At 71.3% G+C, this 85,221-nt stretch carries 76 protein-coding genes and 2 pseudogenes; 35 read left to right on the top strand and 43 right to left on the bottom strand.

All coding sequences use genetic code 11. The features are described 5' to 3' along the window. The 4 genes and pseudogenes from Dsi01nite_RS52710 to Dsi01nite_RS52725 all read right to left on the bottom strand — a co-directional run. Nucleotides 1-228: pseudogene (locus Dsi01nite_RS52710) on the bottom strand (hypothetical protein); the annotation flags it as partial. Between the two features lie 319 nt (nt 229-547). Then, nucleotides 548-829, bottom strand: coding sequence for a GlsB/YeaQ/YmgE family stress response membrane protein (locus tag Dsi01nite_RS52715; RefSeq protein WP_239137096.1), 282 nt, complete (start codon nt 827-829; stop codon nt 548-550). Nucleotides 830-955: 126 nt separating this feature from the next. Continuing rightward, nucleotides 956-1,606 carry an adenylate kinase gene (locus tag Dsi01nite_RS52720; protein ID WP_203854081.1) on the bottom strand — a complete coding sequence of 217 codons (651 nt, stop codon included), beginning with the start codon at nt 1,604-1,606 and terminating at the stop codon, nt 956-958. 148 nt (nt 1,607-1,754) lie between these two features. Further along, nucleotides 1,755-3,359, bottom strand: coding sequence for a GGDEF domain-containing protein (locus Dsi01nite_RS52725; RefSeq protein WP_203854082.1), 1,605 nt, complete (start codon nt 3,357-3,359; stop codon nt 1,755-1,757). Between the two features lie 188 nt (nt 3,360-3,547). Here Dsi01nite_RS52725 and Dsi01nite_RS52730 point away from each other — a divergent pair, with 188 nt between their 5' ends. Next, the gene (locus tag Dsi01nite_RS52730) at nt 3,548-5,593 is read left to right on the top strand and encodes a dynamin family protein (RefSeq protein ID WP_203854083.1); all 2,046 of its coding nucleotides are present in this window, start codon (nt 3,548-3,550) and stop codon (nt 5,591-5,593) included. Next, nucleotides 5,590-7,515 carry a dynamin family protein gene (locus Dsi01nite_RS52735; RefSeq protein ID WP_203854084.1) on the top strand — a complete coding sequence of 642 codons (1,926 nt, stop codon included), beginning with the start codon at nt 5,590-5,592 and terminating at the stop codon, nt 7,513-7,515. Before Dsi01nite_RS52730 ends, Dsi01nite_RS52735 begins: the two co-directional genes overlap by 4 nt. Before the next feature lie 145 nt (nt 7,516-7,660). Here the strand turns inward: Dsi01nite_RS52735 and Dsi01nite_RS52740 are convergent, their stop codons facing one another. Next, nucleotides 7,661-8,767 carry a glycoside hydrolase family 18 protein gene (locus Dsi01nite_RS52740; protein ID WP_239137099.1) on the bottom strand — a complete coding sequence of 369 codons (1,107 nt, stop codon included), beginning with the start codon at nt 8,765-8,767 and terminating at the stop codon, nt 7,661-7,663. Between the two features lie 84 nt (nt 8,768-8,851). Between Dsi01nite_RS52740 and Dsi01nite_RS58625 the strand changes: the two genes are divergently transcribed. Continuing rightward, complete coding sequence (locus Dsi01nite_RS58625) at nt 8,852-9,073, top strand: LuxR C-terminal-related transcriptional regulator (RefSeq protein WP_203854085.1); 222 nt, start codon at nt 8,852-8,854, stop codon at nt 9,071-9,073. 54 nt (nt 9,074-9,127) lie between these two features. Here the strand turns inward: Dsi01nite_RS58625 and Dsi01nite_RS52750 are convergent, their stop codons facing one another. The 4 genes from Dsi01nite_RS52750 to Dsi01nite_RS58630 form a co-directional block, all read right to left on the bottom strand. Continuing rightward, nucleotides 9,128-10,492, bottom strand: a complete 1,365-nt coding sequence (locus Dsi01nite_RS52750) for a DUF1214 domain-containing protein (protein ID WP_203854086.1) — start codon at nt 10,490-10,492, stop codon at nt 9,128-9,130. Nucleotides 10,493-10,823: 331 nt separating this feature from the next. Continuing rightward, nucleotides 10,824-12,581: a bifunctional diguanylate cyclase/phosphodiesterase gene (locus tag Dsi01nite_RS52755; RefSeq protein ID WP_203854087.1), complete on the bottom strand. Its 1,758-nt coding sequence runs from the start codon at nt 12,579-12,581 to the stop codon at nt 10,824-10,826. Nucleotides 12,582-12,734: 153 nt separating this feature from the next. Then, nucleotides 12,735-13,544 (bottom strand): SAM-dependent methyltransferase, encoded by an 810-nt coding sequence (locus tag Dsi01nite_RS52760; protein WP_203854088.1) that lies wholly within the window; start codon nt 13,542-13,544, stop codon nt 12,735-12,737. Between the two features lie 109 nt (nt 13,545-13,653). Continuing rightward, nucleotides 13,654-15,696: a putative bifunctional diguanylate cyclase/phosphodiesterase gene (locus Dsi01nite_RS58630; protein WP_203854089.1), complete on the bottom strand. Its 2,043-nt coding sequence runs from the start codon at nt 15,694-15,696 to the stop codon at nt 13,654-13,656. Nucleotides 15,697-15,800: 104 nt separating this feature from the next. Here Dsi01nite_RS58630 and Dsi01nite_RS52770 point away from each other — a divergent pair, with 104 nt between their 5' ends. Then, a complete protein-coding gene (locus Dsi01nite_RS52770; protein ID WP_203854090.1) occupies nt 15,801-18,155 on the top strand; it encodes a putative bifunctional diguanylate cyclase/phosphodiesterase in 2,355 nt (784 codons plus the stop codon). An 18-nt stretch (nt 18,156-18,173) separates the two neighbouring features. On the opposite strand, the gene Dsi01nite_RS52775 is transcribed toward Dsi01nite_RS52770, so the two are convergent. Further along, complete coding sequence (locus Dsi01nite_RS52775; protein ID WP_203854091.1) at nt 18,174-18,419, bottom strand: hypothetical protein; 246 nt, start codon at nt 18,417-18,419, stop codon at nt 18,174-18,176. Between the two features lie 190 nt (nt 18,420-18,609). On the opposite strand from Dsi01nite_RS52775, the pseudogene Dsi01nite_RS58070 reads away from it, so the two are divergent. Together Dsi01nite_RS58070 and Dsi01nite_RS52785 are read left to right on the top strand one after the other, a co-directional pair. After that, nucleotides 18,610-18,720: pseudogene (locus Dsi01nite_RS58070) on the top strand (aldehyde dehydrogenase family protein); the annotation flags it as partial. Between the two features lie 62 nt (nt 18,721-18,782). Further along, nucleotides 18,783-19,304, top strand: coding sequence for a dehydroquinate synthase/iron-containing alcohol dehydrogenase family protein (locus Dsi01nite_RS52785; protein WP_239137118.1), 522 nt, complete (start codon nt 18,783-18,785; stop codon nt 19,302-19,304). A 185-nt stretch (nt 19,305-19,489) separates the two neighbouring features. Here Dsi01nite_RS52785 and Dsi01nite_RS58075 read toward each other — a convergent pair whose 3' ends face one another. The 18 genes from Dsi01nite_RS58075 to Dsi01nite_RS52870 all read right to left on the bottom strand — a co-directional run bounded on the left by Dsi01nite_RS58075 (nt 19,490) and on the right by Dsi01nite_RS52870 (nt 41,134). Then, a complete protein-coding gene (locus tag Dsi01nite_RS58075; protein WP_239137101.1) occupies nt 19,490-21,118 on the bottom strand; it encodes a PucR family transcriptional regulator in 1,629 nt (542 codons plus the stop codon). Nucleotides 21,119-21,151: 33 nt separating this feature from the next. Next, nucleotides 21,152-22,276: an o-succinylbenzoate synthase gene (gene menC / locus Dsi01nite_RS52795; protein ID WP_203854092.1), complete on the bottom strand. Its 1,125-nt coding sequence runs from the start codon at nt 22,274-22,276 to the stop codon at nt 21,152-21,154. Beyond that, a complete protein-coding gene (locus tag Dsi01nite_RS52800; protein ID WP_239137103.1) occupies nt 22,273-23,082 on the bottom strand; it encodes a GNAT family N-acetyltransferase in 810 nt (269 codons plus the stop codon). Before Dsi01nite_RS52800 ends, menC begins: the two co-directional genes overlap by 4 nt. Beyond that, entirely contained in the window at nt 23,079-24,200 is a 1,122-nt protein-coding gene (locus Dsi01nite_RS52805; protein WP_239137104.1) for a M20 family metallopeptidase, read from the bottom strand. Before Dsi01nite_RS52805 ends, Dsi01nite_RS52800 begins: the two co-directional genes overlap by 4 nt. A gap of 2 nt (nt 24,201-24,202) precedes the next feature. Continuing rightward, nucleotides 24,203-25,591 carry a serine hydrolase domain-containing protein gene (locus tag Dsi01nite_RS52810; RefSeq protein WP_203854093.1) on the bottom strand — a complete coding sequence of 463 codons (1,389 nt, stop codon included), beginning with the start codon at nt 25,589-25,591 and terminating at the stop codon, nt 24,203-24,205. Beyond that, nucleotides 25,588-26,352, bottom strand: coding sequence for an ABC transporter ATP-binding protein (locus tag Dsi01nite_RS52815; protein ID WP_203854094.1), 765 nt, complete (start codon nt 26,350-26,352; stop codon nt 25,588-25,590). The genes Dsi01nite_RS52810 and Dsi01nite_RS52815 overlap by 4 nt, the downstream gene beginning before the upstream one ends. After that, a complete protein-coding gene (locus Dsi01nite_RS52820) occupies nt 26,349-28,241 on the bottom strand; it encodes a dipeptide/oligopeptide/nickel ABC transporter permease/ATP-binding protein (protein WP_203854095.1) in 1,893 nt (630 codons plus the stop codon). The genes Dsi01nite_RS52815 and Dsi01nite_RS52820 overlap by 4 nt, the downstream gene beginning before the upstream one ends. After that, complete coding sequence (locus Dsi01nite_RS52825) at nt 28,241-29,242, bottom strand: ABC transporter permease (RefSeq protein WP_203854096.1); 1,002 nt, start codon at nt 29,240-29,242, stop codon at nt 28,241-28,243. Before Dsi01nite_RS52825 ends, Dsi01nite_RS52820 begins: the two co-directional genes overlap by 1 nt. 34 nt (nt 29,243-29,276) lie before the next feature. Then, complete coding sequence (locus Dsi01nite_RS52830) at nt 29,277-30,863, bottom strand: ABC transporter substrate-binding protein (protein WP_203854097.1); 1,587 nt, start codon at nt 30,861-30,863, stop codon at nt 29,277-29,279. A gap of 34 nt (nt 30,864-30,897) precedes the next feature. Beyond that, complete coding sequence (locus tag Dsi01nite_RS52835) at nt 30,898-32,268, bottom strand: serine hydrolase domain-containing protein (RefSeq protein WP_203854098.1); 1,371 nt, start codon at nt 32,266-32,268, stop codon at nt 30,898-30,900. Between the two features lie 84 nt (nt 32,269-32,352). Then, complete coding sequence (locus tag Dsi01nite_RS52840) at nt 32,353-33,327, bottom strand: dipeptidase (RefSeq protein WP_239137106.1); 975 nt, start codon at nt 33,325-33,327, stop codon at nt 32,353-32,355. A gap of 115 nt (nt 33,328-33,442) precedes the next feature. Beyond that, nucleotides 33,443-33,580 carry a hypothetical protein gene (locus Dsi01nite_RS52845; protein ID WP_203854099.1) on the bottom strand — a complete coding sequence of 46 codons (138 nt, stop codon included), beginning with the start codon at nt 33,578-33,580 and terminating at the stop codon, nt 33,443-33,445. A 612-nt stretch (nt 33,581-34,192) separates the two neighbouring features. Then, on the bottom strand, nt 34,193-36,136 hold the full coding sequence (locus Dsi01nite_RS52850) for a glycoside hydrolase family 28 protein (RefSeq protein WP_203854100.1): 1,944 nt from the start codon (nt 36,134-36,136) through the stop codon (nt 34,193-34,195). A gap of 29 nt (nt 36,137-36,165) precedes the next feature. Then, nucleotides 36,166-36,300, bottom strand: coding sequence for a hypothetical protein (locus tag Dsi01nite_RS58635; protein WP_275423508.1), 135 nt, complete (start codon nt 36,298-36,300; stop codon nt 36,166-36,168). Between the two features lie 245 nt (nt 36,301-36,545). Continuing rightward, on the bottom strand, nt 36,546-39,143 hold the full coding sequence (locus tag Dsi01nite_RS52855) for a putative Ig domain-containing protein (RefSeq protein ID WP_203854101.1): 2,598 nt from the start codon (nt 39,141-39,143) through the stop codon (nt 36,546-36,548). A gap of 210 nt (nt 39,144-39,353) precedes the next feature. Beyond that, nucleotides 39,354-39,878, bottom strand: coding sequence for a monooxygenase family protein (locus Dsi01nite_RS52860; RefSeq protein ID WP_203854102.1), 525 nt, complete (start codon nt 39,876-39,878; stop codon nt 39,354-39,356). Nucleotides 39,879-40,153: 275 nt separating this feature from the next. Continuing rightward, nucleotides 40,154-40,393 (bottom strand): hypothetical protein, encoded by a 240-nt coding sequence (locus tag Dsi01nite_RS52865; protein ID WP_203854103.1) that lies wholly within the window; start codon nt 40,391-40,393, stop codon nt 40,154-40,156. A 135-nt stretch (nt 40,394-40,528) separates the two neighbouring features. Beyond that, complete coding sequence (locus Dsi01nite_RS52870) at nt 40,529-41,134, bottom strand: HAD family hydrolase (protein ID WP_203854104.1); 606 nt, start codon at nt 41,132-41,134, stop codon at nt 40,529-40,531. A gap of 398 nt (nt 41,135-41,532) precedes the next feature. Between Dsi01nite_RS52870 and Dsi01nite_RS52875 the strand changes: the two genes are divergently transcribed. The 6 genes from Dsi01nite_RS52875 (at nt 41,533) to Dsi01nite_RS52900 (ending at nt 47,532) form a co-directional block, all read left to right on the top strand. Further along, the gene (locus Dsi01nite_RS52875) at nt 41,533-41,997 is read left to right on the top strand and encodes a hypothetical protein (protein ID WP_203854105.1); all 465 of its coding nucleotides are present in this window, start codon (nt 41,533-41,535) and stop codon (nt 41,995-41,997) included. 361 nt (nt 41,998-42,358) lie between these two features. Then, nucleotides 42,359-43,906, top strand: a complete 1,548-nt coding sequence (locus Dsi01nite_RS52880; RefSeq protein ID WP_203854106.1) for a M28 family peptidase — start codon at nt 42,359-42,361, stop codon at nt 43,904-43,906. A 568-nt stretch (nt 43,907-44,474) separates the two neighbouring features. Then, complete coding sequence (locus Dsi01nite_RS58080) at nt 44,475-45,761, top strand: ricin-type beta-trefoil lectin domain protein (protein ID WP_239137108.1); 1,287 nt, start codon at nt 44,475-44,477, stop codon at nt 45,759-45,761. Between the two features lie 318 nt (nt 45,762-46,079). Next, entirely contained in the window at nt 46,080-46,289 is a 210-nt protein-coding gene (locus tag Dsi01nite_RS52890) for a hypothetical protein (RefSeq protein ID WP_203854107.1), read from the top strand. Nucleotides 46,290-46,518: 229 nt separating this feature from the next. Further along, nucleotides 46,519-47,124 carry a class I SAM-dependent methyltransferase gene (locus Dsi01nite_RS52895; RefSeq protein WP_203854108.1) on the top strand — a complete coding sequence of 202 codons (606 nt, stop codon included), beginning with the start codon at nt 46,519-46,521 and terminating at the stop codon, nt 47,122-47,124. A 132-nt stretch (nt 47,125-47,256) separates the two neighbouring features. Next, the gene (locus Dsi01nite_RS52900; protein ID WP_203854109.1) at nt 47,257-47,532 is read left to right on the top strand and encodes a hypothetical protein; all 276 of its coding nucleotides are present in this window, start codon (nt 47,257-47,259) and stop codon (nt 47,530-47,532) included. A 34-nt stretch (nt 47,533-47,566) separates the two neighbouring features. On the opposite strand, the gene Dsi01nite_RS52905 is transcribed toward Dsi01nite_RS52900, so the two are convergent. Together Dsi01nite_RS52905 and Dsi01nite_RS52910 are read right to left on the bottom strand one after the other, a co-directional pair. Continuing rightward, nucleotides 47,567-48,247, bottom strand: a complete 681-nt coding sequence (locus tag Dsi01nite_RS52905; protein WP_239137110.1) for a response regulator — start codon at nt 48,245-48,247, stop codon at nt 47,567-47,569. A 56-nt stretch (nt 48,248-48,303) separates the two neighbouring features. Continuing rightward, complete coding sequence (locus Dsi01nite_RS52910) at nt 48,304-49,368, bottom strand: sensor histidine kinase (RefSeq protein WP_203854110.1); 1,065 nt, start codon at nt 49,366-49,368, stop codon at nt 48,304-48,306. A gap of 64 nt (nt 49,369-49,432) precedes the next feature. Between Dsi01nite_RS52910 and Dsi01nite_RS52915 the strand changes: the two genes are divergently transcribed. After that, nucleotides 49,433-51,214: a DJ-1/PfpI family protein gene (locus Dsi01nite_RS52915; protein WP_203854111.1), complete on the top strand. Its 1,782-nt coding sequence runs from the start codon at nt 49,433-49,435 to the stop codon at nt 51,212-51,214. 69 nt (nt 51,215-51,283) lie between these two features. Here the strand turns inward: Dsi01nite_RS52915 and Dsi01nite_RS52920 are convergent, their stop codons facing one another. Beyond that, complete coding sequence (locus Dsi01nite_RS52920) at nt 51,284-51,826, bottom strand: pyridoxamine 5'-phosphate oxidase family protein (RefSeq protein ID WP_203854112.1); 543 nt, start codon at nt 51,824-51,826, stop codon at nt 51,284-51,286. 169 nt (nt 51,827-51,995) lie between these two features. Between Dsi01nite_RS52920 and Dsi01nite_RS52925 the strand changes: the two genes are divergently transcribed. Beyond that, a complete protein-coding gene (locus Dsi01nite_RS52925) occupies nt 51,996-52,577 on the top strand; it encodes a hemerythrin domain-containing protein (protein ID WP_203854113.1) in 582 nt (193 codons plus the stop codon). Between the two features lie 14 nt (nt 52,578-52,591). On the opposite strand, the gene Dsi01nite_RS52930 is transcribed toward Dsi01nite_RS52925, so the two are convergent. After that, nucleotides 52,592-53,566 carry a hypothetical protein gene (locus Dsi01nite_RS52930; protein ID WP_203854114.1) on the bottom strand — a complete coding sequence of 325 codons (975 nt, stop codon included), beginning with the start codon at nt 53,564-53,566 and terminating at the stop codon, nt 52,592-52,594. Nucleotides 53,567-53,722: 156 nt separating this feature from the next. Between Dsi01nite_RS52930 and Dsi01nite_RS52935 the strand changes: the two genes are divergently transcribed. Together Dsi01nite_RS52935 and Dsi01nite_RS52940 are read left to right on the top strand one after the other, a co-directional pair. Then, entirely contained in the window at nt 53,723-54,088 is a 366-nt protein-coding gene (locus Dsi01nite_RS52935; RefSeq protein ID WP_203854115.1) for an STAS domain-containing protein, read from the top strand. 49 nt (nt 54,089-54,137) lie between these two features. Further along, nucleotides 54,138-54,335, top strand: a complete 198-nt coding sequence (locus Dsi01nite_RS52940) for a hypothetical protein (RefSeq protein ID WP_203854116.1) — start codon at nt 54,138-54,140, stop codon at nt 54,333-54,335. A 139-nt stretch (nt 54,336-54,474) separates the two neighbouring features. Here the strand turns inward: Dsi01nite_RS52940 and Dsi01nite_RS52945 are convergent, their stop codons facing one another. The 5 genes from Dsi01nite_RS52945 to Dsi01nite_RS52965 form a co-directional block, all read right to left on the bottom strand. Next, nucleotides 54,475-55,398 (bottom strand): sulfotransferase domain-containing protein, encoded by a 924-nt coding sequence (locus Dsi01nite_RS52945; protein WP_203854117.1) that lies wholly within the window; start codon nt 55,396-55,398, stop codon nt 54,475-54,477. Between the two features lie 109 nt (nt 55,399-55,507). Continuing rightward, a complete protein-coding gene (locus tag Dsi01nite_RS52950; RefSeq protein WP_203854118.1) occupies nt 55,508-56,140 on the bottom strand; it encodes a response regulator in 633 nt (210 codons plus the stop codon). Further along, nucleotides 56,137-57,345, bottom strand: a complete 1,209-nt coding sequence (locus Dsi01nite_RS52955) for a sensor histidine kinase (protein ID WP_203854119.1) — start codon at nt 57,343-57,345, stop codon at nt 56,137-56,139. Before Dsi01nite_RS52955 ends, Dsi01nite_RS52950 begins: the two co-directional genes overlap by 4 nt. Continuing rightward, nucleotides 57,342-58,139, bottom strand: a complete 798-nt coding sequence (locus Dsi01nite_RS52960) for an ABC transporter permease (protein WP_203854120.1) — start codon at nt 58,137-58,139, stop codon at nt 57,342-57,344. Before Dsi01nite_RS52960 ends, Dsi01nite_RS52955 begins: the two co-directional genes overlap by 4 nt. Continuing rightward, entirely contained in the window at nt 58,136-58,993 is an 858-nt protein-coding gene (locus Dsi01nite_RS52965) for an ABC transporter ATP-binding protein (protein ID WP_373318963.1), read from the bottom strand. Before Dsi01nite_RS52965 ends, Dsi01nite_RS52960 begins: the two co-directional genes overlap by 4 nt. Nucleotides 58,994-59,309: 316 nt before the next feature. Here Dsi01nite_RS52965 and Dsi01nite_RS52970 point away from each other — a divergent pair, with 316 nt between their 5' ends. Further along, nucleotides 59,310-62,009, top strand: a complete 2,700-nt coding sequence (locus Dsi01nite_RS52970; RefSeq protein ID WP_239137112.1) for a discoidin domain-containing protein — start codon at nt 59,310-59,312, stop codon at nt 62,007-62,009. A gap of 86 nt (nt 62,010-62,095) precedes the next feature. On the opposite strand, the gene Dsi01nite_RS52975 is transcribed toward Dsi01nite_RS52970, so the two are convergent. From Dsi01nite_RS52975 to Dsi01nite_RS52990, 4 genes are all read right to left on the bottom strand, one after another. Then, a complete protein-coding gene (locus Dsi01nite_RS52975) occupies nt 62,096-63,214 on the bottom strand; it encodes a proprotein convertase P-domain-containing protein (RefSeq protein ID WP_239137114.1) in 1,119 nt (372 codons plus the stop codon). Between the two features lie 119 nt (nt 63,215-63,333). After that, the gene (locus Dsi01nite_RS52980; protein WP_203854123.1) at nt 63,334-64,179 is read right to left on the bottom strand and encodes a FadR/GntR family transcriptional regulator; all 846 of its coding nucleotides are present in this window, start codon (nt 64,177-64,179) and stop codon (nt 63,334-63,336) included. Then, the gene (locus tag Dsi01nite_RS52985) at nt 64,176-67,652 is read right to left on the bottom strand and encodes an indolepyruvate ferredoxin oxidoreductase family protein (RefSeq protein WP_203854124.1); all 3,477 of its coding nucleotides are present in this window, start codon (nt 67,650-67,652) and stop codon (nt 64,176-64,178) included. Before Dsi01nite_RS52985 ends, Dsi01nite_RS52980 begins: the two co-directional genes overlap by 4 nt. Beyond that, nucleotides 67,649-68,608 (bottom strand): hypothetical protein, encoded by a 960-nt coding sequence (locus Dsi01nite_RS52990; protein ID WP_203854125.1) that lies wholly within the window; start codon nt 68,606-68,608, stop codon nt 67,649-67,651. Before Dsi01nite_RS52990 ends, Dsi01nite_RS52985 begins: the two co-directional genes overlap by 4 nt. Nucleotides 68,609-68,685: 77 nt before the next feature. On the opposite strand from Dsi01nite_RS52990, the gene Dsi01nite_RS52995 reads away from it, so the two are divergent. The 13 genes from Dsi01nite_RS52995 (at nt 68,686) to Dsi01nite_RS53055 (ending at nt 80,075) form a co-directional block, all read left to right on the top strand. Beyond that, nucleotides 68,686-69,510 carry an enoyl-CoA hydratase/isomerase family protein gene (locus Dsi01nite_RS52995; RefSeq protein WP_203854126.1) on the top strand — a complete coding sequence of 275 codons (825 nt, stop codon included), beginning with the start codon at nt 68,686-68,688 and terminating at the stop codon, nt 69,508-69,510. After that, complete coding sequence (locus Dsi01nite_RS53000; protein ID WP_203854127.1) at nt 69,507-70,523, top strand: acyl-CoA dehydrogenase family protein; 1,017 nt, start codon at nt 69,507-69,509, stop codon at nt 70,521-70,523. Before Dsi01nite_RS52995 ends, Dsi01nite_RS53000 begins: the two co-directional genes overlap by 4 nt. Beyond that, nucleotides 70,524-71,702 (top strand): acyl-CoA dehydrogenase family protein, encoded by a 1,179-nt coding sequence (locus Dsi01nite_RS53005; RefSeq protein ID WP_203854128.1) that lies wholly within the window; start codon nt 70,524-70,526, stop codon nt 71,700-71,702. Beyond that, complete coding sequence (locus tag Dsi01nite_RS53010) at nt 71,699-72,520, top strand: enoyl-CoA hydratase/isomerase family protein (protein WP_203854129.1); 822 nt, start codon at nt 71,699-71,701, stop codon at nt 72,518-72,520. The genes Dsi01nite_RS53005 and Dsi01nite_RS53010 overlap by 4 nt, the downstream gene beginning before the upstream one ends. Before the next feature lie 4 nt (nt 72,521-72,524). Continuing rightward, nucleotides 72,525-73,421, top strand: coding sequence for an amidohydrolase family protein (locus Dsi01nite_RS53015; protein ID WP_203854130.1), 897 nt, complete (start codon nt 72,525-72,527; stop codon nt 73,419-73,421). After that, nucleotides 73,418-74,473, top strand: a complete 1,056-nt coding sequence (locus Dsi01nite_RS53020) for a Gfo/Idh/MocA family protein (protein ID WP_203854131.1) — start codon at nt 73,418-73,420, stop codon at nt 74,471-74,473. The genes Dsi01nite_RS53015 and Dsi01nite_RS53020 overlap by 4 nt, the downstream gene beginning before the upstream one ends. Next, nucleotides 74,470-75,093 (top strand): cysteine hydrolase family protein, encoded by a 624-nt coding sequence (locus tag Dsi01nite_RS53025; RefSeq protein WP_203854132.1) that lies wholly within the window; start codon nt 74,470-74,472, stop codon nt 75,091-75,093. Before Dsi01nite_RS53020 ends, Dsi01nite_RS53025 begins: the two co-directional genes overlap by 4 nt. Beyond that, a complete protein-coding gene (locus Dsi01nite_RS53030; RefSeq protein WP_203854133.1) occupies nt 75,084-75,833 on the top strand; it encodes an SDR family oxidoreductase in 750 nt (249 codons plus the stop codon). Before Dsi01nite_RS53025 ends, Dsi01nite_RS53030 begins: the two co-directional genes overlap by 10 nt. Before the next feature lie 74 nt (nt 75,834-75,907). After that, entirely contained in the window at nt 75,908-76,741 is an 834-nt protein-coding gene (locus Dsi01nite_RS53035; protein ID WP_203854134.1) for an ABC transporter ATP-binding protein, read from the top strand. After that, on the top strand, nt 76,738-77,616 hold the full coding sequence (locus tag Dsi01nite_RS53040; RefSeq protein ID WP_203854135.1) for an ABC transporter permease: 879 nt from the start codon (nt 76,738-76,740) through the stop codon (nt 77,614-77,616). Before Dsi01nite_RS53035 ends, Dsi01nite_RS53040 begins: the two co-directional genes overlap by 4 nt. Nucleotides 77,617-77,651: 35 nt before the next feature. After that, nucleotides 77,652-78,740, top strand: a complete 1,089-nt coding sequence (locus Dsi01nite_RS53045; RefSeq protein WP_203854136.1) for an ABC transporter substrate-binding protein — start codon at nt 77,652-77,654, stop codon at nt 78,738-78,740. 3 nt (nt 78,741-78,743) lie between these two features. Then, on the top strand, nt 78,744-79,034 hold the full coding sequence (locus Dsi01nite_RS53050) for a hypothetical protein (RefSeq protein WP_203854137.1): 291 nt from the start codon (nt 78,744-78,746) through the stop codon (nt 79,032-79,034). Nucleotides 79,035-79,100: 66 nt separating this feature from the next. Continuing rightward, entirely contained in the window at nt 79,101-80,075 is a 975-nt protein-coding gene (locus Dsi01nite_RS53055) for a zinc-binding dehydrogenase (RefSeq protein ID WP_239137122.1), read from the top strand. Here Dsi01nite_RS53055 and Dsi01nite_RS53060 read toward each other — a convergent pair. Further along, nucleotides 80,048-80,980, bottom strand: coding sequence for a TIGR03619 family F420-dependent LLM class oxidoreductase (locus Dsi01nite_RS53060; protein ID WP_203854139.1), 933 nt, complete (start codon nt 80,978-80,980; stop codon nt 80,048-80,050). The genes Dsi01nite_RS53055 and Dsi01nite_RS53060 overlap by 28 nt on opposite strands. 126 nt (nt 80,981-81,106) lie before the next feature. On the opposite strand from Dsi01nite_RS53060, the gene Dsi01nite_RS53065 reads away from it, so the two are divergent. Beyond that, the gene (locus tag Dsi01nite_RS53065; protein ID WP_203854140.1) at nt 81,107-81,613 is read left to right on the top strand and encodes a nuclear transport factor 2 family protein; all 507 of its coding nucleotides are present in this window, start codon (nt 81,107-81,109) and stop codon (nt 81,611-81,613) included. 112 nt (nt 81,614-81,725) lie between these two features. Here Dsi01nite_RS53065 and Dsi01nite_RS59110 read toward each other — a convergent pair whose 3' ends face one another. Beyond that, nucleotides 81,726-82,040 (bottom strand): S1 RNA-binding domain-containing protein, encoded by a 315-nt coding sequence (locus Dsi01nite_RS59110; protein WP_203854141.1) that lies wholly within the window; start codon nt 82,038-82,040, stop codon nt 81,726-81,728. 169 nt (nt 82,041-82,209) lie between these two features. Here Dsi01nite_RS59110 and Dsi01nite_RS53075 point away from each other — a divergent pair, with 169 nt between their 5' ends. The 4 genes from Dsi01nite_RS53075 to Dsi01nite_RS53090 all read left to right on the top strand — a co-directional run. Beyond that, nucleotides 82,210-82,491, top strand: coding sequence for a DUF4190 domain-containing protein (locus Dsi01nite_RS53075; RefSeq protein ID WP_203854142.1), 282 nt, complete (start codon nt 82,210-82,212; stop codon nt 82,489-82,491). Nucleotides 82,492-83,206: 715 nt separating this feature from the next. Then, nucleotides 83,207-83,920 carry a lytic polysaccharide monooxygenase gene (locus Dsi01nite_RS53080; protein ID WP_203854143.1) on the top strand — a complete coding sequence of 238 codons (714 nt, stop codon included), beginning with the start codon at nt 83,207-83,209 and terminating at the stop codon, nt 83,918-83,920. A gap of 101 nt (nt 83,921-84,021) precedes the next feature. Beyond that, entirely contained in the window at nt 84,022-84,846 is an 825-nt protein-coding gene (gene modA / locus Dsi01nite_RS53085) for a molybdate ABC transporter substrate-binding protein (RefSeq protein ID WP_203854144.1), read from the top strand. Nucleotides 84,847-84,869: 23 nt separating this feature from the next. Beyond that, nucleotides 84,870-85,221, top strand: a 352-nt coding sequence (locus Dsi01nite_RS53090; protein WP_373318964.1) for a carbohydrate-binding protein, incomplete at its 3' end; no start/stop codon positions are given.

Consider the following 85,221-nt stretch of genomic DNA (forward strand, 5'->3'; position numbering starts at 1 on the left):
GGCGGGCGGCCGCCACGGCCGCACCGGTGCCGGGTCATGCACGACGATGTGCAGCACCCTGCTGGTGCAGCAGACCGCGACCCGGTCGACACCACCGGCGTGTTGCAGCGCGTTCGCGGCGAGCTCACCGAGCAGCAGCTCGGCATCGTCGAGCAGGTGCGGCCGGGGCGGTCCGTCGAGCAGACCTGGCACGACGCGCCGCAGCCAGGCGCGGGCCTCCGAAGCCACGGCGGCATCGTCGCGGCGCGCGGGTCTCCACTGAGCCTCGCGCCCACGCTCATGGAGCATCGTTGCCTCCTCACCACGCCGGTCCTCCATAGAGCTACCCGAATATGATTCGGATATCCGGCCGGGACGGCTCGCGCGATCGCAAGGAGCTGGATCGGCCGTCTCGGCGTTCAGCTACCACGGACGGCCCTCAGCACCACCCGATCGATGTCGACGAAACGGTGACCGGCCGGGTCCTTCCTCAAGGCCGCTGACGAGAAGCGGTCCCCGACCGAGGGGCCGGGGACCGCGACAGAGCCTCTTCGTGCAGCGGTGATCCTTACAGCGTGCTGCGGCGGCCACGGCCCGTGACGGCGGCCACGATGGCGACACCGATCGCGGCGACGATCACCTGGACGACCAGCTCGCCCCAGTCCACACCGGGGGTGTCGGTGGAGACGCCGATGGCGTTGGCGACGACGGTGCCGACCAGCGCGGCGACGACGCCGACAACGATGGTCAGCCAGATCGGGAAGTTCTGACGGCCGGGGACGACGAGCCGCCCGAGCGCACCCACGATGAGGCCGACGATGAGTGCGGTGATGATGCCGGTGACGGTCACTGGTTCCTCCTCGTTTCCTGTCTGCGGCATCGATGTACCGCTTCACAAGAGGTCTGCCCATGCTTGCCCGCCGACAAACACCAGCCAGTGACCGGCACGCATGGACGTCAGCCGGCGAACCGCGGTTTACGTGGCCCGGTCGACGGGCCATCCCTCGCCGGCCACGGTGGGCGGTGCCTCGCTGGCCTCCGTGCGGGTCATCGTGCGCTGCTTGGCTTCCAGGGCGTCGATGATGTCGTGGGCGACGTCCTTCGCCGGACGCATGGCGTCGATGGAGATCAGGATGCCGCGTTGGCGGTACCACGCGATGATCGGGTGGGTGACCTCGTAGTACACCCGCAGCCGGTGCCGCATCACGTCCTCGGTGTCGTCGGAGCGGCGCTCGACCACGGCCCGCGCGCGCAGCCGCCGCAGCAGCTCCTCGTCGTCGGCCTGCAGGTGCAGTGCCACGTCCGCGGTCATGCCGAGTTCCAGGCCGATCTCATAGATTGCCCGGGCCTGCTGCATGGTCCGCGGCACCCCGTCGAGGACGTAGCCGCCTCCGGCTGACCTCGCGGCCACCAACGCCTCACGGATCATGGTCGTGATGATCGCGTCCGGCACCAGCTCACCGCGGTCGAGGTGGGCCCGCACGGCCCGGCCCAGTTCGGTGTCGCGGGCCACGTGGTCGCGGAGCAGGTCGCCGGTGGCGATGTGGGGAATGTCGAAGTGATTGGCGATCACCGTGGCCTGGGTACCCTTGCCCGCGCCGGGCGGCGCCACCATCAACACGCGCATGGGTCGTCCTTCTGGTCGTCGGGCGTTGCCCAGGCCGATGCGTCCCTCATCTCAGTGACCAGGGTATGCACGCCGCCAACCGGACGGTTGTCCACCCGGCGCTCAGGTGCTCCTGCGCCGCGGTGCCGGCCTGCCATCCCGGTTCCGTTCACCCGCTCGGCCGCGCTGGGTGGACGGTGGCAATGCCGTCGCGGAGGTGCGGCTCGTACACGACGTAGCGGGACTTGCCCTGGAGTTTCGCCGCGTACATGGCCAGGTCGGCGCGGCGCAGGAGGTCGCCGGCAGGCGTGTCGCCGGTCTCGTGGAAGGCGACGCCCACGCTGGCGGCGGGTCGGGCCGTCTGGGCGTCGATCACGATGTCCTGGCCGAGCGTCCGCACGATGCGTTCGGCGATGGCGATGACGCCGGGCAGCGGCACGGAGTCCAGGAGCAGGGCGAACTCGTCGCCGCCGAGCCTCGCGGCGGTGTCTCCGCTGCGGGTGCAGGTGTTGAGTTGGTCGGCGACCCGGACCAGGACGGTGTCGCCGGCCGCGTGTCCGAGCCGGTCGTTGATGTCCTTGAACCCGTCGAGGTCGATGTACAGCACGGCGAGGGGCGCCGGTGTGCGCAGCCGCACGAGCAGCGCCTGGGCGAGCCGGTCCTGGAAGAGTGCCCGGTTGGCGAGTCCGGTGAGCGGGTCGTGGAAGGCCAGGAAGCGCAGTTGCTCCTCCCGTTGCTGCAGGTCCACGACCATCTTCTGCAGGTCCCGCGTCAGCACGACGTTGTCCCGGAGCGCGACGATCTGGCGGGCCACCACGAACATGACCAGCAGCGTGACCAGGACCAGCACGACGGTCCCGACGCTGCCGTGGATGATCTCGAGCGCGACGGCCGAGACAACCGCGACGGCCAGCGGCAGGTACGGCAGGGCGAGCCAGACCGAGGCGAGGCGCTCGTTGGCGGCGGTCGGGGCCGCCCGGGCGCGGCGGGCTCCGTGGGCGACGAGCATGAAGCCGACGATCCAGCCGACGTTGGCGAAGGTGCCGGTGCTCCACTGCCCGGACTGCGACAGGTAAGCGAACCCGCTGTCGGCGATCGCCAGCCCGAGCATGCCCAGGCCGACGAGCCCGAGCGCGGCGCGGTTGCGGCGCTCGGACCGCCCGAGCACGACGAAGACCATGCTGGCGATGGCGACGTCACCGATCGGGTACGCGAGTGCGACGGCCTGCGCGAAGGCGCTCTGCCCGGGCACCTCGAACGTCGGGCCGAGGACGGTGACCCAGCTGACGACGAGCAGCGATCCGGTGATGATGACCCCGTCGAGGAGGACCCGGATCCCGCTGCGGCCCAGCCGGGCGAGGGCGAACACGCCGGCGACGGACAGCGGCACCAGCGACAGGAACCCGGCGTCGGTGCCCGACGGGAACGGGACCGGGTAGATGTGCCGCAGCACGTACGACTGCCACACGACGTTGGCGGCGGCCCAGCAGAACATGCCCGCGCCCAGCAGCGACCAGCCGGCCCGGTCCGCTCCCGCGGTGCGGCGTCCCGCCCGCAGGCACGCCACCCCGGCCACCGCCGCCGTAACCGTGGAGATGACGCCGCCGCCCACGGTCGCCTCGATGCCACCGGGCGGCACGACCGCCGTCCACCCGAAGAACCCGACGAGCGCCAGCACCGACAGGACGACCGGCCAGCGCGGTGCGGCCGGACCGCGGCCGGGACGGCCAGGCGGCGTGGTCCCGGCGTCCTCGGCTCCGGCGTTCGTCGCCACGATCACACGTCCTTCGAGCTGATCGGTTCGCAGTGCGTCTGCGGTACTGATCGGCGCGCAAAACGGACAGTTGAGCGGCAACGTGGTTGTTGTCGCAGTTCCCAGCCGATGGCCGGGCCGGAGGTTTCCCGGGTACCGCCGTGTGGAATCCAACTCTGCAAGGAACCCGTCCTGAAGAGGTGGCAGCCATGCCGGCATCCGATCCCTCCGGTCTTGCATCGATGGGAGCGTGGCTGCGTGATGACCCCTCGCTCGTCCGGTTGGAGACGCTGAGCCAGGAGGTCCGGGAGCTCGCGCTCGATGCGGGGCTGGACCCGGACCGGCACCCGGTGCTGAAGGACCCGACCTGGCCGAGCCGGCTGCGGGCACGGGCCGCCGCGCCGGTCACGGTCATCGTGATCGGGCAGGTGTCCTCCGGCAAGTCGACGTTCGTCAACTCGCTGCTCGGCCGGCGGTTGCTGCCCAGCTCGCAGGACCCGACCGACGGTGTCGTGTCCGTCCTGCAGGCCACGGAGCCCGGTGCGCCCGAGCGGGCCGAGCGGGTCACCGGCGACGGGCGCGTGGAGGCGTTCGCGTCGCTGGAGGACGGTGTCCGGTTCCTGGCCCGCCAGTCGACGGGTGCGCGGGAGCAGCTCGACTGCCGCGAGGTCAGGCTGTTTCTCGACGAGCCGATCCTGGAGAACCTGCGCCTGGTGAACACGCCGGGGCTCGGTGACCGGCTCGCGGCGTTCGAGCGGGTCACTCTCGACTGGCTGCACGACGACGCGTCGGACCTGGTGATCTGGACGTTCTTCCCCGACTCCGCGGCCAACCGCGGCGAGCTCGGGGTGTTCGCCGACGCACTGACGCGGCGGCGCAACGCGGTGCTCGGCGTGGTCACCCGGTCCATGGAGGACCACGAGGACGAGCCGGACTTCGATCCGCGCACCGACGCGCAGCTCGCCGGTGTCGTCGCCCAGTTGCGGGCGCATCTCGGCGACTACCTGCACGACGTGGTCCTGTACGACGCCTACCGGGCGCGGACGCTGCTGCGGCAGGCGCAACGCGATCCCGAACGGGTGCACGACCCGCGGTTCGCGCTGGGCCTCGAGCGGTGCGGGTATGCGGAGGTCCGCCGGGTCCTGACCCGGCTCGCCGCCGACGTCGACGAGCGGCGGATGCTGCTCATGCGGCAGTGTGCCGGCACGGCCGACGCGCTCGCCGTCGCCGCCCACGCCGCCGAGGAGGTGTTCACCGGACGCGCCCGGATCCGCGCGGATCAGCTGGCCGCGTTCCAGCGGGTGGAGCGTGAGGTGATCAACCCCGTGCACGACGTGCTGGACGCCGACCTCATGACCATCGCCGACCGGTTCGCCGCCGAGCTGGTGCACCTGCACACCGAGGCCGCCACCGACGTCATCGCCGCCGAATTCACCCTCACCGGGTCGCTGCTCGGCAGTGCCGCCTCGGCGCTGTCGCGGGTCACCGCGCGCGGCACGCAGGTGGACACCGTGTCGCAGCGGCTGAACCGGGCGATCGAGGCGGAAATGGAACGCAAGCTCGCGGCGACGTCGTTCCAGGAGCGGCTGCACACAACCACCCGCAGCATCGTCCAGCGCCGGCTCAACGCGCTCGCCGGGGAGCTGCGGGTCACGGTGGCGGACCGCCGCCCGAGCACGCAGACCACCGGCACGATCGACGTGCGCCCCGTCGGCGGCATGGCACAGCCTTTCGTCGAAGGGATCGTCAGCCACGTCGTCGGTACCGTCGCAGAGGCCGCCGCCAAGAGCCTCGTCGGTGGTGCCAGCGCCGCCATGGGGCGCAGCGCGATCGAGCAGGTCGGCACGGCGGTGGCCGTCGGCGCCGCCCGCACCGCCACCACCTCCACCCTCGCCAAGGCCGTCGGCGTCTTCACGGTCGTCATGGTGCCGCTGGACGTGCGCAAACTGTTCAAGGACTTCAACGAGGGCAAGGCGCGCCTCATTCAAGGTATCGCCGCCACGTACGACCGCAGCCGGTGGCTGTACGCGGGCCGCATCCGTGACACGTTGGCGCCGATCGCCGACGCGGCGGTCGACGACCTGCGGCTGGCGGCCAGAGCGGGGCTCGTCCCGGCCGACTCCGACGAGCACCGCTGGGCCGAGCTGGCGGCCGCCGCCGGCAACGCGGCCAACGCCATGCAGAGCATCAGGGAGACGTTGACCCGTGCGGCAGCCGGCCTGCTGGAGCCGCCGTCCGGCCGCCATCCGGCATGACCGCCGTCGACCACGCCGGGGCCGCCGCCGCATGGTGTCTGGCGCAGCTCGACGCCGCTGTCACGCTCGCGGAGACGGCGGCGGCGCTCGCGGAGACCCCGTGCCCCGCAGCGCAGCAGCTGCACCGTATGCGCGAGGACTGGGCCGACACCACCCTGCGGGTCGCGGTCGTCGGGGCCTCCTCCACCGGCAAGAGCACGCTGCTGCAGCACCTCTTCGGCCCCGTGCCGCTGCCGACCGGACGCACCGCGACGACCGCCGCACTGACCGCGCTGCGGCACGGCCCGGCCGCGATCGCGGAGGTCCACCTGCGCACAGCCCTGACGATCGACACCGACTCCGACCACCCCGACGGCGCCACCGACGACGTGCGCCGGGCCCTGGCCGCCTGGTGCGCGGACCCGGACGCGTTCGGGCTGCTCGGCGCGACCCGCGCCGCGACCCCGCTCGCCGCGGCGGACCTCGACACGGCCGGGCCTCTCGGCCGGATCGACGTGACCTTCACCGCGGCTCCGCCACTGCGGTTCGACCTGACCGACGCCGAGGACGTGCGCGGGTTCGCCGCCGCCGTCACCGACCCCGTGCACGCGCTGCGGGTGTCCAGCGCCGTGTGCCGGCTGCCACACCCCCGGCTGCACGGGATCACGGTCATCGACACGGCCGGGTTCTGCTCCCCGTCGCCCCTCCATGACCAGCTGTCGGCCGAGCTGCTGCAGCGGCGACCGGACATCCTCGTCGTGCTGCTGGACGCCCGCCGGCCCGACAGTCCCCCGAGCCACGACGCGCTCGCCGCCATCCGCCCGATCGTCGCGGGTCGTCATGCTGCACGGCTCGTCGTCGGGCTCACACACGCCGACCGCGCCCTGCGCAGCCACCTCGACGACCTCGACGTCGACCTCGACGACACCACCCCGGACGAGCGCGCGGCATTGATCGACGGTTTTCTCGCCACCTCGCGCCGCCGGACCGCCGCCCTCCTGGTCGACCAGCTCGGGACCGACCCCGCGGCCATGCCCGTCATCGTGCCCCTCGCACTGTCCCGCAAGGCGCCGCCGGAGCTACGGCAGCACGTGGAGCAGCTGTGGACGCAGGTCGAACAGCTCGGCAGCGCCACGGCCGACCCCGGCACCTGGCTCGCCCGTAGCCGAGCGGCCGCCGCCGTGATCCAGAACCTGGCGCGGTTCTGCGCCCAGCAGCACCAGGCGCTGCGATCGGAACACACCGAGCTGCGGCGCCAGGCTGACGAGGTACGCCAACGCGGCCGCTCCAACCTCGCAGGCCACGCCACCGCCCGCGCCGCCGTGGCCCGTGCGGTCCGCAGCATCCGTGCGGCCGTGATCAGCGAACGCACCACGCTGCTGCGCACCATCGATCAACTCCGCAGGGACAAGGACTTCCGCCGGTACCTCGCCGAGGACTACCCCGATGCCCTGCACCGAGCGGTCGCCGCCGTCCGCGGCGTCGCCGAGGCACACCACGAGGAGCTCCGGCGGCGGTTCATCATCCCCGGCCTGCTCTCACCGATCCTGCTCGACGACCGCGGGCTGCGCCCGGACGCGCGCACCACCGCCGCGGCGCGACGCCGGATCTCCGGGTTGTCACACCGGATCAAGCAGGGCTGGAGCCTCGCGCTGGGCAGCATCGCCGACCTCGCCGCCCGCGACCTCGCCGCCGCGCGGACGGCACTGAGCGAACACGCCTACCACCAGCTGAACCAGGTCGGCCTGCACCTGGAGCACTGGATCAACCACATCAACCGCCTCCTGTCAGCGGACCTCGCCACCGTCCGCCGCCACGACCACCACCACCGCGCCCACCTGCACGACCTCACCACCCGCATCGAGTCGACCCAGCAGCGCGCGGACCGCCTGCGGTCATGCACCCGCGACGCGGAGGCACTGCTGACCGCGCTCCCGCAGTGACGTCGGCGGCGCGCCGGAGCGTGACTTCTCCTCGACGGGAGCGCCGATAGCGGTATCGCATCCGGTGTGCCGGTCACGAGATCCCGGGTCACCACGGTGGTGACCCGGGCCTTCGCTCGTCAGGGCCCGGCCATGCGTGAGACGTTCAGCTCTGGCGTAGCGCCGGCAGCGGCACCGGCACCCCGAGCGCCTGCGCGCCCGCTCCGACGCCGCCCTCGCACGTGTTGGGCGGTGCGGTGCCGATGCCGCGCGTCGAGGGCCGCTCGGCCGCCCAGAACATGAAGCCCAGCATGCCCGAGGTGGTTCCCGCACCGTTCGGCGCGGCCGTCTGCACGTACGGCGCGAGGGCCTTGGTCACCGACGTGCCGTAGTTGGTGCACTCCGGACGGACCTTGCTGCCCTCGGCGATGTACAGGCCTCCGGTGAACTTCGCCGGCGCGAGCGGCGGCACCGGCGGACTGTACTGCGACTTGCCGTCGATGTGCTCCTGCCAGTTGCTCTGCGCGGTCGCCGCCGACGGCTGCCGCGCCGACACCATCGCGTTGGCGAAGTCGAGCACCGGGGCGTCGGTGCGCAGCCAGTCGGCGCTGGCCTTGCGGTTGATGTCGATGAGCCAGCGGTCGCCGGCGGCGACGTCGATGGTGAGCCGCGCGGCCGGGTCGGTGCCGGCGGCGTTGTACGGATGGACCGCCCGGTACGCCGAGATGAAGTTCTGCAGCTGTGTCAGGTTCGGACCGGTGTTCTGCTCGTAGTCGATCTCGATGCCGACGCCGAACTGCGTCGCCACGGCGGCGGCGCGCTGCCCCAGCAGGGTGCCGTTCTGCGCCAGCGCGGTGTCCCAGTCGCCCGTGTAGGTGATCCCGCCGATGGAGAACATGACCCGGATGCCCCGGGCCGTGAAGTAGTTGACGATCTCCTGCGTCATCCCGCGCGGCACGCCGTTGATGTTGCCGGCGTCGGTGGTCTGGTTGAGCAGCCGCAGCGGGTTGACGAAGCTCAGCACCACCAGGTTCACGGACGGGCGCCCGTCGCCTCGGTTGATGAGCCAGTGGTTCTGGCTGTCGAACTCGGCCGCACCGCGCACGGTCCCCCACAGGCAGGCGTCGTTGCTGCAGTGCCACGCGCCGAAGACGGACACGGGTGTGACGGCCGCGGCGGCGGGCGCCGCCGGGCCGGCCAACGAGGACAGCGCCAGCAGCAGCGCGGCGAGCAGTGTGCCCGCGCGTCGACGTGATCGGACCGACCGCAACATCGTGGACCTCCAGGCTGACTGAAAAGTATCCTTACTGAAACAGCGGCGCCGGCGGGGCCGCCGTTACACGCCCCGCCGGTTCGTATGTCGCGCCACTGGGCTACGCCGCCACTCCGAGCGCTCGCTGCACGACAGCTTCACATCGACGAGGGCCGCACGAACGTCGGCATCGCGAGGCGCCTGTGGCTGACCGACCGTACCGTCGAAACGCACGTGAGCAGCATCATCGCGAAACTGGGGCTGTCCGACACCGACGAGGACCACCGCCGCGTCCTGGCGGTCCTGGCCTGGCTGGGCCGCCAGTGACCGGCGTTGACCGGTGGATCGAGGCTGAGCGCCTCCCCTGTCAGCGCACCGGGGTCAGCGCATCGGGGTGATCGCCGGCGGAACGTAGGGCGGGTTGTTCGGGTCGGTGTTGTCCTTCGGCCCGTAGACCCGCAGCATCACGTTGAACTGGTTCTCGTCCACCGGCAGCCAGTTCGCCGGGGCGAAGCCCGGGGGCAGGACCCGCGTGATGGCGATGGCGATCGACCCGTCGGGGGCGGTGTAGAGCCCGGGCGTGTAGCTGGCGACGACAAACTTGGTCTGGCCCGGGATCAGCTCGACGGTGTCCGGCGTATAGGCGGTCAGCGACCAGAAACGGCACGCGTCCGGGATCTGGTCGGCGCGGAACGTCAGCACGTAGCTGTTCGTGCCGGCCAACGGCCTCTTCTGCGCGTCGACGAACGCGTGCCAGTAGCCGGCGGCCTTGGCGTTGTTGCCGAACTGGATGAACTCGTTGCCCGAGGCGCGGTTCACGTAGTCGGTGCCCCACTGGGCGAAGTTCGTCGGGTGGATCCAGCCGGTCGTCCCGGCGCTGCCCTTCCAGTTCGCCTGGATCTTCGTCCAGGCCGCGACGACGGCGTCGGTGACCGCCTTCATCGGTTTGGGGTCGCCCGCGTAGTCGGCCACCTTCGCGGCCAGGTACAGCTCGTCGAACTGCTGGGCGAGGTTGTGGTCGTCGGTGCTCATCGGGTAGGTGCTGTGGTCCTGCACGCCGCGCTGCATCATGTCCAGCAACGCCCGCGGATCGTGCTGGGCGAGGTCGTCGGCGTCCTTCTTGGTGCTCACGGCGAAGTTGGACAGCGGCAGGATCAGGGTCGCGCCACCCTTCGGGCAGATCAGGTAGTCGCGCAGGGTGGTCATCCGCAGCCCTGCCCGGAACGCCGTCGCCAGGTCGATCGTGTTCTTGCCGTCCTTGTACTTGTCGGCGCGCAGGTTCCAGATCGTCACCGGGTAGGGCACCGAGACCGGCGGGATGCCCTCGGGCAGCGGCCCCTCCCACTCGTGCGGGACCAGCGCATAGACGCCGCCCTGCGGCTGGTTGGGGATGTGCACCGACACGACGTTGCCGAACACGTCCAGCACCAGCAGCGAATACGTGATGCCGTTCGACTCCGGAATCGTGAGGATCACCGGGCCGTCACGCAGGTCGACGAACGCCGAACCGTACAGGGTGTCGTCGTTGATGGCGACCACCGAGCGGTACTCCGGGCCCATGCCGTCCGGGCCGACGAGGGTGTTCGCGCCGTGCTTGTTCCATAAGAACGTCTGCTGGTAGTACGACAGCGCCCGCGGCCAGAACCGGATCACGTATTCGTAGGTCGTGTCGTCCGCGATGCCGTGCGGCGGCTTCGGCTTCGACTTCACCGGGTGCCGGCTCGGCGCCTCAGTCGATGGGTTCACGTTCGTCCTCCTCGGTTGCAGGGTTGCGGGGAGGACGGACGCTGTCGTCGCGCAAATACGGTGCGTCGGTTTTCTGACACCGACAGTCAGATCATGGAGTCGTCCCAGAGATGGGAGCAAATACCGGTCGGCTGGTTCCGCGGCAGCAAACCTGCCGCGGAACCAGCACCGGCCTCCCCCTACGCCGAGGGGGAGCACGCGACCGCTGCCGGCTCCGCCAAGCCAGACGCGATCAAGCGGCACGTCGTTGTTCGAACTTCATCGTGCAGGCCGGTCTTTTCCGCCGTGTGAACAGCGACGAACAAAGGATCGACGCACCGTATGAACACGGTCACACTGCGGGTGATGTGGAGGGCGGCCGGTTTCCGGGGTTGAAGAGCTGGTCGGCTGCGTCGGGGGTCATGGGGTGGGCGAGGTAGTCGCCGCGGGCGGTGTCGCAGCCGAGGTCGTGGAGGGCTTCGAGCTGGTCGCGGCTTCGGACGTCGGTGGCGGTGACGGTGCGGGCGAGGTCGTGGAACATTTCGATGAGCCAGGCGAGCGTCGTGGTGCTCGACGCGTAGGTCGGCAGGTACACGTCGACGCCGTTGAGGAGTCGGGGGTCCAGCAGGACGGTGCTGATCGGGGAATCGGCGAGGTTGGCGGGGCCGCCGGTGTTGTTGACCGCGATGTGGATGCCGTTGCGGGCCAGTCCGTCAAGGGTGAAGGCGACGGCGTCGCTGGGGTCGCGGAGGGCGTCCTGCGCGACCGCGAGCTGCAGCCGGTTGGGTGGCAGGCCGCTGGTGTCGAGCGCTGCGGTGACAGTGCTGAGGATGCCCGTATCGCGCAGTTGTGCGGTGGTGCAGTCGATGCTGAGGATCGGGGGTTCGGGGGTGGCCTGCCAGGTCGCGGCCCGGGTGCAGGCCACGTGCAGGAGGTGGACGCTCAGCGGTGCGAGGATGCCGATGCGTTCGGCGAGGTCGAGGAGTTCGCCGGCGGGTACCGCCCCGAGGTTGCGGTGTCTCCAGCGCGGCGTGGCGTGCATGCCGACGATGGTGTTGTCGCGCAGCCGGATGATCGGCTGGTAGGCGAGCGTGAGCTCGCCGCGCCGCACGGCGTCCGGCAGGGCATGGGTGAGCTGGTGGCGTCGGACGTCGCGGGCTTCCCGGGCCGGCTCGAACAGTGTCCATGACGTTGCCGGGTTGTCCCGCCGCGTCCACGTCAACGCCATCGCCGCCGTTCGCAGCAGGTCACCGGAGCTGCCCGCGGCGGTGGGGCGTTCGACGATGCCGGCTGCTGCGGTGATGGACAGGTCGTGTCCGCCGATCCGGCGCGGGTGCCGCAGCAACCGCAGCGCCATGTCGGCGGCCTTGACGGCGTCGTCGGGTCCGGTGGTGTCCTCCACGACGAGGGCGAAGGTGTCGCCGCCGAGGTGGGCGAGATAGTAGTCGCGGTCCGTGGCCACGGCGCGGAACCGTCGTGCGGTGTCCTGCAGGAGGCGATCCGCTGTCGTGGTGCCGAAGGTGTCGTTGATCGCGCTGAACCGCTGGATGTTGAGCAGACACACCCCGATCCGGGAGGACGGTTTCCTGGCGATGACGATGTCGAGGTAGGCGGTGAGTGCTGCCCGGTTCGGCAGTCCGGTCAACGGGTCGTGCAGCAACGCGTGCCGGACCTGTCGTTGCAACTGCTGCTGGTGGGTCCGCCATGCCTCGCGCTCGTCCCGGCTGATGCTCTCGGCCGCGTCGCGGACCCGGTCCCGCAGGGTGGTGGTGAATCCGAGCGCGAACTGCTCGATCAGCACGATGAGCCGGGCAATGGGTTCGGGTCCGGTGAGCTGGAGGTCGGTCAGGAGCCGCCGGCGCAGGACGCCCATGCTGGCTGCCATGACGCGCGGGTCGGACATGGCGTTGTGGACGAGGTCGACGCCGACCCGGAAGCCGGCATGCGGGTCGGCGACAGGGCCGGTCAGTGCGGTGAGCAGCTGCCGGGTCATGGCCTGGAGCAGCTGGGTGCGGCGTGCCGTGCCGCCGGGAACGAAGTTCGTCCTCGGCAGGGCCTGCGCCCAGGCTGCGGCGAACGCGACGACTCCATGGTCGGCACCGAGCCGCATGTGCGCGCGCCTCCGTTCCGCCGCGGGCTGGAACCGGCAAGGTTCTCCGACTCAACAGTCTCGTTGGTCGTGGCTGTTGAGTGCCACCCCGTCCACCGATCGGGTGACCGGGGCCGCCCCGGCGTCAGCGGTGGGACGGGCAACCGCTGCGACTCAGCCGGTGGCGGACCTGCGGGCCACCCCGCCGACCGCCGACCGCTGTGGGGGTTCGTCGGCGTCCTCGGGGTCCGGGTGCCAGTCGCTGATCGGCACCAGACCGGGTTCCAGCACCTGCCAACCGCCGAGCAGGCCGGCCACCTGAGCGGGGGTGCGTATGCGCAGTGAGGTCGGCGTGCGCTGGTAGAGCTGTCGCACGTTCTCCTGCGCCGGCGCGTTGACCGCCGGCACCGCGTGGGAGACCGCGAGATGACTGCCTGCCGCGGCGGCATCGGCGAACTGCTGGAGGATGCCCGCCGGGTCGTCCGCGTCGTCGATGAAGTGCAGCACAGCCACCATCAGTACCCCGACCGGCTCGGAGAAGTCGATCAGGTCGAGCACCTCGAGATGGCCGAGGATGTCCTGCGGTTGCCGCAGATCTCCCTGGACCGCGGTGGCGTACCGGTTGTCGGCCAGGATCCGCCGGCTGTGCGCGACGGCCACCGGGTCGATGTCGACATACACGACCCTCGCGTCGGCGGTCGCGCACTGCACCACCTCGTGCACGTTGCCCAGCGTCGGGATGCCCGAGCCGATGTCCAGGAACTGCCGTATCCCGCGACCGGCCAGCCACCGCACCGCCCGGCCCAGAAAGGCGCGGTTGTCGTGTGCGAGCTGCAGAACGCCCGGCCACACGCGTTCCGCCTCGTCTGCGAACCTCCGGTCGACCTCGAAGTTGTGGAACCCGCCGAGCGCGTAGTCGTAGACCCGGGCCGCGTTCGGCGTGGTGATGTCGACCCCGTCGGGCACCCACTCCGGCAACACCATGAGATCCCCTCTCCGAGCACCGCCAGGCGATCAGCCTCGCACACGTTCGCCGCTTCTCCGCCTACCTGCCGGCGGCGCGGCGATGATCGTGTTCGGACAGCGCGCCGAGTCAGGCTGCGGCGGGGGTCAGATCACGGGTGCGGATCCAGTCGGTCACGTCCGAGGCCGGCATCGGGCGGGCGTAGTGGTACCCCTGCGCGATGTCGCAGCCCAGGGCCTGCAGGGCGGCCACGTGCGCGGAGCCCTCCACACCCTCGGCCACGACGGTCATCCCGAGGTTGTGGCCGAGTTCGATGGCGCCGCGGACCAGGACGGCGTCGTCGTGGTCGGTGTCCATGTGCAGGACGAAGGCGCGGTCGACCTTCAGTTCGTCGACGGGCAGCTGCTTGAGGTACACCATTGAGGAGTACCCGGTGCCGTAGTCGTCGATCGACAGGCGGATGCCGAGGTCGTGCAGCTCCCGCAGGGTCGCCGTGGCGAGGGCGGGGTTGGCCATGACCGCCGACTCCGTGACCTCCAGGCGCAGCAGGGCGGCCGGCACGTCATGCCGGGCGAGCATCGCGGTGACCTGGGCGACGAGGTTCGCGTCGAGCAGGCAGCGGGGCGAGAGGTTCACCGCGACCGGGATCTCCAAGCCGGCGTCGAGCCAGGCGCGGACCTGCGCGAGGGTGTGGTGCAGGACGTATCGGGTGAGGCGGTTGATGAGGCCGGTGTTCTCGGCGACCGGCACGAACTCGCCGGGCGCGATCGGGCCCCGGGTCGGGTGCTGCCAGCGCACCAGGGCCTCGACGCCGCACAGTTCGCCGCTGCCGAGGCGGACCTTCGGCTGGTAGTGCAGCGACAGCTGGTCGGTGGCGTCCAGGGCGCGGCGCAGGTCACCGAGCAGCAGCAGCCGGCTGCTGTCCTCCGTGTGCAGGGAGGACCGGTACGCGACCACGCCGGCTTTGGTGTCCTTGGCCGCGTACATGGCGATGTCCGCGCAGCGGAGCAGGGCCTCGGCGGTGCCGGCGTCCGTCGGGGCGTGTGCGATGCCGACGGACGCCTCGACATCGACGGTGACGTCGCCGAGGTCGAAGCTGCGGTGCAGCTCGTGCTGCAGGCGCTGGGCGAGTTCGGTGGCGGCTTCGGGGGCGGTGCCGGGCAGCAGCACGGCGAACTCGTCGCCGGCCAGACGGGCCACGGTGTCACCGGCGCGGACGGCGGCCCTGGCGCGTTCGGCGACCTGCCGCAGCAGCTCGTCGCCGTAGTGGTGGCCGAGGGTGTCGTTGACCTCTTTGAACTTGTCCAGGTCGAGCATGAGCACGGACGGGGCGAGCTGGGCGTCGATCGCGTCGGCGGCCCGGGCGATGAACAGGCTGCGGTTCGGCAGGCCGGTCAGCGCGTCGTGCCGGGCCCGGTGCTCGCTGTCCGCGGCCTGGCGCACCAGGCGGCGCTGGTAGCCGGCGGCGACGAGGGAGAACCCGGCGAGCGAGGCCAGGCCGGCGGCGAAGGTGCCGATGGTGGCGATGAAAACAAGGTGTTCGACGGCGTCGAGGCGGTCCGCGGCGCGGGCGGCGGCTGTGGCGTGCTCGGCGGCGGCGTTCTGCACGAGGTCGTCGATCGCCGCGGAGGCCGGGTCGACGACGGTGACGTCGAGCCGTTGGACGAGCACCGCGTCCTGGACGTCGACGGCGTTGAAGAGCTGGCTGATGCCGTCGTCGTACTGTCGCTGCAGCGCCGCCACCCGGTCGGCGAGGGCACGGTCGGCGCCGTCACCGCGGGCCCGGATCTCGGTCACGGCGGCGTCGAGGTCGGCGACCGCGTCGGCGTGTTCGGCGCGCCGCGCCAGCGTCGGCTCCATCCGGTAGTGCTGTTCGGCGATCTGCTCCTGGGCGAGGGCGTCGTGGGCGCCGTCGTAGGCGTCGGCGAGCTCGTAGGCGACCCGCGACTCCGTGGCGGCCTGGCGGGTGGCGACGGTCCCGAAGGTGCTCACCCCGGTCAGGGCAAGCAGCACCACGGCCAGACCGGCCATGGCGAACCGCCGCCTGCGCTGCGAGCCGATCACCGACACTCCCCCTGCCGTTGCGGCACCCCGGGCCAGGGCCGCTGCATCCAGCATCTTCGGCGGCCGGCGGCCCGTCATGATGACCAGCTGGTTGTCAACCGGATGCAAATGCGGTCACGCTGTGGCGTGTGTGATGCCGTTCGCTTCATATCCTGACCGGGTGACCGATCTGAGCGTGCGGACACCGGAGCATCGGATGAGGAGCACGTCGTATGGGTGGGACCAGTAGCGCGGCGCCGGACCGCGGGCCCGACCGGTCCGACACGCGGCCGCTGCTGCGCATCTGCCTGGCCATCTTCGGTCTGGGCTGCCTCTGGACCGCGTGTTTCGCAGCGGGACTGCCGGTGCCGCGGGTGCTCATGTGGCTGACGGTGCCGGCGACCAGCGTCGTGGCCGGGTTGACCGCACTGCGGGTCGCGAACGCCGCGGGCATGCACCCGGCTGCCCGGCGGTTCTGGCTGCACATCACCGTCGTGGAAGTGTTGGTGGCGCTCGGCGCGTCGCTCATGACCGCGGCGACGTTCGCCGGCCTCACCGACCGGCCGCTGCCGTTCATCGGCGCCGCCGTGCCGCTGCTGTCGATCGGTTTGCTGTTGGTGATGTGGGCGTTGCTGCGCCTGCCCGTCGGGCACCGCAGCCGCAGCGAGTGGCTGCGCCTCACCCTGGATGGCGCGACCGTCACCGCCGGCGCGGCACTGTTCCTGTGGCACCTGGCGCTGCGACCCCTGGTCGCCACGCATGCAGACGTCGGCAAGTTCCTGGGCATGCTGCTGATCGCGATCCTGTGTCTGCTCGCCCTCGTCGCGGTCATGAAGGTCGTCCTCGTCGGCAGCGGCCCGGTGTCGGCCGGCTCGCTGCGGCTGCTCGCCCTGACGATCCTGATCGGCTGCCTCGCCTCGGCGGCGGCGCCGATCACGAACCAGCCGCGGTGGCTCGGCCTGCAGCCGATCAGCATCATCGTGAACATGCTCGTGGTGTGCGCGGCCGCGCACGTGCAGCGGCGGTCCCCCGACGACCCGCCGGACGGCCCGAGCAGCACGCGCCCGCGGCGGCGGTACTCGTTCCTGCCCTACGTGGGCGTGGGCGCGACGTCGCTGCTGCTGGCGGTCGAAGGCATCCGCGCCGGCACGGGACACCAGTCCGACATCGCGGCCGTGGCGTGCGGCGCGATCGTCATCACCGGCATGGTCGTCGCCCGGCAGTTCGTCGCCCTGCGCGACAACGCCCAACTGCTGGATTCGGTACGCCGGCACGAACAGCAACTGGAGCACCAGGCCACCCACGACGTCCTCACCGGCCTGGCCAACCGGGCCGCGTTCAGCGGCGTCGTCGACACGACCCTGGACGAGCTCGCCGAGCCCGGCGGCATCGCGGTCGTCCTCATCGACCTCGACGACTTCAAAGAGGTCAACGACACCCTCGGCCACGCCGTCGGCGACGAGGTCCTCATCGCCGTCGCGGCCCGCCTGCGCACCGCGGTGCGGGGCGACGACGTGGTGGCCCGCCTCGGCGGCGACGAGTTCGCCGTCCTGCTGCGCCACGCACCCGACGACGCCGCCGGCCGGGCCGCCGAGCGGATGCTGTCGCTGCTGCAGCAGCCGGTCGTCGCCGCCGGCCACCAGCTGCTCGTGCACGCCAGCATCGGCGTGGCGCACGCCCGACCCGGCGACGACCTGGGCGCGGTGCTCCGCAACGCCGACATCGCGATGTACGCCGCCAAGGACCGCGGCAAAGACGGCTACGTCGGCTACACCCCCGACCTCGCGGCCCGCATCCAGACCCATGCCGAACTGGCCGCGGACCTCCGCGACGCGCTCGACACCGACCGGCTCTTCCTGCGCTACCAGCCCATCGTGCTGCTCGACACCGGCGCGATCTTCGGCGCCGAGGCGCTGCTGCGTTTCCAACATCCCACCCGGGGCCTCGTCCCACCGTCCGAATTCATCCCGATCGCGGAGCAGTCCGGGCTGATCGTCCCGATCGGCCGCTGGGTCCTGCGCGAGGCGTGCCGGCAGGCCGCCGACTGGATCCGCCGGCACGGCACCGACGCGCTGCAGTCCATCACCGTGAACGTCGCCGGGCGGCAGCTGCGGGACCCGAGCTTCGTCGACGACGTCGCCGACGCCCTCGCCACCGCCGGTCTGCCTCCGGAACGGCTGCTCATCGAGGTCACCGAGACCGCCGTCCTCAACGACGGCCCGGCCATCACCGCCCTGCATGAACTGCGCCGGCTCAACGTCCGCATCGCGCTGGACGACTTCGGCACCGCGGCGTCATCGCTCGGGCTCCTGCTGACCTGCCCGGTCACCACGTTGAAACTCGACCGCAGTTTCGTCGAGCAGATCACCACCGTCAGCCGGCAGGCAGCCGTCGCGCAGGCGGTCGCCCACATCGCCAAGACCCTGGACCTGCAGGCCGTCGCGGAGGGCATCGAGACCGCCGAACAGGCGGAGCTGCTGCGCCGCCAGGGCTACCAGCTCGGCCAGGGCTACCTCTACGCCCGGCCGCTCGCCCCCGAACAGCTCGAACCGCTCCTGCTGAAGACCCGGCTCATCAGCACCCCGTGAAAAACCGGCCCGCCACACTCAGGGCAGCGCGGGCTCCGGTGCTGCCTCCCGCTGCGCTGCGCGCAGGGCCTGCCGGGCATAGGATGTGTTGGCACCGGCGTGCACGAGTGCAACGCGGCGCTGCTCACGGGACGGCGTGGTGGAGTCGGCCAGGCCGGTCGCGACCGTGGGCACGGCCCCGGCGGTGCCCACGGTCAGCAGCGCCGCACGCTCATGGAAGTCCGCTGCCGTGCGGGCCGCCTCGGCTCGCTGGCGGCGAGCCATCAGTGACCTTGTCCCCGGCAAAGGAAGCACGACAGGAGTCGCCTGAAGTCGTGCGGGTGCTCGATCGCCGGCACGTGCCCGCATCGCCCGAACACGTACAGACGGGCATCGGCCAGATGTTCGAGCAGGGGCAGGGCTGCCGTCCCGATCGGGGTGACCCGGTCCTCGGCGCCGTGCCATGGTGGCCAAGATGCGCAACATCGGGGAGTCCTGCATCGCGGCCAACCGGATCTACGTCGAGGAGCCGGTGCACGCGGAGTTCACGGCACGCTTCGCCGAGCGGATGGGCGCGCTGCCGGTGGGCCATGGTCTCGACGACGGCGTGGACGTCGGGGCGTTGATCGACGAACCCTCGGTCGCAGCCTGCGCCGTGCCGTCAGGGACGGAGGCGACACGGACGCGCGCGCAGACATGTCCTATGGGTCCATGCTCGCCGGGCTCGCATTTTCCCACGCAGGCAACGCGGCCCCGCACGCTTTCCAGTACCTCATCGGCGCAGCCACCCACACGCCGCACGGCCTGGGCGTCGGGCTGCTGCTGCCCTACGCGCTGGACGCGGCCAAGGATGCCATCGGCGACCGGTTGACCGTCCTCGCCGGGGTGTGCGGGCTCGACGTGACCGACGCCTCGGATGCGGAAGGCGCAGATACGTTCCTCACCTGGCTCGACGGGCTCCTTGCCGACATCGGCATCCCTGCCACCTTGGCGGACATCGGCGTGGCACGCGCCGACCTCCCGCGCTTCGCGGAGATGGCCGGTGGCATCACCCGCTTGATCCAGAACCATCCAGGCCCGACCGACACCGCCAGCCTGACCGCGATCCTCGAAGCGGCCTGGATCGGGGACCGGACCTACCAAACAGATCTCAGGCGGCGAGGACGGTGATGCAGGCACCGACCGGGATGGCCGGTCGGGCGCCGAACCGAGGCCCGCGGATCGCGGACCGCGGATCGCGCTCGATGCGGGTGTCCGGGAACGGTCGTCGATGGCATGAAGTAGGTCGAGGCGCCGGGCTGGTCGTCGGTGTGGCGGAAGCGCCGTGAAGATGGCCGGCCCGGTCGCTCCGGGCGTCAACGCGGTGGTTGGCCGTGGTCGAGGATGCGGAGCTGGAGCATGGCGGCGAAGCGCTGATCCGGGTCGGTCAGATCGAGCCCGCTGACCTCGGTGATGCGTCGTAGCCGGTAGCGCAGGGTGTTGGGATGGATGAACAGCGCGTTCGCGGCGGCGGTCACGTCGCCGAGGGCGTCGAGCCACGCGCGCAACGATTCGACCAGGCCGCTCTCGCCGTCGATGTCGTAGTCGATCAGCCGGGCCAGGGCGCCACCGGGCCGCTCGCCGCGGGCCGCCGCGATGTCGCGGAGTTCGAGGACGAGTGACTGGGTCTGCACGTCGTCGAGGCGGGCCACGCGCCGGGCGCCCGGGCTATCGGTCAGCACGCGTAGCACCCGGTCGGCGACCGCCCGCGACTGGACCAGTTCGCCGATCTCCTCGGCGAGCGGGCCGACCGCCGCGACCACTGGTAGCTTGTCGCCGACCCGGTCGGCGAACTCAGTGAGCACCCGCAGCGCGCGTTCTTCGGCGTCGCCGGAGCGGCGCGGCACGTGCAGGAGCGCGTAGACCACCCGGCCGACGGGCGCGACCACGGCCTGAGGGACGGTCGCGGTGAGGTACACCGACATCGCGTCGGCGAGCCGTTGCTGCTCGGCGGCGCGTTCGGCGTCGCGTTCGTACTCCGAGGGCAGCGCGGCCGCGATGACCAGGACCGGCTTGCCGCTGAGCCCGACGCGCGCCAACGCGTCGCGGGCGGCCGGGCCGCCTTCAAGGGCGGTGCTGACCAGGTCGGTGCGGAGGCGTCGCTGGACGTCGGCGCCGGCGCGGAGGCGGAGCAGGTGCAGCGCGACCAGGTTCGCCGCCTCGCCGAGAGCGGTCGACCGCTGGGCGGTGATGTCGCCGTCCATGACCGCCCAGATGGATCCGAGGATCTCGTCGCCCGCACGGACCGCGATCGCGACGCGTTGCTTGGTCAGGCTCTCGTGGCCGAGCGTCCGGGGATCGACGATCACGGGGCCGCGCTGGCGGTAGAGATCGCGGAATACGCCGGCCTCGGTGAGTAGCCGGGCATAGCGGTCGGGCACTTGGCGGCCGATCACCGTCTCCACGCGCGAGGGGTCTGCCTCGTCCTGGCGGCCGGAGAAGGCGAGGACGCGGGAGCTGCGGTCCTCGATGGTGACGGGGGCATCGAGCAGCGCGGCGACCGCGTTGGCCACGGCGAACAGGTCTCCCGAGGGAAGGCCGCCGAGGGATTCCTGGTCGGTGACGGCGACGTCGTCCTCGGCCAGGACGGATCGTAGGAGGGCGATCAGCTGGGTCCAGGTGGCCCCCCGCCGAAGGCCGATGAGCGCGATCCCGCTGCGATCGATCGCACGCCGCAGTTCGTCGCCGATCGCGGTGGAGCGGATCACCAGCCCGACCGCGCCGCCGGCTGACACGCGGTCGATGACCTCGGGAAGCCGCGCGGCGTCGATTCCCGGGCCGAGGACGAGCGCGCGCGGCTGGAAGATCGGCTCGTCGGTGGGGTCGTCGATGACGACCCCACCGATCTCGCCGCGGTGGTCGGGATCGCCGTGCAGCAGTTCCAGCAGCGTGTCGCCGAGGTCGCCGAGCACGCGGCCCAGGCTGGCTCGCGGTCGCTGGGTCACGGCTCGCAGCTTACGCACGGGCGTCGGCGCCGGTCAGAATTCGACCGTTTCGACCGCCGTCGTGACCTCGTCGAGGATCTCCGGAATCGGCGTGACACCCAGCCCGGGGCCGGTCGGTACGCGGATGTGACCGTTCTCCAGGACCAGCGGTGGGGTGATGTCGACCCGGTAGAACCGCCCGGAGGCGGATATGTCGCCGGGCAGCGTGAATCCGGGGAGGGAGGCGAGTGCGGCGTTGGCCGCCCGTCCGAGCCCGCTCTCGATCATTCCGCCGCACCACACCGGCACGCCGTGGGCCGCCGCGACGTCGTGGATCGCCTTGGCCTCCAGGTAGCCGCCGACCCGTCCAGGCTTGATGTTGATCACCTGAGTTGCGCCGAGGCGGATCGCGGCGGCGGCGGTCTGGGCCGAGACGATGGACTCGTCGAGGCAGATCGGTGTGCGCACGACCCGGGCGAGGTCGGCGTGGCCGAGCACGTCGTCCTCTGGCAGGGGCTGCTCGATGAGCAGGAGATCGAAGTCGTCGAGTTTGGCCAGGTGCCGCGCGTCGCGCAAGGTGTAGGCGGTGTTCGCGTCCACCTGGAGCAGCATGGCGTCGCCGAACTGTTCCCGGACGGCGCGGACCGGCTCGACGTCCCAACCCGGCTCGATCTTGAGTTTGATCCGGCGGTAACCCTCGTCGAGGTAGCCGGCCACCACGTCGAGCAGCGCCGGGATGCTCTCGAAGATCCCCACCGACACCCCGGCCGGGACCCGGTCGACCACGCCGCCGAGTTCGCGGGCGAACGATCGGCCGGTTTCCCGCAGTTCGGCGTCGAGGACCGCCATCTCCAGGGCGGCCTTGGCCATGCGGTGCCCCTTGAAGTGCTCGAGCCGCCGCGCCACCGCCGGCGCGCCGAACTCCTCGACGGCCGCATTCCCCTCGTCGGTGGCCAGTGCCGGCAGGAGGAACCGCCGGAGTACGTCGCTCTGCCCGTCGACGTACTCCGGCGAGTACGCCGGATCGACCAGCGCCACGCATTCGCCCCAGCCGTACCCGGCGTCGGTGATCACTTTGAGCAGCAGGATGTCGCGCTGGTGCTGGGTGCCGAACGAGGTGCGGAACGGGCTGACCAGCGGCATCCCGATCCGGCGCAGCTCTACCGCGCGGATCTTCATCGCGTGTCTCCAGTCGAGGTCGGGGGTTCGAGGTGGTAGCCGGCGGCGCGATCGAAACCGACGACCCGCCAGCCTTCGGCCAACAGCGGGTGCAGGCGGTCGCGGACGCGGATGCGCCAGGCCCGGGCGCCGGCGTGGTCGCCGGCCCGCATCGCCTCGATGTCGTCGGGCAGCGCGACATGGACGGCGCGGTCCGACGGGCTCGCCCCCGGCAGCGATCGGCCCGAACCCGCGGCCCGGGCGGCCGGTGACTGAAGCTCCCAGCGCACCAGAACCCGATCGGAGTCGTCGTGCCCGTTGATCGCGTCGTTCATCGGGCCGTAGAAGTTGGTCAGGTACTCCACCGGTCGCGCCCCGAGTTTCGCGATGTTGAAGTATGCGTTGCGGGCCACCAGCGGGTCGTAGGTCCATTCGATCGTCGCGATGCCGCGTTTCAGGGCCCAGGTTCGCTGGTGAAGTTTCAGCGCGTACCCGACGCCGCGCCCGACCTGACCGGGGAGCACGCCGGCGATGTGGCTGTGCAACGCGCGGGCCTCGGGCTCCTCGTGGAAGCCGACGCAGCCGCCGACCATCCGCCCATCGCTGTACGCGCCCACGACGTAGCTGCCCGCACGGCTCATGGCGCGCAGCAGTTCGCCGGACATCATCGGGACCGATGATCCCCAGATCTCGGTGAGCGTGGCGGCCAGCGTGCCAAGTTCGTCGACCTGGGTGAGTTCGCGCAGCTCGGTGCCGGCCTGAGCGGCCGCCTTGGCCCAGCCGGCCTCGGCCTCGGCGACGTCGCCATGGTGTTCGTCCCGGCTCATGGGCCTTCCTCCAGAAGTTCGGCGACCAGGGCGTGCAGCAACGCGCACCGGTCGAGGAGGCGGTCGACAAGGACATGCTCGTGGTCGGCGTGGGCTCCCCCGCCGACGGCACCGAGCCCATCCAGGGTCGGCGTGCCGACCCCGGCGGTGAAGTTGCCGTCGCTGGCTCCGCCGACGGCGGCCGTCGACAACGGCGGCAGGCCGAGCCGCTCGACGATCCGGTGCGCACGCGTCGCCGGCTCCGCGCTGGAGGACGCCTCCAGCGGCGGCCGGTTGATGCCGCCGGAGACGCTGACCTCCGCCTCGGGCAGCACCGGGGTGAGCGCGCGCAGCGCCGTGTCGACCCGCTGCTGCTCCTCGGCGGTCCAGGCTCGCACGTCCACGGTGAAACCCGCCGTGGCGGGGACGGTGTTGGCGGTGGTGCCGGCGCGTGCGACGGTCGGGGTGACGGTGGTCCCGGCCCGGGGATCACCGAGCGCCGCGACGGTGAGCAGCTGGTGGGCCAGCTCCACGGCGGCGTTGACGCCGTTCTCCGGCTCCAGCCCGGCGTGGGCCGCGCGACCGGCCACGCCGACCTCGTACAGCGAGACGCCTTTGCGGGCCACCTTGAGCGCGCCGCCGTCGGCGGAGGCTTCCAGGACCAGAGCCGCCGTGGCGCCGCGTGCGTCGTCCTCGACGAGCTGCCGCGAGGACGGCGAGCCGAGTTCCTCGTCTCCGGTCACCAGCAACGTCACGCCGTTGCGATCGGTCAGGCTCGCCACCACGTGGATCGCCATCACGAGCCCGGCCAGCATGTCGAAGCAACCCGGCCCGCGCAGCACGCCGGCTTCGACCCGGAACGGGATGCGTTCCAGCGTCCCGATCGGCCACACCGTGTCATGGTGACCGAGCAGGAGGACCCGCCCGGTGGTCCGGTCCCCGAATCGCCATCGCAGGTGGCTCCAGCCGTCGATGGTGATCCGTTCGGGGGGTTGGCCGAGCCGGGCCGTGCCGATCTCGGCGACCAGGTCGGCGGATCGGGCCACCGCCGCGTGGTCGGCCGACGGCGACTCGCATTCGACGAGCCGTCGCAGATCGACGAGCAGGTCGTCGAGGTCGACCGGTGGTGGTGTGCTCACGGTCAGGCTGTCCGCTTCGGGGTGGCCCGCGCGCCGAGGTGGATGTAGTCCTCACCGGTCGGCAGGGTGTAGAACCGCACCGGGAAATGGGCCTCCGACCCGTCCAGCTGGACGGCGAACAGGGCGTCCTCGACCGCGACCAGCGGGTGGGTCTCCGGCTTGGCCTCCTCCAGCTGGGCCACCGGTCCAGTGAGGGTGATCCGGATCATCGGCTGGTCGCCGTCGAGGAAGACCTCCAGCTGCACCGACTCGCGGCTGTACACGCCGACGTACGGGGTGGCGTCGACCACGATCGGTTCGGCCGGCAGCTCGAAGCGGGGCGGCAGGTCGACGCCGGCGAGCTCGGCGAAGATCTCGCCGAACAGATCCTGGTACAAGGGGATCGCGCTACCGATGTTGGTGTTGAGCGCGACCGCGAGGCCCACCTCGGGCAGCAGCCGCAGGAAGGCCGCCTGGCCGATGGTGTTGCCGTCGTGGCCGATGGCCCGGTGGCCGTTCCAGTCGCAGCGGAACCAGCCGAGCCCCCACGAGTCGCCGAGCAGGATCTTCTCCGGGCAGTCGACCTGGAACGCGGCCATCGCGGCGGTGCTCGCCTCGGCCAGGACCTGAGTGCCGTCGGCGGCACGGCCGCCGGTCAGGTGCATACGGGCGAATGCGAGCACGTCGGCGACGTCGGCGTTGATGAGGCCGGCCGGCGCGACCGAGCGGGGCAGCGCCCACACCGGTGCGACGACGGGTTCGTCGCCGCCCTTGAGGTGCCCGACCGAGTGCGCGAACACCATCGCCTCCTCGGGAAGGGTACCGGTGCGGGTGAGGCCGAGCGGGACGAACAGCTTCTCCTTGATCGCCGCGTCCCAGGTCTGGCCGGTGGTGACCTCGATGATGCGGCCGAGGATCGAGTAGCCGGAGTTGCAGTACGACCAGGTAGCGCCGAGCGGGTGGTTCTGCGCGGCCGTGCTCAGCTCGGCGACGTACTTGCGCAGGGCGTCGTCGCCGCGGCCGGTGTCGGTGAAGACGTCACCGTCGATGCCGCTGCTGTGGGTCAGCAGGTGCCGGACGGTCACCTCCTTGGTCACATCCGGGTCGCGGAGTTCGAGGTCGGTGACGATGTCGACGACCGGGGTGTCGAGGGTGAAGCGGCCCTCGTCGACCAGCTGCATGATGACGGTGGCGGTCCACACCTTGGTGATCGAGCCGATCTGCCAGACCGAGTCGGTGGTGGCGGGCTGGCCGGTACCGGCGTGCAGAACCCCGGTCGCGGCGGTGAACACCTCGTCGTCCGCGCCGTCGGCGCCCAGGCGCAGGATGCCGAGCTGGGCGCCGGGCACGCCGTGCCGGGCCACCAGATCGTCGAGGCGACGCTGCCAGTGCGCGTGGTCAATCGTGGTCATCGAAACTCCTTACGAGGGTGGGTGGAACGGCCGGCCACGCCGGCGGGCACCGCGGCGAGCAGCCGACGGGTGTATTCGTGACTCGGATCGCCGAGCACCTCGGCGGCGGGTCCGTCCTCGACCAGGCGACCCTGGTACATGACGGCGATGCGGCTGGCCACGTAGCGCACGACCGCGAGGTTGTGCGAGATGAACAGGATCGACAGGCCCAGTTCGCGCTGCATCTCCCGGATCAGGTTCAGGATGGCGCCCTGGACCGAGACGTCGAGAGCGGAGGTGATCTCGTCGGCGATCAGGACCTCGGGCCGGCCGGCGAGCGCCCGGGCGAGCGCGACGCGTTGACGCTGGCCGCCGGAGAGCTGGCCCGGGCGCTGGCCGGCCCGGGCCGGGTCGAGATGGACCCGGTGCAGCAGGCGCTCGACCTCGCGGCGGCGGACGGTGCGGTCCAGCCGCTCAGGGATGGCCTCGGCGATGCTCTCGCCGACCGTCATGCGCGGGTCGAGCGACGAGTACGGGTCCTGGAAGACCATCTGCACCGGGCGCCGCCGGCCCCGACGGGCGAGCTCACGGCCGTCGAGCTCGATCCGGCCGCCGCTGACCGGGGCCAGACCGACGATGGCGCGGGCGATGCTCGACTTGCCCGACCCGGACTCGCCGACCAGTCCGACGATCTCGCCGTCGGGAACGGTCAGGCTGACCCGGTCGACCGCGGTGGTGTGGCGGTACCGGACAGTGAGTTCCTGGAGATCAAGGCGGCTCACGCGTCCACCTCCCGGGCGTCGCGGGCGTGCGGAACGGGCAGCGACTCGCCGGGATGCCAGCACGCCACACCCGACGTCAGGGTCGGCTCCTGGGTGCGGCAACGCCGATCGGCCAGCGGGCACCGGGCCGCGTAGGCGCAGCCGTCCGGCACGTGAGCCGGGTCGACCGGCTGGCCGAAGATGGTGGCCAGCGGGGCGTCGAGATCGCTGTGCATGTCGGGCACGGCGGCGACCAGCGCCCGGGTGTACGGGTGCCGGGCAGCGACGGCGAGGTCGGCGGCGGGGAGGTCCTCGACGACGCGGCCGGCGTACATGACCATCACCCGGTCGCAGACCTCGGCGACCACCGACACGTCATGACTGATCAGGATGAGGGCGACGTCGTCGGTCGTGCGGACCTCCCGCAACATGTCCAGCACCTGCCGCTGCACGGTGACGTCGAGGGCAGTGGTCGGCTCATCGGCCACGATGAGCTTGGGCGCGCCCATCAGGCCCATGCCGATCATCGCGCGCTGGCGCATTCCACCGGAGAACTCGAACGGGTACTGCCGAGCCCGGCGGTGCGGGTCGTGGATGTGGACCGCGCTCAACCGATCGACCGCGCGCCGCCACGCCTGTTTCCGGGTCGCGCCCTGGTGGGCCCGCGCCGCCTCGGCCAGTTGCGCGCCGACCCGGTGTGCGGGGTTGAACGAGGTCATCGGGTCCTGGAACACCATGGCCACGGAGGTGCCGAGCAGGTGCCGGTGGTCGGTGCCGTCGTGCAGGTCGGTGCCGAGGACGGCGAGCCGGTCGGCGTCCACCTGCGCCGGGAATTCCAGCAGGTCGGCGACGGCCAGCGCGGTCAGCGACTTGCCGGAGCCCGACTCGCCGACGATGCCGACCGCCTCGCCCCGACGGACCTGGAAGGTGACGCCGCGCACCGGGCGGATCACGTCACCGCCGTGCGGGAACGCGACGCGCAGGTTCGCAACGTCCAGCACCAGGTCCGGGTCGACGTCGTCAGCGGGCGGCGGCGCGGCTGCCCGGGCACGGTGGCGGGTCGGCGTGACCACGGCCCGCCACGCGACGTCGACCTGGACGCCGAGGGCCCGGGCGACGGCCTCCCCGCTGAGATTGAACGCGAGGCCGGCGATGATCACCGCCGCGCCCGGGGCGAGGGCGGCCAGCGGGTGCACGTAGATGCCGCCGAGCCCGTCCTGCATCATGCGGCCCCAGTCGTAGTCCGGGGACTGCACGCCGAGCCCGAGGAACGACAAGCCGGCGAAGGAAAGCAGCACGCCGCCGGCGCCGATGGTGGCGTTCACGATGAGCGGTTCGGCGATGTTGGGCAGCAGGTGGCGGACGAGGATCCGGCCCGGCCGCACACCACTGGCCCGGGCGGCGGCGACGAAGTCGCGCCCCGCGACGGCGGCCATGAGCGTGTGGCCGAGCCGGGCGAAGGTCGGCGCGCCGGCCAGACCGACCGCGAGGACCGCGCCCTTGGCGCCGACACCGAAGACGATGGCGAAGAAGAGGACGAGCAGCAGGCCGGGGAACGCGACCAGGATGTTGACCAGCCCGATGAGTGGCCGGCCGATCCAGCGGCCCAGCAGGGTCGGGGCGGCGCCGAGCACGACGCCCACGACAACCGCGATCAGCGTCGCCGACACGGCGAGCGTGATGGACAGGCGGGTGGCGACCAGCACCCGGTAGAAGATGTCCCGGCCGAGATTGTCGGTGCCGAACCAGTGCTCGCCGGACGCTCCGGCGAGCAGGTTGTCGGTGTCGTAGTCGCCGGCCTGGCGATGCCATATGAGCGGGGCGAACACCGCCAGGAACAGGGTGACCGCGAGCAGGCCGAACCCGACGATGCCGAGTGGCGTGCGGGCGGCGCGGGACCAGCGCTGCATCAGTCAACTCCGATCGTGGAGCGCGGGGCGAGCACGGCCAGCACGACGTCGACCACGGTGTTGATCAGCAGCACGCCGACGCCGTAGACGAGCACGATGGCCTGGACCAGCGGGTAATCCTTGTTGATGATCGATTGGACGATCGTGCTGCCGAGGCCGGGCCAGGCGAAGACGTTCTCGACGAGCACGGTGCCGGCGACCAGCGAACCGAGCAGGAGCCCGCTGACGGTCAACGTCGCGGTGACCGCGTTGGGCAGGGCGTGCACGAGGTTGATCCGCGGCCCGGACAGCCGCTTGGCTCGGGCGGTGCGCAGGTAGTCGGTGTCGAGCACGGACAGCATTTCCACCCGGACGATCCGCGACAGGATCGCTGCCGGGCCGACGGCCAGGGCCAGCACGGGCAGGACGAACGAGCTGGCCCCGTCGCGGCCCGCGACCGGCAGCCAGTGCAGGTTCACGGCGAAGACGAACACGAACACCACACCGAGCACGAAGTCCGGGACGGCACCGAGGATGACGGTCGAAGAGACGAAGGCCAGTTCGGTGCGGCGGGCCCGGCCGTGCCGGGTGAGCACCGCGACCCCGACACCGAGCGGGATCGCGACCACGACCGCCACCGCGAAGGCCAGCAGCGCCAGCTCGGCGGTGGCCGGCAGCCGCTGGCCGATGATCTGGCTGACCGGCAGTTGCGAGCCGATCGAGTCGCCGAGTTGCCCGGTGAGCAGCCCGCGCAGGAAGTGTCCGTACTGCACGAGCAGCGGGTCGTCCAACCCCAGGGCGTGGCGCTGGGCGCTGACCAGGTCAGCCGGCGCCAGCGGGCCCAGCGCCGCCCGGATCGGGTCGCCGGGCACCAGGTGGACCATGAAGAACGCCGCCGTGACCAGCACCCACAGCGACACCAGCAGCCGCAAGGTCCGTCGTGCCGCGAAGCGGACCCATCGGTTCCTCCACCAGTCGGTGGCCCGGCCGCGCTCCGACACGGCTACCGGTGTCGCTGACATACGGGTGACTCCCCCGGATCGGTTGGTGGTCGGGTCAGCCGAGCATCTTGATCGACATCGGCAGGATCGTGCCGGTCTGCGAGAGCGTGGCGCCCTTGTAGAAGATCGGGATCTGACTGTTGGCGAACGGCACGACGTCGGCCGCCTGGAACAGGGCCGCCTCGGCCGCGAGCCAGTCGTCGCAGCCGGCGGCGCCGTTCTTCGTCGCGGCCTTGGCGGCGGCGGCGGTGTAGGTGGCGTTGTTGATCCCGGCGAAGTTCGTGCCGTTCGGCGCGGCCGGCCCGGACAGGAAGGCAACGAGCTGGTCGGGAGTGTTGACGTTCAGCGCCTCCCACACCACATCCCAGGCGCCGGTGCCGAACATGACACCCTGCATCGCCGCCGTGGCCTGCGACTTCGTCGTCACCTCGACGCCGATCGCCTTCCACTGGCTCGTCAGCAGTTCGGCGGCGGCCGACGCCCCGGCACCCAGGGCCGAGTCGTACAGCATGGTCAGCGACAGCTTCTTGCCGTCCTTGGCCAGGATGCCGTCGGCGCCGGCGGTCCAGCCGGCTGCGGCGAGCTTCGCCTTGGCGTCGGCGACGTTGGTCGCCGGCACGTGGCCGGTCACCGAGTCGCCCTGGCAGCCGGCCGGCGGCAGGACCGCGAGCTGGGTCGCCGCGCTGCCCAGGTTGGCCGTGAGGACCTTCTGCAGCTGCCCGAAGTCGAGGGCCTCGGTGAGCGCCAGGCGGACCTGCGGGTCGCTGGTCGGGTGTCCGGCCGCCTGGTTGTACCACTGCTGGCCGAGCAGCAGCGGGGTGGACGACGAGGCGATGCCGGCCCCGGCGAGGCGCGTCCGGTCGGTGCCGACGATCCGGGCGGCGTTGATCTGCCCGGCGAGCAGCGTGTTGGCGGCCGTGGTCTCGTTGGCGATGATCTTCACGACGATCTTCGCCGGCGTACCGGCGGCAGCGGTCGACGCGCCGCCCGCGCCCCACGTGTAGCCGGAGCGGACGGTGTAGGTGTACTGGTCGCCCGGGCTCGCCTGGGACAGCGTGAAGGGGCCGGTGCCGTCGGTGCCGCTCTTGAGCGTCGAACGGTCCTTCATACCCTTGTCGCACACCATCGGCAGATTGGCCAGGCTGCTCAGCAGGAACGGTGACGGCTTGGCCAGGGTCAGCGTGACGGTCGACCCGCTGGCGCTGGCGGTGACGCCGACCGGGATGAACGCGCCGAGCAGGGGGCTCTTGCTCTCCGGGTTCTCGACGTAGGTGATGTTGTCGACGACCGTCTGCGCGGTGAACGCCGCGCCGTCCGCGCAGGTGATCCCGGACTTGATGGTGAACGTGGCCGTGGTGCCGTCGACCGTCCAGGACGAGGCCAGCTGCGGCAGGATGGTGCCTTTCGCGTCGACCGCGACGAGCGAGTCGTAGGCGAGGGCGTTCATCTGGATCAGCGAGCTGCCCGCCCCGGCCTGCGGGTCCAGACTGCCGGGGTCGGCCGCCTCGGCCAGGGTGAAGGTCGCGCCGGTGGCGTACTTGGTGTCGCCGCTGCCGCCGGAACCGCTGCCGCACCCGGCGAGGCACAACGCGGCGACCGCCACCGCGACCGTGGCCCGCGTCCGGCTCGGGAAGGACTTCATCGAGGAGCCTCCTGCTGAATGTCGTGGTGGGACATCAATCGGCGACGCGGGCGATGGCCCGGCCGTAATGGATGTGTTCGCTGCGCCCGGTGCCGTCACGGCCGATGAAGGCGAAGACGGGATGGACGCCGTGGTGCGGTTCGACGGAGATCAGGCGGTCCGCGCCGTGCCGGACCAGGCGTACCCGCAACGGCTTCTCCAGGCCGGCGAGGGCGTCCTTGGGCGTCCGGTCGAGCCAGACCTCACCATCGGCGCCCTGGCTGACCGTGACGTCGTAGATGGTGTCGGCGTACCGGCCGAGATAGGGCGCCGGGTCGAACGGCTCGGGATGCGCGGGCGGCACGTCGGGGCCGGGCAGGACGATGCCCGTGAGCTGTTCGAGCAGGTGTCCGACGACGTCACGGTAGAGGCCGAGGACGTCGCCGCCATTGGTCAGCAGCGCGACCGCGACTCCGGCGTCGGGGACCACCCGCACAAACGCGGCCTGCCCGATCGTACCGCCGTCATGGCCGACGACGACCCGTCCGTCGTACTCGTCGCGCTCCCAGCCGAGACCCCAGGAGCCGCCCATCGTGGCCAGATCCGGCACGGTCACTTGCGGCGTCTGCATCGCGAGGACGGTTTCCGGCGCGAGGATCCGGGTCCCGTCCGGGGCGGTACCGCCGGCGAGGTGCATCGCCGCGAAGCCGAGCAGGTCGGCGGGCGTCATGGCCAGCATCGACCCGGCCGGAGCGTTCGACCGGGGCAAGGCCCAGGTCGTCGTCGCAACCGCATCGTCGAGGTGGCCGACGGCGGCCCGGTGCAGGATCGCCTCGTACGGGCTCGGGCTCACCCGGCGCAGACCGAGCGGCGTGGCCAGCCGCTCGAGAAGCACCTGGTCGAACGGCCGGTCGCGCAGCACTTCGACCAGTCGGCCCAGCACCACGAACCCGGTGTTGTTGTACGAGAACATCCCGCCCGGCGCGAACACCTGCGGGACGTCGCGGATCGAGGCGACGTACCGTTCGACCGCGTCGTCGCCGCGGCCGGTGTCGGTGAAGATGTCGCCCTCGAAGCCCGCGACATGGGACAGCAGGTGCCGGCACGTGATCGCCGCCGACGCCTCCGCGTCGCCGACCGCGAACCCGGGCAGGTAGTCCCGCAGCGGCCGGTCGATGTCGACCAGGCCCTCGTCGGCCAGCTGCATGACGAGGGCGCTGGTCCACAACTTCGTGATCGACCCGACCTGGAACACGGTGTCCGGGTCGACCGGCACGCCGGTGGCCGTGCTCGTGACCCCGGCCGCGGCCGCGTACTGCCGGCCGTCGACCAGGACCGCCGCCGACGCCCCGGGCACGCCGCGCTCGGCCACGAGCCGGCCGAGGTTGGCATCAAGCCAGCTCTGGACGTTCTGGGCACCGGTCATGCGGACCGAGAGTAGGGACCTCCACGACGCACCGCTTTGGGCGATCCGCCAAAGCGGCTAGACCCACTTAGTGGGATCGGCCAACTACCTCCACACCTGGCCCGCCACCCGACGAAAATTTCCTCCCAGAATGCCCGCGACGACCTCGGCCGGGTATCCGCGCTTGAGCAGTTCCGCCTCGACACCGACCGTGACCTCCGGCTCGACGAACCGGACAGTGCCCCATCGCGTGTACTCCTCCGGAAACAGGTCCGGGTTGGCCGCCAGCTCGACCTCCAGGTCCTCGGCGTCGAACGCGTAGTCGCTGCCGATTCCGACGTGCTCCCAGCCGACCAGCTCGACGGCGTAGTCGATGTGCGCCACGAACGCGTCCAAGGTCGCGGTGTTCTCGCCCAGGAAGATGCCGACACCCGGAATGCCGATCACCCCGCCGGTCGCCGCGCACTCCCGGGCCTGCTCGTCGGTGATGTTGCGGACGTGGTCCCACACCCCCTTCATCGCCGAGTGCGAGTAGATCATCGGGCGCTCGGTGACCACCGACAGGTCCAGGCCCGTCCGGGTACTGCAGTGCGAGCCGTCGACCAGCATCCCGACCTCGTTCATCCGGCGGACCAGATCCCGCCCGTACGTCGTCAGCCCGGTGTCTTCCGTATCGAGGCAGCCGCAGCCGGCGGCGTTGGCGGTGTTGTAGGTCGGCAGGAGCGCGCGCACTCCGAGCCCGTAGAACGTCTCCACCATGTCGAGGTCGCCGTCGAGCGGGCGCGAGTCCTCCAGATCGAACGCCACCACGATCCGCCCGCTCGCGCGAGCCGCGTCGACATCGGCGACCCCGCCGGCCAACGCCAGATCGGGGTGCGCCTCGATCTGGCGCCGGAACTGGTCGAGAAACCCCAGCGACATCTCCTTGGTGTGCGGCGCGTACCCGACGTTGACGCAGATATAGGAGCCGCCGGGCCGGCGATACCGCAGAACGTCGCCCACGTCCGCCGCCGTCGACAGTGGCAGGCACGTGTGCTGCTCCCAGAACAGCGTCGGAGCCGGGATGGCGGTCAAGCTCACGTGGAACCTCCTGAACCGGATCGAACCGTCGCATCGCCGCCCACGTCAATCGAGCGGTCGACGGCTACCTTTCGGCGAGGCACTGTAGTCGAACAAGCCTCCGCCGTCCTTGTGCTCAGCACCAGCGGATCCGCCCCCGGCTTGGCCATTCGTCCAACTCTGCGTACTCATGTCGAGGTAGGCCGATCGCGTCGATCAACGCGCGCATGTCGTCCAGTTCGGCGACGTTGTGTCTGGTGATGATGATCGTCACCTCGACGGGCGGTCGGCCGGAGTAGGAACGGATAGCGTCAGGGCACTGACGTTGATCGGTGGGGGTGGTCGCATGTCGTTGCCCTGCGACAGCCATGTGCACACCGAATGGTCCTGGGACACGCCAGTGGGCGATATGGAAGGGTCCTGTGTTCGGGCCTTGGAACTCGGTCGAGCCTGGCCGCGCGCAGCCGGGCCCGGATCCGGTGGGCGTCGACGGCAATTGAGGGATGCATGGGCCGCCTCCTTCGAACGGGGGCCGGCAATCTGGTACCCGTCGCACCGGACGATCGAACGGACGGCTTCGCCGCGTGTCCGGTACCGACCCGACCATCGTCACCGGTGGCGGGTGGTGCCGGCCATCCGTCCGGGTGTGCGCCACCCGATCGAGGTCCGATCAGCGGCACTGGACGCGTGCCAGGCAGCGCTGCGGGAAACCGACGGCCCAGGCCGGGCAAGGTTGCCCTGATCCCCGACTGACGGCGTTGACGCTGCCCCGGACGGGCATTGCCGTCCGGGGCTGGTCGGTGTGGTGCAGCGCGCCGGGATTCCGTCCGTCAGGCGCTCCCATGGGTCAGTCGAACGGGCGGGCGATGCGCCGGCGGGTGCGGCGTCAGGTCACGATGATCGTGTACATGCTGCTGGTGTTGCCCGAGTCGCCGTTCGGGCCGAGCGCGATCTGGCCGGCCGCGAACACCTTCGAGAACACCGCGAAGGTGCGAGGGGTGCCCTCATTGTTGGTGATCCGGCCGCCGGTGTCGGTCCAGCTCGAGTCCATCCAGGACAGCCGGCCCCGGCGGGTGTCCACCGCGACGTTCACCGTCGCCTGCCTGTTGACGGTGAACCTGACCAGTGGATTTGCTGTGGCGGCCTTGGAGTCGTTGGCGGTACGGATCCACTGGGCGCCGGTGAGCCCGGAGGGTACGGCGCCGAGCGTGTAGGCGCGGTCTGCGTACTGGGTGACGCCGTTGGTGAGGTTGGGCTGCACGGACCAGTCCGTTGCGTTGGCGGTGTCGGCAACGGTGAGGCCGCTGATCGTGAGTGCCGTGCCGCAGTTCTGGGTCGAGCCGGTCTGGCTGACCCGCAGCGCCCCGCCGCTGGTGTTGACGCTGTTGGTGACGCAGTAGCCGGTGATGCCCTGGAACCGGATGTCGTTGGGCGCGCCGGTGCCGCGTTGGCCCGTGAAATGGTCGAACGTGACCGTGCCGCCCGCGTCGGCGATCACCGCCGGCCGGTCGTCGTTGTTGACGAACCGCACCGAACTGTCGATGAACCGGATGCCGTTGACGTTGTGCAGGTACCAGCCGTAGGACGGCGCGGTGCCGATGCTGGTCGTGGAGTAGTCGTTCGGGTTGTCGCTCGGCACGGCGGTGCCGCGGTTCGCGCTGCCGCCGGGCACGGTCAGGTCGACGTTGTCGAAGGTGACGTTGCGGACCTGGTGGCTGGAGTCGGCGCCCCACAGCAGCGCGGTGTGCGGACCCTTGCCGGTGCCGGTGATGTGCTCGTACGTGACGTTGTTGACGCTGCCCACCCCGGGGTTGTCGCCGCATCGGCGTCGGGTGCCGACCTTCGTGAAGATCGGTGAGGCAACGCCGCTCATGGTGATGTTGCGGTAGTGCACGTCGGAGATGTTCGCGCCGTCCATCGTCACCATGCCGAGTCCGGCCTTGTTGGCGCCGGTGATGGTGATCCCGTCGAACACGTAGTCGCTGAAGTCGCTGCAGGTCTCCGAGCCGAACTGGATCGCGTTGCAGCAGCCTGCGGACAGCCGCGAGTTGGTGACCCGGACGTGCCCGTTCGTGAACCGCTGACCCAGCGCCCAGTCGCTCTTGAACACCAGCGCGTCGTCGTTGGCCCGGATGTCGGCGTTGGTGATCACGACGTTCTGGGTGTTGACGATGTTCCAGCCGTCCTGGTTGCCCGCCGTGTCGATGACCAGGCCGTCGGAGTGCACGCCGTTGCAGCCGTTGATCAGCGCGGCGAAGTGGCCGGCCCGCCGGATGGTGATCCCGCTCAGCTCGAGGTTCGCGCACCGGGTGAGGGAGATGACCTTGTCGATCCTGCCCGCGCCGGGGTCGTCGAAGTTGCTGAGGAAGCCGCCGCCGTCGATCGTGCCGGAGCCGACGAACCCGATGTTGGACAGGGCGTTGCCCGTGATCATGGCGTTGCGGAAGTGGCTGTGACCGAAGTCCTGGTAGGCCGAGTTCGGGTTCGCTTCGGCCAGGTCGTAGCCGGTGCCGGAAGCGCCCATGATCGTGGATCCACTGTCCAGCTGCAGAGTGACGTTGTTGAGCATGTGGATCGTGTTGGCGGACCGGTAGGTGCCGGCCGGGAACTGGACGGTCCCGCCGCCGGCGGCGTTGGCGGCCACGATGGCCCGGTCGATCGCTGGGGTGTCGTTGGTCGTGCCGTTGCCGGCGGCGCCGTAGTCTCGGACGTTGAACACGCCGGCCGCACTGGCCGGCAGGGGGAACACGGCCCACCCGGCCGCGACGACGAGGGTCAGGGTGACGACGATCCACCTGCGGCGTGCTGGCGTCGCTTTGTGCAGGGACATCCGGTGCATGATCTCTTCCTCTCAGATCGTCACCGGGTCAGCTGCCGGGTGACGTGGAAGATGCGTTCGTTGCTGCGCGCAGTGCATGTGGACGCCGCGCTGGGGAACCACCCGCCGCTTGTGCCATGCCACAGATCGTTGCCGCCATCGACCACCTCCTTCATGTGTCATCGTTGTCATAGACTGCAATCCTTTGCAGGACGCTGTCAAGAGATCCTGCAGCTCGACTTCCATCAATGAGCTGCTCGCCGTGCCAGTGCAGGCGCTCAGCGGCAGCGGACAGACCGATCCGCGGCGCTACGGCCCTTCCGTCAACCTCACGACGTCCAGCCCTTCGGGACACGTCGCTTGATCAGCCGCATGGACATGCCGCCGGTCGCGCGCAGTCGCTGTGTTGTCGGCTGATGGTTCATCGTTCGGCCGCGTGTGCGTGCCGGCGTTCGTTGTTCGGGTTCCTGCCGGCGTTGGTCAGCAGGCTGCCGGCGGTGATCAGCAGCAGGCCAAGGGCGGTCAGGGTCATCGTGTCCGCGCCGGTGACCGCGAGCGCCGCGGTTCCCGTGGTGACCTCGACGGCCAGCGCTCGGGCGGTGCCGTCCGGCGCGGTGCCCTGGGCGAGCAGGGTGTGCTCACCCTCGGCAAGCCCCGCCGGGATGGTGACCGGGACGCGGAAGTCACCGAGCTCGTCCGTGGTGACGACGGCGAGGGCCTTCGGGGTGCTGTAGATGCTGACGATCACCGTCGAGTGGGAGGCGAAGCCGCTGCCGATGAAGGTCAGCGTCTGCGCGGGCGCGACCGAGGTGATCGGGCCGCGATCGGTGGTCAGCGTCAGCGGCGTCGCCGGCGGCGTCGACAGTGGGGCCGGGGCGACGGCCGTTGCCGGTGCGGATGCGGTACTGACCACCGAGTCGCCGGTTGCGCTGTGGGCGACGACCGTCACCGTGTAGGTCTCACCGGCGACCGCGCCCAGCACGCAGGCGGTGTCGGTGCGCTTGTCGGTGGAGCAGGTGGCCGGCCCCGGGTTCGCGTACGCGGTGTAGCCGGTGACGGCGGGATCGCTCGCCACGGACCATGCCGCGTCGACCGAGGAGACCTTGCCGGTGGCCGTGACGCCGGCCGGCGCGGGCACCCGCACCACGAACGTGAGCGTCCGCTCGCCGGTGCGCCCACCGGCGTCAGTGACCCTGACCGTGACCGTCGTCGTGCCGGCGCTCGTGGCGGTGCCGCTGATCGCGCCGGTGGCGGCGTCGAGTGTGAGGCCGGCGGGCAGCGTACCGGCGGAAACTGACCACGTGTAGGGGCCGGTGCCGCCGGTCGCCGCCAGCGTCGCTGAGAACGGCGTCCCGGTCACGGCGTCCGCCGCCGCGGGAGCGATCGCCAGGGCCGCGTGAACCGTCACGGCACGGGTGGCGGACGCGCTCGCCTGCGCGGTGTCGGTCACCTTGAACGTGACCTGCGGTGCACCCGTGGCGGACGGCGTCCCGCTGATCACGCCGGTGGCCGCGTTCAGCGTCAGCCCGGCCGGCAGCGTCCCCCCGGTCACCGCCCACGTGTATGGGCCGGTGCCGCCGGTCGCCGCCAGGGTCGCCGTGTATGGCACACCCACCGTCGCGGCCGGCAGCGGTGCCACGGTCACGGCCAGCGACGGTGTCGAGGGCGCCGGCGGCGGGGGCGGCGGTGGGGGCGGCGTCGCGTTGGTGGTCAGCGTGTACGCCTTCGTCGCGGTCGTGCCGTTCGAGTCGGTCACCCGCACCGTGAACGAGGCGGCCGCGGCCGTCGTCGGGGTGCCGCTGATCTCGCCCGTCGTCGGGTTCAGCGTGAGCCCGTTGGGCAACGAGCCGGTGCTGACGTCCCACGTGAACGGCCCCACTCCGCCGGTCGCCGCCGGGGTGGCGGAGTACGCCGTGCCCACCGTCGCGTCGGCCAGCGTGCTGGTGGCCACGGCCAGGGACTGGTCCTCGACGAAGGCGGCGGTCACGTACATCGGCTGCGAGCCCACCGGCACCGTCGAGGTCTGTGTCGCCGTGCCGGTGTCCACGATGCTCACCGTCCCGCTCATCGCGTTGGTGACGGCGAGCTTGCTCCCGTCCGGCGTCATCGAGATCCCGACCGGCATCGACCCCACCGCGATCGGCGTGCCGGCCGTGTTGGTGGTCAGGTTCACCACGCTCACCGAACCGGCCATGGCGCACGCGATGTACGCGGTGGTCCCGCTGGGCGAGACCGCCACACCGTACGGCTGGGCGCCGATCGGCACCGTGGCGGACACCGTGCCGGCGGCGGCGTCAATGATCGTCAGCGAGCCGCCGCCACGGTTGCTCACCAGCACCTTGGCCCCGTCGGGCGTGACGGCCACGCCGAGCGGGTTGTTGCCGACCGCGATCGTGCCCGTCACCGTGTTGGTCGCGGTAGCGATCACCTTGACCGTGTTGTCGCCGCCGTTCGCCACGTACACCTTGCTCCCGTCGGGCGTCACGGCGATCCCGGTGGGGTTGGTCCCGGCGGTGATCGTCGTGGTGACGGTCATCGTGGCGGTGTTCACCACCGACACGTTGTTGCTGGTGAAGTTGGCCACGTAGAGCGTCGCCCCGTCCGGCGTCAGCGCGATGATGCCCGGCGTCGTGCCGACGGAGACGTAAGACTTGGCTCTCGTCGCGGCGTTCACCTTGTAGACGCGGTCACCGTTGTACGCGGCGACGAACATGGTCTGCCCGTCGCTGGACGCCGCCAGCCAGGCGGGCCCGTCGATCCCGGTGACCGTCCCGGTGATCGTCCCGGCCGTCACGTCCACCAGCGACAGCGTGTCGTCGGCGAAGTTGCTCACCACGGCCCGCAGCACCGTCGACTCGACGTGCCCCCTGGCCGTCTTCCTGGCTTTTGCCGGAGCGGTCGCCTTGTCGGCCTGCCTCGGGGCGGCCTCGGCCGTTGCCTGCATGAGCACCGCCGAGGTGGCGCCCAGCAGCACGCCGACCGTCAGCAACCTGAACCCGACCAAGACGCCGACGCGCACGCAATCCCCCATAAGTAGGACCATTCGCGCCCACGCTAACCAACAAATCTCATCTTTACTGGCAAATCATCACCATCCCGACGCCAGCAACTCTGAGGAACCGCCCCTGGCTGGAGCGTGAGGTTCGCCCGCAACGAGGGTCTGGTGGTCGGCGTGGCGGCGGGTGCATCCCGCCGGGCTCCGGAACGTGTGCGCTGACATGGTGCGTCCTCAGCGCTGGCTGGCGTCGGGAGTGTAGAGCTCCTCCTCGGTGACGACGGGGGCGACGATGTCCTCGGGGCGCCCGACCCGCGCGGCCGAGCCGAACATGGGGCCGCGGGCCGGCTGCACGGGGGCGAAGGCGGCGAAGCCCCGGTGCTTGGGGATGTCGTCGTAGACCGCCTCCATCCCGCCGCGCAGTAGGTATGTCTCGTGCCAGAACCCGGTGCCGCCGCTGTCGCGCAGGAAGTTGCGCCACCAGAGCCGGTGCGGTTCGGACCGCGCCCACGACAGCAGGGAGGGAAGATCTCGCCAGTACTGGCGGATGCCGACGTGCATGGGGAACAGCGACCACAGCAGCGACTCGTGGTGCAGCAGGCCCTCAGGAGTCTCGCCGGCGGACCGGCCGATCTGGGGGCCGTAGCCCATCAGCGTCCGCAGGCCGTAGAGCCGGTTGACGCGCATGCCGAGGTACACAACCACGAGGTCGGGGTAGGACGACAGATCGACGGTCTGCCGGTTGACGCGAGTTGACATTACGGTCTCCTTGACAAGGCTGCGGTGGACAGGAGCAGGCCGTCGGTGGTGAGGACGAAGCCCGCCCAGACGGTGGACAAGGGTCCCCAGCCCGCACCGATGGTGAGCGCACCACCGATCGCGCCGAGGGCATTGGCGAGGTTGAGGGCGGCGAGGTTGAGCGCCCCATGAGCGTCGGGGCGTAGGTGGCGACAGTGTGCCGGACCTCCTCGGCGACGCACTGTCCTTCAAGGGCACGGTGATGCACGGTCGTCCTTGTCAGCCGGAGGGACGGCTCAGCACGCGGCGCGCGCGATGATGTCGGCCGCCGCGGCCGGTTGCGAGATCATCGCGACGTGTGAGGCGCTGACTTCGCGGATCTGGGACCCGGCGCTGGTTTCGTCCGCGAGTTCGGGCACCGGATGTCGCTGAGCTTCGGCAACCAACGAGATCTCACCGAGCTCGATGTTCGCGAGTTCGGGCTCCACCGACAGCGGCAAAGGCCAGGCCTGTCGCCGAACCGGCGTTCCGCTCACGCACCGTGATGCGTGCCGGGGCTCGACGCGCGTTGTCTGCGGCCTGAGCGTTGACGGGGCCAGCCGTCGAATCGGCCCCGCATCGATGCGCCTTCTGCTGTTTAGCAGATGAGGATGTTTGCCTTGACCGGTCGATTAGGCGACGTGGTTTCGGATATCGTCGGCCGCGGCTTGCAGGCTGCGGTAATGCCGGTGACAGCCGGGCGGCGGAACGGGTGTGTTGACCGCCCAGACCGTCATGCCGGCGGCGACGCCGGCTTGGACGCCCGAGGCGGTGTCCTCGATGACGAGGCAACCGCCGGGTGCGACGCCGAGGCGTTCGGCGGCGAGCAGGTACGGCGCCGGGTGCGGTTTGCCGTATGCGGGCATGGAAGCATCCACGATCACCTCGGGCAGGCGCAGACCCGTCCGCTGGAACCGAAGCCGGACGCGGTGCGCATAGTTGCTGGTGACCAGCGCCCAGCGTTGCCGGGGTAATGCCGCCAGCAGTTCCACGGCGCCGGGGAACGCCCCATAGGTTCCGATGAGAGCGTCCTCGTCTTCAAGTTGGTGAAGTAGCCGGAGGCACTGGTCCGCGTCCGCGCCCGGCATCATCGCGGCGAAGGTGTCCAGCGGACGGGTCTGCAAGGCGGTCTGGTAGACCACGGCCGGGTCCAGCCGGTAGTGCGCTGCCCAGGCGTGCCAGACACGGCGCTGGTTCTCTAGAGCGTCGAGAAGAGTTCCATCGACATCGAACAGCACTGCTCGGCACCCCTGCACGACCACAGGCTAACGGGAGCCAATAACCACGCCGCCGCCGGCAGCACCTGGTCGTTGCGAGCCACCAAGTGCCAGGAGGGAATCGCCCGCCATGCCGCGGCAGCGGACGGCTCGCCAAGTGTGCGGACGTCGGCGGGTCGCTGGCCGGCCCACAGGCCCGGCAACGTGTCCCCACATCCGGGACGAACGCGGCCACGTAAACCAGCGCCTTGACGGTTGCGGAGGTGGTGGCCAGGAGGGCGCCGGTCGCTGCGGCGGCGGTTCCGGCGAGCACGGTGCGGCGAGTCGTTGTCATGGCTGGGAAACGTAGGGACCGGGACTTGACGGTGACTGAACTGAAGATTCACTGGCGGTCAAGTGCGCCGACCTAGCTTGCCGGCATGAAGCATGCGAGCAGCGGCACCACCGCCCGATGGGGTCTGTGGACCCATATCGTCTACTACGTCGCCGCCAACCTGGTCCAGATACATCGACAACGCCATGGCCCGGAGCCGGAGCCTGCCGGCCGTGCGCCGCGGATGCTGAACGGGAGTCGGGCGATGAGCGATGACGAAGAGGTCGTCTACGGGCTCCTGGCGGGCGAGCCGCAGGACGTCGCGGCCGTGCTGGCCGGGCGGCTGGGCTGCTCCTTCGCCGCCCGGGAGAGCGACTATCTCGGGGAATACCTGCTGGCGCAGACGGACCGCGGCGAGGTGAGGATCATCGGTCAGCCGGATCCGGAGGGCGAGCCGCTCGAGGACGAATTCGAGGAGTATCAGGTCCTCGTCTACTCGCCCGCCGGGGACGACGAGTTCGATCTGCGCGATGTGCCGGTCGGCCGGGGTGTCATCGAGCGGCTGCTCTGACCGCAGGCGGCCCGGTGATGGTCGTCCGCCCGTGCCACTGCCGTGGCCGAACTCGCCGCCGTCACCGCCTGCTTGCAGTACCGCCGCCGGCCAGAGGTCGATGAGATCACAAGCCAAGCGCCCGCAGCGCGGGTGCCGGAGAGGGGTTACGCAGGCAACCGCTAGGGGTGGGGTGCCGCGTAGATGAGGGTTGTGATCGATATTCGGCTATGGGACGGTGGCCTTCCAGGGGTACGAGTCGGGAGGCGAGATGCATCGGGTCGGATTGGTGGGTGCGGCCGTCATCATCGTTGCGCTTGTCGGCGCGTCGCCGGCTGCCGCAGCGCCACCGGACGTTGATTCGTCACGGCTGGAGCGGCTGGTGACGGTGGATGGCATCACCGATCATCAGCGGGCGCTGCAGCGCATCGCCGACCGAAACGGCGGCACGCGCGCCACGCGGACGCCCGGCTACACCGCGTCGGCGGCCTATGTGAAGGCCACGCTGGAGAGGGCCGGCTACAACGTCCACTACGAGATGTTCAACATGCCGGAGTGGCGTGAGAACGCGGCGCCCGTGCTGCGGCAGGTCTCACCGACCGGCAGGACCTATGTCGCGGGCGGCGCCGGGGACGACGACTCGCCGTCGGTCGACATCATCGCGTTCGAGCACACGCCGACCAAGGCGTTGACGAACGTCAAGGTCGTCCCGACCGACGACGTCGTGATCCCGAGCCCCGGTGGAACGACCTCCGGCTGTGAGCTGTCGGATTTCCCCGCGGCCACCAGCGGCGCCGTCTCGCTGATCCAGCGGGGCACCTGCACGTTCACGCAGAAGCTGGAGAACGCCGTGCAGGCGGGCGCCATCGGGGTGATCCTGTTCAACGAGGGTGACACGGCGGCCCGCAGCAACGCCCTGTTCCGCGCGGCTCCGTTCGACTACCCACTGCCGGCGGTGGCGTCGAGCTTCGCCGTCGGCCAGGAGCTCTACAACGCGTACAAGGCGGGCCAGAACCCGACCGTCGACCTTGCGACCAACGGTGTCGACGAGCAGATGTTGTATCCGAACGTGGTGGCCGAGACCAAGCGCGGCGACGCGAACCACATGGTGCTGCTCGGCGCCCATCTGGATTCGGTGACGGCGGGTCCGGGCATCAACGACGACGGGTCAGGCACAGCGTTCCAGCTCGAGCTCGCCGAGCAGCTCGCCAAGGTGGGCACACCGCGCAACAAGATCCGCTTCCTGTGGTTCGGTGGCGAGGAGGACGGCCTGGTCGGCTCGCAGTATTACGCGGCCCACCTGTCCGACCGCGAGGTCGCGCGCACGGACATGATGCTCGACACCGACATGATCGCGTCGCCGAACTTCGCGCGGCTCGTCTACGACGGCGACGGCTCGACGTTCGGCTCCGAGAACGCCGGGCCCGAGGGTTCCGGCACGATTGAGCGGGTGCTCACCGGCTACTGGGCCAAGCGTGGGATGGTCAGCGAGCCGATCCCGTTCGACGGCCGCTCGGACTACGTCGGCTTCATCAACCGTGGCATTCCGGCGGGCGGCGTGTTCGCCGGGGCCGAGGCACTCAAGACCGCCGAGCAGGTCGCCAAGTACGGTGGCGTCCTGGGCGAGCAGCTCGACCCGTGCTACCACGAGGACTGCGACACGTACACGACTGTCACAAAGCAGCCGCCGGCCTCGACGATGGAGACGTACGCCGCGAACCCAGCGCTCGCACAACAACAGGCCAACAGCCTCCGCGGCAACGCGCTGCGTTCGCTGCACCAGTTCAAGAACACGCTCGTGCACGCCGTCTGGTACTTCGCGTGCGCCAAGAACGCCTTTCCGCCGAAGGTGAACGCAGCGGACGCCACGAAGGCCGCAACCAACCATCGGTTCAAGCATCAGGGCCACGAGCGCCCCGGCGACCGCTGAGAGGTTCGAAACGACCGCTGCCCCGGCTTGGACGCCGGGGCAGCGGCATGCCCTGCCGCCGGCAAGTCCGGGCAGCGCTCCGGTCGGTCACATGCGCCGGCAAGGAAGTCTCGTGAACGACCGACGGGGTTGAGTCAGCGGGCACGCCGGTTCGTTGGATTCCATGGTTCTGGCTCGATGTCCGCCGGTCAGCCGCACTGCGTTCTTGAACGCCGGGAACATCGACATGCAGTGGCTCTAACTGACCGTGCTGGTAGCGGTACGCCGGGCGCCCATGCGACAGGCAAGCACCAAGACGCCTCGAACGTTCGTGTTTGTCGCCTCTTGCGGGTCTTCGTTGCTTAGGCACAGCACATCATTGACAACAACGTTTCCAGTCAAGCACGATGCTGAGAGCGCTCTCACGTCCGCCACGTGGGGGCTCGGACAGGCATTTCCGCCAATGCACCATCTCCTGCCCCTGCTCGAGAAGGGCACAATCGCTGTGGAGATCAAACAAGAACGCACACCCCGCATGCCCCGTGGTCGCGCCACGGACCGAACGCCGTCACGCAGCCTCCGGCGCCTGATGGTCGTCCTCACGGCGGCCGTCACTGCACTCGTCGGCAGCGCGGTCGTCCAGCAGCAGCCGGCACACGCCGCGTGGAACCTCGTGTGGGCCGACGAGTTCAACGGGTCCGGCGCGCCCAGCAGCGCCAACTGGAACTACAACGTCGGCAACGGCCTCAACCCCGGCCTCAATGCCTTCGACGGCTGGGGCAACGGCGAGTGGGAGTGGTACCGCCCCGAGAACTGCACGCAGTCCGGCGGCAACCTCGTGATGCGCGCCAACTGGCTCACGACGCCCATCACGGTCAACGGCCGCAACTTCTACCAGACGTCGTGCCGCATGACGACGGACACGAAGAAGTCCTTCCAGTACGGCCGCATCGAGGCGCGCATGGCGCTGCCGACCGCCACCGGCTCGTGGCCGGCTTTCTGGATGCTCGGTGACTCGTGCGACGAGACGTCCACGAGCGCCTACAACCCGGCGCAGACCTACTACGACCGCCTGCCCACCAACTGGGCCAGTTGCGGCGAGGTCGACATCATGGAACACGCGAACGCGAACGCGACCGTGACGAACAACATCTTCTGGGATCTGCGGACCGGCGTGTTCCCGTGGACAGCGGGTCAGAACGCCAACTACGTCGCGAACCCCGCCGTCAACAACGCCGCGGCCTTCCACGTCTATGCGATCGAGTGGACGGCCGCGCAGATCCGCTGGTACATCGACGGCACGCAAACGCACGTGATCGACACGACACCGGCGACCCTGGAGGAGTTCCGCAAGCCGTTCCACGTCATCTTCAACCTGGCGCTGGGCGGCACGTACCCCGGACAGAACCCCGTGCAGGGCCAGTTCCCGCTCACCGCGTCGATCGACTACGTGCGCTACTACCAGGACGGCGGCGGCACGGGCGGGTCCGCGACGCAGATCAACGGGCCGGGCGGCAAGTGCGTGGACGTGGCCGGAAACGACACGGGCGGCAACGGCGCGGCCGTGCAGCTGTGGACGTGCCAGGGGTCTGCTGTTTCGCAGGACCAGCAGTGGAGCTGGAACGGCCAGACCCTGCGGACGTTGGGTCGGTGCCTCGACGTCAACGGCGCGGGTACCGCCAACGGCACGAAGGTGCAGCTCTGGGACTGCAACGGCAGCGGCGCACAGACCTGGGTCCAGGAAGGCAACCGGTTGCGCAACCCGAACTCCAACCGGTGCCTGGACTCCCCGTCAGGCTCGACAGCGGACGGCGCGCGACTGCAGATCTGGGACTGCAACGGATCGGCCGCACAGTACTTCGTGAAGGCCGCGTGACGACCGGCCGAGCGGCACGCTGACGGTCAGGGCGCGGGAACGGACGGGTTCCCGCGCCCTTTCCGCGCCTTCCGGGATACGACCCGCGCCGGGCTTGTCCGGCGCGGGTCGTGGAACGGCGGCCGGGCGGACCCCCCGTGGCACCGCCGGCTGTCGCCGTCGAGCGTGGTGTGCGCCCGCATGGTCGACGGCGCCGTCCGCGCCCTGCTGGGTGGATGAGTGATCAACGCCGCATCCGTGTGTCGGAGACCTGATCTACGGAATCGACAACGCCGTGCATCATTCCGAGGACGACGCCGACCACGGATGGAAACCGCCATGACCCGCACCCGCAAAGCCATCATCGCCGCCTTCGCGGCCCTGCTGCTCACGCCGGCCCTCAGCGCCTGCAACCCCGTCTCGGGCGGCACCTGCGACACGATCACCATGAGCGTCGCCGGCAAACCAGGCGGGAAGAGCGGTGGCAGCAGCAGCAAGAGCAAGTCGAAGAGCGGATCGAAGTCGAAAAGCGGACACGACTGCGACTGAGGGGCACACTGCGCCCCGAGCCTGCCAGGGTACGTCCACACCGCCGGCCCGCCGGCTAGCTGATGGCCGCCTCATCCCCTGGGTCGTCAAGGAGATGGATGACGAACGGGCGCGGTGTGGGCGGCGCCACTGCCGCGTAAGGACCAAAGTCCTTGGTGTGGCCGTCCGTCCGGCGTGACGCTGGGGGGTGAGGCGCGCACGACGGGCCGCTGTGACGAAAGGACCATGCATGTCGGAACGTAACGGGTGGCTCGCATGCGTCGAGGCCGATCCGAATCACTCGCACAGGTACGTCGAACGGTTCCGGTCGATGGCGGCCGAAGGCGCCGACCTCGGCGGCGAGGCCCGCTTCGTCGACGCCATGGCGCCGCGTGGGTCGCGGGTGCTGGACGCGGGCTGCGGGCCCGGCCGGGTCGGCGCGTTGATCGCCGCGGCCGGGCACGAGGTGGTCGGCGTCGATGTCGACCCGGTGCTGATCGCCGCGGCGGAGCACGACCACCCCGGGCCGCGGTGGCTGGTCGGCGACCTCGCGGAGCTCGACCTGCCCGGTCAGGGAGTTCCGGACGGCTTCGACGTCGTGGTGTGCGCCGGCAACGTGATGGCCTTCCTCGCCGCCGACACCAGACGGGAGGTGCTGCGCCGGCTGCGCGGGCACCTGCGTGCTGCCGGCCGGATCGTGGTCGGGTTCGGCGCCGGCCGCGGCTACGGGTTCGACGAGTTCGTCGACGACGTGCACGCCTGCGGGCTGGCGCCGGACCTCATGCTGTCGACGTGGGATCTGCGGCCGTTCACCGCCGACGCCGACTTCCTCGTGGCGGTGCTGCGACCGGTGTGATCCGACGCCGCTTCAGCGCGGCATGGCGACGGTGAGCAGTACCGCCGCGTCGTCGAGTGCTTCGAGGGCGTGCCGGGCGTCCGGCACCTCGAGCGCTTTTGTGTCCGACGTTCAGAGAGCGCCTTCCTGGTGATGGGCGTCCTCACCCGCGTCGGCGCCGAACGCGACCTGCCCCTCACCCAGCTGCGGGTGCTCGGCATCCTCCGGGACGTCGACGTGTCCATCACCCCGGCCGGACTCGAACTCGCCGAACGGCTCAAGGAACAGCTCCGCAACGGACCGCCTCGACCCACGGCAACGCGATCGGCTCCTGCCGTTGCTCGAGCAGGTCGCAACCCCGACCTCCGAGCAGCCCTGATCATCGCCGCCGACCCACCATCGGCGAGCACCGCGCCCACTCCGGCCTGATCGGGCCGGGCCGCACGCCGCTCCGGCCAACCGCTCAGAGCAGGCCGAGCTCCCGGGCGCGGAGCGCGGCCTGGGTCCGGTCCCGCGCGCCGAGTTTCACCAGCGCGCTGGTCACGTGGTTCTTCACGGTCCCCTCGGCGAGGAACAGCGCGGACGCGATCTCCCGGTTGCTGCGCCCGCCGGCCAGCAGCCGTACCACATCCAGCTCCCGACCGGACAACGGCGCGACGAGCGGGGTGGCGACCGGCGGTGGGAGCTGCGCGACCCGGGACACCAGTTTGGCGGCCACGCCCGGCTCGAGGACCGACTCGCCGCGGACGGCGGCGCGGATCGCCTCCATCAGCCGCTGCGAGGAGGCGTCCTTGAGCAGGTAGCCGATCGCGCCGGCCTGGATGGCGGGGAAGACGTCGTCGTCGTCGTCGAAGGTGGTCAGGGCGATCACCTGGACGGCCGGGTGGTCGGCGCGCAGGAGCCGGATCGCGGTCACGCCGTCCATCACCGGCATCCGCAGGTCCATCAGCACCACGTCGGGTGATGTGCGGGCGGCCAGCTCCACCGCCTGCGCCCCGTCCGCCGCCTCACCGACGACGTCGATCTCGTCCTGCACCGACAGCAGCAGCGCCAGCGCCTCCCGGAACAGCCGCTGGTCGTCGGCGAGCAGCACCCGGATCACGCCGGCACCGTCCTGGCTCACGCGGGCACCGTCCTGGCTCACGCGGGCACCGTCCCGGCTCACGGCACCGTCCCGGCTCACGCCGGCACCGTCCCGGGTCACGCGGGCGCCGTCACTGTGAGCGTGGATCCCTTGCCCGGCACCGAGTCCAGCGCCACCGCGCCGCCCAGCCCAGTCACCCGCTCACGAAGGCCGGTCAGGCCGAAGCCGCCGGAAGCGCCCGCCGGTTGTCCGCAGCCGTCGTCGCCGACGACCATCCGGACCTCGGTGGGGCCGTAGTCCAGCAGGACGTGGGCGTGGGCCGCGCGGGCGTGCCGGCGGACGTTGGTGAGGCCTTCCTGCGCCGCGCGGTACAGTGCCTCCTCCACGTCCGGTGCCAGCCGGCGGGACGCCCCGCTGACCTCGACGCTCGTCGGCAGCCCGGACTGCGACGCCTCCCGGGCCAGCTGCTCCACCCGCTCGCCCAGCGGCACGCGTGGCGCCCGCAGCGCCGACACCGACCGCCGTACCTCCGACAGCGCCTCCCGGGCCTGCTCCTCGGCCTGGGCGAGGACCTCGTCGGCGCGGACCGGGTCCCGGTCGAGCAGCGCACGCCCGGCCCGGATCTGCATCTGCACCGTTGTCAGGTAGTGGCCGAGCCCGTCGTGGATGTCACGGGCGACGCGGTTGCGTTCCTGGGTGGTGGCCAGCTCCTCCAGCTGCGCGTTGGCCAGCGCCAGCTCGAGGCGGGTCTGCTGCTCGCGGCGCAGCAGCCGGGTCACGACCAGCGCCATCAGCGACGCGACGAGCATCCCGGCGATCTCCCGCACGCCCTTGGCGAAGTCCATGCCGACGTGCCCGAGCGGCACCACGAGCGCGACCACGACGGCCGCGCGCAGCGGCAGCAGCTGCGCGGCCTGGACGACCAGCACGATGAGCAGCAGCGTGCCGCCCCACAGGGCGTGCGCCGCGCCGAACATGACGAACCCGAGACCGATCTGCAGCAGCATGTACCCGGCGAGCCACACCGTTGCGCGGCCGGGCAGCAGCCACGACCCGAGCACGACCAGCGCGGTGTACCCGGTGCCGGTGACGATCGCCGGCCACGGATCCGCGCCGGCGACGGCCTCCAGCACGAGCACGGCGTACGCGCCGACCGCCAGCATCCACAGGAACCGTTGCACGTCTGCACCATGCAGGCGCCCAACGGCTGAAGTCAATCCGGCCCGACCAACCATGACCACGGTCATGACGTTCGGCACGGGCGCCGTGACCCGCCCGGCCGACACCATCGGCGGCATGGGAATCCGCCGCATGCTCGCCGTTGCCCTCGCCGGCCTGGTCGCCGCGACCGTCGTGGGCGCGGTCCACGCGTCCGACGCCGCCGACGCCGTCTACCCGCCACCCCGCTCCCTACCCCTGCCACCGCCGTCCACCAACGGCATCGACGACCACCGGACCACCGTCGCGGTGCTGCTGGGACCAGCCGGCGCCAACGCGGCCGACGTCCTCGCCCCGTACGAGACCCTCGCCGCGTCCGGCCGCTACCAGGTGCTGACCGTCGCCGAGCACCGCACCCCGATCCCGCTGACCGGTGGCCTGGAACTGGTGCCCGACCGCACCTTCGCCGACCTCGGGCACGCCGACTGGATCGTCGTGCCGGAGATACAGCAGGCGTCCTCGCCGCAACTGCAGTCCACTGTGGACTGGATCCGGGCCCGCTACGCCGACGGCGCCCAGATCCTGAGCGTCTGCGCCGGCGCCGGGCTCCTCGCCCGCACCGGCCTGCTCACCGGCCGGCCCGCCACGAGCAACTGGCTCGCCCTGTACGGCTACGAACGGCAGTACCCGGACGTCCGGTGGCGACGCGGCGTCCGCTACGTCGACGACGGCCGGATCATCACGACCGCCGCGGTCCTGTCCGGAGTGGACGGTGCACTGCGCATCCTGGAACGCGAACACGGCACCGACGCCGCCCGGCAGGCCGCCACCGCGATCGGCTGGCGCACCTACCACCCCGGCGCCACGGCGGACATCGCCGCCGCCCACCCCGCCCCGGCGGACACCGTCGCGCTGCTCAACGCCGGGTTCCGCACGCCGGTCCACGCCGGTGTGCTGCTGACCCCCGGTGTCGGCGAGATCGAGCTGGCATCGGTGTTCCGGACCTACACGCAACTGGTGTACGTCGCCCGGCTCACCGCCGTCACCGCCGACGGGCAACCGATCCGCTCCCGCCACGGCCTCACGTTCATCCCACGCAGCGCCAAGCCGACCGGCTACGACCGGCTGCTCGTCCCCGGCCACGACGCCGCCCTCGCCCACCGTGCCGACCCGGCGTGGAAGCCGGTGTACGTCCACGCCCGCGCCGAGTTCCCGTTCGACGGCACGCTGCGCGACCTCGCCGCCACCACGGACGTGCCGACCGCCCGGTGGGTGGCCAAGACCCTCGAGTACTCCCCCGGCGAGCTGACCGGCCCCGCGTTCCCGTGGGTGCCCGCGCTGCTGCTGGCGCTGGCGATGGCAGCCGGCGGCACCCTGTACGTCCTGGCCCGCGCCGGGCTCGCCCGCCGCCCTCGGCTGCGGAACTGGCTGCGGCACCTGGCCGAGATGCTCGTCGCCATGGTCGCCGGGATGCTGCTGCTGGCGCCGGCGTGGAGCTGGCTGACGCACGACCGGCCGGTGCTGATGACGCTGACGATGGCAGTGGACATGGCCGCCGGCATGGCGGCGTGGATGGCGGTCCGCGGGCACGACCGGCGCATGATCGGTGAGATGGCACTGGTCATGGTGGCGCCGTTCGTCGTGCTGCTGCCGTGGCTGTCCGGCGCCGCGCTGTCCACGGCCGGGCATGTGCTGATGCTGGCGGCGATGGTCGCGCTCATGCTCGTGCGGTGGGAGCATTACTCAGCCGCTCCCACCTGGGCCTTCCGGCCATGGCGGCGCGTGTTCCGGAAGCCGGGCGCTGGCGACGATCCCGGACGCGGCGATCTGCCGCAGCAGGTCGAGGAGCCCGCCGGGGAGCCCCGGTAGGCGCCGCCGAACAGGAAGGCTGCCGGCACCCGGTCCGTCGCCGGGCACCGGCAGCCTTGGACGTGAACGTCAATCTTCCTGCATCGCGTGGCTACCCGGTCGCGTGTTGCGCCAGAACTGTCGGGGCGCGTAGCCCTCCCGGCGCAGCCAGTGCTCGGTGTAGACGATCCGTTCGGCAGGGACTACGCCAAGCGGTCCAACGGGCGGTTCGTCGAGGGATCGGGACCGCTCGACATGGTCGGACTGCCAACGCACCACTGACCAGTACCGGTCAAAGTCAGCATCACCCGGTTCGAGGATGCGTGCGGCACCGAACAGCTGCGCTCCGCGACTGCTCGCCTGCCCGACCAGCGGCGCGAACACGCCGATGGAGACCCGCGGGTCCGCCCGGATGTTGCGCATCTTCGGAGAGGTCCCCACAGCGGTGAAGACGACGGTGAAATCAAGGTGGAAGTAGCGCACCGGGGTTGCCAGCGGCCCATCGGGGCCGGCCGTGGCCAGGACGCACATGTTCTGCGACGACAGCAGATTGACGATCCGCTCCTCCAGCCGTTCACGGTCCAGCCGCTTCGTCGGGCTCGGGCCGGCGAGCCATGGGTTGGTCAGTACCATTGACGCACTCTGCCAGATCCCGGTCCTTGACCTGTTTCGATCCGCCGCCGTACTTCCGGGAGTGTTAGCCCTCGCCGGCCCGGTTTGGTCGGGAGCAGTTTGCTTGCCGGCGGCGATCTTGGGTACCCGAAGGCAGAGAGCTAGCCCTCGAGTCCACGGAGGTCCAAACGTGACGACCACCCAGCAGGAGCGCGACGTCGTCGACCTACTGGTCGACCAGCACCGCCAGATCACGGTGTTGTTCGCCGAGGTCAAGGCCGCCCGGGGAGATGCGAAGCGGGACGCGTTCCGCCGGTTGGTGCGGCTGCTCGCCGTACACGAGAGCGTCGAGGAGTTGATCGTGCATCCGGCTGCTCGCGGTGGCGCCGGCGACGAGATCGTCGACGCGCGGCTGCGGGAGGAGCACGACGCCAAGCAGGCGCTGTCCGACCTGGATGAGCTGGGGGTACATGCGGCGTCGTTCGACGGGAAGTTCGCCGCGTTCGAGCAGGCCGTCGTCGCCCATGCCATGCATGAGGAGATGGAGGAGCTGCCGGCGCTGCGGAGCAACACCGACGCGAAGCAGCTGCGCCGGATGGCTGATGCCCTGCGTGCGGTTGAGGCGATCGCGCCGACCCGGCCGCACCCCGCAGCGGGTGAGTCAGCGACAGCGAATCTGCTGTTCGGCCCGCCGTTCGCCGTCTTCGACCGGGCCCGTGACGCACTTCGGGACTGGCGCACCGCAGACAGCGAGACGACGATCAGCGCCTGACTCCCGCACGCGGCTCAGACGGCCGCGGAGACGCGGTCGGTGAGGGCGGCGTCGGCCTGGCGGAACACGGATCCGGCCGGGCCGTCGAACATCAGGCGCCGGCAGCCGTCGAGCTCGAGGTACACGTCGCCTCCACCGCCGGTCGGCCGGAACACCGCGAAGCGGCCGGCGTGGGCGGTGCACGGCACGATCGGTCCGGCGTCGAGCATGCGCCGGCGGAGGTCTGTCCAGGCCTGTGCGGTGAGGACCCCGCCGCGTTCGAAGCTCCCGGCGGGCTTGCCGCTGCCCTGTTCGGAGGCCGGCACCGTGTAGATGCAGAGCCGCATGCCGGCCGTGGGCGGATCGAAGGCGCCCTTCTCCGAACGCTGCTCGGCGGCCGAGACCCCGACGATCTCACCCCAGCCCTGCGAGCAGCCGGCCTTCGCCGCCTCCGCCGACTCGATCTCGGCCAGCACGGTGGTCGCCACCGTCGTCGTGTCGAGCTGGTCCAGCGCGTCGCGGACCTCGATCCGCGGCTTGCCGCACACGTCGGTGGCCACGCCCGGGCGCACCCACCGCCCGCCGGCGTCGAGCATCGCGAACCACACCACACCCACGAGGTCCGCGGTGCACGGGTCGTTCGTGGGCGGCTGGTCGTCGAGGCGCAGCGTCTCGGTCAGCCGCGCCACCGACGTCGCACGCTTCTCCAGCAGCACCAGGTCCTCGCCGCCCCCGGCGCGCTGCTGCGGGGCGCGGGCACACACCACGGCCGCCACCGGCGTGAACCCGGCCGGCAACCAGGGCATCGCCAGCTGCTCCGTCGGGCTGGCGTCGAAGTGCGTCGCCGTGCCGAGCACGGTCCGGCACGACGACCACGCGTCGTGGACCTCGGCGGCGGACGTCCTCGGCGGCGGGCCGGACACACCCGGCACGGCCGGCTGCGATCCGGGCCGGGCGCACCCGGTGAGCAGCGCCAGGGCGGCGACGACAGCGACGGTCCTTCTCGGCATGCACGCTTGGACGCCACGACCCGCCCGCCGGTTCCCGCCATGCCCTGTCGGTGGCCCGCGACAGATCCGTCACGTGCGAACGCGATCGTCGGGGGGTTCCTGACCGGGCCACTGGTGCGTAAGGTGCGTAATGTACCGGCTGGTAGGAGGACAAGCGTGAGCGACATCCTGGTCACCTCCGAGTCACCTGACGACGCATCAGTGACGGTCGCGTTGCGCGGCGCCGTCGAAGGTGCCGATGCCCCGGACCTGCGCCGTGTCCTGCTCGACGTGATCATGCGCGTGCGCCCGAGCTATCTGCTGATTGACCTGCAGGCCGTGACCGTGTTGGACGCATTCGCCGTCGGCACGTTGCAGGCCGCGGTGGAACTCGCTGGAGATGTCCAGCTGAGCGTCGCGGTGCGGATGTGCGAAAACGTCGAACGCCGGGGCGGCGACGGCGCCGACCAGGCGGTCCTCGCCCGGCTCGCCCACGACGACCTGCTGCTGGTCACCCGCGGCTGCGACGCGTCCAGCCGCTGAACGGTCGGCCGAGGCAATCACCGCACTCGCCGACCTGCGACCGGCCGAGGTGCACTGCGACCTGACCGCCCCGGACGGCAGTCACTGGCGGTTCGGCGACCCCACCGCGGACTCGACGATCACCGGTGCCGCCGGCGCGTTCTGCCGCGTCGGCGCGCAACGGCTGGCGCCCGCCGACTCGGGCCTGCGCACCAGCGGCCCGCACGCCGGCACGGCGCTGCGGCTGCTGCGCAACTACGCCGCCTGAGCAGGTCCACGGCGCGGTCAGGGGCGGCGCGGCCCAACCGCACGCCGGCGAAGACCGCGACCGCCGGTGACGGGAGAGTTTGCTGGCGTTCGATGCTCTGCTGCTCGGTGCAGGCGTGGGCTCGTGTTGCTGGTGTCGCTCAGCTGCTGTGTGTGCCGCCTTCGGCCCAGTCGACGAAGTCTGGATCAGCCAGCGACCGGATCAAGCTGTCGTAGGCGGCGAGGTCGGCGTCATTGAGGACTTCGCTCCACTGGCCGGGCTTGCCGGAGCGGAAGAAGGCACTGTTGCTGATGAACAGTCCGAGCCGTTCGTCAGGGGCCAGCTGGTGGGCCTTGGCACGCATGGAGGTGAAGGTGGCCGCCTCGACCAGGGCCGGCCATCGGTTCCGCGGCACGCGAATGCCCAGCCGGTCGGCGAGTCGCCGCATCTCCCCTGCGAGGTCTCGACAGAGATCGGCATGGTGCAGCAGGATCACCTCCGGTTCGCTGCGGAGTTCCCACGCCTGGCCGAGATGGTGGACCACGGTGCGCAGCGAGTCCAGGTTCTCCGTCGCCGGCCGCGGGTCATCGATCCACCGCAGCACGCGTTCACGCGTGCTTGCCGGACGCACCGGTGTGGTCGGCGGGCCGGTGGGTGCCTGGTCGCCGGAGGCCAGGAGGCGGTGGATGACCTTGTCGTCGAGGTTGGGCCGGTGGTAGGCCATCGACACGGCGACGTCACGGGGATCGCGTCCGACAACGACATACGTGACGCCGGGCAGCTGGGGCAGACCGTCGAGTGGGGTGTGGGTCTTGATGAACCGGCGGTGTCGCTGGGCGTCCAAGGTCCGGGTGACGTCCGCGATCGGTCTCAGGAACATGTCGAGCCAGGGCGAGACGGTGGTGAGCGCGGCGGGCAGGTCGGGGGTCTGGAAGATCAGCAGAGCGCAGATCATCTGCATCCAGGTCGTGCCGCATTTCGACGGCACGCTGATCACGATGTCGTCCGGCCGCAGCTGGAACTCGCGCCAGCGGCTGCTGTCGGTCAGTCCGCAGCGGTAGACGGCGGGCGCCGCGTTCACCATGTCATCACCCTATCGGCCGGGCCTGTCACGGTGAGTCGCGTCCGATCCGGTGTCCCCGCTGGCTGTCCGTTCACACAACGGACGGCACTCCGCCCGCCACGACGGTCAGCTACAGCGGTGGGCGCAGGATCCCGCGGGACAGCGCGGCGGTCACGGCGGCCGTCCGGTCACTGACGCCGAGCTTCACGAACGCGCGCACCAGGTGCGTCTTGACCGTCGCCTCACCGATGAACAGCACGCGGCCGATCTCCGGGTTGGACAGGCCGCGGGCGACCAGGCCGAGCACCTCGGCCTCCCTCGGCGTGAGCTGCTCGGCGACCGGTGCCCGACGCCGGTCGGCCAGCCGCGCGGCGACCAGGGGCGCCAGCACCGACTCGCCCCGCGCCGCGGCGTGGATCGCGTCGACCAGCTGCGCGAGCGGGGTGTCCTTGAGCAGGTAGCCGACCGCACCCGCCTCGATGGCGCGCAGGACGTCCTCGCCGGTGTCGTACGTGGTGAGGACCAGGACCCGGACCTCGGGGAAGCGCGCGGTGATGCGCGCGGTCGCCTCGGTGCCGTTGACGTCGGGCATCCGCAGATCCATCAGGACCACGTCGGGTCGCAGCGTGGCGGTGAGGGTCCACGCCTCGTCGCCGGACGCTGCCTCGCCGACCACCTGCAGATCGTCGGCCATCTCGAGCATGCTGCGAAGCCCGACCCGCACCACCGGGTGGTCGTCGACGAGCAGGACACGGACCGTCACGGTGCGTCCGGCGGCACCGTCAAGGCCGGCGACAGCATCGGCAGCTCGACGTGGACCGTCGTGCCCGCGCCCGGTGCGGAGACGACCGTGCAGGTGCCGCCGAGGCCGATGACCCGGCTGCGCAGCCCGGACAGGCCGTAGCCGCCGTGCCCGCGCCCCGGTGCGAAGCCCTGCCCGTCGTCGCTGACAGTGAGCGCGCCGGGCGAGAACACGATGCGCACCGACGAGGCCTTGGCATGCCGCCGGATGTTGGCGAGGGCCTCTTGAGCGGCCCGGAGGAACACGACGTCGCGCTCGGGCGTCCCGCCGCCTGGCGCGTCGTCGCTCTCGACGTCCACGGGGACGCCGGTGTCGCGGGTGTGCCGCTCGGCCAGCCGGGCCAGGGCCTCGGTCAGGTTGTGCGCGCTGAGGTCGGGCGGGCACAGGGCGGCCACCAGGGAACGCGCCTCGGCCAGGTTCTCCCGGGCGGTGCGCTCGATGAGGTCGAGCTGGTCGGGGACCGGGGCGGCGGCGCGCTCCAGGGTCAGCCGGGCCGACTGGGTCAGCATGAGGATGCTGGTGAAGCCTTGGGCGAGGGTGTCGTGGATCTCGACCGACAGCCGCTCGCGTTCGGCGGTCATGCCGGCCGTGTGCCGTTCGCGGGCCAGCGCGGAGCGGGTCTCGGTCAGCTCGGCGATGAGCTCGCTGCGGTCGCGACTCTGTGAGATGACCGCGGAGATGTAGGCGCCGAGAAGCCCGGCCGACAGCACGGGGAAGATCACCGTCGGCAGGAGTGCGACCGCGGTCGATGCGGAGAGTCCGAAGTGGACGAACATGGCGGCCATCAGCAGCACGGCGAGGATGCCCAGGACGATCAGCCGGGCGCGCCACCGCTCGAGGAACAGGAACAGGTGCAGGAACACCACGGACATCAGCAGCGCCGCGGCCATCGTCAGCATGATGAGCCCGGCGAAGAGCACGAGGGCCCCGGCGAGCTGCACGATCCCGCGCCGCCCGCCGGGGCGCCGCACCGCGTGGGCGCCGAACCGCCAGTACCAGAGCAGAAACACACACAGCAGGAGCGACGCCAGCAGGCGGGCGCGCATGGTCAGGGCGTCGTCGGCCCAGACCAGCGCGCCGGTGATGACCGGCGCCGCCACGGCCACCAGGTCCCAGACGGCGTGGAACCGGTCCCATGCGTGCCCGCCCGGCGGCGCTTCGGTCAACTGTCCTCCCGGCCGGTCCAGCGGAACGTCAGCAGACACAGCGCCAGCCCGACGATCACCCATGCCCCCAGCATGATGGCAACCCGGCCCAGTTCCCAAGTCCCGGCGGGCTCGTTCGCGGCGAACGCGTCCGGCAGGAACACCGACCGCATGCCCTGCGCCATCCACTTGAGCGGGAACACGGCCGCGATCTGCTGCATCCACGCCGGCAGATCGGTGAACACGAAGAAGACGCCCGAGATGAACTGCAGCACCAGCGCCACCGGGGTGACCACGGCCGGTGCCCGCTTGGCCTCCCGCGGGATCGACGAGAACGCGATCCCGCACAGCGTGCAGGCGGCGATGCCGAGCAGCGAGACCCACAGCAGCGTGAGCCACTGCCCGCCCGTCGCCGGCAGCGTCACGTCGAAGAACGCGGTCGCGATGGCCAGCATGATGGCGCAGCCGCCCACGCCGATGAGGTACACCATCGCGACCTTGCCGATGAAGTACGCGCCGGCCGGCATCGGCGCACCGTACAGCCGCTTCAGCACGCCCCGGTCGCGTTCCATCGGGATCTGGACGGCGAGGGTCTGGAAACCGTTGGTGAGCTGCGCGGCGGCGATCATGCCGGGCACGAAGTACTGCGTCAGGGTCACCCCCGGCGCGACGTCGTCGCCGCCGAAGACCGAGCCGAACACGATGAGCAGCAGGATCGGCAGCGCGAAGGAGAAGATGACCGACTCGCGGCCGCGGAAGAACTGGCGTAGTTCCAGGCCGCTGCGCAGCAGCCCGAGACGCAGCGTGAGGGTCATGCGGTCTCCTGGATCATCGAGAGGTACGTGTCTTCCAGCGACGGCCGGGTGACCGTCAGCTCCGGCACCTCGCCGCCGAACCGGGCGACCAGGTCGGCGACGAACTTCGCCGGGGTGTCGGTGTCGTGCTCCTGCGGGCCGTCCGCGGCGGTCCAGCGGACCTTCGCCGCCGCGCTGCCCCGGCCGCCGAGCGTCGCCGGCGTGGCGACCGCCACCATCCGCCCGCGGGTGATCACGCCGACCCGGTCCGCGAGGGTCTCCGCCTCGTCCAGGTAGTGCGTGGTGAGCAGGATCGTGGTCCCGCCCGCGGCGAGGTCCCGGATCAGGTCCCAGAACTCGCGGCGGGCCTGCGGGTCGAAGCCGGTGGTCGGCTCGTCGAGGAACAGCAGCTCGGGCCGGCCGATGATGCCCAGCGCCACGTCGAGCCGGCGGCGCTGGCCCCCGGACAGCACCTTGGCCCGGTCCTTGCGCTTCGCCTGCAGGCCGACCCGTTCGATCACCTCGTCCGGACGGGCGGGATTCGGGTAGTACTTCGCGAAGTGCTGCACGACCTCCTGCACCGAGAGCTCCTCGAACTCGCCGGTGGACTGCAGCACGACGCCGATGCGGGACCGCCAGTCCAGCGGGCGGCGCTGCGGGTCGACGCCGAGGACGTGGACCTCGCCGCCGCTGCGCTTGCGGAAGCCCTCCAGCATCTCGACGGTCGTGGTCTTGCCGGCGCCGTTCGGCCCGAGCAGGGCGAACACCTCGCCCCGTTCGACGGTGAGGTCGAGCCCGTCGACCGCATGGTGGGCGCCGTAGGTCTTTCGCAGGCCCTTGGCCTCGATGGCATATGCATCGGTCACGATCTCCATCGTGGCCGGTCCGCGACGTCAGCGGGTCAACCGGTCGATGGACGCGCCCGCCCAACCCGGGCGTCGCAGCCGAGGACTCGAGGGACGGCAACTCTTGCAGAGAGCGCTCCCAGGAGAGCGGTAATCGTCGGGTGTCACTGCACCGCGGTTCATCACGCCGCTCCGGCCTCCCCATAGGCCAGCTTCGGTAAGCGCTCTCCCATTCTTGTCGAAGCATTGACACCTCTCAAGAGAGCGTCCAAAGTGACCCGTGTGAGAGCGCTCTCTCACATCCTCGTCACACCGCCGACATCCCAGCTTCACGAAGGAGTCCCCTATGGAATGGTCGGAACCCCGCCCCGGCCATCGACGTTCACCCGGATCATTGACGAGCCGGCGCACGCTGCGCGTGGTCACCCTCGTGACCGCGTTGATGGCCTTGCTGGTGGCGTACATCGTCGTGGTCACGACCCGCGCCAACGCGGCTGAGACCCTGCTGTCGCAGGGCAAGCCGACGACCGCCTCGTCGACGGAGAACGCCGGTACCCCCGCCAGCAGCGCGACCGATGGCAACACCGGCACCCGCTGGTCGAGCGCCTTCAGCGTGCCGCAATGGATCCAGGTCGACCTCGGTTCCTCCCAGTCGATCACCCGGGTCGCGTTGAACTGGGAGGGGGCCTACGCCACCGCCTTCCAGATCCAGACCTCCACCAACGGCACCACCTGGACGAACGTCTACTCCACCACGACCGGCACCGGCGGCCAGCAGAGCATGCCGGTCACCGGCACCGGTCGCTACGTGCGCGTCAACGCGACCGCGAAGGCCACCCAGTGGGGTGTGTCGCTGTGGGAGTTCCAGGTCTTCGGTGGCACGCCCGACACGCCGGGTGGCTGTGGCACCACCAACGCGGCGCAGGGCAAGCCGGCGACCGCTTCGTCGATCGAAAACGCCGGCACTCCGGCTTCAGCCGCATTTGACGGCAACACCGGCACCCGCTGGTCCAGCGCGGCCGCGGACCCGCAGTGGCTCCAGGTCGACCTGGGCGCGGCCGTGTCCGTCTGCGGCGTCTCGCTGAACTGGGAGGCCGCCTACGCGACCGCCTACCAGATCCAGGTGTCCACCAACGGCACGACCTGGACGAACATCTACAGCACGACCGCCGGCACCGGTGGCGTGCAGACCCCGGCCGTCACCACGACGACCGGTCGCTACGTGCGCGTGAACGGCACCGCCCGGGCCACCCAGTGGGGCTACTCGCTCTGGGAGTTCCAGGTCTTCACCGGCTCCGGCCCGTCGGGCTCGACCTCGGTGTCGCCCAGCACGTCCCCCAGCACGCCGACGCTGCCGACGTCAGACACCCCCGACTTCGGCACGAACGTGCGGATCTTCGATCAGTCCACGTCGGCGGCGACGATCCAGGCGGCGGTGGACCAGGCGTTCAACGCGCAGCTGCGCAGCCCGACCGCGCAGTTCGGCACCCAGCGCTCCGTGTTCCTCTTCAAGCCCGGCACGTACGGGCGGGTGTGGGCCAACGTCGGTTTCTACACCACGGTCGCCGGTCTCGGCCTGAACCCCGACGACGTGACGATCAACGGCGCGGTCAACGTCGACTCCGGGTGGAACTTCGGCGACGAGCTCAACGCCACCCAGAACTTCTGGCGCAGCGTGGAGAACCTGTCGATCGTGCCCGAGGGCGGCACCAACCGGTGGGCCGTCTCCCAGGCCGCCCCGATGCGCCGGGTGCACATCCGCGGCAACCTGACCCTGGCACCGTCGAACCAGGACAACGGTCAGGGCTACTCCAGCGGCGGCTACCTGGCCGACTCCGTGGTCGACGGCGTCGTGTCCTCCGGCTCCCAGCAGCAGTGGTACAGCCGCGACAGCCGGATCCAGCGCTGGGACGGCGGCGTCTGGAACATGGTCTACTCCGGCGTGCAGGGCGCCCCGCCCAACGCGTTCCCGAACCCGCCGCACACCACCCTGGCGACCACCCCCGTCACCCGCGAGAAGCCCTACCTGTACATCGACGGCGCCGGCCTGTACCGCGTCTTCGTGCCTGCGATTCGGCGCAACTCCGCGGGCGCCACCTGGCCCAACACGGCCGGCACCTCGATCCCGATGCGGGAGTTCTACGTCGCCAAGCCCGGTGACAGCGCCGCCCGGATCAACTCCGCCCTCGCCCAGGGCCTGAACCTGTTCTTCACGCCGGGCACCTACTCCCTCGACCAGACCCTCCGAGTCACCCGTCCCAACACCGTGGTGACCGGCATCGGCTTCCCGACCCTGATCCCGAGCAACGGGGTCGAGGCCCTGAACGTCGCCGACGTCGACGGCGTCAAGATCAGCGGCTTGACCTTCGACGCCGGGACGACGAACAGCCCGACGTTGATGAGCGTCGGGCAGGCCGGCGTCCACACCGACCACGCCGCGAACCCGATCAGCATCCAGGACGTCTTCTTCCGCATCGGCAGCAGCGTCCAGGGCAAGGCCACCACCACCCTCGCCGTGCACAGCGACGACACGATCATCGACCACATCTGGGCCTGGCGGGCCGACCACGGCGGCGCACCCACCGGCTGGACGGTGAACACCGGCGACACCGGCCTCATCGTCAACGGTGACGACGTCCTCGCCACCGGCCTGTTCGTCGAGCACTACCAGAAGTACGAGGTGATCTGGAACGGCAACCGCGGACGGACGATCTTCTTCCAGAACGAGAAGCCGTACGACGTGCCCAACCAGGCAGCCTGGATCGGCCCCCGGGGCAACGGCTACGCCGCCTACAAGGTCGCCGACACCGTCACCGACCACGAACTGTGGGGCGGCGGCTCGTACTGCTACTTCAGCGCCAACCCCGCCGTCAGAGTGGACCGGGGCTTCGAGGTGCCCAACCGGACCGGCGTCCGGCTCCACAGCGTCATCACCGTCTCCCTCGGCGACGTGGGCACCATCGCCAACGTCGTCAACGACACCGGTGGCTCCGTCCCCAACCCCGCCGGCAACACCACGCCACGCCAGGTGGTGAACTACCCCTAACCCTCACCCCGTCAGTCCCAGCGCAGTACCGACGTGAACCCGGCGGCCACCGGTGCGATCCGCACCGGTGGCCGCCGGCGTACAGATCAGGTGGTCAGCGTCCACGTGTTGATGAACCCGGTGTCCGCCGACGCCGCGTCCTGGACCCGCAGCCGCCAGGTGCCGTTGCGGGCCTCGCTCGTCAGGTCCACGGTGTATGTCTGGTCGATGTTGTCCGCGCTCGCGCCCTGCCGGTTGCTGAGCACGTAGACGGAGCCGTCCGGAGCGACGAGGGACACGACCAGATCGCCGCGGTACGTGTGGACGATGTGCACCTCGACCGTGCTGATGCCCGCCGCGTTGCCCGTGCAGCCGGCCAGGGTGACCGCGCTCTCCACGGTGGCCAGGTCGACGATGGTCACGTCGGTGGGGTTGGCGCCGGTGCAGGTGCTCGGCGGCGCGCCCAGGTTGAGTGTCCACGCGTTGATGAAGCCGGTGTCGGACTGGGCCGCGTCCTGGACCCGCAGGCGCCAGGTGCCGTTGCGGGCCTCGCTCGACAGGTTCACCGTGTACACCTGGTCGAGGTTCTGCGTCGCGCCGCCCTGGCGGTTGGCCAGCAGGTAGGAGCTGCCGTCGGGGGCGACGAGGGACACGACCAGGTCGCCGCGGAACGGGTGGACGATGTGCACCTCGACCGTGCTCGCCGCCGACGCGTTGCCCGGGCAGCCGGTGTAGGTGACGGTGCTCTCCGCGGTGGACAGGTCCGGCACCGGCACGTCCGTGGGGTTGGTCGCCACGGAGCAGGACGGCGAGTTGGTGACGGTCAGCGTGTGCACCGCGGTGTGGGTCGCCGAGGTCCCGGTGGCCGTGATGGTGATCGGGTACGTGCCGGTCGTCGCGCCCGGCACCGCGCCGAAGGTCACCGCCGTCTGGGTGCCCGAGGTGATCGTGGTGAAGGCGAAGTGCGCAATGACGTTGCCGGGCAGGCCGGACACGGTCAGGTTCAGCGGCTGCGCGGCGCCGCTGGTCGTTGTGGTGGAGATGAGGGCCATGACGGTGTTGCCGATCTGCACCTCGCTCGCCGGCGGGCTGAGCGCGATGCTGAAGTCGTTGGTGGCGGCCGTCGCGGCCGTCGGCGCCGTGAACAGCACACCGAAGATCGCCGCCAGCACGGCCAGCAGGCCGGCACCCAGCCGGCGCCGGGCGGTTGTGGACGCTGTACCCATCGTTCCTCCTGATTGCCGCATCGGGTTCGTGGAGGAGGACGGCGATCGGCGCGGATCCGGACGTCAGGAATCCGACATCCGGCCGGCGCCTCTGGGCGGCCTGGAAGTGGGACGCCGGGTCAGTAGTCCGGCGGGCGGATCAGCTGGGCGTTGACCACCACTGAGGGTTCGCCGCCGAGGTTGGCCTGGGGTTGGGTGTCCTCCTGGTGGCGGCGGGCCAGGATGGCGGCGCCTGGGCCGTCGCCCTGTTCGATGGCCTGGATCAGCTCGGCGTGGCTGTTGAGACTGCGGCGGGTGGCGTCGTCGCCGGGGATGCCGCCCTCGATCAGGGTGCGGGCGGCCCATTCCTCCTCGTGGGCATACCAGAGTCCTTCCAGCATGCCGGCCAGCAGCTCGAAGGTCTGGTTGCCGCAGTTGCGCACCAGGGCCTCGTGGAACTCCTTCATGCAGGCCACGAACTTCGCGAAGTCGCCGATGCTCTCCTCGGTGCGGTGCTGGATCTCGCGCAGGGCGGGCACGACCGTCTCCATGCGGTCCGGTCTGGTCGCGCACATCTCGGCGCAGACCGGGTCGAGGCGGCGCACGGCCAGGCCGAGGTCCTGCACGCTGACGTCGCGGGACTGCAGGACCAGGCCGAAGATGTAGCCGGCGCGTTCGAGCTGGGGCGGGTGCACCTCGGCGCCGCCGCGGTTGCCGCGGCGGATGGTGATGAGGCCCTCGGTCTCCAGGGTGCGCATGGCCTCACGGACCGACGGCATGCTGACGCGGAACTCCTCGAACAGCTCGTCCTGCTTCAGCAGCCCGTTGTCCGTGGTGAGATCGCCGCGCAGGATCCGGTCGCGCAGCTCGTCGGCGAGGCGCTCACCGACCCGGCGCCGCGCGAGCAGCGGGCCTTTCGTGCCGCCTTCGCGCTGCGGAACGGCCCGGCCTGGGGCGGGGTCCGACATGATCTTCGCCTCTTTCATCCGTCCACCTGGGAGGGTCGCGCCAGGACCGCCCGGAACCGGGTCACATTGGCCAGCTTGATGGTCTCATATCCGCGTACCAGATCCGGTGCCCGCGCCACCGCCAGGCAGCGGTCGAGGTCGGCGGTGTCAAGCGCGGCGAGCACCGCCGTGGTGTACTCCTGTGGCAGGGCCCGTTCCACCCGGCGCACCTCGGCCAGGCCGAACGGGTCGAACGCGGTGCCGCGTACCGACCGCATCGCCCTCAGCATCGCGAACACAGGTCGGATCCAGGCGCCCAGCGCGAGCTTGTGCCGCAGTCCGAGTGCCCGCAGAAACGGCGGGTGGATGTGGTAGCGCACCTGTGCCCGGGTGCCGCCGGGCGCGGCCTGCGCGCCGATGTCGACCTTCAGGTGCAGCCGGGCGACCTCGTACTCGTCCTTGTACGCAAGCAGCTTGTACAGGTACCGGGCGAACTCCACGGACACCGTGTCCGTGCCGTACCGGCCGGCCTCGGCGGCCACGACGTGCCGGACCGCGTCGACGTAACGGCCGGCCAGCGCGGCGTTCTGGTAGTCGACCAGTTCGGCGGCGCGTGGTTCGGCGACCTCGCGGACCGCGGCCGGGAGTGCGGCCGGGTCGAGCAGCCGCCGGGCGGCCGACAGCGCGCCGGGGGTCGGGTCGAGGCCGGCGGCGCCGAGCCGGGCGGCCGCGGCGGGTTCGTCGAGCGTGACCGGGGCGAGCACGTGCCGGCGGCCGGCCCGGAACGCCTCGATGTTCTGCTCGACGGCGACGCCGTTGAGCCGGATCGCCTCCTCGATCGACGCGGCGGCGAGGGGCACCGCGCCGGTCTGGTACGCCACGCCGAGCAGCAGGATGTTGGCGGTGGTCTCGTCACCGAACAGGCTGCGGCTGAGCTGGGCCGCGTCGACGGCGGTGGTGCGGCCGGCCGCGTCCCGGATGCGGTCGAGCAGCTCGCCGGCCGGCGGCAGGGTGGTCGCGATGTTGGTGACGACGGCCGCGGTCGGGGTGACCGAGGACGCGACGACCGACACCGTGCGCTGTGGGTCGGTGCGCGCCAGGTGCTGCGGCGCCGCCCCGCTGAGCAGGTCGAACACCAGGTAGAGGTCGGCCTGGCCGGCGCTCACCGCGGCGGTGCGGTCGTCCACCGGGGTGGCGCTGATCTGCAGGTGGGAGACCACCGCTCCGGCCTTCTGGCTCATGCCGGTCTGGTCGAGGCCGGCGGTGTACCGTCCGTCGAGCAGCGCCGCGGTGGCCAGGACCTGGTTCACCGTGACCACGCCGGTGCCGCCGATGCCGACCAGGTAGACGCCGTAGGCGCGGTCACCGAGCGCCGCTTTCGCCGCCGGTTCGGCCGGTGCCTCTCCCTCAATGCGGCGACGCGGCCGAGGGCGGGCGGCCGGGACGGTGCGGACCGTGACGAACGACGGGCAGTCGCCGTCCAGGCAGCTGAAGTCGGAGTTGCAGGAGGTCTGGTGGATCTGTGTCTTACGGCCGAGCTCGGTGTCGACCGGCTGGACCGACAGGCAGTTGCTCTTCACCCCGCAGTCGCCGCAGCCTTCGCAGACCAGCTCGTTGATGACCACCCGGCGGTCGGGGGTGGGCAGCTTCCCGGAGCGGCGCAGCCGCCGGGCCTCGGCCGCACAGACCTGGTCGTAGATGAGCACGGTGACGCCCTCGACCGTGCTGAGGCGTTCCTGCGCGGCGAGGATCTCCTCGCGCGGCAGCACGGTGACGCCGTCGGCGAGGTCGCGCACGCCGCGGTACCGGCCGGTGTCCTCGGCGCACACGATGATCCGGCTGACCCCTTCGGCGGCGAGTTCCCGGGTCAGCGCCGGCACCGACATGCCGCCGGCGATCTGCTGGCCGCCGGTCATCGCGACGTAGCCGTTGAACAGGATCTTGAAGGTGATGTTCACGCCGGCGGCGACGCAGGCGCGGACCGCGAGCAGGCCGGAGTGCGAGTAGGTGCCGTCGCCGAGGTTCTGGAAGATGTGCCCGGTCTGCGAGAACGGGGCCATGCCGATCCACGGCACCCCTTCTGAGCCCATCGGGACCACCGGCAGCTTCTCGTTGCCGGCGATGCGCGGGTCGAAGTAGGACATGCCGTGGCAGCCGACGCCGCCGCCGACGACCGCGCCGTCGGGCAGGACGGTGGACCGGTTGTGCGGGCAGCCGCTGCAGTAGGCCGGCGCGCGGCCCAGCAGCGGCAGCAGGACCGGGCCTTTCACCGCAACCGCCGGCGCGGGCGAAGGCAGGCCGAGCTCGCGCCGCAGGATCGGCTTGAGCAGATCAGGGCCGAGCTCGCCGTGGGCCGGCACGAGCAGCCGGCCGGCGCGGTCGCGTTTGCCGACCACGGTCGGCCGGTGCGGGGTGGGGTACAGCGCGTTACGTACGGCGGACTCGATGAAGTCGCGCTTCTCCTCCACCACCACGATGTGCTGCAGGCCGTCGGCGAACCGCTCCACCACGGCACGGTCCAGCGGGTAGATCATGCCGAGCTTCAGCAGCCGTACCCCCCGCTCGCGCAGGCCGTCGTCGTCCAGGCCGAGGTCGGTGAGGGCCTGCCGGACGTCGTAGTAGGTCTTGCCGGCCGCGACGATGCCGACCCGGGCGCCGTCCTGCGCGCCGTCGATGACGTTGAGGCCGTTGGCGGCGGCGAACGCGACGGCCGCGACGTGCCGGCGTTCGAGCAGGTCCCGCTCCCGGTCGACGAGGATGGTGGGGACCAGCTGGATCCGCTGCCGGTGCTGCCAGGGCTCGCCGTCGATCTCCAGCGCCGGGTGCCGCAGCGACAGCCGGCCCGGGTCCAGGCGCACCGAGCCGACCGAGTCGGCGACACTGGTGACCACCTTCAGCCCGACCCAGCAGCCGCAGTACCGCGACAGCTCCAGGCCGGTCACGCCGAAGTCCAGCAGCTCCTGGACGGAGCCGGGCACCAGCACCGGCATCAGGGCGTCGTAGAAGGCGGTCTCGCTCTGGTTCGGCAGCGACGACGACTTCGCCGCCGGGTCGTCGCCGGCGACCGCGAGGACCCCGCCGAGGGGGCTCACGCCGAACTGGTTGGCGTGCTTGAACGCGTCGCCGCACCGGTCCACGCCCGGGGCCTTGCCGTACCAGAGGCCGAACACGCCCTGCAGTCCGTCGCGGAACCCCCCGGGGGACGGTTGCTGGGTGCCGAACACGACGGCGGCGGCGAGCTCCTCGTTGACGCCGGGCACGTGCCGGACGTCCTCGGCGGCCAGGGTCGCGGCGGCCCGGTGCAGGGTGAGGTCCAGTCCGCCGAGGGGCGATCCGGGGTACCCGGACGCGAGGCCCCCGGTGCGCAGCCCGGCGGCCCGGTCGAGCCGGTGCCGGTCCAGCAGGATCCGGGTGATCGCCTGGGTGCCGGTGAGCACGACGGTGCCGTCGTCGGCGTCGTAGCGGTCCGTCAGCTGGTACCCGGTCGGCGCCGATGTCACCACGTCGGTCATGGGGTTGAGCCCTTCGTTGCGGGGATGGCGGACGCGTCGGCGGCCGTGGGCAGCCGGGTCACGGCGGACGGGTCGCGCGGATCCTTGTAGAGCAGGATCGTGCAGGTGCCGGGGTCGAGCCCGGCCGGGCAGAGGTTCACCGGCCACGGCGCGCCGAGGCGCTCGCGGGCCATCTCGACGTGCCAGATCGGCACGTGGGTGCGGTAGACGGTGGTCGGCCGGCCGCCCCAGGTGACCGGGTGCGGGTCGGTGACGACGGCGAGGCCGAGCCCGGCGGTGAACCGGCCGTCGGCGACCTGGCGGGCGCAGGTGCCGCAGGGGTCCTGCACGATCGTGAACTTCTCGTCGTCCTCGCTGACCGCAAGGTCCGTGAAGTGTCCCTGCAGCAGGTGCACGAGGTTGACCAGGCGCTCGGCCGCGGGCCGGTCGATGTCACGCATCAGGCCGCGCAGGGCGTCCTCGCCGCGTCGGCGGTGGAACACCTCCAGCTCGTCCGGGCCGTAGGCGGCGTGCACCTGCGACAGCAGCGCGGACAGCCAGTCGCGCAGCACGTCGATGACCGAGCGCCAGGCGGCCTCCCGGTCGTCGAAGAGCGCGAGTGCGCCGCCGGTGTCACCGCGGGCGACGGCCGCGGCGACCTCGTCGGCCATCGGCGCCGGCACCTCGTCGCGGACCGGGTCGACGCCCGGGTAGGCGGCGAAGAAGGCGAGGGTACGGCCGGTCAGCAGGCGCAGGCCGTCCCGCCCGTGCCGCTCGGCGGCGGTGCCGAGGATGGTGGCGACCCAGTCGAGGTAGCGCTCGCGCTGCCCCCGGTGCTCCCGTTCGAGGATCGCGAGGTGCTCACGGAGAGCGTCCACAGTGGACTCCGAGGCGGCGAGCACGCGGTCCCGGGGTGACGTGGACAGCTCCCGGAGTTCCTCGTCGGTGCACACCCGTCTCTGCCGACCTGCGGTCACGTCGCCCTCCCCGGCCACCCTTGACGCTAAGGATATAACCTTATAACCTTCGGGCTGTGATGCACAACACACACTTGATGACCAGCGAAGATGCGGAACCCACGACAGTGCGGGTCACCATCGACGCCGGCGTCGCGTGGGTCGAGCTCAACCGCCCCGAGGTGTTGAACTCGTTCAACGAGACGATGCTGCGCGAGCTCGCCGCCCTGTGGGCACGGCTGCGCCTCGACGACGAGGTGCGGGCCGTGGTCGTCACCGGAGCCGGCGAGAAGGCGTTCTGCACCGGCTACGACCGCTCCGGCCTGGAGCCCACCGATGACGACTCCGCTCAACTCCTGAAGGCGAGCAGCCCGTTCCTGCGCGCCGACGTCGGCGACTTCCTCGGCCCCAAGTCCTGCGACCTGTGGAAGCCGGTCATCGCCGCGGTCAACGGCATCGCCTGCGGCGGCGCGTTCTACCTGCTCGGCGAGGCCGACATCATCATCGCCGCGGACACCGCCACGTTCTTCGACCCGCACACCACGTTCGGCATGCCCGCCGTGTTCGAGCCGCTGCACCTGCTGCGCCGCATGCCGCTGGGCGAGGTGCTGCGGCTGACCTTGCTCGGCTCGGCCGAGCGGATGTCCGCCCGGCGCGCGCTGGAGATCGGCCTGGTGTCCGAGGTGGTGCCCGGCGACCAGCTGCGCGCGGCGGCGGCGACGGTCGCCGACACCATCGCGGCCCTGCCGCCGCTCGCGGTCCAGGCCACCCTGCGGGCCATCTGGATCGGCTCGGAGATGGCGCCCGGCCAGGCGCTCGGCGTCGCCCACGCGCTCGTCGCCGCCGGCACCGACCCGGCCGCCCTCGCCGCCGGCCAGGACGCGTTCCGCGCCGGCGGCCGGCCGAAGTGGCGACTGCGATGATGGACTTCGCCCTCTCCAGCGAGCAGCTCGACCTCCGCGCGGGCCTGACCGCCCTGTTCGCCGACCACTCGACGCCGGCCCGGGTCCGGGCGGCCGAGCCGCTGGGCTTCGACCCGGCGCTGTGGGCGGTGCTCGGCGGGTTCGGCTTCCCGCACCTGGCCGGCTCCCGCGACGGCGCCCCGGCCCGGCTGGCCGACCTCGCCGTCGCCGCCCAGGACGCCGGCGCCTGCCTCGCCTCGGCACCGCTGGTGGAGACCCTGGTCGCGACCCGGCTGCTGGACCGCCTCGGCGCCGCCGCCGGCGACGACCTGGTCACCTTCTCCCCCCGACCGGCCGTGGCCGGTGTCGCCCGGACCGTCCCGTGGGCCGCCGTCGCCGACCGCGTGATCGCCTGCGACGGGGACCGGATCCTCATCGCCGGGCCCGGCCACGACGTCGAGCGGCCCAAGCAGACCCTCGCCGGGCTGGCGATCGGCCACGCCGACCTCACCGGCGCGACCGTCCTCGCCGAGGGACCGGCGGCGGTGTCGGCCTTCGCCGAGGCCCGGGCCGACTGGCAGGTCCTCACCGCGGCCGCCCTCGCCGGCGTCGCCGCCGCCGGGCTGCACCTCGGCGTGGAGTACGCGAAGACCCGCCACCAGTTCGGCCAGCCGATCGGCGCGTTCCAGGCCCTCGCCCACCAGCTCGCCGACGCCGCCGCCCTCGTCGACGGCGCGCAGCTGCTGGTCCAGGAGGCGGCCTGGGCCGGCGACACCGGCAGCCCCCGCCGGCACGGCCTGGCCGCGATGGCCGCCGCGTTCGCCGGCCGGGCCGCCCGCCAGGCCACCGACCGCGGCCTGCACGCACACGGCGGCTACGGCTACACCCTCGAATACGACATCCAGCTGTACTTCCGCCGGGCCAAGGCACTGAGCCTGCTCAGCGGCGGCGAGTCCGCGGCGGTCGACGCCGTCGTCGCGCTCGCGCTGGCCGACACCGACTCCGACTCCGACCACGACACAGGGCGGCGGTAGATGGACTTCGAGCTCTCCGCGGCACAGCTGCGCTTCCGCGACGAGGTCCGGCAGTTCCTGGCCGGGCTGCCACCGCAGACGTCGGCGGCCGTGCACGACACCGGCACGCTGCACAGCTGGGACGTGCACCGGGCGATGGCCGAACGCGGTTGGCTGAAGGCGGCCTGGCCGGTCGAGCAGGGCGGGCAGGGCCGGGACCCGTTCGAGATGGCCACCCTCAACGAGGAGTTCGCCCGGGCCGGCATCCCGATCGAAGGCTGGCTCATCGCCGAGCTGGTGGCCAAGACGCTGCAGATCGTCGGCACGCAGCAGCAGCGGCACGAGGTCATCCCGGCCATCCTCGGTGGGGAGATCCTGCTGTGCCTGGGCTACTCGGAGCCGGACTCGGGCTCCGACGTGGCCGCGGCCCGCACCCGGGCCACCCGCGACGGCGACGGCTGGGTCATCGACGGGCAGAAGATGTTCACCACGATGGCGCATGAGGCGAGCTACGTCTTCCTGCTCGCCCGCACCAACCCTGACGTCCCCAAGCACCGCGGCCTGACCATGTTCCTGGTGCCGCTGGACGCCGACGGGGTCCAGGTCCGCCCGGTGCACACGCTCGGCGGGGAACGCACCAACGCCACGTTCTACGACCGGGTCCGCGTCCCGGACAGCGCACGGGTCGGCGAGGTCGACGGCGGCTGGGACGTCATGATGGTGGCGCTCGCCTTCGAGCGGCAGCCGGCCGCGGCCGGGCACCTGCTGCACCTGCTGGGCCGCGCACTGGACTGGGCCCGCACGGCCGGCCCGGACGGGCCGGCGCCGATCGAGCGGCCCGAGGTGCGCGCCTGCCTGGCCCGGGCGTACACCGACCTCGAGGTGAGCCGCCTCATGGGGTACCGGATGACCTGGCTGACCTCACGCGACGTCCTGCCGCACACCGAGGGGTCCCTGGCGAAGCTGTTCAGCTCCGAGGCGCTCATGCGGGCCTCGGCGTCCCTCGTGGACGTCGTCGGCGCCGACGCGCTGCTCACCGGGCACGGCACCGGGGCACCGGCCGACGGCTGGATCGAGCACGAGTTCCGGCACTCGGTCGTGACCACCATCTACGCCGGCACCAGCGAGATCCAGCGCGGCATCATCGCCGAACGGCACCTCGGCCTGCCCCGCGCCACCGCCCGGCGGGCCGGGTCATGACCGCCGAGCAGGACGTGACGCAGCAGGTGCGCTGCACGGTCGAGGGCGGCGTGGCCCGGATCGTGTTCGACCGCCCCGAGCGGCGCAACGCGCTCGGCCCGCCGCAGCGTGAACGGCTGATCTCGCTGCTGGCCGAGGCCGGCGCGGCGGTCGAGGTGCGGGCGGTCGTGCTCTCCGCGGTCGGCCGGGCCTTCTGCGCCGGCGGCGACCTCGGCCTGCCGAAACCCGCTCCGCCCGCCGACGGCCGGCCGGACCGGGTGGTCGGCGCCACCGGGCCCGCGGTCCGCAGCGCGCAGGCCCTCATCGCCGCGGTCCTCGACTGCCCCAAGCCGGTCATCGCCGCGGTCAACGGGGTGGCCGCCGGCATGGGCGCCCAGCTCGCCCTCGCCGCCGATGTCGTCGTCGCCTCGACCAGCGCCCGGTTCGCGGAGCTGTTCATCACCCGCGGGATCGTGCCGGACGCCGCGGCGGCGTACCTGCTGCCCCGCATCCTCGGGCTGCACCTGGCGAAACGGCTGCTGCTGCTCGGCGGCGACCTGAGCGTCACCGACGCCGAACGCCTCGGCATCGTGCACCAGGTGGTCGAGCCCGACGACCTGCCGGCCGCCGCCGACGCCCTCGCGGCCCGGTTCGCGGCCGGGCCGACCGTCGCGATCGGCCTGGCCAAGCGCCTGCTGAACCAGTCGCTGGACTCGGACCGGGTCTCGGCGTTCCACCAGGAGGAGATGGCGGTGGCGATGAACGTGTGGACCGAGGACAGCGCCGAAGGGCTGCGCAGCTTCGCGGAGAAGCGCGACCCGGTCTTCCGGGGGTGGTGACGCGATGCCCAGGCCCACCGACATCGGCGTGATCGACCTGATGATGGGGATCCCGAAAGGACCCGGCGACGACAGCTGGCGCCGGTTCCTCGGCACCCAGCTGCGCGACCAGGAGAGCCGCGAGACCTACCGGTTCCCCGCCGAGTACATGTACAAGAGCCTGCCGGACCAGCGGTTCAGCACTGACGGCGCGGCGGCCGTGCTGGGCGAGATGGACCGCTTCGGCGTCGAGCGCGGCATGATCACCGTCAGCTTCGACGACGAGCTCGCCGTCGCCGCGCTCAAGGACCACCCGGAGCGGTTCCTCGGGGCGTTCCCCGTCGACCCCAACGCCGGGATGGAGGGTGTACGGGCGCTGCGCCGGGCCGTCGAGGAGCTCGGCGTGGTCGCGGCGAGCGCGATGCCCAGCGGGCTCAACCCGCCGGTGCCGATCAACGACAAGCGGTTCTACCCGCTGTACGCCGCCTGCGTCGACCTGGACATCCCGATCTTCGTCTGCGCTGGCGTGCCCGGGCCCCGGATCCCGTTCGCGGCTCAGGAGGTCGCCCTCATCGACGAGGTCTGCTGGTACTTCCCCGAGCTGCGCTTCGTCACCCGGCACGGCTGCGAACCGTGGGTCGACCTGGCCGTGAAGCTGCTGCTGAAGTGGCCCAACCTGTACTACTCGACCAGCGCGTTCGCGCCGAAGTACTACCCGCGGCAGATCCTGGACTTCGCCAACACCCGCGGCGCGGACAAGGTGCTCTACGCCGGCTACTTCCCGATGGGCCTGTCCCTGGAGCGCATCTTCACCGAGCTGGACGACCTGCCGCTGCACGACGGCGTGTGGGAGAAGTTCCTGCGCACCAACGCACTGCGGGTGCTCGGCCTGGACCGCTCCGGCCGCGGGACTGCAGCATGACCCGCCGGGCGGTCGTCGTGGGTACGGGCTTCGGGCTGCGGGTGCACGTGCCGGCGCTGCGGGCGGCCGGGTTCGAGGTGGCCGCACTGGTGGGCCAGGACGCCGAGCGGACCACCCGGCGGGCCGCGCGGGTCGGCGTGCCGGCCGGGTTCGACTCGCTGCAGGCCGCACTGCGGGCCACCGACGCCGAGGTCGTCACCATCGCCACGCCCCCGGACACGCACGCCGAGCTCGCCGGGCTGGCCGTGGCGGCCGGGCGGCACGTCATCTGCGAGAAGCCCCTCGCGCTGTCGGTCGAGCAGGCCGAGACGATGACGAAGGCGGCCGACGCGGCCGGTGTCGTCGCGCTGGTCGGCACCGAGTTCCGGTGGGACCCCGCGGTCGAGGCGGTCCGCGCCGCGATCGCCGATGGCCGCATCGGCCGGCCGCACACGGTCACGGTCGTGCGGTCCTACCCGATCCTCGCCGACGCCGAAGCGGGCGCGCCCGGCTGGTGGTTCGACCCGGCCCGCGGCGGCGGGTGGCTGCGCGCGAACGGCACCCACCTGCTGGACCAGCTGCACCTGTGGCTCGGCCCGATCGCCGAGGTGTCGGCCACGCTGGGCCAGGCGGTGCCCCGCCCCGGCGGCGGCGCCGACGACGGCTACGGCGTGCTGCTGCGCACCGCGTCCGGCGCGGTCGGGATCATCCAGGAGTGCGCGGCGGTCTGGGGCCCGCCGGTCGAGGTGACCCGGGTGGCCGGCACCGCCGGCACGGTGTCCATCGTGGACGGCCGGGCCCTCCTCGAGACCGCCGACGGGACCCGCGACCTGAGCGCCGCACCGTCGCAACCAGACACAACTGACAGCAGCCGCCCGTGGACCGCGGCCGAGATCGCCGCCTACACCGGTCTCGCCGGTTGGCTGTACCGGCACCTCGAAGACGGCAGCACCGGTGAGCAACGTCCGGCCACCTTCGCCGACGGCCTGGCCGTGCTGCGGGTCGTCGAGGCGATCCAGGTCTCGGCCGAGCAGGGCCACGCCGTCACCGTCCAGCCCGGAGGTGCCCCATGAGCCGCCCACTCGACCCCGCGGTGGTCCGCCCCGACGGCACCGCGGTCGTGACGATGGAACTGCAGCGCGGCATCGTCGGCCCCGAGAGCCTGGTGCCGGAGCTGGGCGAGCAGCTGCGGGCCGCCGGTGGCGTCGGCAACGTGCGCCGCCTGCTGACCGCGGCCCGCACCGCCGGGGTCGCGGTCGTGCACGCCACCGTAGCCCGCCGGGGCGGCGGCCGGCCGGGCCTGACGAACGCGCCGATCCTGGAGCGCGCCGCGGCCATGCCCGAGCACCTGCGCACCGGTTCGGTGTCCGCGCAGGTGCTGGCGGAGATCGGGCCGGAGGACGACGACGTCACCGTCGAGCGGCTGCACGGCGTGACCCCGTTCACCGGCACCGAGCTCGACGCGAGCCTGCGCGGCCTCGGCGTGCGCACGATCGTCCTGGTCGGCGTGTCGGTGAACATGGGCATCCTCGGTGCCTCGATGGAGGCGGTGGGGCTGGGGTACCGCGTGGTGGTGCCGGTCGACGCGGTGGCCGGCGTCCCGGCCGACTACGCCGCCGAGGTGATCCGCTACAGCCTGCGCCACCTCGCCACGCTGTCCACAGTGGACGAGGTGGTGGCGGCATGGACCTGACCGGACGCACCGCTGTCGTTGCGGGCGTGGGACCGGGGCTGGGCCGCGAGCTCGCCCTGACCTTCGCCGAGGCCGGCGCCGACCTGGCGCTGCTCGCCCGCAACGCCGACTACCTGGAGCAGGTCGCCGGCGAGGTCGAGGCGGCCGGCCGGGCCGCGCTGCGCCTGCCGGCCGACCTCACCGACCGGGCCCGCTGCGCCGAGGCCGCCGAGCGCATCGGCGAGCGGTACGGCGCCGTCGACGTCCTCGTGCACAACGCGTTCTCCCGGCCGCCGCTTGGCTCGCTCGGTGAGCGCACGGCCGCCGACTGGCACGCGGCGGTCGACGGCAACATCCTGTCGGCCACCAACCTGCTGTACGAGCTGCTGCCGCTGATGCGGGGACGGGCGGCGGCGGTCGTGCTGGTCAGCTCCATCTCGGCGCGCCGGCCGCACCCCGGCTCCGGCATCTACGCCGTGGTGAAGTCGGCGATGCTCACCCTGGTCCAGGTCCTGGCCCGCGAGCTGGGCCCGCACTCGGTCCGGGTCAACGCCGTCGTGCCCGGATACATCGAGTCGGACAACCTGGAGGCGTTCTTCGCCGACGCCGGCGCCCGGCGGGCCGCGCTGGAGGGGACCTGTCTGGGCCGGTTCGTGACGGCCCGGGAGGTGGCCGACGTGGCCGCCTTCCTCGGCTCGCCCGCCGCCGCCGGCGTGACCGGGCAGACGCTCGACGTCAACGCAGGCCAATGGTTCGGCTGACCCGTGAGACACCCCGCCGCCTGAGGACACCCGCCACCTGAGGACACCCCGCCCCTGAGGACACCTGGAGCACAGTGGACACACAGACACGGCAAGCGACCGCGGCCCCGCCGACGGCACCCGCGGGCGCCAAGCTGCTCGCGTCCGGCGTGGAGCGGCAGTTCATCTCCGGCAAGAGCCGCGTGCACGCCCTCGGCCCGTTCGACCTGCGGGTGGCCGACGGCGAGTTCGTCTGCCTGGTCGGCCCGTCCGGCTGCGGCAAGTCGACGTTCCTGCGCATCGTCAACGGCCTGCTGCCACCGACCGCGGGCACCCTGGACCTCTGGCTCGACGAGGGCCGGGCGGACACGTCCATGGTCTTCCAGGACTACGGGGTGCTGCCCTGGAAGACCGTCCTCGCAAACGTGCGGTTCGGCCTGGAGATGGCGAAGGTCCCCCGGCGGGAGGCCAACGAGCGGGCGATGGAATGGATCCGCCGGATCGGGCTGAGCGGCTTCGAGAAGGCCTACCCGGCCACGCTCTCCGGCGGCATGCGGCAGCGGGTATCGATCGCCCGGGCCCTCGCCGTACAGCCGCAGATCCTGCTCATGGACGAGCCGTTCGCGGCCGTGGACGCACAGATGCGGGTGGTGCTGCAGGAGGTGCTCCTCAAGGTCTGGGAGGAGGACCGGCGCACCGTCATCTTCGTCACCCACAGCCTCGAGGAGGCGCTCGTGCTCGGCGACCGCGTGGTCGTCGTGTCGGCCCGGCCCGGCCGGGTGGTCAGTGACATCACCGTGCCGTTCGGGCGGCCCCGCGCCAGCGACGTGCGCCGCACGCCCGAGTTCGCGGAGCTGCATCAGAACGTGTGGGACGTGCTGCGCGACGAGGTCCAGGCCTCGCTCGCAGCAGGAACGGAGGCGTCATGACCCAGATCCTGCAGAAACCCCCAGCGAACGGCCGGCTCGTGCGCCGGGAGGCATCCGCCACCCCCGAGCGGGCCGCGGTCCGCCGGCGCCGGCGCCGGGTGATCGAGATCGTGCTGGGCTTCGGTGCGCCGGTGCTGCTGTTCGTGGTGTGGCAGGTGGCCGCGACCAGCGGCGCGGTCAACCCGCTGTTCTTCCCGCCGCCCACCGAGGTCTGGAAGGCGGCCCTGGAGCTCGTCGAGAGCGGCGAGCTGTTCGAGCACCTCTGGGCCAGCCTGACCCGGGTGCTCATCGGCTGCGCGATGGGCGTGGTGACCGGGGTGGCCGCCGGCATCGCCCTCGGCGCCTCCCGCTGGGTCCGGGCCACCCTCGAGCCGCTGCTGTCGGCGCTGTACACGGTGCCGAAGCTGGCCATCTTCCCGTTGCTGCTGCTCATCTTCGGCCTCACCGACACGGCCCTGAACGTGGCCATCGGCATGACCGTCTTCTTCTTCATGTGGGTCAGCACCATGGCCGCGTTCCTGGCGGTGAGCCCGGGTCACCGCGAGGTGGCGCAGAGCTTCCAGGCCGGCCCGTGGCTGACCTTCCGTCACGTCCTGTTCCCGGCCGCGCTGCCGCAGATGTTCATCGGTCTGCGGATGTCGGTCAGCGTCGCCGTGCTGATGATGGTCGGCGTCGAGTTCACCCAGGCGAACAAGGGCATCGGCTATCTCATCTGGTACTCCTGGACGCTGTTTCAGGCGCCCCGGATGTACGTCGGCATCGTGGCGGTCGCCCTCATGGGGCTGCTGCTGAGCAATGCCGTCAAGTGGGTGTCGCTGCTCGTGCTGCCGTGGGCTCGCGTCGAGATCGAAGGCGGCGACCGGAACCTCCTGTAAATCGGTTTCCCCTCCCCCAGTAAGGAAGACGCAAAATGCGCCGATCAGCCGCCCTGTTCGTCGTCGCCGCGCTCGCCGTCCCGCTGCTGTCCGCCTGCGGCGACGACGGCTCGACCCCGTCCTCCACCCCTACCGGAACCGGGGCCACCAGCGCCCCGGCCCCCGGCCCGACCGGGCCGAACACCCCGGCGCCGAAGCCGCTGCCGAGCGAGGTCACGGTCAACGCCTCGCTCCCCTTCCGCAACATCGAAGCGTATGCGCCGTTACTGCTCGCCGAGTACTTCGGGGAGTTCAAAAAGGAAAACATCAAAATCAACATCCAGCTGGTACAGACGAACAACCTCGTCGTGGTGATGCAGAAGGGCGACATCGACGTGGCGCCCGCCGCGCCGTCGGCCGGCCTGTTCAACGCGATCGCCGGTGGCGCCGACATCAAGGGCATCGGCGGCGGCGTCGGCTGGAGCCCCGCCAACCACCAGGGCTACTACGTGCGCAAGAGCCTGCTCAAGCCCGACGGCTCGTTCAGCTGCGCCGACCTGAAGGGCAAGAAGGTCTCCACCGGCTCCGCCACGGGCCTCGGCTCCCCCGCCGTGGTAGAGCTGGCCGCGTACCTGAAGACCTGCAACCTCACCGTCAAGGACGTCACGATCGTGCCGCTCGGCGGCGCCGACCTGCTGGCCGGGCTCGACTCGGGCTCGGTGGACGCCGGCAACCTCAGTGACCCCGTCTGGACCACCGCCGAGAAGACCGGGCACAAGCTCATCATCCCGTTCACCGCGTCCATCACCAGCTACTGGATGGGCAAGATCCGCACCGAGAAGCCGGACGTGGCCGCGGCCATCGTGCGCGCGCTGGTCCGCACCAGCCGCACCTATCTGCAGGGCGACTACCGCAGCAACCCGCAGGTGAAGGAGGGGCTGATCAAGGCCCTGGGCGCCACCGAGGCCCAGGTCACCGGGCCGTCCAGCCTGGTGTTCGACCCCGACTTCAAGTTCCCCATCGGCAACATCGCACCGATCGAGTCCGCCTGGGCCGAGATCGGTGGCATCGTCAACTTCACCAAACCCCTGGCCGACGACAAGCTGTTCGACGACACGCCGCGCCAGACGGCGCTGGCCGCGTAGCCGATGCGGAAGTTCCTCGCCGTTGGCCACCACGGCCCGGTCGATCCTGAGCTGGGACTGCGGATCGCCGACGTGGCCGTGGACTGGATCTCGGCCAAGCTGGCCGACGGCACCTTCGACTGCCTGTACTCGATGGCCGGCGGGGGCCGGCTGATCGTCGCCAACGTCGCCGACGAGGAGACCCTCCTAGAGATGCTGCGCGCGGCACCGGACGCACCACGCGAATGGACGCTCACCGAACTGTTCGACGGCATCGAGGTCATCCGCAACTACGTCGCGTCCATGCGGCCGTAATGCACGTTGCCGGGCGGTCCTCCGGGGCCGCCCGGCCTCTTCCTGAGGGAGCCAGCATTGAGTGACATGTGGGCGGCCCAGCTCGTTGCCCCCTCGACGTTCACCGACGTCCGCGTCCCGGCACCTTCCCCGGCGGCGCTCGCCCCCGGCGAGGTGCTGCTGCGGGTCCGGGCCGGCGCGATCTGCGGCAGCGACATGCCCCTGTTCAAGGGCGCCGTCCAGCTCCAGGGCGGGCTGGGCAACCACCCGGACGGCGCGCCACCCGGGCCGGGCTGCCCGATGCACGAGGTGGTGGGCGACGTGGTCGCCTCCCGCCACCCCGGCTTCACGCCCGGCACCACCGCGGTCGGCTGGGCCCTGGGCCAGGACGCGCTCGCCGAGCTCGTCGTCACCGAAGGGGACTCCCTCACACCCGACGACGGCACGCTCCCGCCGGCACACGCCGTGGTCGCGCAGCCCCTCGCGTGCGTCATCTACGCGGTCGAACGGATGGGCGACGTCACCGGGCAGCGGGTCGCCGTCCTCGGCCAGGGACCGATCGGCATGCTGTTCAGCCACGTGCTGAAGACCGCGGGCGCCGCCCACGTGGTCGGCGTCGACCGGGTCGACCGGTCGGAGCAGGCGCGGACCTTCGGGGTGGACGAGCCGGTGCGGGCCTCGTGCGACCGGTGGGTCGCCTCGCTCGCCCCCGCCGACCGGCCGCACGTGGTGGTCGAGTCCATCGGGCACCAGGTCGGCACCCTCGGCTGCGCCGTCGACGCGGCCGCGGACGGCGGCCTGGTCTACTACTTCGGGGTGCCCGACGACCTGGTCTACCCGGTGCCGATGCACACGTTCTTCCGCAAGGACCTGACCCTGCGGGCCGGCACCACCAAGGACCGCGGACGGGTGCTGCGGCTGGCCCAGCACTACCTGCGCGAGCACCCGTCGATCCTGGACGCCTACGTCACCGACCGGTTGCCGATGACCCGCGTCCAGGAGGCCTACGACCGGGCCGCCGCGCCCCGGGCCGGTCAGCTCAAGGTGGTCCTCGAGGCGTGAGCCGCGTCCCGGGCGTCGAGCAGCGGCTGCAGGAACGCCGGCAACGCTTCCGGCGTCCGCACGAACGCCAGGGGGTGCACGATGACGCAGTCGGCACCGGCCTCCCACAGCGCCCGCGCCTCCTGCAGCACCGGCGCGGCGCCGGCCTCTTCGGCGGTCCTGCCGTGCGCGACCAGCGTGGTGGCCGCGGTGACCGGGATCGTGGCCGGGTCCCGGCCGACCCGCACGGACTCGGCGCGGATGGCGGCGATCGCGGCCCGCACCTCCTCGACCGGCATCGGCGCCGCCCACCACCCCACGCCGTGGCGCACCACCCGCTCGATCGCCCGCGGAGTGGGATGGAAGCCGAACGACAGCCGCAGGTCCGCGCCCTGCACCGGCACCGGCATGCTGTGCAGGTCGGTGAAGTCCACCCGCTGCCCCGCGTGAGCCGCCGGCCCCCCGGCCCACAGCGCCCGGCAGACGGCGACCTGCTCCTCCAGGTAGCCGAAGCGACGCTCGAACGGCCGCTCGGTGACCCGGTACTCCTCCTCCTGCCAGCCCGCCCCGAGGCCCACGTCGAGCCGCCCGCCGCAGATGACGTCGAGCGTGGCGAGCTGCTTGGCCAGCAGCACGGCCGGGCGGATCGGCGCGATGAGGACGTTGGTGCCGAGCCGGGCCCGGCCGGTGACCCCGGCGATCGCGGCGAGGGCGGTCAGCGGCTCGAACCAGTTGGTGTCGATGGGATACGGGAAGCCGACGGCCACCCGGTCGCGGTGGGCCCGCTCGCTGATCGTCACATGGTCGGGCAGCACCAGCAGGTCCACGCCCATCCGGTCGGCCAGTCCGGCCGCTTCCAGGATGCCGGTGAAGCGGCCGCCGTACAGCTCGTCCACGCCCATCAGGTTGAAGCCCAGCCGAGCCATCGCATCCCCACTTCCACCCAGCAGCCAACGGGTACCAAACCAAGCAAGTGCTTGGTAGTTTACCGGTGCGGCCCGGGAAAACACCAGGCCACGCGGGTCCACAGCAGACAGTCGCAGGAGGTTCCGATGACGAACGAGGACGCCGACCGGGCCGCCATCCGGGACCTCGTATGCCGGTACTGCCGGGGCGTCGACCGCCTCGACATGGAGCTGGTCCGCTCCTGCTACCACCCCGGCGCGATCGACCACCACACCGGCTTCGACGGCCCCGTCGAGGAGTACGTCGCCTGGGTCGAGCCGAAGCTGCGCGGCTTCGACGGCACGATGCACCTGGTCGCCAACCACCTGGTCGAGTTCGCCGGAACACGTGCCCTGTCGGAGACCTACGGCACCGCCGTGCACTGGGGCACCCCGTCGGACTCCCCACAGCTGAACTTCACCAGCGGCTTCCGCTACATCGACCTGCTCGAGCAGCGCGACGGCGAATGGCGCATCCTGGAACGCTACGCGTCGCGGGAATGGACCCGCTCGGAGGCCAACCTGTTCGTCCCGCGTGAGGGCCCCGGCCCGGCCGGCCGCCGCGACCGGGACGACTACGTGTACCGCCTCCGCACCGACCTGCTCGCCCCGTGAGCACGTCGCACCGATGAAGACGTTGATGGCGACGGTGCCGGCGTGGACGCCCTTGTCCGACCCGGCTCCAAGGGTTCGCCAACACCACAGCAGCGCTCATCGAGCGAGCGGATCAGCGGCGGCAGGACAGCGCGAGACGGCGCCGGAGCAGGTCGATTGCAATGACGGTGACCATGACCTCGTCGCCGATCTGGACGGCCTGGTCCGGCGTCTCGATGGGCGTCGTGGACAGTTCACTGAGGTGGACCAGGCCCTCGATGCCGTCGCTCAGGCAGCCGATGAAGCCGACCGGGTCGCCGTCGAAGCCATCGAGCAGCATCGCCGCTCCCAGCGGCGTGATCTCCGCAACGGTTCCCGTCAGGGTGTCACCGACGCTCACGGTCGCCATGAACGTCGCAAGGGACTCGTCGTCTTCCATCGTCTTCATGATCCCAGGACGCTCGCAGGGTGTTCAAACGGCGATGGCCTCGACGGGGTTCCGGCGGCGGGACGACGGACGTGTCGTCCCGCCAAACGATCGATGTCCTGGTGATCGGAAGCTGCCATACTGCCCGGGCCATGATGGTGTGACAACTCGACGGGGAGCTGACGGACACATGACCGAGCCACCGAATTTCCAATACACCCCGCTTCCGCCCGTGAACACGTATGCCATCCTCGCCGCCGTGTTCGCCTTCGTCATCTTCCCGCCGCTGGGCATCTACTTCGGAGGCAAGGCCAAGGAGCAGATCGCGCAGAGCGGAGAACGCGGGATCGAACTGGCCAACGTGGGCGTCATCGCCGGCTGGATCCTCAGCGTGCTCTTCGGGCTGTTCATCATCGTGTGGTGCGGCCTGGTCGGCACCGCGGTTTGGGGCGGATTCAACGGAGTGAACTGAGCCCAGGCCGAGGACCGTGCGCATGACCTCCGCTCCTGCCAGGCTCACTCCTCGACCATGACTTCGCGCAGGCTCTTGGCCGGCGGCGTCGCGTGCCTGCGACGCTGCCGGACGTCCAGACGCCTCGCCCTCCAGCTCGCCGACGACCTGGTTCCACAGCCTGTCGTCGGTACTGACGCCTTCCACGATGCGGACGACGTTGACGTTGCCGTCGTATTCGCCCATCAGCCCTGCCGATGCGATGCGCTCGTCCCGGTCGGACAGGCCCGGCTTCAGGCCGAAGCTGGTCGCCTCGCGCCAGATGGGCGGCAGCGTGACAATCCCGGGTTCCGGGCCGGTGCGCAGCACGCCCCGGTCGATGAGGTCGACCACGGCGCCTCACGCCGCATGGTCGACGAACCGTGCTGCCTGCGCCAGGGTTCGGCCAGGCGATCCACGATGTGCCCGCGAACCTCGACGCGACCATGCCCAGGTGCGGCACCGCCAGCCGCGGTGGCGTCCAGTGACGACTCTCCGCCCGGTCGGCGGCCCTGATCACCGCCGTGTCGCCGGCCACCTGCACGATCAGAAGCGCGGCGCCTACTGCGTGGTCCGGACTGGCGCCGGCGAAACTGTTGACAAACCTAACAGTATTGACGTTCCCTGATGGAAGGTCGACGTCGGTGGGCGGACCGGTCGTCAACGAAGGATGACCCACGCCTGCCGAAGGAGCGACATGACCCTCCGAAGAAGACTGGCAGTCCTCGCTGCCGCCCTCCTCACCGTCCCCCTGTTCTCCGTGATCTTCTCGGCCGCACCGGCCGGCGCGCACGGCTGGATCACCAGCCCGCCGAGCCGCCAGGACCAATGCGCCACCGGTGCCGTCGCCAACTGCGGCTCCATCCAGTACGAACCGCAGAGCGTCGAGGCCCCCAAGGGCTCCCGGAACTGCAGCGGCGGCAACAGCAACTTCACGGTGCTCGACCAGGAGAACAAGGGCTGGATCGTCACCAACATCAGCAGCTCGACGACGTTCTCGTGGCGCAACACCGCGATGCACCGCACGCTCAACTGGCAGTACTACGTCGACGGCAACCTGCACCAGACGTTCACCAACGGCAACGCGCAACCGCCGCAGGTCGTCAACCACAACGTCACCGGGCTGCCCAGCGGGCGGCACAAGGTCCTCGCCGTCTGGAACATCTACGACACCGCGATGGCGTTCTACTCGTGCGTCGACGTCAACGTGGGTGGCGGCGGTGGCGGCGGCCCCACCACTCCGCCGCCGACCGGCGGCTGCGGCGCGGCGTGGAGCGCGGCGGCCGTCTACACCGGGGGCATGACCGTCTCGCACAAGAGCCGCAAGTACACGGCGCGGTGGTGGACGCAGGGCGAGGAGCCGGGCACCACCGGGGAGTGGGGCGTCTGGCAGGACAACGGCGCCTGCTGATCCGTCACCTCCCGATCCGTCATCTCCTGATCGGCCGTCCGGCTCGGGGCAGCCCCCGGGCCGGGCGGTTCCCGGCATTCGATCGAGTGGAGCCCGCGCCGATGAGCCTGCGCAGCCTGAGCCTCGCGATGGCATTCGTCGGTCTCGGCCTGGCGGCGTGTTCCAGTGCGTCGCCCGGTGCCGGACCGGCGTCCGTCGCGGTGCCGACCTCGGCCGGCCACGACCATCAGCACTCCGCCGGCGCACCGGCCGGGTCCGGCGCGCCGGGCGGGACGGTCGTGGTGCACGCCGCCGACGAGCTACGGGCCACGTTGACCACACTCGTGCCGAAGTTCGAGGAGGCGTTCCCGGGTGTCCGGGTCGCGGTGGAGTACGGCCGCGGCGCCGAGCACGCCGGGCACATCCTCGCCGGCGCACCGGTCGACGTGTTCGTGTCCGCGGACGCGGTGGCCACCACCCAGGTCATCGGTGGACACGCCCGCGGTGCTACGGCGGTCGTCGCCCGCAACCCGATCGTCGTCGCCGTCCCGCCGAGCACCGGAATCGCCGGCGTCGCCGACCTTCCCGGCACCCGGGTGGCGTTGTGCGCCGAGACCACCCCGTGCGGCCGGATGAGCCGCGCCGCGCTCACCGCCGCCGCGGTCGACGTGCGTCCCGTCTCCGTCGAACCTGACCCGGCCAGTGCGCTGACCCGGGTCCGCGCGGGTGCCGCCGACGCCGCGCTCGTCTACCGCACCGACGTCGTCGCGTCCGGCGCCGACCTGCGCGCCCTCGACTTCGCCCAGGCCCTGCTCATGGCCGACGAGTACACCGCCATCAAGGTCTCGACCGGCACCAACACCGTCGGCGCGGACGCGTTCGTGGCGTTCCTGGGCTCCGCCCTGGCGCGGCACGTCTTCGCCGACGCCGGCCTGTCACCCACCTGAGTCAATCCATCCAAAGGAGTCCAATGAGAGCTCAACGTCGCAGGTTCGCACTGGCGGCGGGCGTGGTCCTGGCCATTGCGATTGCGCTCGTGCCCACGCTGCAGGCACAGGCCGGCAGCACCGCCGCCCTGGCCGCCTGCACCGCCCCGAACTGGGCGGAAGGCAACACCTACACGGCGGGCACCCAGGTCACGTATCAGGGCCACACCTACCGGGCCCTGCAGACGCACACCGCGTGGCCCGGGGCCGGCTGGACCCCGTCCACCACGCCGTCGCTGTGGACCGACCTCGGCACGTGCACCGGAGGCGGCGGCCCGACCACGCCCCCGCCGACGACTCCTGCCGGCACGCCGGGTGTGCCCGGCAACTTCCGGG

The organism is Dactylosporangium siamense (assembly GCF_016862795.1).
Classification (GTDB): Bacteria; Actinomycetota; Actinomycetes; order Mycobacteriales; family Micromonosporaceae; genus Dactylosporangium; species Dactylosporangium siamense.

What these genes read in the sequence shown, in the direction of transcription:
- Dsi01nite_RS53015 (WP_203854130.1), top strand. Translation starts at nt 72,525, where the DNA reads ATGCCCAGGCCCACCGACATCGGCGTGATCGACCTGATGATGGGGATC.
- Dsi01nite_RS52930 (WP_203854114.1), bottom strand. Translation starts at nt 53,566, where the DNA reads ATGCCGAGAAGGACCGTCGCTGTCGTCGCCGCCCTGGCGCTGCTCACC.
- modA (WP_203854144.1), top strand. Translation starts at nt 84,022, where the DNA reads ATGAGCCTGCGCAGCCTGAGCCTCGCGATGGCATTCGTCGGTCTCGGC.
- Dsi01nite_RS53065 (WP_203854140.1), top strand. Translation starts at nt 81,107, where the DNA reads ATGACGAACGAGGACGCCGACCGGGCCGCCATCCGGGACCTCGTATGC.
- Dsi01nite_RS52720 (WP_203854081.1), bottom strand. Translation starts at nt 1,606, where the DNA reads ATGCGCGTGTTGATGGTGGCGCCGCCCGGCGCGGGCAAGGGTACCCAG.
- Dsi01nite_RS53005 (WP_203854128.1), top strand. Translation starts at nt 70,524, where the DNA reads ATGGACTTCGAGCTCTCCGCGGCACAGCTGCGCTTCCGCGACGAGGTC.
- Dsi01nite_RS53050 (WP_203854137.1), top strand. Translation starts at nt 78,744, where the DNA reads ATGCGGAAGTTCCTCGCCGTTGGCCACCACGGCCCGGTCGATCCTGAG.
- Dsi01nite_RS52770 (WP_203854090.1), top strand. Translation starts at nt 15,801, where the DNA reads ATGGGTGGGACCAGTAGCGCGGCGCCGGACCGCGGGCCCGACCGGTCC.
- Dsi01nite_RS52960 (WP_203854120.1), bottom strand. Translation starts at nt 58,139, where the DNA reads ATGACCCTCACGCTGCGTCTCGGGCTGCTGCGCAGCGGCCTGGAACTA.
- Dsi01nite_RS52775 (WP_203854091.1), bottom strand. Translation starts at nt 18,419, where the DNA reads ATGGCTCGCCGCCAGCGAGCCGAGGCGGCCCGCACGGCAGCGGACTTC.
- Dsi01nite_RS53000 (WP_203854127.1), top strand. Translation starts at nt 69,507, where the DNA reads ATGATGGACTTCGCCCTCTCCAGCGAGCAGCTCGACCTCCGCGCGGGC.
- Dsi01nite_RS53075 (WP_203854142.1), top strand. Translation starts at nt 82,210, where the DNA reads ATGACCGAGCCACCGAATTTCCAATACACCCCGCTTCCGCCCGTGAAC.
- Dsi01nite_RS53010 (WP_203854129.1), top strand. Translation starts at nt 71,699, where the DNA reads ATGACCGCCGAGCAGGACGTGACGCAGCAGGTGCGCTGCACGGTCGAG.
- Dsi01nite_RS52820 (WP_203854095.1), bottom strand. Translation starts at nt 28,241, where the DNA reads ATGCAGCGCTGGTCCCGCGCCGCCCGCACGCCACTCGGCATCGTCGGG.
- Dsi01nite_RS52980 (WP_203854123.1), bottom strand. Translation starts at nt 64,179, where the DNA reads ATGAAAGAGGCGAAGATCATGTCGGACCCCGCCCCAGGCCGGGCCGTT.
- Dsi01nite_RS53060 (WP_203854139.1), bottom strand. Translation starts at nt 80,980, where the DNA reads ATGGCTCGGCTGGGCTTCAACCTGATGGGCGTGGACGAGCTGTACGGC.
- Dsi01nite_RS58625 (WP_203854085.1), top strand. Translation starts at nt 8,852, where the DNA reads ATGTCGCGCCACTGGGCTACGCCGCCACTCCGAGCGCTCGCTGCACGA.
- Dsi01nite_RS58080 (WP_239137108.1), top strand. Translation starts at nt 44,475, where the DNA reads ATGGTCGTCCTCACGGCGGCCGTCACTGCACTCGTCGGCAGCGCGGTC.
- Dsi01nite_RS53045 (WP_203854136.1), top strand. Translation starts at nt 77,652, where the DNA reads ATGCGCCGATCAGCCGCCCTGTTCGTCGTCGCCGCGCTCGCCGTCCCG.
- Dsi01nite_RS52735 (WP_203854084.1), top strand. Translation starts at nt 5,590, where the DNA reads ATGACCGCCGTCGACCACGCCGGGGCCGCCGCCGCATGGTGTCTGGCG.
- Dsi01nite_RS53025 (WP_203854132.1), top strand. Translation starts at nt 74,470, where the DNA reads ATGAGCCGCCCACTCGACCCCGCGGTGGTCCGCCCCGACGGCACCGCG.
- Dsi01nite_RS53030 (WP_203854133.1), top strand. Translation starts at nt 75,084, where the DNA reads ATGGACCTGACCGGACGCACCGCTGTCGTTGCGGGCGTGGGACCGGGG.
- Dsi01nite_RS52920 (WP_203854112.1), bottom strand. Translation starts at nt 51,826, where the DNA reads ATGGTACTGACCAACCCATGGCTCGCCGGCCCGAGCCCGACGAAGCGG.
- Dsi01nite_RS52755 (WP_203854087.1), bottom strand. Translation starts at nt 12,581, where the DNA reads ATGCGGCTCGGTGCCGACCATGGAGTCGTCGCGTTCGCCGCAGCCTGG.
- Dsi01nite_RS53055 (WP_239137122.1), top strand. Translation starts at nt 79,101, where the DNA reads ATGTGGGCGGCCCAGCTCGTTGCCCCCTCGACGTTCACCGACGTCCGC.
- Dsi01nite_RS52850 (WP_203854100.1), bottom strand. Translation starts at nt 36,136, where the DNA reads ATGTCCCTGCACAAAGCGACGCCAGCACGCCGCAGGTGGATCGTCGTC.
- Dsi01nite_RS52830 (WP_203854097.1), bottom strand. Translation starts at nt 30,863, where the DNA reads ATGAAGTCCTTCCCGAGCCGGACGCGGGCCACGGTCGCGGTGGCGGTC.
- Dsi01nite_RS52860 (WP_203854102.1), bottom strand. Translation starts at nt 39,878, where the DNA reads ATGTCAACTCGCGTCAACCGGCAGACCGTCGATCTGTCGTCCTACCCC.
- Dsi01nite_RS52835 (WP_203854098.1), bottom strand. Translation starts at nt 32,268, where the DNA reads ATGACCGGTGCCCAGAACGTCCAGAGCTGGCTTGATGCCAACCTCGGC.
- Dsi01nite_RS53020 (WP_203854131.1), top strand. Translation starts at nt 73,418, where the DNA reads ATGACCCGCCGGGCGGTCGTCGTGGGTACGGGCTTCGGGCTGCGGGTG.
- Dsi01nite_RS52900 (WP_203854109.1), top strand. Translation starts at nt 47,257, where the DNA reads ATGGGCGTCCTCACCCGCGTCGGCGCCGAACGCGACCTGCCCCTCACC.
- Dsi01nite_RS52730 (WP_203854083.1), top strand. Translation starts at nt 3,548, where the DNA reads ATGCCGGCATCCGATCCCTCCGGTCTTGCATCGATGGGAGCGTGGCTG.
- Dsi01nite_RS52890 (WP_203854107.1), top strand. Translation starts at nt 46,080, where the DNA reads ATGACCCGCACCCGCAAAGCCATCATCGCCGCCTTCGCGGCCCTGCTG.
- Dsi01nite_RS52975 (WP_239137114.1), bottom strand. Translation starts at nt 63,214, where the DNA reads ATGGGTACAGCGTCCACAACCGCCCGGCGCCGGCTGGGTGCCGGCCTG.
- Dsi01nite_RS52760 (WP_203854088.1), bottom strand. Translation starts at nt 13,544, where the DNA reads ATGGTGTTGCCGGAGTGGGTGCCCGACGGGGTCGACATCACCACGCCG.
- Dsi01nite_RS52825 (WP_203854096.1), bottom strand. Translation starts at nt 29,242, where the DNA reads ATGTCAGCGACACCGGTAGCCGTGTCGGAGCGCGGCCGGGCCACCGAC.
- menC (WP_203854092.1), bottom strand. Translation starts at nt 22,276, where the DNA reads ATGAAGATCCGCGCGGTAGAGCTGCGCCGGATCGGGATGCCGCTGGTC.
- Dsi01nite_RS53040 (WP_203854135.1), top strand. Translation starts at nt 76,738, where the DNA reads ATGACCCAGATCCTGCAGAAACCCCCAGCGAACGGCCGGCTCGTGCGC.
- Dsi01nite_RS52970 (WP_239137112.1), top strand. Translation starts at nt 59,310, where the DNA reads ATGGAATGGTCGGAACCCCGCCCCGGCCATCGACGTTCACCCGGATCA.
- Dsi01nite_RS52985 (WP_203854124.1), bottom strand. Translation starts at nt 67,652, where the DNA reads ATGACCGACGTGGTGACATCGGCGCCGACCGGGTACCAGCTGACGGAC.
- Dsi01nite_RS52740 (WP_239137099.1), bottom strand. Translation starts at nt 8,767, where the DNA reads ATGTTGCGGTCGGTCCGATCACGTCGACGCGCGGGCACACTGCTCGCC.
- Dsi01nite_RS52965 (WP_373318963.1), bottom strand. Translation starts at nt 58,993, where the DNA reads ATGGAGATCGTGACCGATGCATATGCCATCGAGGCCAAGGGCCTGCGA.
- Dsi01nite_RS58635 (WP_275423508.1), bottom strand. Translation starts at nt 36,300, where the DNA reads ATGAAGGAGGTGGTCGATGGCGGCAACGATCTGTGGCATGGCACAAGC.
- Dsi01nite_RS52810 (WP_203854093.1), bottom strand. Translation starts at nt 25,591, where the DNA reads ATGACCACGATTGACCACGCGCACTGGCAGCGTCGCCTCGACGATCTG.
- Dsi01nite_RS59110 (WP_203854141.1), bottom strand. Translation starts at nt 82,040, where the DNA reads ATGAAGACGATGGAAGACGACGAGTCCCTTGCGACGTTCATGGCGACC.
- Dsi01nite_RS52800 (WP_239137103.1), bottom strand. Translation starts at nt 23,082, where the DNA reads ATGAGCCGGGACGAACACCATGGCGACGTCGCCGAGGCCGAGGCCGGC.
- Dsi01nite_RS52915 (WP_203854111.1), top strand. Translation starts at nt 49,433, where the DNA reads ATGACGTTCGGCACGGGCGCCGTGACCCGCCCGGCCGACACCATCGGC.
- Dsi01nite_RS52875 (WP_203854105.1), top strand. Translation starts at nt 41,533, where the DNA reads ATGAAGCATGCGAGCAGCGGCACCACCGCCCGATGGGGTCTGTGGACC.
- Dsi01nite_RS52945 (WP_203854117.1), bottom strand. Translation starts at nt 55,398, where the DNA reads ATGGTGAACGCGGCGCCCGCCGTCTACCGCTGCGGACTGACCGACAGC.
- Dsi01nite_RS53080 (WP_203854143.1), top strand. Translation starts at nt 83,207, where the DNA reads ATGACCCTCCGAAGAAGACTGGCAGTCCTCGCTGCCGCCCTCCTCACC.
- Dsi01nite_RS52995 (WP_203854126.1), top strand. Translation starts at nt 68,686, where the DNA reads ATGACCAGCGAAGATGCGGAACCCACGACAGTGCGGGTCACCATCGAC.
- Dsi01nite_RS52895 (WP_203854108.1), top strand. Translation starts at nt 46,519, where the DNA reads ATGTCGGAACGTAACGGGTGGCTCGCATGCGTCGAGGCCGATCCGAAT.